The following is a 114,048-nucleotide window of genomic DNA, read 5'->3' on the forward strand; positions in this document are numbered from 1 at the left end:
GTTCTCAAGGAACGGTCGCTTCCTTTGTACTCACCCTCTCGGGCTTTCCTCCGGGCTTCCCTTCGTTCTTGCGTTTCCGACTCTATCAGATCTTTTTTCGATCCGATTTCCTCGGCGCTTTCCAGGTTTCCGCTCTCGCGTTTCCCTTTCCGGCGGTTCCGACTCTATCAGATCCTTTCGGCGTCCGATTCCCAGTCAGCGGGCTTGTCTTCCCGGCTGTTGGGCCGTTCCGACGAGTGAGACTTTAGCGGATTCCCGGCCTCCGACGCTAATCGGGGGGCCGCGTCCTTTCGAACGTGGATTCCTTCATTTCGCACATACGCATGCCAAAACAAGGCGACGACGGATCGTCGACTGCTGGTAGGTACTTGCGGAATGGCTGTCCGGGGACCGACCGGGGTCGGCGCTCACGTCGGACAACTCGGAGAACATTACGTAACCGGTCGGGGTGTGTCAACTCGCGGCGGGACGCACCCCCGGGGCGTATCGTGAATGGCATGACTACGCGTACGTGCACCCAGCTGTGGTGGGCCGCCTGACGGCGGCCGCGTTCACGTACGCATTCAACGGCCGCCGCCTCGGCGGCCGTTCGTGTATCTCCCTCCAGCACCTCTGAGGGCCGGCCGCTCGGGACGGCGGCTCCGACCAGGAGGTGGAGAAGGAATGACACGGGTCTTCAGCGGGATCAAGCCGACCGGACACCTGACGCTGGGGAACTACCTGGGAGCCATGCGGCAGTGGGCTGCCGTGGACCAGCACCAGGCCGACTCCCTGTTCTGCATCGTCGACCTGCACGGGATGACCGTCGACCACGATCCGGCCCGGCTGCGCCGGCTCACCCGGCAGGCGGCGACCCTGCTGCTGGCGGCCGGGCTGGATCCGCAGCTGTGCACCGTGTTCGTGCAGAGCCACGTCGACGAGCACACCCGCCTGTCGTACCTCATGGAGTGCGTGGCGACGGACGGCGAGATGCGGCGCATGATCCAGTACAAGGAGAAGGTCGCGCGGGAGGCGGTGCGCGGGCGGAGCGTGCGGCTGTCCCTGCTGACGTATCCGGCGCTCATGGCGGCGGACATCCTGGCCTACGGCGCGGACGAGGTGCCCGTCGGGGACGACCAGGCTCAGCACGTGGAGCTGACGCGGGATCTCGCGGTGCGCTTCAACCAGCGGTACGGGCACACGTTCGTGGTGCCGAGGGCGACCGTGCCGAAGGTGGCCGCGCGGGTGATGAACCTGCAGGACCCGACGTCGAAGATGGGCAAGAGCGACGACTCCGGGGCGGGCATCGTCTATCTGCTCGACGAACCGGAGGTGATCCGGAAGAAGATCATGCGGGCCGTGACGGACAGCGGGCAGGAGGTCGTCTACGACCGGGAGGAGCAGCCCGGTGTCGCGAATCTGCTGGAGATTCTCGCAGCGTGCACGGGCGGGAACCCTGAGTCACTGGCAACCGTTCACGATTCGTACGGCGCTCTGAAGCGGGCCACCGCGGACGCGGTGCTGGACGTGCTCGGTCCCCTGCAGGCCAGGCACAAGGAGTTGTGCGTCGACCCCGGATATGTGGAGGAGGTGCTGCGGCATGGAGCGGAGAAGGCTCGGGCGATCGCCCGGCCGATCGTCGATACGGCCTATCGGGCGATCGGACTGCTGCCACCGGGCGGCTTCGCGGAGGGTGCCGTCGCCCAGCCCGCGTTGAACGCGACCCGCTAGGCGCAAGCGGCTCCTCTTTACCGTCTCCTCCTTGCCCGTCTCCTCCTCGCCGGCCTTCCCCTTGCTCGCTCGCTCCCGGTTCGTTCGCTCCCGCTGGTCTCAGTCCTTCTTTCCGGAGGCGAGTTCGCGGCTGCGGTCGCGGGCGGCTTCGAGGGCGGCGATGAGGGCGGCCCGGACGCCGTGGTTCTCCAGTTCGCGGATGGCGTTGATGGTGGTGCCGGCGGGCGAGGTGACGTTCTCGCGGAGCTTGACGGGGTGTTCACCGCTGTCGCGGAGCATCACGGCGGCGCCGATCGCGGACTGGACGATCAGGTCGTGGGCCTTGTCGCGGGGCAGGCCGAGCAGGATGCCCGCGTCGGTCATGGCTTCGACGAGATAGAAGAAGTACGCCGGGCCCGAGCCCGACAGGGCGGTGCAGGCGTCCTGCTGGGACTCGGGGACCTGGAGGGTCTTGCCGACGGCACCGAAGATCTCCTCGGCGGTGGCGAGGTGGGCGGCGGTGGCGTGGCTGCCGGCGGAGATGACGGACATCGCCTCGTCGACGAGGGCGGGGGTGTTCGTCATGACACGGACGACCGGGGTGCCGGTGACCAGGCGCTCCTCGAAGAAGGAGGTGGGGATGCCCGCCGCGCCGCTGATGACGAGCCGGTCGGCGGGGATGTGCGGGGCGAGTTCGTCCAGGAGGCTGCCCATGTCCTGCGGCTTGACCGTGAGGATCAGGGTGTCGGCGGTCTTCGCTGCCTCGACGTTGGTGACCGGGGTGACTCCGTGCCGGGCGTGGAGTTCCTCGGCCCGCTCGGGCCGGCGGGCGGTGACCAGGAGGTCCGCGGGGGCCCAGCCGCCCCGGATCATGCCGCTGAGCAGGGCTTCGCCGATCTTGCCGGTACCGAGGACTGCGACTTTCTGGCTCATACGGCTCAGTCTGGCACCGAGGGCGGAGGGCGGGGCGCGGTTGTCCGCTGGACGGACTCCGGCGGCGGCTACTGCGTCCGCCGGCGGAGGGTGGCCGCTCCCAGGGTCAGCACCAGCAGGGCGCAGCCGGCGACGATCAGCACGTCCCTGAGGAACGTGGCGGTCATGTCGGTGTGGTGGAGGACTTCGTTCATGCCGTCCACGGCGTAGGACATGGGGAGTACGTCGGAGAGGGCTTCGAGGGCGGGGTGCATCTGGGAGCGGGGTGTGAACAGGCCGCAGAGGAGGAGTTGGGGGAAGATCACCGCCGGCATGAACTGGACGGCCTGGAATTCCGAGGCCGCGAAGGCCGAGACGAAGAGGCCGAGGGCTGTGCCCAGCAGGGCGTCGAGCAGGGCGACCAGGAGCAGGAGCCAGGCGGAGCCGGTGACGTCGAGGCCGAGGAACCAGACGGCGAGCCCCGTGGCGAGGGCCGACTGGATGATCGCGAGGATGCCGAAGGCGAGGGCGTAGCCGGCGATGAGGTCGGCTTTGCCGAGTGGCATGGCGAGGAGGCGTTCGAGGGTGCCGGAGGTGCGCTCGCGGAGGGTGGCGATCGAGGTCACCAGGAACATCGTGATGAGCGGGAAGATGCCGAGGAGTGAGGCGCCGATGTTGTCGAAGGTCTGCGGGCTGCCGTCGAAGACGTAGCGCAGCAGGAGCAGCATCAGGCAGGGGATGAGGAGCAGCAGCGCGATCGTGCGGGGGTCGTGGCGGAGCTGGCGCAGTACACGGGCCGCGGTGGCGGTGGTGCGGGCGAGGTTGAGGGCGCTGACGGGGGCGGTCGTGGTGGCCGGCTGAGTGGTCATCGTGCGTCTTCCTTCGAGCGGGAGGCGGCGGCCGCTTCGTCGACGAGGTGCAGGAAGGCCGCCTCGACCGTGTCGGAGCCGGTGCGGGTGCGGAGGGCCTCGGGGGTGTCGTCGGCGAGGATCTCACCGTCGCGCATGAGGAGGAGGCGGTGGCAGCGCTCGGCCTCGTCCATCACGTGGGAGGAGATGAGGAGGGTGGCGCCGCGGGTGGCGGTGATGGAGTGGAAGAGCTGCCAGAGGTCGCGGCGCAGGACGGGGTCGAGGCCGACGGTGGGTTCGTCGAGGACGAGGAGTTCGGGGGTGCCGAGCAGGGCGACGGCGAGGGAGACGCGGCTGCGCTGGCCGCCGGAGAGGTTGCCGGCGAGGGAGTCGGCGTGGGTGGTGAGGTCGACTTCGCCGAGGACGCGTTCGACGTCGGCGCGGCGGTCGGGGGTGGGGCGGGTGGGGTCGAGGATCGAGCCGAAGTAGTCGAGGTTCTGGCGGATGGTCAGGTCGTCGTAGACAGAGGGGGCCTGGGTGACGTAGCCGATGCGGGTCCGCAGGGTGGGGTGGCCGGCGGGGCGGCCGAGGACGTTCAGGGTGCCGTCGACCTTGGCCTGGCTGCCGACGATGGAGCGCATCAGGGTCGACTTGCCGCATCCGGAGGGGCCGAGCAGGCCGGTGATCTGGCCGCGGGGGACGGTGAAGTCGAGGCCGCGCAGGACGGTTCGGGGGCCGCGGACGGCGGTGAGGCCGGCGGCGTGGACGGCTGGGGGCAGGACGGAGTTGCCGGTGGCCTCGGGCGGCTCCGGCGAGTAATTCACCATGTGATGAATAATGCGCGGGAGGGGAGACACCGTCAAGGGGAGGGGTGGCGGAGCGGGGGTACCGGCGGCCGCCGGCGCATGCCGGGTGCCGCCTTGCGGCAGAGTCGGGGGCCTCCTGCGGCTGAGCCGGGTGACGTCTGCCGCCGCAGCCTGGTGGCACCCGGCCACGGAGGGAAGGAAGCGGCGGCCGTGGCTCCCCCGACATTCGGGGAACTGCACGGGCAGCACAGGCAGGACGGGAAGCGCAGGCAGCACGGGCAGCACGGCAAGCCCGAACCGGCCCGCGGCCGGATCGCCGCCACGGGCCGGAGCCGGCCGGCGAGGCTCAGGTATTGAGGGCGACGAGGAGGAGGACGTCGTAGGTCTCCTCGACCACGCCGTCCGGGAAGGCCTTCAGGAGGTGGGCTCGCTCGTCCGTGAAGAAGGAGGTACGGAGGTCCTCGGGGGTGACCAGGAACGCCGAGTGGCTGCCGAGGTTGGCGAGGTGGGTGTCGACGGGGATGCGGCGGCTCCAGCGGACCTCGCGGCGGGCGAACCGCAGGCGGCCGCTCGGGTCGGCCAGGTCGGTGCGGTCGGCGGTCTTGCGCTTCTCGGCGGCCGCGTCCACGCCGAAGAAGCGGCTCATCCGCTCGTTCTGTCCGGCGATCCACTCGACGTCGAGGGCGTCGGTGTTCCACCACAGCGCGATCGCGCCGCCGGGACGCAGGACGCGCAGCGCCTCAGGGACGGAGTGGGCCGGGTCGGTCCAGTGCCAGGCCTGGGCGTAGGTGAGGAAGTCGGCGGTGTCGGCGGCGAGCGGGAGGGCGTTGCCGTTGCCGCGGACGAGCGGGACACCGGGGAGTGTGCGCCGGAACTGCGCCGCCATGCCTTCGCCCGGTTCCACCGCGACCACGTCGGCGCCGCGCGCGTGGAGGACGGCGGTCGAGATGCCGGTGCCCGCGCCGACGTCGACCACCCGGGCTCCGGTGAGGGAGCGGCCGGCCTCCTCCTCCACGGCGTCGAGGAGGGCGGGCGGGTAGGAGGGGCGGTTCGCGGCGTACTGGGCCGCGGCGGCGTTGAAGGAACTCGCGCGGGTCGCGTGCGAGGGGATGGAGGTGGGGGTGGGGGTGGGGTTCGGGGGGCGCGACTGGCTTGTGGTCATAACCCCATGGTCCCGGGGGTGGGACGGTGGGCGACAGGGGATATCGCCTGGCGGACGGACGCGCCCGGCGCCGTACCGGACCGTCTCAGCCCTTGCGCTTCTTCTTCGACGGGTTGCCGGTGCGGCGCGTTGCGCGGCGTTCGTGTTCCTGGACGGCGGCCTGGTACTCGGCGCGGTGGAGCCGCTCGCCGGGGGCCTCGGTCAGGGCGCGGAAGAAGTAGGCGAGGAGGGAGCCGACGAAGCCGATGGCCAGGAGGCCGCGCAGGGAGGCCTGGCGTTCCGGGTCGGGGCGCTTGGCGAAGCCGTCCCAGGTGGTGCGGAAGGCCAGCGCGCTGCAGATGGCGAACATCGCGACGACCAGGACGGTCACGAAGGATCCGGTGTCGGCGAGCTGGAGGCCTTCGTAGGCGAGGCGCAGGACCAGGCAGGAGACGGCGGCTGCGGCGAGGGAGCCCGCGGCCACGCCGGCGCGTCGGAGGGCGTAGTTGTCGTCGTGCTGGACCCAGGACGTGCCGAAGAATCGGAGGGGCTCGGGGCGGGGGCCGCTCGGGGCCTCGCCGGTGGAGCCCGCGGGGGTGTCCGGGGTGCCTGGTTCGTCGCTCACGGGACGATTATGGCGCCGGGGGCCGCGGGCTCCGGGCCCGGGTCGGTGTCGAGGTCGAGGGCGGGGTCGACGTGACCGGTCAGGCGCAGCGGTCGGTCACGTAGCCGTCACTGCCGGTGTGGACGTAGGCGTCGGAGACGAACTCGCCGTTGTCGATGTTGTCCCAGATGTTCGACGTGCCGTAGTACCCGGAGACCGTGGTACCCGGCGTCTGGCAGAAGATCGGGACCCTGGTTCCCACGGGGAGTGTGCGGGTGATGCCGTAGTTGGTGCCCGGGCCGCTGTGGACGTTCAGGCGGACGTCCGGGGCGACGGGGTAGGTGGTCACGGCGGCGGCCGCGTCGGCGACGGAGGCCGACCCCATCACCATGAGCAGGGCTCCGGCGGAGCCTGCGAGAAGGACGGAAACGCGTCTTGTGGGTGTCACCCAGTCCTCCCGGACCGGTCAGGAGCAGCGGTCGGCCACGTAGCCGTCGCTGCCGGTGTGGACGTAGGCGTCTGACACGAACTCGCCGTTGCTGATGTTGTCCCAGATCTTGGACGTGCCGTAGTACCCGGAGACCGTGGTACCGGGCGTCTGGCAGTAGATCGGGACCTTGGCGCCCTCGGGGAGGACGCGCGTGATGTCGTAACTGGTGCCGGGACCGCTGCGGACGTTCAGACGGAGGCCCGGGGCGACCGAGTAGTAGCGCACGGACGCCGCCAGCGTGGTGGCGGCCTCCCCCTCGCCGCTGTTCCCGGCCTCCTGCGCGTGATCGACAGACATGTAGAACTCCCCCCACCGGACCCATGAGTGCCATGGAGTCCCGTTGATTCCCCTGAATCGAGCCACGAAACACACGTGCGTAACTCGCACGCGGAGGCTAGCAAGCCGCCTCTGTATCGCACGAGTCATCGACTAGGCTCCGTGCGTCGCGCGCCGCGAAGAACAGCACGGGGGTGACCCATGACGCCACAGCGCAACACCGGAGCGGGCGCGGAAGCGGAACTTCCCGAGTACGCCGGGCACTACCGCCTTGAATCCTGCCTGGGTTCGGGTGGCATGGGTGTGGTGCATCTGGCCCGCAGCACCTCGGGGCTGAAGCTCGCCGTGAAGGTCGTGCACGCCGAGTTCGCCAAGGACCGTGAGTTCAGGGGCCGTTTCCGGCAGGAGGTGGCGGCCGCGAGGAAGGTCAGCGGCGCCTTCACCGCATCTGTCGTGGACGCCGATCCGGAGGCGGCGCGGCCCTGGATGGCCACCCTCTTCATTCCGGGCCCGACCCTGGCCGAGCACGTCAAGCGGAACGGCCCCATGCCCTCCGCCCAGTTGCGCCGGCTGATGGCCGGGCTCGCGGAGGCACTGCGCGACATCCACCGGGTCGGGGTGGTGCACCGGGATCTCAAACCCAGCAACGTACTGCTCGCCGAGGACGGTCCGAAAGTCATCGACTTCGGCATTTCCCGGCCGAAGGACAGTGAACTGCGGACCGAGACCGGGAAGTTGATCGGTACGCCGCCGTTCATGGCGCCCGAGCAGTTCCGGCGGCCGCGTGAGGTCGGGCCGGCCGCCGACATCTTCGCGCTCGGGTCGGTGCTGGTGCACGCGGCCACCGGACGCGGGCCGTTCGACTCCGACAGCCCCTACGTCGTCGCCTACCAGGTCGTGCACGACGAGCCCGACCTCACCGGCATGCCGGAGGAGTTGGCTCCGCTGGTGCTGCGCTGCCTCGCCAAGGAGCCGGAGGACCGGCCGACGCCCGACGAGATGATGCGGGAACTGCGGTCGGTGTCGGCCTTGTACGACACGCAGGCGTTCATACCGGCGCAGCGGACCGGCGACAGCGGCGACAGTGGTGACACGGCGGCGCCGGAACGGCCGAAGGAGAGGGAGCCGGAGCAGCGTCGCCGGCCACGCCTCCGCAGGCGGGTCGCCCTGGCCGGTGGTGCCGTCGTGCTCGCGCTGAGTGGGGCCGCGGGATTCGTCCAGTGGACAGCCGGGAGCGGTGCGGAGCAGCAGGAGGACAACCCGAGAACCACCACGGCCGCTTTCGCCGCCTGGCAGGCCGACCCGGTCGCCAAGGGTGCGGCCACTCCTCAATGTGCCACCGGCGACGGCAAGCTTTTCTGTACCGAATCGTCTGTGGCCTTCGCTCTGAACCCGGTGACGGGTGCCGTGCTCTGGCGGCACTCCGTCGCCGACGTCCCCTCGGGCAGAGCACCGGTCCTGTCCGGCGGGCTCGTGCAACTCGTCACGGACGGGGCCCGGCATGTGACGGCGCTCGATCCTGGCTCGGGCAGGAGCCGATGGCAGCGAGACCTGCCCGGGAACAAGGGGATGAAGTACGCGGGCGACATGCTGCTGCTGGCCCGTGCGGACGGCACGGTCACCGGGGTGGACAGCGTCACCGGCACCACCAGGTGGAGCCGGTCGACAGGGGGTCACGGCACACCGAGTATCGACTTCTTTCCCTCGGATCCGACGTCGGCGTACGTGACCACTTCCTCCGCGGACGGGGCCGACACCCAGGTGACCGCAGTGGATCCCGTCACCGGAGACGTACGGTGGGACACGCCTTTGAAGGGGCTGCTGCGGCCGGTCGGCGCAGAGGACGGCGCACTCGTTCTGCTGGCCTCTGATCCGGTCTACGGCGACACCGACGCGGTGGTCCGCTTTACGCCGGGATCCGGAACCACCCGCCGGGTCAAGCTGCCCGTACCGCGCGTGGACGCGCAGGCCGGGGTGCACGACGGCGTGCTCTATGTGCTGGCCGCCACCGGGTCGCTGGACGCCGTCGACCTGGGCGCGGGCAGGCGGACATGGCACCTCGAGACTTCGGTGAGCCGGGGCTCGGCACCCGTCGCAGACGATCGGCACGTGTACTTCTCGGCCGCCGACGGACGGCTCATGGCGGTGGACGCGCACGACGGGAAGGTCGCAGGACAGACCCCGCCCCGCTTCGGAACGGCCTCGGGCGGAGTCGCCACCACCGTGCCCGCCCCCCTGATCCTCGACACCCACGTCTACGCCACCGCCCCCGACGGCACCGTCTTCGCCGTGGGGGCGGAGGATCCCGCCGCCTGGTGATGACGTACGGCGACAGGGGGCGCCCCCTTCGCGGGAGGCGCCCCCTGTCGCGTGGGCCGGACGGCCGGTCTCAGCCGAGCTTGCTCACGTCCCGCACCGCGCCCTTGTCGGCGCTGGTGGCCATCGCCGCGTAGGCCCGCAGCGCCGCGGAGACCTTGCGTTCGCGGTTCTTCGGTGCGTACACGCCGTTCAGGGCCTGCTCGCGGCGGGCCAGTTCGGCGTCGTCGACGAGGAGTTCGATCGTGCGGTTGGGGATGTCGATGCGGATGCGGTCACCGTCCTCGACGAGGGCGATGGTGCCGCCCGAGGCCGCCTCCGGCGAGGCGTGGCCGATCGACAGACCCGACGTGCCGCCGGAGAAGCGGCCGTCGGTGATCAGCGCGCAGGTCTTGCCGAGGCCGCGGCCCTTGAGGAAGGACGTCGGGTAGAGCATCTCCTGCATGCCGGGGCCGCCCTTGGGGCCCTCGTAGCGGATGACGACGACGTCGCCGTGCGTGACCTGCTTGTTGAGGATCTTCTCGACGGCCTCTTCCTGCGACTCGCAGACGACCGCCGGGCCCTCGAAGGTCCAGATCGACTCGTCGACGCCGGCCGTCTTGACCACGCAGCCGTCGACGGCGAGGTTGCCCTTGAGGACGGCGAGGCCGCCGTCCTTGGAGTACGCGTGCTCGACGCTGCGGATGCAGCCCTCCGCCGCGTCCTCGTCCAGGGCCTCCCAGCGCTCGGACTGGGAGAAGGCCTCGGAGGAGCGGACGCAGCCGGGGGCCGCGTGCCAGAGTTCCACCGCCTCGGGGGACGGGGAGCCGGCGCGCACGTCCCACGTCTTCAGCCAGTCCGCGAGGGAGGGGCTGTGGACGGAGTGCACGTCCTCGTTGAGGAGGCCGCCGCGGTGGAGTTCGCCGAGGAGGGCGGGGATGCCGCCGGCCCGGTGCACGTCCTCCATGTAGTAGGTGCGGGACTTCGCGACGTTCGGGGCGACCTTGGCCAGGCAGGGCACCCGGCGGGAGACCTCGTTGATCTCCTCCAGGCCGAAGGGGACGCCCGCCTCCTGGGCGGCGGCCAGCAGGTGCAGGATCGTGTTGGTGGAGCCGCCCATCGCGATGTCCAGGGCCATGGCGTTCTCGAACGCGGCGAAGGTCGCGACGTTGCGGGGCAGGACCGTGTCGTCGTCCTGCTCGTAGTAGCGGCGGGTGATGTCCATGACCGTGCGGGCCGCGTCGACGTAGAGGCGCTTGCGGGCCGTGTGGGTGGCGAGGACCGAGCCGTTGCCGGGGAGGGAGAGTCCGATGGCCTCGGTCAGGCAGTTCATCGAGTTGGCGGTGAACATGCCGGAGCAGGAGCCGCAGGTCGGGCAGGCGTTCTCCTCGATGCGGAGGATGTCCTCGTCCGAGATCTTGTCGTTCACCGCGTCGGAGATCGCGTCGACCAGGTCCAGGGTGCGGACGGTGCCGTCGACCAGGGTGGCGCGGCCGGCCTCCATGGGGCCGCCGGAGACGAAGACGGTGGGGATGTTGAGGCGCAGCGCGGCCATCAGCATGCCCGGCGTGATCTTGTCGCAGTTGGAGATGCAGACCAGGGCGTCGGCGCAGTGCGCCTCGACCATGTACTCGACCGAGTCGGCGATCAGGTCGCGGGACGGCAGGGAGTACAGCATGCCGCCGTGGCCCATGGCGATGCCGTCGTCCACGGCGATCGTGTTGAACTCGCGCGGGATGCCGCCCGCCTCCGTGATCGCCTCGCTGACGATCCGGCCGACCGGCTGGAGGTGGGTGTGGCCCGGCACGAACTCGGTGAAGCTGTTGGCGACCGCGATGATCGGCTTGCGGCCGATGTCCGCGCCCGGTACACCGGAGGCGCGCATAAGGGCGCGGGCGCCCGCCATGTTGCGGCCGTGGGTGACTGTGCGGGACCTCAGCTCGGGCATCGTCGCTTGCTCCTTCAGACAGATAGGGCTGTCATCGAGCGTACGCCCGTTGCTCAGGCTTCGGGACGAGGTGTCCGGAATGCGGGACGGATGTCTCGCGGGTCCGCCCTCACGGGCCGGTCAGATGCCCCTGTACGACCGGTGCCACCCGCGCCACGATCTGCTCCAGGTCAGCCGACGCCAGCGGCTCCAGCTTGATCACGTACCGCAGCATGGCGCACCCCACCAGCTGGGCGGCGGCCAGCTCGGCGCGCAGTTGCGCGTCCGGGAGGTCCAGCTGCTCGGCGAGCCGGCGCAGCAGCTGGGCGGCGATCAGCCGGCGGAAGACGGCGGCCGCGGTCTCGTTGTTCACGGCGGAGCGGAGGATCGCCAGCAGGGGTGTACGGGTGGTGGGGTTCTCCCAGATGCCGAAGATGAAGCGGGTCAGGCGCTCGCCGACGCCGTCCACCGGACCGTCGGCCACCGCGACGGGCGCGTTCAGCGCGGGCGCGAAGGCGACCGAGATCGCGGCCTCGAAGATCTGCTCCTTGGTGCCGAAGTAGTGGTGGACGAGAGCCGAGTCGACGCCGGCGGCCTTGGCGATGCCGCGGACCGACGTCTTGTCGTAACCGAGTTCGGAGAACTCCTCGCGGGCGGCGACGAGGATGCGGTCCCGGGTGTCGGCCGACTCGGCGCGCGGCGGGCGGCCGCGGCGCCGGGGTGCGGTCCCGTCGCCGGCCGGAGCGGTGCGGGTCACCGGCGGGGCACCTTCACCGCCGAGGCCAGGTGCAGGCGGGTGAAGGCCAGCGCCTCCGCCAGGTCGGCCTCGCGCTCCGCGCCGGACATCGCGCGGCGGGTGTTGACCTCGATGACGACGTGCCCGTCGAAGCCGGTCAGCGCCAGGCGCTCGAGGAGTTCGGCGCAGGGCTGGGTGCCGCGGCCGGGCACCAGGTGCTCGTCCTTGGCGGAGCCGCGGCCGTCGGCGAGGTGGACGTGGCCGAGCCGGCCGCCCATCCGGTCGAACATGGCGAGCGCGTCGGTGCGGGACGTCGCGGCATGACTGAGGTCGATCGTGAAGTGCCGGTAGTCGTCCTTGGTGACGTCCCAGTCGGGGGCGTACGCGAGCATCTCGCGGTCGCGGTAGCGCCAGGGGTACATGTTCTCCACCGCGAACCTGACGTCCGTCTCGTTCGCCATGCGCCAGATCCCCTCGACGAAGTCGCGGGCGTACTGGCGCTGCCAGCGGAACGGCGGGTGCACGACGACGGTGTCCGCGCCCAGCTTCTCGGCGGCGGCCCGGGCCCGCTGGAGCTTGACCCAGGGATCCGTGGACCAGACCCGCTGGGTGATCAGCAGACAGGGGGCGTGGACGGCGAGGATCGGGATGCGGTGGTAGTCGCTCAGCCTGCGCAGGGCCTCGATGTCCTGGCTGACCGGGTCGGTCCACACCATGACCTCGACGCCGTCGTAGCCGAGGCGCGCGGCGATCTCGAAGGCCGTCGCCGTCGACTCCGGATAGACGGAGGCCGTGGAGAGCGCGACCTTCGCATCCGGGATACGGACGACGTCCCTTGGTTCTGCCACGAGGGACAGGTTACGGGGTGGGGTCGGGTGGGGGCGGGGCTCGTCTTCGCCAGTGTGACGATCGTCGCGTCGGGGGCGCGGCCGGGCGCCCGCGCCCCCGTCGGGGGTGGGTCAGGCCGAACCCATGTGGTCGAGGCGCCGCAGGATGATGCCCTCGCGCAGGGCCCACGGGCAGACCTCCACCACCTCCACCCCGAAGAGGTCCATCGCGGCCTCCGCCACCAGCGCGCCCGCCACCAGCTGGCCCGAGCGGCCCTCGGAGACACCGGGGAGCGCGCTGCGCTGGGCCGTGTTCATGGCCGCCAGCCTCGGCACCCAGGTCTCCAGGGAGCCGCGCTTGAGTTCCCGCTGGACGTAGAGGCCGTCGGCGGAGCGGGCGGCTCCGGCGATACGGGCCAGCTGCTTGAAGGTCTTGGAGGTGGCGACCACGTGGTCGGGGGCGCCGAAACGGCTGAACTCGCCGACCGTGCGCGCGATCTCGGCCCGTACGTGGCGGCGCAGCGCCCGTATGTCGTCCGAGCCGGGCGGGTCGCCGGGAAGCCAGCCGGCGGTGAGCCGGCCCGCGCCGAGCGGCAGCGAGACGGCCGCGTCCGGCTCCTCGTCGATGCCGTACGCGATCTCCAGGGAGCCGCCCCCGATGTCCAGGACCAGCAGTTTCCCGGCGGACCAGCCGAACCAGCGGCGCACCGCGAGGAAGGTCAGCCGGGCCTCCTCGGCGCCGGTGAGGACCTGGAGCTCGACACCGGTCTCGGCCTTCACGCGCGCGAGGACGTCGTCGGCGTTGGTGGCCTCGCGCACCGCGGAGGTGGCGAACGGCAGGAGGTCCTCGACTCCCTTGTCCTCCGCGGCCTGCAGGGCCGCGTGGATGACACCGATCAGTTTCTCGACGCCGTCGGGGCCGATCGCGCCATTGCCGTCGAGGAGTTGGGCCAGGCGCAATTCGGCCTTGTGCGAGTGCGCGGGCAGCGGGCGTGCGCCGGGGTGCGCGTCCACCACCAGCAGATGCACCGTGTTAGATCCCACGTCGAGGACACCGAGTCTCATGTACGGAACGCTACTGCCAGGTGGCCGGGAACCCATCGTTGGAGGCGTCCCCGGAGCGACCTCGGGCGACTTACCCTGTACAGGTGCCAAAGACGAAAAAGACGAAGGACCACAAGGGCGCCAAATCCGCCGACGGTTCTTCTCGGGCCAAGCAGCCGAAGAGGCCGAAGACGTCGCAACAGGCTCCGGCAGGGGACGAGAAGGGCCTCGACTTCGCACGGGCATGGGTGGAGTTCCCTGATCCGGCCGACGAGGAGCAGGTGTTCCGCTGTGACCTGACCTGGCTGACCTCCCGTTGGAACTGCGTCTTCGGCAGCGGCTGCCAGGGCATCCAGGCGGGCCGCGCGGACGACGGGTGCTGCACGCTGGGCGCGCACTTCTCCGACGAGGACGACGAGCGCCGGGTCGCCGATCATGTGTCGAGGCTCACGCCGGACATCTGGCAGCACCACGACGAGGGCACCCGGAACGGCTGGGTCGCGGAGGACGACGAGGGCTCCCGCCAGACCCGCCCGTTCAACGGCTCGTGCATCTTCCAGAACCGCCCCGGTTTCGCGGGCGGCGCGGGCTGCTCACTGCACATCCTGGCGCTGCGGGAGGGCCGCGAGCCCCTGGAGACCAAGCCGGACGTCTGCTGGCAGCTCCCGATCCGCCGCACGTACGACTGGATCGACCGCCCCGACGACACCCGCGTCCTCCAGATCTCGATCGGGGAGTACGACCGCAGGGGCTGGGGCCCGGGCGGGCACGACCTGCACTGGTGGTGCACGTCGGCGACCTCGGCGCACGGCGCGGGCGACCCGGTGTACGTCTCCTACCGCCCGGAACTGACCGAGCTGATGGGCAAGGCCGGCTACGACCGGCTGGCGGAACTGTGCGAGGAGCGTCTGGCGTCCCGGCTGCCGCTGCTGGCCCCGCATCCGGCGGACCCGACGGACTGAGGCACCTTTCCGGGCGCGGGGGGCGGATCCTGCTCGCGCCCCCCGAGGGCTGGGTGATGAACCGCGCGACCGGCCACGCCGGAGCGCCCGCACCTACCCCTCACGGACCCGTCGACGGACTCCGGAGGGACCGCGGACGGAGCGCCCGCACCCACCCTTCACGGACCTGTCGGCGGACTCCGGACGGACCGCGGACGGACCGCCCGCACCCACCCCTCACGGACCCGTGGACGGACCCGCGCTCTCGCTCTCCGTCGGCGAAGCCGGCCCCGTCGGACTGGGTGTGTCCGATTCGGTCGGGGTCGGTGTGGAGGTCGGCTCGCTCGGCGAAGCCGTCGGCTCGGCGGACTCCGACACGGTCGCCGTCGGCGTCGGCCTGGCCGGAGGCGTAGGCCCGCGCTTCACCGGCGGAGCCATCCCGTACCCGTCGATCGACACCACCGCTCCCGCGGGCGCCACGGCCACGCGGGCGCTCCAGTGCCCGGCCGGTTCCCGCAGATGATCGACGTACACCTTGATCGTGACCGAATCCCCCGGCCGCAGCGTTCCCGAGGAGCGCGAGAAGTACAGCCACCCCGACGTGGTGGTGGCCGACCACCGCGTCGGCGCGTCCCCGGCGGCCTTCAGCGTGATCAGCGTGGTGTCGCCGTCGTTCGCGGCCGTCACCGCGAGGTGCCCCGCGCCGGCCCCGGTCCGGTCGCCGCCCACGACACCGACCACCTCGACCGACACGTCGGCCTTGCCGTCCTTCCCGATGCGCGGGCCGGGACCGGTGCCCGCGTCGCCCGCGTTCTCGTAGCCTCCTGGACCGCCGCCGCCCAGCGTGTCGGGGCCGGGGGCCTCCCGCGCGGTCGCGGACGGACCGTCGTGGCTCTCCCCCGCCGGCGAGCCCCGGTACGCGGCCCACAGGGCCAGCACCGGCGCCGCCACCACCGTGGCGACGACGGTCGTCGTGACGGCACGCGCGCGCAGCCGGTCGCGGCGGGCCGCGCGGTCCTTGGGGTCCATCGGGAAACCGCGCCGGTCGAAGCGCGGCACGGCGGCGCCACGCGCGCGCGTGGGGTGCGCCATCGCCGCGTGCAGGTCCGCGCGGGGTGCCTCCAGGACCGGCAGCTCGGCGGGCGTGGTGATCACACCGGGCCACCGCCCGGGGGCCGCGCGTTCCGCGGTGCGGCGGCAGCGCGGGCAGTCGTCGACGTGCCGGACCAGCTCGCGGCGCAGGGCGCTGCTCAGCACCAGCTGGCTGTCCCCCGTGAGGTGGGACACGCTGGGGCAGCCGCCGGTCTCGACGACGGCGAGCGCCGCGCGGGTGCGTTCCACCTCGCAGGCGGCGGAGGCGAGCAGCTCGCGGGCGCCGGCCAGGTCCATGCCGAGGACGGCGGCGACCTCCTGGGCCGCGAGGTGGTGGCGTACCGCGAGTTCGAGCGCCTCGCGCTGCTCCGGGGTGGTGCCGGCGGCCTCGGGCCAGGCGAGCAGGGCCAGTTCGCTGCGGCGGCGCTCCTCGGTCCCTTCCGAGGCCGACGGTTCGGCGGTGGCCGGCCGGCCGGCCGCGTGGGTGGCCTGACGTTTCTGCTTGGCCTCGGCCAGCCCGCGCAGACAGGCCCAGCGGGCCAGCGCGTACAGCCAGGCCCTGCGGTCACCGGCGGCTGCCGGGACGCGCGGGCCGCGCCGCTCGGCGACGGCGAGGACGTCGCCGAGGGCGGTGGTGGCCGCTTCGTGGTCGCACAGCACCGAGAGGCAGTACGTGAACAGCCCGTCCAGGTAGGGCTCGTAGCCGGCCGGCGGGCGCTGCGCCAGCGCACGCGCCGCCGTCCGATCGCGCGCCGCACGCGCCCCTCGGTGTGCCCGGTGCGCGCCGGTCATGCGGGTCGAGGTTTCCGGGCTGCTGCTCATCACCTGTGCGACCGTAGGCGGCGGCGTAACGTCCCTTCTTGCACCTTGAGCACTTTTAATCCGTACGGGTGAAACGATCCCTCAATAGGGGACACCAACCCGGTATTTCCGTGGCTCGTTCCCGACGGACGTGGCCGGGACCCGCTCACCGGGTTCCGGCCCGGACGCCGGCGGGACCCCCACTGTCGGTGGCGGGGGCTACGGTTTCCGCATGGCTGCCCGCACCAAGACCGCGAAAGACCGACCGTCGTTCCGCTGCACCGAGTGCGGCTGGCAGACGGCCAAGTGGCTCGGCCGCTGCCCCGAGTGCCAGGCCTGGGGGACGGTCGAGGAGTACGGCGCGCCCGCGGTCCGCACCACGGCGCCCGGCCGGGTCACCACCTCCGCGGTGCCCATCGGCGAGGTCGACGGCCGCCAGGCCGCCGCGCGCACCACCGGCGTGCCCGAGCTGGACCGGGTGCTCGGCGGCGGTCTGGTCCCCGGCGCGGTCGTCCTGCTGGCCGGCGAGCCCGGCGTCGGCAAGTCCACCCTCCTGCTCGACGTGGCCGCCAAGTCGGCGAGCGACGAACACCGCACGCTCTACGTCACCGGCGAGGAGTCGGCGAGCCAGGTGCGACTGCGCGCCGACCGCATCGGCGCCATCGACGACCACCTCTATCTCGCCGCCGAGACCGACCTGGCGGCGGTCCTCGGGCACCTGGACGCGGTCAAGCCGTCGCTGCTGATCCTCGACTCGGTGCAGACGGTCGCCTCCCCCGAGATCGACGGCGCGCCCGGCGGCATGGCCCAGGTGCGGGAGGTGGCCGGGGCGCTCATCCGCGCCTCCAAGGACCGGGGCATGTCGACCCTCCTGGTGGGCCATGTCACCAAGGACGGCGCGATCGCCGGTCCCCGCCTCCTCGAACACCTCGTGGACGTCGTGCTCCACTTCGAGGGCGACCGGCACGCGCGCCTGCGGCTCGTGCGCGGCGTCAAGAACCGCTACGGCACCACGGACGAGGTCGGCTGCTTCGAACTGCACGACGAGGGCATCACGGGCCTGGCCGATCCGAGCGGGCTGTTCCTGACCCGCCGCGACGAACCGGTCCCGGGGACCTGCCTGACCGTCACCCTGGAGGGCCGCCGCCCGCTGGTCGCCGAGGTCCAGGCGCTGACCGTGGACTCGCAGATCCCCTCCCCGCGCCGCACCACCTCCGGCCTGGAGACCTCCCGGGTCTCGATGATGCTGGCGGTGCTGGAGCAGCGCGGCCGGATCAGTGCCCTCGGCAAGCGCGACATCTACTCCGCGACCGTCGGCGGCGTGAAGCTCTCGGAGCCCGCCGCCGACCTGGCGATCGCCCTCGCCCTGGCCTCCGCCGCGAGCGACACCCCGCTCCCCAAGAACCTGGTCGCCATCGGCGAGGTCGGCCTCGCGGGCGAGGTCAGACGGGTCACCGGCGTCCAGCGCAGGCTCGCGGAGGCGCACCGGCTGGGCTTCACGCACGCCCTCGTACCGGGCGACCCCGGCAAGATCCCGGCGGGCATGAAGGTGCTGGAAGTGGCGGACATAGGGGACGCGCTGCGGGTGCTGCCGCGGTCCCGTCACCGAGAGGCCCCACGGGAGGCGGAGCAGCGCCGGTAGACTTTGCCCTGGTCTCGCCCGTCCGTACGAACCGCGTGCGGGTGCGGGAGCGCCTCAGAACCTGCGACCGGAGGAGTGCAGTGGCAGCCAACGACCGGGCAGCGGCTCCCGGAAAGTCCGGTGGGAGTGCCGGTTCCGATGGCCTGATGCGCGCCTCGCTGAGCGCCGTGGCTCCGGGCACGTCCATGCGCGACGGCCTGGAGCGGGTCCTCCGCGGCAACACGGGCGGACTCATCGTCCTCGGCTTCGACAAGACGGTCGAGACGATGTGCACGGGCGGTTTCGTCCTCGACGTCGAGTTCACCGCGACGCGGCTGCGCGAGCTGTGCAAGCTCGACGGCGGCATCGTGATCTCCTCCGACCTGTCCAAGATCCTCCGTGCGGGTGTCCAGTTCGTACCCGACGCGACGATCCCCACGGAGGAGACGGGCACCCGTCACCGCACGGCGGACCGCGTCTCCAAGCAGGTCGGGTTCCCGGTGGTCTCGGTCTCCCAGTCGATGCGCCTGATCGCGCTCTACGTCGAGGGGCAGCGCCGCGTCCTGGAGGACTCGGCGGCGATCCTCTCCCGCGCCAACCAGGCGCTGGCGACCCTGGAGCGGTACAAGCTCCGCCTGGACGAGGTCGCGGGAACGCTGTCGGCGCTGGAGATCGAGGACCTGGTGACGGTCCGGGACGTGTCGGCCGTCGCCCAGCGCCTCGAGATGGTCCGCCGGATCGCCACCGAGATCGCCGAGTACGTCGTCGAACTGGGCACCGACGGTCGGCTGCTCGCGCTCCAGCTGGACGAGCTGATCGCCGGCGTCGAACCCGAGCGCGAACTGGTGGTCCGGGACTACGTCCCCGAGCCCACGGCCAAACGCTCCCGCACGGTCGACGAGGCGCTCTACGAGCTGGACGCGCTGAGCCACGCGGAGCTGCTGGAGCTGCCGACGGTGGCGCGGGCGCTCGGTTACACGGGTTCCCCGGAGGCGCTGGACTCGGCGGTGTCGCCGCGCGGCTTCCGGCTGCTGGCGAAGGTTCCGCGGCTGCCCGGGGCGATCATCGACCGGCTGGTGGAGCATTTCGGAGGCCTGCAGAAGCTGCTCGCGGCGAGCGTGGACGACCTGCAGACCGTCGACGGCGTCGGCGAGGCACGGGCACGGAGCGTCCGCGAGGGCCTGTCCAGGCTGGCGGAGTCCTCGATCCTCGAACGGTACGTGTAGCTCACGCGGATGTGAGGGGCGAGGCGTCTCCCCGGGTACGTCCCGACGGGCACCGATCGCGCGGTTCCTAGCGCCCCTACGGCACCGTCCCGCCGACACCGGCAACCGAACCCACCTCGACCGCGGCCCGGCGGGGGCCGATCGCGCGGTTCCCCGCGCCCCTTACGGGCGGGGTCCTGCCGGCGCCGGCGAGCGAGACCCGGCTCGATGAAGCTGACCCCGACCGCGGCCCGGCGGGGGCCGCACGCGGTTCCCCGCGCCCCTACCCAGCTGCGGGCAGTCGTGCCGCTGGGGCGGCACGGGTGGGCGCAGCGGCACCCTGCCGGCGCCGGTGAGCGTCACCCCGGCCGGCGGGACTGGGCCGGACCTCGGCTGCGGGCCGGCGGGGGCCGAGCGCGCAGTTCCCCGCGCCCCTTACGGGCGGGGTCCTGCCGGCGGCGACTGCGCCCGCGGCTTCACGCGTCCCCCTACGAGGGGCTCAGTCCGCCGCCAGGACGAAGGACGCCTGGGACTTGGGGAAGCCCGGGGTCGCGGCTTCCAGCAGGTACGTGCCCGAGCCGGCCGAGCCCGCCGCCGGCGTCGCGCACTGGGCGGCACTCGGCTTGCGGTCCCACTTCAGGGTGTAGGTGATGCTGCTGCCCGCCGGGACCCGGTACCACCGGCTCGCCGCCTTCTTCGGGCAGTCCGCCGACGACCAGTAGCTGTCGTCCGCGCTGGCCGGCGTAATGGTCAACACCGCGTTCTTCGGACCGAGATCGACCTTGCAGTCACTGGACGACCTGTTCTTCGCGACGAGTTCGAAGGTCGGCGTCTGCTCCGGCGAGTAGGAGTTGTGCAGGCTCTTCAGGCTCAACGACACGGCGGCGGCGGTGCAGTTGGGGAGGGAGGAGGTTCCCGGCAGCGAGGCGACCGTGCCGCCGGAGCCCGAGGTCACGTCCCCCGAACCGGACGAGGACCCCGAGGACCCGCCGGAACCGGCCGAGGAGCCGTTGCCCGACCCGTCCGAACTCCCGCCCCCGGACCCGGAACCGGAACTGGAACCGGAGCCCGAACCGGACCCCGTGCCGGACGACGCGTCGCCGCCCCCGCTCGACTCGTCCCGGCCGCCCGGCGCCTGGCTGATCGCCGGCCCGCTGCCGGACGGCCCGGGCGTGATCGTGGACGCGGGATTCTTGCCGTCCGCCCCGTCGGAACCCTTCTTGCCGCCCCCGCCGCTCGACACGACGATCCAGGTGACCAGCAGCGCCAGCACGGCGACCACGGACACCATGACGACCCTCCGACGCCAGTAGATGGAGGAGGGAAGCGGCCCGACCGGATTGCGCAGAGATCCCACGGCGCAAACTGTACGAGAGATCCAAGCGCTTCCTCGCCCCACCCGCCGCTCAATCCTCAACTTTTCCGGATCATCATTTCGGCAACTCCCCTCGGCGCGCCCCCTCTTCGCGTGACAGGCGCGCGGAGCGGCCCGGGAGACCGGGTTCGGGGGCGGGCCCCAGGGCGGCCGCCGGACGGACCGGTCCCGGGCCGGGACGGTCCGGCCCCGCCGGGAGGCATGTCCGACTCAGCCGTGGCCGGACGTGGCAGGATCGGAAGTGCCATGACTGAGAAGCTCCACGCCCCCGTGATCACCTGGTTCGACGCCCACGCCCGTGACCTCCCCTGGCGCCGCCCGGAGGCGGGCCCGTGGGGTGTGATGGTCAGCGAGTTCATGCTGCAGCAGACCCCGGTCAGCAGGGTCCTGCCCGTGTACGAGCAGTGGCTGGCCCGCTGGCCGCGCCCCGCCGACCTCGCCGCCGAGGCGCCCGGCGAGGCGGTGCGCGCCTGGGGCCGGCTCGGCTATCCGCGCCGCGCCCTGCGCCTGCACGGCGCGGCCGTCGCCATAACGGAACGTCACGGCGGTGACGTACCGACCGATCACGCGCAGCTCCTCGCGCTGCCGGGCATCGGTGAGTACACCGCCGCGGCCGTCGCCTCCTTCGCCTACGGGCAGCGGCACGCCGTGCTCGACACCAATGTGCGCCGGGTGCTGGCACGGGCCGTGACCGGTGTGCAGTACCCGCCGAACGCCACCACAGCCGCCGAGCGCAGGCTCGCCCGTGAACTGCTGCCCGAGGACGAGCGGACCGCCGCCCGTTGGGCCGCCGCCTCCATGGAACTGGGCGCGCTGGTGTGCACGGCGAAGAACGAGACGTGCGCGCGGTGCCCGATCGCCGGGGAATGCGCCTGGCGGCTGGCCGGCAAGCCGGAGCACGAGGGGCCGCCCCGGCGCGGGCAGACGTACGCCGGTACCGACCGGCAGGTGCGCGGCAAGCTGCTGGCCGTGCTGCGCGAGGCGCACGCCCCGGTGGCGCAGGCGGCGCTCGACCGGGTGTGGCACGAGCCCGTGCAGCGGGCCCGCGCTCTCGACGGGCTGGTCTCGGACGGACTGGTGGAGCCGCTCGCGGACGGCCTGTACCGGCTTCCGCTCGGCTGACGCACAGCCACATCACAGGAGAGGCGGCCGTGTTACGGCTCCAGTCGACCGACAAATACCCCCATAACCTCCAATAAAGGTGCCGACGCTTACCCCGAACCTACTTCCGTTACACAACCGACGGACAGCCGATTGCTAGCCGAAGGCTGCTCCGCACAGCCCCGTGACAACAGGTCCGTAGCTTCGTTTCCGTGCCCGCCACGACCGCGGGACGGCGGGAACTCAGGCACAGGGCCGGGGAAAACGGGGATCGGGAGGCGGTTGATCATGGCGCAGGGCGAGGTGCTCGAATTCGAGGAGTACGTCCGCACCCGGCAGGACGCGCTGCTGCGCAGCGCCCGCCGTCTGGTCCCGGACCCGACGGACGCCCAGGACCTGCTCCAGACCGCGCTGGTCCGCACGTACGGCCGCTGGGAGACGATCGAGGACAAGCGGCTCGCGGACGCCTACCTGCGCCGGGTCATGATCAACACGCGTACCGAGTGGTGGCGGGCCCGGAAGCTGGAGGAGGTCCCGACCGAGCAGCTGCCCGACGCCTGCGTGGAGGACTCCACCGAGCAGCACGCGGACCGCGCGCTCCTCATGGACATCATGAAGGTGCTGGCTCCGAAGCAGCGCAGTGTCGTGGTGCTGCGACACTGGGAGCAGATGTCCACGGAGGAGACGGCCGCCGCCCTCGGCATGTCGGCCGGAACGGTCAAGAGCACGCTGCACCGGGCGCTCGCCCGGCTCCGCGAGGAGCTGGAGTCACGCGACCTCGACGCACGCGCGCTGGAGCGTGAGGAGCAGGAGCGTTGCGCGGCCTGACCGGCACAGGGCCCGACCGGGGCCCGGCGGGTGCACAGGCGGTGGGCACGGCGGCGGCCGTGCTCACCGCCCTCGCCCTTTTCGCCGCCGCCTGCGGCACCGGCGGTACCGGAGCCAGGGACGAGGGCCCGGCACACGCCGACTCGGCGCGGAAGGCGCCGGCCGCCACCGCACCCTCGCCCAACCCGTCCCAGACCTATTCGAAGGTCGACGCGGTCGCCCTGGTGAAGGCCGATCCGGCGGTCTCCGCCACCGTGAAACGGGATCTGAAGCCCTGCGCGGGCGACGAGTACCCGGTCGACGTCACCTACGGCGATCTGACCGGCGGCCCGGCCGAGGACATCGTCGTGAACGTGCTGACCTGCGGGGACGCGGTCGGTGTGGGGGCGTACGTGTACCGCGAGCAGAGCGGCGCGTACAAGAACGTGTTCAAGGCCGAGGAGTCCCCGGTCTACGCGGAGATCGACCGGGGCGACCTGAGCGTCACCAAGCAGGTGTACGAGAAGGGCGATCCGGTGTCGAGCCCGTCCGGCGAGAACGTGATCACCTACGGGTGGGTCACGGGACGCTTCGTCCAGCAGGACTTCCACCACACCGACTACGGCAACGCGACCGGCGGCGACGCCACCCCGGTCCCGTCGCCCGCCAACTGACCCCGACCGACCACACGAGAGAGCAGGGATGGCAGACCAGACCCACGTCCTGTTCGTCGAGGACGACGACGTCATCCGCGAGGCCACCCAGCTCGCCCTGGAGCGGGACGGCTTCGCGGTGACCGCCATGCCCGACGGACTGTCCGGCCTGGAGGCGTTCCGCGCCGACCGGCCCGACATCGCCCTGCTGGACGTGATGGTGCCGGGCCTGGACGGGGTGAGCCTGTGCCGGCGCATCCGGGACGAGTCCACGGTCCCGGTGATCATGTTGTCGGCTCGGGCCGACTCGATCGACGTGGTGCTGGGCCTGGAAGCCGGCGCCGACGACTACGTCACCAAGCCGTTCGACGGCGCGGTGCTGGTCGCCCGGATCCGGGCCGTGCTGCGGCGCTTCGGGCACGCGAGCGGCGGTGACCGGCCGCAGGAGGACACGTCCCCGGTGACCGGCGGCCCCCTGACCTTCGGCGAACTGGAGATCGACACCGAGGGGATGGAGGTGCGCCGGGCCGGACAGCCGGTCGCCCTCACCCCGACCGAGATGCGGCTGCTCCTGGAGTTCTCCTCCGCACCGGGAACCGTGCTCTCCCGGGACAAGCTGCTGGAACGCGTCTGGGACTACGGCTGGGGCGGGGACACCCGCGTCGTCGACGTCCATGTGCAGCGGCTGCGTACGAAGATCGGCCAGGACCGGATCGAGACGGTCCGCGGTTTCGGTTACAAGCTGAAGGCCTGAGCGGAGCGGTCATGCGGGGGCTCATCAGATCCGTCCAACGGTCCGTCCGGCACCGGGGACCCAGGCTGCGCACCGGGCTGCGGTGGAAACTGAGCGCGGCGATCGCGCTGGTCGGCGCGCTGGTCGCGGTCGCGCTGAGCCTGGTGGTGCACAACGCCGCCCGGGTCTCGATGCTGGACAACGCGCGCGACCTCGCCAACGAACGGCTGCAGATCGCCCAGCGCAACTACGAGCTGTACGGCCGGGCGAACTTCCCCGACGTGAAGGTCAACGACCCCGAGCTGCCGTCGGCACTGCGCGAGCGGGTCGACGCCGGCCGCCGGGCGACCGACGTCATCGACCCGGGCAGCGGCGCGCCGGACATCTGGGCGGCGGTGCAGGCCAAGGACGGGCGGGTGCTGTCGTTGCACGGCACCTTCCCGAACCGCAGCAGCGACGTGCTCAAGGACCTCGACCAGGCCCTCTTCATCGGCTCCATCGCGGTCGTGCTCGGCGGCAGCGCGCTCGGCGTGCTGATCGGCGGACAGCTCTCGCGGCGGCTGCGCAAGGCGGCGTCCGCGGCCAACCAGGTCGCCCAGGGCGAGCCGGACGTACGGGTACGGGAAGCCATCGGCGGGGTCGTACGCGACGAGACCGACGACCTGGCCCGTGCGGTGGACGCCATGGCGGACGCGCTGCAGCAGCGTCTGGAGGCCGAGCGGCGGGTGACGGCCGACATCGCCCACGAACTGCGCACGCCGGTGACCGGGCTGCTCACGGCCGCCGAGCTGCTGCCGCCCGGCCGCCCCACCGAGCTGGTCCTGGACCGGGCCAAGGCCATGCGCACCCTGGTCGAGGACGTCCTGGAGGTGGCGCGGCTCGACAGCGCCTCCGAGCGGGCCGAGCTGCAGGACATCATGCTGGGCGAGTTCGTCACGCGACGGGTGGCCGCGAAGGATCCGGCGATCGAGGTGCGGGTGGTACACGAGTCGGAGGTCACCACGGACCCGCGCCGCCTGGAACGGGTGCTGTTCAACCTGCTCGCCAACGCGGCCCGGCACGGTGAGCCGCCCATCGAGGTGACCGTCGAGGGCCGGGTCATCCGGGTCCGCGACCACGGCCCCGGGTTCCCGGAGAAGCTCCTCGCGGAGGGTCCGAGCCGCTTCCGCACCGGCAGCGAGGACCGCGCGGGCCAGGGCCACGGGCTCGGCCTGACCATCGCGGCCGGGCAGGCGCGGGTGCTGGGCGCCCGGCTGACCTTCCGCAACATCCGGCCGGTGGGCGCGCCCGAGCACATCCTGGCGGAGGGCGCGGTGGCCGTCCTCTGGCTGCCGGAGCACGCCCCGACGGCCACCGGAAGCTACCCGATCCTGGCGGGCCCGACCCAGCCGGGCCGCTGACCCCGGACGGCGTACGGCGGAAAGCGGGTGGCCCCGGAGACACTCGGTCCCGGGGCCACCCGCTCACGTCTCACGAACGCCGCTCACGTCCCTCGGACGCGGCTCACGTCTCGCGAACGCGGCTCACGTATCTCGGGCGCGGCTCGCGCGGCTCAGACCGCCTCGACCACCGGCAGCGGAGCCGCCTCCTCGCCGGAGCCCGCCTTCTGGGGGCCGCCGCGCAGCGGCACCTCCTTGACGAAGACCGCGGCCGCCACGACCGCCACCGCGATCACGGCACCGAGCAGGAACGCCGAGTGCGTACCGGCGGACACCGCGTGCTGGTACGCCTCGCGGGCCGCAGCCGGCAGCTTCGCGAGGCTCTTCGCGTCCAGCTGGGCCGACTGCTCGGTGATCTTGGAGCCCAGCGACCCGGCCCGCTCCGACATGACGTCCTTGACCCGGTCGTTGAAGATCGCGCCCATGATGGCGACGCCGAACGAGGAGCCGAGCGTACGGAACAGGGTGGTGGACGACGACGCGACGCCCATGTCCTTCATCTCCACGCTGTTCTGCGCGACCAGCATGGTGATCTGCATCAGGCAGCCCATGCCGAGGCCGACGACGGCCATGTACACGCCCGAGATGAACCGGGTGGTGTCGGTGTCCATCGTGGACAGCAGGTACAGCCCGACGGCCAGCAGCACCCCGCCCACCAGGGGGAAGATCTTGTAGCGGCCGGTGTTGGTGGTGACCCGGCCGGCGACCATCGAGGTCACCAGCATCGCGCCGAGCATCGGAAGCAGCAGCAGACCGGAGTTGGTCGCGGACGCGCCCTGCACGGACTGCTGGTAGAGCGGCAGGAAGAGCGTGGCACCGAACATCACGAAGCCCACGATGAAGCCGATGACCGACATCAGGGTGAAGTTGAGGCTCCGGAAGATGTGCAGCGGCAGGACCGGCTCGGCGGCCTTGGTCTGCCAGAAGACGAAGCCGATCAGGGCGACGACGCCGATGGCGATCAGTTCCATGATCCGCGCGGACGTCCAGGCGTACTGGGAACCGCCCCAGGTGGTGACCAGCACGATCGAGGTGATGCCGAGGGTCAGCAGACCGGCGCCCAGGTAGTCGATGCGCGTCTTGTTCCGCTTCTTCGGCAGGTGCAGGACGGCGCTGACGGCGGCCAGCGCGACCACGCCGAGCGGCAGGTTGATGTAGAAGGCCCAGCGCCAGCCCCAGTTGTCGGTGATGGTGCCGCCGACCAGCGGGCCGCCGATCATGGCGAGCGCCATGACGCCGGCCATCATGCCCTGGTACTTGCCGCGCTCGCGGGGCGGCACGAGGTCACCGATGATCGCCATGACGCCGACCATCAGACCGCCGGCACCGAGGCCCTGGACGGCCCGGAACCCGATCAGCTGGCCCATGTCCTGGGCCATGCCGCTGAGCGCGGAGCCGACGAGGAAGATGACTATGGAGGTCATGAAGGCGCCCTTGCGCCCGTACATGTCACCGAGCTTGCCCCACAGCGGGGTGGCCGCCGCGGTGGCGAGGGTGTAGGCGGTCACGACCCACGACAGGTGCTCCAGACCGCCCAGCTCGCCGACGATGGTCGGCATCGCCGTGCCCACGATCATGTTGTCGAGCATCGCGAGCATCATCGCGACCATGAGCGCGAGCATCACGACCCGTACGCTCTTGGGCTCCTTCTGCGGCGCCTCGGCCGCTGCCGGTGCCGCCGGTTCTTCCTGGCCCGTCTCGGCCGCCTGGGTGTCCGCCATCTCTCCCACTCCCCCTGGCGGCTCCTACTTACTTGCCGCCCGGCTAGTTCAGTACACTGGAAAAGTAACCTGTCACTAGCCGGTCGTCAAGTAAGTTTCCGACGCGGGCGTCGGTATCCGGCAGGGCTGGTTTTCGCGGGAGTGCGAGGAGTAAGAGGATGGACGTCACCATGGACGGCACCAAGCAGCAGCGCCGGGGCAACACCCGCCAGCGCATCCAGGACGTGGCGCTCGAACTCTTCGCCGAGCAGGGCTACGAGAAGACCTCCCTGCGGGAGATCGCCGAGCGCCTCGACGTGACCAAGGCAGCCCTGTACTACCACTTCAAGACCAAGGAAGAGATCCTGGTCAGCCTCTTCGAGGACCTGACGCGGCCGATCCAGGACCTGATCGAGTGGGGCGAGGGCCAGCCGCACACCCTCGCGGTGAAGCTGGAGATCGTACGGCGCTACAGCCGGGCCCTCGGCGAGGCCGGACCGCTGTTCCGCTTCATGCAGGAGAACCAGGCGACCGTACGGGAGCTGCGGATCGGCGACACCTTCAAGGACCGGATGCGCGACCTGCGGGGCATCTTCGTCGACCCGGACGCCCCTCTGACCGACCAGGTCCGGTGCATCAGCGCCATGTTCACGCTGCACGCGGGCATGTTCGTGATGCAGGACCTGGAGGGCGACCCCGAGAAGAAGCGCGAAGCGGTTCTGGAGGTCGCCCTGGACCTGGTGACCCAGGCCCACCAGGGTTCCGGCGGGTCCGGCGGGTCCGGCGGGTCCGTCTAGGCGATCACGCGGCTCAGACCGTCACGCCCTGCGCGCGGAGGAAGACGACCGGGTTGATCGCGGAACCGTAGTTCGGGGTCGTACGGATCTCGAAGTGCAGGTGCGGCCCGGTGGAGTTGCCGGTGTTGCCGGACAGCGCGATGTGCTGGCCCGTCCTGACGACCTGGCCGACCCTGACGTCCACGCGGGACAGGTGGGCGTACTGCGAGTACTGGCCGTTGGCGTGCTTGATGACGACGGCGTTGCCGTAGGCGGGACCGTCACCGGCGCCGTTGCCGCCGGCCTTGACGACGGTGCCGCCGTGCGCGGCGACGACCTGGGTGCCGATCGGCACCGCGAAGTCCTGACCGCTGTGCTTGGCGGTCCACATGCCGCCGGCCTGGTCGAAGCTGGCGGAGAGGGTGTAGCTCTTGACCGGGTCCATCCAGGCGGCGGCACTGGAGGTGGCCGCCGACGCGACCCCCGACCCCACCACGGCCGTGACTCCGAGACCGGCGGCCAGAACGGCGGCACGCTTGCGGAGCGAGGTCGTACGGGGAGCTCGGAGAGTGGCGCGCAGGGACATCGAAACCTCGTGGAGTAGGCGACAGGGGTCCCCCTCCGGTACCGGCCGACACTCGCGGCCACCGGAACGGGGCATCCCTTGGTAACCCGAAAGGCGCGCTCCGCCCAAACCCTCCCAACTACGGCACCGGCTAGTAGCCACCCACGCGCTTGACTCTTTTGTGACAGAGGGCCACCGGCCGGGCGGGCCGGACCCCGTCTCCCCGACCGGGCGGCGACATGGGCGGGAAAATCCCTTTCCGAATAACCCCAGGTGCCACTATCCCGGCTAGTAACGGACATCCGGCCCGTGCGCTATGTCACCGACGCCCCGACCTCGGGGACCCCGGGATGTGACCCACACCTCGCCGGACCTACCCGCAGGTAACCTCACGGTTCCCTCTCCGCCACTTCTCCGACTCACCATGCCCCTGACAGAATCGCGGACGTGAGAGGACACCCGAACCGATGACCACAGGCACCTGGACCCGCCGCGCGGCCGTCACCGCCGTCTCCGTGACCGCACTCGCCGGGATGGCGGCCCCGGCCCAGGCCGCGACGGCGAGCAGCGCCGGAAAGGTCGACTACGCGACCTGGCAGCAGGACTGCCAGTCCGTGATGGACCAGGCCCTGCCCTACCTGAAGCAGCGCATCGCCGCCGCCAGGCCGGGCGAACGGCAGGCGATCGTCTTCGACATCGACAACACCACCCTGGAGACCGACTTCGGCTTCAGCTTCCCCCAGCCGGCCAACAAGCCGGTCCTGAACGTCGCGCGGTACGCCCAGGAGCACGGCGTCTCCCTGTTCTTCGTCACGGCCCGCCCCGGCATCATCTACCTGCCGACCGAGTACAACCTCGAGCACGACGGCTACGACGTCTCCGGCCTGTACGTCCGCGGCCTGTTCGACCTCTTCAAGGACGTCGCCGCCTACAAGACCGCCCAGCGCGTGGACATCGAGAACAACGGCTACACGATCATCGCGAACATCGGCAACAGCGCCACCGACCTCTCGGGCGGCCACGCGGAGAAGACCTACAAGCTGCCCGACTACGACGGCCAGCTGTCCTAGCCGCACGGCGGTACGCGAAAGGGCCGGTGCTTCGAAAAGCACCGGCCCCTTCTTGCGTGAACCCTCTGGCGTGAACCGTCTCGGGCGAACCGGGAGGGCTACGCCTCCTTGCTCAGGTTCGGGCCGGCTCCGCCGGCCGCCTGCTCGATCGGCGGGACGTCGGGCAGCGCCGACTTCTCCTCACCCCGGAAGGTGAAGGTCTTGGTGTCGCCCTCGCCCTCCGTGTCGACGACCACGATGTGACCGGGGCGCAGCTCGCCGAAGAGGATCTTCTCCGAGAGCGTGTCCTCGATCTCGCGCTGGATGGTGCGGCGCAGCGGCCGGGCACCCAGCACCGGGTCGTAGCCCTTCTTGGACAGCAGCTCCTTGGCGGACTGGGAGAGTTCGATGCCCATGTCCCGGTCCTTCAGGCGCTCGTCCACCTTGCCGACCATCAGGTCGACGATCCGCAGGATGTCCTCCTGCGTGAGCTGCGGGAAGACGACCACGTCGTCGACACGGTTGAGGAACTCGGGACGGAAGTGCTGCTTGAGCTCGTCCGACACCTTGTTCTTCATGCGCTCGTAGTTGGACTTCGTGTCACCCGTGGCCGCGAAGCCCAGGTTGAAGCCCTTGGAGATGTCCCGGGTGCCGAGGTTGGTCGTCATGATGATGACCGTGTTCTTGAAGTCCACGACCCGGCCCTGGGAGTCGGTCAGGCGACCGTCCTCCAGGATCTGCAGCAGGCTGTTGAAGATGTCCGGGTGGGCCTTCTCGACCTCGTCGAAGAGGACGACGGAGAACGGCTTGCGGCGGACCTTCTCGGTCAGCTGGCCGCCCTCCTCGTAGCCCACGTAGCCGGGGGGCGAACCGAAGAGACGCGACACCGTGTGCTTCTCGCTGAACTCCGACATGTCGAGGGAGATCAGCGCGTCCTCGTCACCGAAGAGGAACTCGGCGAGGGCCTTGGACAGCTCGGTCTTACCGACACCGGACGGGCCGGCGAAGATGAACGAGCCACCGGGGCGCTTCGGGTCCTTCAGACCGGCACGCGTACGGCGGATCGCCTTCGACAGCGCCTTGACGGCGTCGACCTGGCCGATGACCCGCTTGTGGAGCTCGTCCTCCATGCGCAGCAGACGCGAGGACTCCTCCTCGGTGAGCTTGAAGACCGGGATGCCCGTGGCGGTCGCCAGCACCTCGGCGATCAGCTCGCCGTCGACCTCGGCGACGACGTCCATGTCGCCGGCCTTCCACTCCTTCTCCCGCTTGGCCTTGGCGGCCAGGAGCTGCTTCTCCTTGTCGCGGAGGGAGGCGGCCTTCTCGAAGTCCTGCGAGTCGATCGCGGACTCCTTGTCCCGGCGGACGGCGGCGATCTTCTCGTCGAACTCGCGCAGGTCCGGCGGAGCGGTCATCCGGCGGATGCGCATCCGGGAACCGGCCTCGTCGATCAGGTCGATCGCCTTGTCCGGCAGGAAGCGGTCGGAGATGTAGCGGTCGGCCAGCGTGGCCGCCTGGACCAGCGCCTCGTCCGTGATGGAGACCCGGTGGTGGGCCTCGTACCGGTCACGCAGACCCTTGAGGATCTCGATCGTGTGCGGCAGGGACGGCTCGGCGACCTGGATGGGCTGGAAGCGGCGCTCGAGGGCCGCGTCCTTCTCCAGGTGCTTGCGGTACTCGTCCAGGGTGGTGGCACCGATGGTCTGCAGCTCACCGCGGGCCAGCATCGGCTTCAGGATCGAAGCCGCGTCGATGGCGCCCTCGGCGGCACCCGCACCGACCAGCGTGTGCAGCTCGTCGATGAACAGGATGATGTCACCGCGGGTGCGGATCTCCTTGAGAACCTTCTTCAGGCGCTCCTCGAAGTCACCGCGGTAGCGGGAGCCGGCGACCAGGGCGCCGAGGTCCAGGGTGTAGAGGTGCTTGTCCTTGAGGGTCTCGGGCACCTCGCCCTTGACGATGGCCTGAGCGAGGCCCTCGACGACGGCGGTCTTGCCGACGCCGGGCTCACCGATCAGGACCGGGTTGTTCTTGGTACGGCGGGACAGCACCTGCATGACCCGCTCGATCTCCTTCTCGCGCCCGATGACCGGGTCGAGCTTGGACTCGCGAGCGGCCTGGGTGAGGTTCCGGCCGAACTGGTCGAGGACCAGGGACGTCGAGGGGGTGCCCTCGGCAGGCCCGCCGGCGGTGGCGGTCTCCTTGCCCTGGTAACCGGAGAGCAGCTGGATGACCTGCTGCCGCACCCGGTTGAGATCTGCGCCCAGCTTGACGAGGACCTGGGCGGCGACGCCCTCGCCCTCGCGGATCAGGCCGAGCAGGATGTGCTCCGTGCCGATGTAGTTGTGACCCAGCTGGAGGGCCTCCCGGAGCGACAGCTCCAGGACCTTCTTGGCACGGGGGGTGAAGGGGATGTGCCCGGACGGGGCCTGCTGGCCCTGGCCGATGATCTCCTCCACCTGCTGGCGGACCGCCTCGAGCGAAATCCCGAGGCTCTCAAGGGCCTTGGCGGCGACACCCTCACCCTCGTGGATCAGGCCCAGGAGGATGTGCTCGGTGCCGATGTAGTTGTGGTTGAGCATCCGGGCTTCTTCCTGAGCCAGGACGACAACCCGCCGCGCGCGGTCGGTGAACCTCTCGAACATCGTTAATCGCTCCTCAGAGCGGTCAGGCAGTGGGGGGAACTTCCCCTCTCTGTCCTTCCGCAGCTTAGTCCCGCAAGCGGGGACCGCTCATTCCAACTGCCGACACCGTCGATGGCCTCCTGACCCCGAACGCCGACATCTGCTCCAACCCGATGGTGCGAGACGATGTTCCCGCAGGCCAGGCAGTTACCCCTTCCGCCAGTACGCCGATGGCGAACGTGGGGCGGCTTCGCCTGCGTGTCGCCCCCTCCCACTAGGGATGTCTTACCCGTCCGGACTGACAGTCCATGCCGTATGCCCCCGGTCCCTCCGCTACGGGCGAACAACCTTGCGTCCCTCCGGAGCCCCACGGGTTTCCTTTTTCGGAACTCTGCGCATTCGCACGCGCACTCAGCGTAACTCGGGCGGGATCGTGGCGGTTGCGCTTTGTATGGCTGGCACAGTCCCTCTGGCCGCTTCAACGGTCCCTCACCCCCGTAGTCCGCTCGTCTCCACTGTCTGTCGCGCGACCGGGGCGGGCCACCTGGCAGCCCGGATCCGGCGGCACGCACTCCGGCACTGGTACGAGAACGATCTGGGCTGGGCAACAGTGCCCGAGGCACCCGGAGAGCCGTTGCGGCTGGTCACGGGCGTGCGGTTCGACGTGCTCGACGTACCGGCCGCGGCGGGCGCGAAGGCGCTCAGGCATCTGGGGCCGGGTTCTCCGGTGGCGCTCCAGGGCGACCGGATGCGACTGCTGGTGGCCGCGGGCAGCGCGGAGGAGCTGCCGGGGCTGCTGGAGTGGCTGGAGTGGGGACCGCTGGCCCTGGACCTGCGGGCGCTGGGCGCGGACGGCCGGATGGACGCTCCGGCACGGCCCGAGCCGCTCTCCATCGGGACGCGAGTACGGCCGGAGGCCGCCGAGGACCTCGCCGGCCCGCCGGAAGCCGTAGGGCTCCCGCAGCCCGTGGAGGGGGCCGCCGTCTGGTTGCGGCCCCCCGGGCCGGGGCGCGAGGCAGAGGACTCGCTTCCGAGAATGCCGGCACTGCCGGCCATGGGGGGCGTGGGATGCGCCCCCGATCTCGTACGGCTGGTGGACACGATGGCGACCGAGTGTCACCGGGTCCGGGTGTGGCAAGGGCCACGGCTTGAGGGTGATCAGGCGTTGGCGTCCTCGTAGGCCTGGCGGATCGTCGCCGGAACGCGGCCGCGGTCGTTGACCTCGTAGCCGTTCTCCTTCGCCCAGGCGCGGATCTGCGCGGTGTCCTGGCTGCCGCCGCCGGCTGCCGCACGGGTCTTCCCACGTCCGCCCGCCGCACGGCCACCGGTACGACGACCACCCTTGACGTAGGGGTCGAGAAGGCCGCGCAGCTTGTCCGCATTGGCAGTCGTGAGATCGATCTCGTACGTCTTGCCGTCCAGCGCGAACGTCACGGTCTCGTCCGCCTCGCCGCCGTCGAGGTCGTCGACAAGAAGGACCTGAACCTTCTGTGCCACCGGATTTCCTTTCATCGATAACTTCAGGGCCGGGGGTGAGCGGCGCCCGCCGTTTCGCCGCCCCCTGTTATATGCAGTACTGCAGTACGTCGGAAAGCAAACCGCTTTTGCGGGAAAAACACAAACCCCTGAGAGAGACCGAGGGGCCCGCTCCCACCGGAAACTTGCGCGTTTCGGACATAGGCCACCTGGGCAAGGCGAGGCATCCGGAATAGGGGTCCGATCTCCCGCCCAACTCCGACGCGATGCGTCTTGTCCGGGGCGATCCGCGACGAACCCTCCGGGCGATCACAGATGCAGAAGCATCCGGCTGTTGCCCAAGGTGTTCGGTTTCACTCGTTCGAGTCCGAGGAACTCGGCGACACCCTCGTCATAGGAGCGCAACAGCTCCGCGTAGACATCGGTGTCCACGGGCGTCTCGCCGATCTCCACGAAGCCGTGCTTGCCGAAGAACTCGACTTCGAAGGTCAGGCAGAAAACCCGGCGAACACCGAGCCAACGCGCGGTCTCCAGCAACTTCTCCAGCAACTGATGACCGACGCCGGCGCCCTTGAGGCCCGGCTTCACCGCGAGAGTGCGCACTTCGGCGAGGTCTTCCCACATCACGTGCAGTGCGCCGCAGCCGACCACCTCGGCGTTGTCGTCGCGTTCCGCCACCCAGAACTCCTGGATGTCCTCGTAAAGCATCACCGTGGCTTTGTCGAGGAGGATGCGGTCGCGGACGTACGCGTCAAGGAGTCGGCGCACCGCCGGGACATCGCCGGTGCGGGCCCGCCGGACGGTGATGGCTTTTGCGGTGACTTCGGGGCGCATCGCTGACATGAGCGGACGCTATCGCCCGCCGCGGTCCGTCTCGGAGCCGGGGTTCTCCTCTTGCGGGGCTTCCCCGTCTTCGCGTTCTTCCCGCCGTTCAGGCCTATCGGGGCCCTGCACGATCCGTACGGCGTCCCGCAGGGCCTGGCGCTGTTCGTCGCTCATCATCCCGAAGAAGGCGACGAGAGCGGCGGCGGGGTTGTCGCTCTGGGACCACGCGTCGTTCATGAGGGCGGCGGCGTAGGCGGCTCGCGTGGAGACGGCCTCATATCGATAGGCCCGGCCTTCGGCCTCCCGCCGCACCCAGCCCTTCTGATGGAGATTGTCCAAAACGGTCATCACCGTGGTGTAGGCGATGGACCGTTCCTGCTGGAGGTCTTCCAGGACTTCTCGAACGGTCACCGGGCGGTTCCACTTCCACACCCGCGTCATGACCGCGTCTTCGAGTTCTCCCAATGGGCGAGGCACAGCTCAGAACAATAGTGGGAGATCCCGCCAATGACGTGCCGGACGTGCGCTTTCATCAACAAAGGCGAACAAAAAGGGCGCACGACCCGGAAGCGCGGCCACGGGCGCGCGGCGGGTCGTACGCGGGAAGCGAGTACGCGGGAAGGAGTCCGCGCGGGCAGAAGCCCCGCGCGGGGCGGGAACAGGAGGGACGGTCCGGCGTCCGGGCGTCGCGATCAGGCGTCGGCGCCCGGGGCGGAGGCCTTCGGGCCGCTCTCCCCGCGCGCCGCGCGCGCGAGGGCGGCGTCCACAGCGGCGTCCTCCTTGGCCTTGGCGGCGCCGCCCTGGGTCTTCACGATCACCCGGACCAGACCGATGAAGAACACGGCCATGACGACCGGGGGCACGAGCGCGGAGACGTAGTCCATGCGACCAGGGTAGCCACGGGAGACCGGGCGAAAGGTGCGGGGTGGGCAAAGCGTCGCGCAAGACCCGCGAGCTGCCGTTTCCCACCCCGCCCGGCGTGCCGCCGGACGTCCCGTTCAGCCGACGGCGAGCCGCTGCGCCGGCGGGGTGGGCCGGCGCCGCGGGAAGACCTCGCCGGGAGTCGGGACGGGCCGCTTCGGCGCCGCCGGCCCGGGGGCCGCGGGCTGCGGGGCGGGCCGCTCGGCGGGCCTCTCCTCGGGCTTCTTCTCCGGCTCCTCCTGGGCCACTCCGCCCGGCAGGGCCGTCAGCCGGACCCTGGACGCCGGAACGGCCGGCGCGGGGACCTTGCGGACCCCCTGCGCGAGCCGGGCCCGCACATCGCGCTCCGCGAGATCCTGGCAGCGGTCGAGCAGCGCCGCGGCGCCCGGGTTGCCGCGCAGCGCCCGCAGCGCGGCGAGATCGTCCGGGGTGGGCCGGTAGGCGGCGGCCAGCGCCTCCTCCAGAAGGGTGAGATACCCGGTGAGGGTCCCCGGCAGGGCCTCGCGATACCGGACCAGATCGGCCACCAGGAAGGCACGCAACCGCGCCCCCTCACGCATCGCCTCGTCGAAGGACTCGGCGAGGCGATGACAGTCCTTGATGTCCTCGGCGGAGGCGGGACCGGGGTGAAGGGCGAGGGCGAGAGCGCGGCGGAGCACAGGCAGCTCCTCCGCGCCGAACGCCATGCCGCCGCGGGATCCGTAGGGCGTGGGCATGAACCGAAGATACGCGTAAATCAGACAATTTCGACATAGGGGGCGTGGTGTGGCGCAGCGGGGCCACCCACCTGGCCGCCGCGCGCCGCGTACACCCCCCGGCGCCTCACATCCGCGACACGTTCCGCTCGTACACCAGCCGCAGGCCCACCAGCGTCAGCCAGGGCTCGTGCTCGTCGATCACCGAGGACTCCCCCAGCACCATCGGCGCCAGCCCGCCCGTCGCGATCACCGTGACGTCGTCCGGGTCCTCGGCCAGCTCCCGCGCCATCCGGCCGACCACACCGTCGACCTGTCCGGCGAACCCGTACACGATGCCCGCCTGCATGGCCTCCACGGTGTTCTTGCCGATCACGCTCCGGGGCCGGGCCACCTCGATCTTCCGCAGCTGCGCGCCCTTGACGCCGAGCGCCTCCACGGAGATCTCGATACCGGGGGCGATCACCCCGCCGACGTACTCCCCGCGCGCGGACACCGCGTCGAAGGTGGTGGCCGTCCCGAAGTCGACGACGATCGCCGGACCGCCGAACAGCTCGACGGCGGCGACCGCGTTGATGATCCGGTCCGCGCCGACCTCCTTCGGGTTGTCGGTGAGGATCGGCACCCCGGTCTTCACCCCCGGCTCCACCAGTACGGCCGGCACGTCGCCGTAGTACCGCCGGGTGACCTCGCGCAGTTCGTGCAGCACGGACGGCACGGTCGCGCAGATCGCGATGCCGTCGATGCCGTCGCCGAGCTCGTCACCGAGCAGCGGGTGCATGCCCATCAGACCCTGCAGGAGCACCGCCAGCTCGTCGGCGGTACGGCGGGCGTCCGTGGAGATGCGCCAGTGCTCGACGATGTCCTCGCCGTCGAACAGGCCGAGGACGGTGTGCGTGTTGCCGACGTCGATCGTGAGGAGCATGACGTCACTCCGCCTCGCGCAGATCCAGGCCGATGTCCAGGATCGGCGAGGAGTGGGTGAGGGCGCCGACGGAGAGGAAGTCCACGCCGGTGTCGGCGTACGCCCGGGCGTTCTCCAGGGTGAGCCGTCCGGACGCCTCCAGGAGCGCGCGTCCGCCGACGATCGCGACGGCCTCCTCGCACTCCCCCGGCGTGAAGTTGTCCAGCAGGATCAGGTCGGCGCCCGCGTCGAGGACCTCGCGCAGCTGGTGGAGCGTGTCGACCTCGACCTCGATCGCCAGGTCCGGGAAGGCCTCCCGGACGGCCTTGAAGGCCGGTCCGACGCCACCGGCGGCGACCACGTGGTTGTCCTTGACCAGGGCCGCGTCGGAGAGCGACATCCGGTGGTTGACGCCGCCGCCGCAGCGCACCGCGAACTTCTCCAGGGAGCGCAGCCCCGGGGTGGTCTTGCGGGTGTCCCGCACGCGCGTGGCGGTGCCCTCCAGCACGTCCGCCCACGCGCGCGTGGCGGTCGCGATGCCGGAGAGGCGGTTCAGGATGTTGAGCGCGCTGCGCTCGGCGGTGAGCAGGTCGCGGGTGCGGGTGGTGACGGACAGCAGCGGCTGCCCGGCCTCGACCCGGTCGCCGTCCTCGACGTGCCGCTCGACCTCGAACTCGTCCGTGCAGACCACGGAGACCACGGCCTCGGCGACCCGGAGGCCCGCGACGACGCCCGCCTCGCGCGCGACGAAGTCGCCAGTGGCCACGGCCTCCTCGGGGATCGTGGCGACGGTCGTCACGTCCACGCCGTTGTCCAGGTCCTCCTGGACGGCCACGTTGGCGATGTCCTCGACCTCCACCGGGTCGAGCCCGGCGGCGGCCAGCAGTTCGGCGAGCGCGGGGTCGAGCCCGCACTCCAGGTACTCCTCGTCGCCCTCTGCGCCACATGCACAGCCGTCGCCACAGCCGCCGCGGTCGGCGAGGGGAAGGTCGTTGGTGCTCACGTCTGTCACTGCTCCTGGGATGGCTGGTGCGGCCGGGTCGGGGGGAAGTCTGCGGTGTCGGTGGTGCGCACGGCCAGCGAGCGGTCCGGATTCAGCCGTACGACGATGTGGCGGCGCCACACGGTGTCGTCGCGGTCGGCGTGGTCCTCGCGCCAGTGGCAGCCGCGGGTCTCCTGGCGGCGCAGGGCCGCCTCGACGAGCACCCGCGCGACGCACAGGAGGTTGGTGGCCTCCCAGGTGTCGACGCCTGGCTCGGCGGTCTTGCCGTTCTCGTCCAGGGCGTCGCGGGCCTCGGTGTGCAGGCGCTGGAGCTGCTCGGCGGCCCTGGTCAGGGACTCGTCGGAGCGCAGCACGCCGGCGCCCTCGGTCATGATCCGCTGGATCGCGAACCGCGCCTCGGGGACCTGCAGCGGGTGGGCCGGCTTGTCCGGGTGCGGGACCGGGACGGGCACGCGCGCGTGCAGGCGGTTCTCCGCGTGCCGGGCGGTGATGTCGGCGACGATGCGCTCGGCGTAGACCAGTCCCTCCAGGAGGGAGTTGGAGGCGAGCCGGTTCGCGCCGTGCACGCCGGTGCACGCGACCTCACCGCACGCGTACAGCCCGCGCACGGTGGTGCGCCCGCGCGCGTCGGTGCGCACGCCCCCGGAGGCGTAGTGCGCGGCCGGTGCGATCGGGATGGGCTCGGTGACCGGGTCGATGCCGTGCGCCCGGCAGGCGGCCAGGATCGTGGGGAAACGGTGCTCCCACATGTCGGCGCCGAAGTGCCGGGCGTCGAGGAACATGTGCTCGGCGTCGCGCTCCTGCATGCGCCGCATGATCCCCTTGGCGACGATGTCCCGGGGTGCCAGCTCGGCCAGCTCGTGCTGCCCCACCATGAAGCGCACGCCGTCCGCGTCGACCAGGTGCGCGCCCTCCCCGCGCACCGCCTCGGAGACCAGCGGCTGCTGGCCCTCAGCGTCGGCGCCGAGGAACAGCACGGTCGGGTGGAACTGGACGAATTCGAGGTCGGAGACCTCCGCGCCGGCGCGCAGCGCGAGCGCCACGCCGTCCCCGGTGGACACCGACGGGTTGGTGGTCGCGGAGAAGACCTGGCCCATGCCGCCGGTCGCGAGGACGACCGCGGGGGCGTGCACGGCGCCCACGCCGTCGTGCTGTCCCTCGCCCATCACGTGCAGGGTCACGCCCGCCGTGCGGCCTTCGGCGTCGGTCAGCAGGTCCAGTACGAGCGCGTTCTCGATCATCCGCACGCCTCGCGCGCGGGCCGCTTCCACCAGCGCGCGGGAGATCTCCGCGCCGGTGGCGTCCCCGCCCGCGTGCGCGATCCGGCGCCGGTGGTGGCCGCCCTCACGGGTGAGGTCGATGTCGCCGTCCGGCCCGGTGTCGAAGTGCGCCCCGGTCGAGATCAGCCGCCGTACCGCGCCGGGTCCCTCGGTGACGAGGATCCGTACGGCCTCCTCGTCGCACATGCCCGCGCCGGCGACCAGGGTGTCGTCCAGGTGCTGTTCCGGGGTGTCGCCCTCGCCCAGGGCGGCCGCGACGCCGCCCTGGGCCCAGCGCGTGGAGCCGTCGTCGAGGTGCGCCTTGGTGACGACGACCGTCGTCAGCCCGGCCGCCTCGCAGCGCAGGGCGGCGGTCAGGCCGGCGACGCCGGACCCGACGACCACCACGTCGGCGTCGATGGACCATCCGGGGGCGGGCGCGTGCAGTCGTATGCCTGTGCTGGTCACGAGGCGGCTCCGGGGGCGGCGAAGGTGAGCGGGATGTTGTCGATCAGCCGGGTCGTCCCGACCCGGGCGGCGACGGCCAGGACGGCCTCTCCGGTGAATTCGTCGTCGATCTCGGTGAAGTCGGAGGGGTCGACCAGGGCGAGGTAGTCCAGGACGAGCGGCGGGTCGAAGTGGACGCCCTCGTCCAGGACGGCCCGCGCGGCCGCGCGGACGGCGGCGGCCGCGTTCGGCACGGCCTTGGCGACGGCGTGCGCGTCGGCGGCCGCCCGGGACTCGCCTATGGCGCTGAGCGCCTCGGCGCGCGCCCGGGTGGACGGCACCTCTCGCGCGCGTGCCCGCAGCGCCTCCTGCGCCGCGTGCCGGTCGCGCCCGGCGAACAGCGCGCGCGACAGCGTGAGCGCGGTGCGCCGCTCGTCGCCCGAGAGATAGCGGTTGCGGCTGGAGAGCGCGAGCCCGTCCGCCTCGCGCACCGTCGGCACGCCGATGATCTCGATGCCGAAGTTCAGGTCCCGCACCATGCGCCGGATCACGGCCAGCTGCTGGGCGTCCTTCTGCCCGAACAGGGCCGCGTCGGGCCGCGTGAGGTGCAACAGCTTCGCGACGACGGTGAGGACGCCGTCGAAGTGCCCGGGCCGTGAGGCGCCCTCCAGGAGCGCGCCCATCGGACCCGCGGTGACCCGCACCTGGGGCTGTCCGCCCGGATAGACCTCGTCGGCCGACGGGGCGAACACCGCGTCCGCGCCCGCCTGTTCCGCGATCTTCAGGTCGGCGTCCAGGGTGCGCGGGTAACGGTCGAGGTCCTCCCCGGCACCGAACTGCAACGGGTTGACGAAGACCGTGACGACGACCTCGCCGTCCGGGCCGGCGATCTCGCGGGCGCCGCGGATCAGCGTGGCGTGGCCCTCGTGCAGGGCACCCATGGTCATGACGACGGCGCGGCGGCCGTGCCGCACGCGCGCGTGCAGTTCGGCGGCGGTGCGCAGCAGGGCGGTGCTCATCGGGTGTTCCCCTCGGTGCCGTGGGTGCCGTTCGTGCCGCCGGCGAGGACGCCGAGGAGGTCCTCGGCGAGTTCCGGCTTCAGCAGGCCCTGGGCGAGCGCCCGGTCGGCCGTGGCCCGGGCCATCGCCAGATAGCCGTCGACGGCCTGCGGGGCGTGCCGGCGCAGCTCCGTGACGTGCGCGGCGACGGTGCCCGCGTCCCCGCGTGCGACCGGCCCGGTCAGCGCCGCGTCACCCGAGCGCAGGGCGTTGTCCAGGGCCGCGCCGAGCAGCGGGCCGAGCATCCGGTCCGGGGCCTCGACGCCGGCCGTGCGCAGCAGTTCCATGGACTGGGCGACCAGGGTGACCAGGTGGTTGGCGCCGAGGGCGAGGGCCGCGTGGTACAGCGGGCGGTTCTCCTCCAGGATCCACTCCGGCTCGCCCCCCATCTCGATGACGAGTGCCTCGGCGGCCAGCCGCAGCTCCTCGGGCGCGGTCACGCCGAACGAGCAGCCCGCGAGCCGCTGCACGTCCACCGGTGTCCCGGTGAAGGTCATCGCCGGGTGCAGGGCCAGCGGCAGCGCGCCCGCGCGCAGGGCCGGGTCGAGGACCCGGGCGCCGTACCGCCCGGAGGTGTGGACGAGCAGCTGGCCGGGCCGTACCGCGCCGGTCTCGGCGAGGCCCGCGACCAGGCCGGGCAGGGCGTCGTCGGGGACGGTCAGGAGCACCAGGTCGGCACGCTGGAGGACCTCGGCGGGGGCCACCAGGGGGATGCCGGGCAGCATGGCCTCGGCGCGCCGCCGGGAGGCGTCGGAAACCCCGGAGACGGCCACCGGACGGTGCCCGGCGAGCTGCAGGGACGCGGCGAGCGCGGGCCCCACCCGGCCGGCGCCGACGACGCCGACGGTGAGCCGCGCGGGGCGGTCACTGAGGTCTGGTTGTTGGACTGTACTCACGCGACCGTGGCCTTCCCGTTCCAGTCCGCTCTGGGTACCGGACGATTTCTCGTCATGTTAACGCTATCGGGTTCGGGCCCAGTTGGCTGTCCACAGCCTGTGGGTGACCGGTCACATCGCCCGGCCCGCCTCCGCAGGCGCGGGCCGGGGTCCGCCCGGTCGGGCCGACGGCAGCCCGGTACGGAAAATGCGCGGCCCCCGTACCGGCGCCACGGCATCATCCACGGCATGAGCGATACGGCGACAACGCCCCAGGACGAGCGGCCCGACGAACCCCGGTCGGCGGAACAGCTGATGCGGGAGCGGCGCGCGGCCGCCTACCGGAGGGCCGATCGCGTCCTCGCGCGCGTGAGCCCGCGAGCGTCCCTGCGCGAACGGCTCGGGCGGCTCTGCGAAGCGGCTCCCGACGTGTACGACCTGGACGAGACGGCGGACGTGTACGGCAACGGGGTCGTAGCGGCCCTGGAGGAGCGGGTGGCGGCCCTGCTGGGCACCCAGGCCGCCGCGTTCTTCCCGACGGGCACGATGGCCCAGCAGGTGGCCCTGCGGTGCTGGGCGGCCAGGACCGGCAACCCGACGGTGGCCCTGCACGCCCTCGCCCACCCCGAGGTCCATGAACGCAACGCCTTCCACGAGGTCGCCGGCCTGCGCCCGGTCCGGGTCACGCGCGAGCCGAGGCTCCCCACCGCCCAGGAGATACGCGAGTTCGAGGAGCCCTTCGGGGCGCTGATGCTGGAGCTGCCCCTCAGGGACGCCGGGTACGTGCTGCCCACCTGGGAGGAGCTCACGGAGGTCGTGGCGGCGGCGCGGGAGCGCGACGCGGTGGTGCACTTCGACGGCGCGCGCCTGTGGGAGTGCACCGTCCGGTTCGGGCGCCCCCTGCACGAGATCGCGGACCTCGCGGACAGCGTCTACGTGTCGTTCTACAAGTCCCTCGGCGGCATCGGCGGTGCCGCACTGGCCGGTCCGAAGGACCTGGTCGAGGAGGCGAGGACGTGGCGCCACCGCTACGGCGGCATGGTCTTCCAGCAGTTCCCCACGGCGCTCGCGGCCCTGATCGGCCTGGAGCGCGAACTGCCCCGCCTGCCGGACTACGTCCGGCACGCGCGCGTGGTCGCCGCGGCCCTGCGCGAGGGCTTCGCCGGGGCCGGGCTCGCCTGGAGCCGGGTCCACCCCGGCGAGCCGCACACCCACGAGTTCCAGGTCTGGCTGCCGTACGAGGCCGACGAGCTGATGGAGGCCGCGGTACGGCAGGCCGAGGAGACCGGCACGTACCTCTTCGCCGGGTTCTGGGAGACGAAGGGCCCGGGCCTGTCCATGACCGAGGTGACGGTGTCGGAGGCGGGCCTCGCGTGGACGGCCGAGGAGGTGCGGGCGGCGGTCGAGGACTTCGCGCGGAGGCTGCCGGCACCACCTCGTTAGGGGCGGCGGGAAACCCGGTCGGGGGCGCCCCGCCGGCGAAACCCCGTCAGGGGCGCGGGCGAACCGCGCGGGCGACCCGCACGGCTCCCCGGACCGCGTCCCCGTCGCGCGGCCGCCGCCCCCGATTGACGCCGCTCGTCAATCGGGGGAGGCGTTGTCGGTGGCGGGGTGCACGATGGGGACATGAGCGTGCGTATCGACATCGCGGGGCTCCGGCCGGAGCGGGTCGCCGTCGTGCCCTCGCCGCTGGCCGAGCTGGGCATGGCGCTGCACGCGCTGTCGGAGCCGGGGCACCATCCGGGCCTGCAGGGCTGGGTGACCGGGGTGACCGCCCGGATGGAGCCGCACCTGGCCGACCGCATGTGCGAGGCCGACTTCCTGTGGCGGTCGACGTTCTCCGACCTGTTCCTGCCCTACGCCGCCGTGCCCGGCGCCGTACCGGGCGGCACGCTGGCCGAGGAGCTCGACCAGCTGGACAAGCTGACGGACGAGCAGTTCGTGGACGCGGCGCTGGAGTTCACCTGCGTGCCCGCGTACGACACGTCCGCGCCGACCCTGCTGTCGGATCCGGCCGGGCGCCGCAGGGCGCTGGAGGTGGCCGCCTCGCGCGGTCCGCAGCAGGTCCGGTTCGCGCAGCGGCTGCTCGACGACCCGCCCGGGGTGCGCGCGTGGCTGCGCCGGTTCCTGGAGGACTGTGCCGGGGCGTTCTTCGACGAGACCTGGGCGCGGCTGCGCCACCAGCTGGCGGCCGACGCCCGCCACAAGACGGACCTGCTGCGCCGCAAGGGGCTGGCCGACGCGCTGGCCGCGGTCTCGCCGGTGGTGACGCTCGACGAGGCGGGCGCGCGGATCACCGTGGACAAGCTCACCGACGGCCGTGGCGTGGTGGACGCCGACGGTCTGCTGCTGGTGCCCACCAGCCTGGGCTGGCCTCACCTGATGGTCCTGCACCGCTTCGGCTGGCAGCCGGTGCTGCACTACCCGGTCGGCTCGCCGGAGCTCGCCGCACCGCCGTCGGTGGAGACGCTCACCCTGCGGATGGCGGCGCTGTCCCATCCGGTGCGGATGCGGCTGTGCCGGTACCTGGCGCGCAGCGCCTACACGACCAGCGAGCTGGCGCAGGTGCAGGGCCTGTCGGCGCCCGAGATCTCCCGGCACCTGGGCGTCCTCAAGAAGGCCGGTCTGGTCACCACGCGCCGCCGCGGCCGGTACGTCCTGCACCAGCTGGACGTGACGGTCGTGGCCCGCCTGGGCAGCGACTTCCTGGAAGGCATACTCCGCTAGCCGCGCGGGCCGTACCCCGGCCCCTGCGCCCGTACTCCGGCCGTATTCCGGCCCCTCTGGCCCCTCCGGCCCCTCCGGCCCCTCCGGCTGTTCTCCCGCCGGTCGGCCGACGGCCGTACCCCTGTCCGGCCGCCGGTCGGGTCAGCCGTGGCCGCCGCCCGCGCGGACCAGTCCGGTCTCGTAGGCGAGCACCACCACCTGGACCCGGTCGCGCAGCCCGAGCTTGGTCAGGATGCGGCCGACGTGGGTCTTCACGGTCGCCTCGGAAAGCACCAGCCGGCCGGCGATCTCCCCGTTCGACAGGCCCTGCGCGACCAGCACCATCACCTCGCGCTCGCGGTCGGTGAGCCGGTTCAGCTCCTGGTGGCGGGGTTCCTTGCCGGCCGAGGGCAGCATCGGCGCGAAGCGGTCGAGCAGCCGCCGGGTCGTGGAGGGCGCGACGACGGCGTCACCGCTGTGCACGGAGCGGATGGCGGTCAGCAGCTCGCCCGGCGGCACGTCCTTGAGCATGAAGCCCGAGGCGCCCGCCTTCAGCCCCGAGAAGGCGTACTCGTCGAGGTCGAAGGTGGTCAGGATGAGCACCTTGGGCGGCTCGGGCTCCGAGCAGATGCGGCGGGTGGTCTCCACCCCGTCCAGCTTGGGCATGCGCACGTCCATCAGGACGACGTCCACCTCGGTGGACCTGAGCACCTGGAGGGCCTCGACGCCGTCGCCCGCCTCCGCGACGACCTCCATGTCCGGCTGGGCCGCGAGCACCATCCGGAACCCGGTGCGCAGCAGCACCTGGTCGTCGACGAGCATCACGCGGATCGTCATCGGGTCCTCTTCCGTTTCCGTTCGGCGGCTTGTCGCCGGGATTTCCCCGTGGGCGTGACAGGTGTCAACCAGGGGCGTGCGTCCGAGTCAATGCGCCGGTTTCAGCGGCAGCAGGGCACTGATGCGGAATCCTCCGCCGGGACGGGGCCCCGCGTCGAGGGTGCCGCCGACCATACCGACCCGCTCGCGCATGCCGATCAGGCCGTGCCCCTGCCCGTCGGCGCCGCCCTCCTCGTACATCTCGTGCGGGGCACCCTTGCCGTCGTCCTCGACCAGCAGGCCGAGCCCGTCGTCGAAGTAGACCAGCCGCACGCTCGCGCCCGTGTTGGGCCCGCCGTGCTTGCGGGTGTTGGTGAGCGCCTCCTGCACGATCCGGTACGCCGTCAGCTCGACGCCGCTGGGCAGCGGACGCGGCGTGCCCTCGACCTTGAAGTCGACGGGCAGGCCGGAGCTGCGGCACTGCTCGACGAGCTCGTCGATCTGCTCGACGTCGGGCTGCGGAACGTACTCGCCGACCTCCTTGTGCTCGCCGGTGCGCAGTACACCCAGCAGGCGGCGCATCTCGGCGAGGGCCTGGCGGCCGGTGGAGGAGATCGTCTCCAGGGCCTTCTTGGCCTGGTCGGGGGCGGCGTCCAGGACGTAGGCGGCGCCGTCGGCCTGGACCACCATCACCGACACGTTGTGCGCGACCACGTCGTGCAGCTCCCGCGCGATCCGGGCCCGCTCGGCCGCGACCGCGACCTTGGCCTGCGCCTCGCGCTCCTTCTCCAGCCGGGCCGCGCGCTCCTCCAGCTGGGCGAAATAGGCGCGCCGGGTGCGCATGGAGTCGCCGAGGACCCAGGCGAGCACGAACGGCACCGTCTGGAACACCACGATGGCCAGGTGCCCCAGGACGCTCGTCCGCTCCTGCGGCCACCGGATCTGGGCCAGCGGCGCCGCGCACAGCCCCGCGTAGAGCGCGAACCGGGACGACCACCGCTCGCCGACCGCGGCGACCGTGCAGACGATCACCAGCATGGCGAAGTTGGCGACCGTCGTCTCGACGTCCAGGACCAGCTGGGCCAGACCCGTCCCGGCGGCCAGCAGCAGCATCGGCTCCGGGAACCGGCGGCGCAGCGCGACGACGACGCACATGACGACGGACACGGCGATCATGGCGGCGGTCGAACCGTGGTGGCCGGGCGCCCTGCCGAGGTTCACGACGCTCACGCAGGAAACCCCGAGCAGGACGACGGCCCAGAAGCTGTCGACCCATGTCGGGTTCCTGCGGAGGAAGTCATAGAGGCGCTGCACGTAACCCAGAGTAGGGAAGCGTGATAGGTGCAGGGGTCAACCGGAGGGCCGATCCCTGTTCCGGACACGTACTCCGCAAGGTGGAGAAGGTGATCACCTGTGCGCCTAGTCTGGCCCGGTGACGGATGAGGCGACGCGAGAGACGGCAGACGACGCCCGTGGCTGGCGTACGGCCACCGAGACGGCCCTCTACGGCCCCGGCGGCTTCTACCGCCGGCCGGAGGGACCGGCCGGCCACTTCCGCACCTCGGTCCACGCGTCGGGGCTGTTCGCCGAGGCCGTGGCCGAGCTGCTGTGCCGGGTCGACGACGAGCTGGGGCGGCCCGCGACGCTGGACTTCGTCGACATGGGTGCCGGCCGGGGCGAGCTGGTCGCCGGCGTGCTCGCCGTGCTGCCCGCCGACGTGGCCGCACGCACGCGTGCCTGCGCCGTCGAGATCGCCGACCGGCCGCCGGGCCTGCCGGACCGCGTCACCTGGCTGACCGAGCTGCCGCGCACGGTCACCGGGCTGCTCTTCGCCAACGAATGGCTCGACAACGTCCCGGTCGACGTCGCCCAGGTGGACCCGGCCGGTGTGCCCCGTCTCGTGCACGTCCGGCGCGACGGCCTGGAGCTGCTCGGCGAACTGGTCCCGGGCGCGGACGCGGAGTGGCTCGCGCGGTGGTGGCCGCTGGGCACCGAGCCGGGGCTGCGCGCGGAGATCGGGCTGCCGCGGGACCGGGCGTGGGCCGACGCCGTCGCCCGGGTGCGGGAGGGGCTCGCGGTGGCGGTGGACTACGCGCACACGATGGCCACGCGCCCCCCGTTCGGCACCCTCACCGGCTTCCGCGCGGGACGGGCGACGGCACCCGTACCGGACGGGTCCAGCGACATCACGGCGCATGTCGCGCTGGACGCCTGCGCGGCCCTCGACACGGCGCTCGGCCTCCCCGAAGCGCTCATCTGCACCCAGCGCGACGCCCTGCGCGCCCTGGGTCTCGTCGGCGTGCGTCCCCCGCTCACGCTCGCCTCCACCCACCCGGCCGCCTACGTACGCGCCCTGGCGAGCGCGGGCGAGGCCGCGGAACTCACCGCCGCCGGCGGTCTCGGCGACTTCGGCTGGCTGCTGCAGCCGGTGGGCATCGCCAACCCGCTGCTCTGACCCCGCCCGGCGCGGCCCGCCCCTGCCCGCGCCCTATTTGTCGATGTCCCCCACCACGAAGAACATCGACCCGAGGATCGCGACCATGTCGGCGACCAGCGTCCCCGGCAGCAGCTCCATCAGGGCCTGGATGTTGTTGAAGGACGCGGAGCGCAGCTTCAGCCGGTACGGGGTCTTCTCGCCCTTGCTGACGAGGTAGTAGCCGTTGATCCCGAGCGGGTTCTCGGTCCAGGCGTAGGTGTGGCCCTCGGGCGCCTTGAGGACCTTGGGGAGCCGCTGGTTGATCGGGCCGGGCGGCAGGTCGGTGACCCGGTCCAGGCAGGCGTCGGCCAGGTCCAGCGCGATGTGGGTCTGCTCCAGGAGGCACTCGAAGCGGGCCAGGCAGTCGCCCTCGGACCGGGTGACCACCCGCAGGGTGTCCTGGAGTTCGCCGTAGGCCAGGTAGGGCTCGTCGCGGCGCAGGTCGAAGTCGACGCCCGAGGCGCGCGCGATGGGCCCGCTCACGCCGTACGCGTGCACGGCCTCCGGCGTGAGGACGCCCACGCCCCGGGTGCGCCCCCGGAAGATCTCGTTGCCGAGGACCAGGCCGTCGAAGACGTCCATGCGGGAGCGCACGGCACGGACGGCGGCACGCGCGCGTGCGGTCCAGTCGGCCGGGAGGTCCTCCTTGAGGCCGCCGACGCGGTTGAACATGTAGTGCATGCGCCCGCCGGAGACCTCCTCCATGACGTTCTGAAGCTCCTCGCGCTCGCGGAACGCGTGGAAGACCGGGGTGATCCCGCCCAGCTCCAGCGGATAGGAGCCGAGGAACATCAGGTGGTTGAGCACCCGGTTCAACTCGGCGAGGAGCGTGCGCGTCCACACCGCGCGGACCGGCACCTCCATGCCGAGCATGCGCTCGACGGCGAGGACCACGCCCAGCTCGTTGGAGAAGGCCGACAGCCAGTCGTGGCGGTTGGCGAGCATGATGATCTGCCGGTAGTCGCGCGCCTCGAACAGCTTCTCCGCGCCTCGGTGCATGTAGCCGATCACCGGCTCGGCGGAGACGATCCGCTCGCCGTCCAGCACCAGCTTCAGCCGCAGCACACCGTGTGTGGAGGGGTGCTGCGGGCCGATGTTGAGCACCATGTCGGTGCTCTCCGCGGCGCCACCGATGCCGACCGTGGTCTCCGTCGTGGGAGTCATGCACCCAGTCTGTCCTACGTACGCTGGCCTCATGGAGACGGGGAGCCCGGCCGGCGCCGGGGCGACGGAGACCGAACCGGTGTGGACGGGGCTGCCGCCCGGCCTGCTGCGGATGCGGCGGCTGCTGCTGGTGGTGTGGCTGGGGCTGATCGCCCTCGCCGCGGGCCTGCTGCCGGGCCTGCTCGCGGGCCCGGTGTGGGCGGTCTTCGCGCTGCTGCCGCTGGCCCTGCTGGCCTGGGGCTGGGTGCTGCTGGGCCGCAACTGGCGCTCCTGGCGGTACGCCGAGCGCGCCGACGACCTGCTGATCAGCCGCGGGGTGCTGTGGCGCGAGGAGACCGTGGTGCCGTACGGGCGGATGCAGCTGGTGGAGGTGACCTCGGGGCCCGTCGAGCGGTACTTCGGCCTGGCGAGCGTGCAGCTGCACACGGCGGCCGCGGCCACCGACGCGGCCATCCCCGGCCTCGACCCCGCCGAGGCGGAACGGCTGCGCGACCGGCTCACCGAGCTCGGCGAAGCCCGATCGGCGGGCCTGTGACCGCGCCCGGCGTCGACGGCGTCATACGCCCCGGCAAGGCCGCGGGCGAGCGGCGGCTGCACCCGGTGACGCCGTTCCGGCGGGCGTGGGCGCCGGTGGCGGTGCTCACCGGATGGGCGGTGCACGACCCGAACCAGGCCCAGGAGCAGCTGACGAGGCTGACCACGACCATGCTCTTGGCCGGCCTCGCCGTCCTGGTCACGGCGGGTGCCCTCTACGGCTTCCTGACCTGGTGGTTCACCTACTTCTCGGTGACCGAGAGCGAACTGCGCATACGTACCGGCCTGGTGTTCCGGCGCACCGCGCACATCAGGCTGGAGCGGATCCAGGCCGTCGACGTGACCCAGCCGCTGCTCGCGCGCGTGGCGGGCGTCGCCAAGCTGCGCATCGACGTCGTCGGCACCGACAAGAAGGACGAGCTGGCCTTCCTCGGGCAGGGCGAGGCGCGTGCGCTCCGCGCGGAGCTGCTGGCGCGCGCCGCCGGGTTCGCGCCGGAGACGGCACGTGAGGTCGGCGAGGCGCCGGCGCAGGAGCTGATGCGCGTGCCCCCGGGCAAGCTCGCGCTCTCCCTCGTACTGACGGGCGCCACCTGGGGTTCCCTGGCCGCCGCCCTGGTCGTCCCGCCGGTGCTGTGGCTGGCCACACACAGTGTGTGGACGGTCCTCGCCACCGCCCTGCCGCTGCTCGGCGCGGCGGCCACGACCAGCGTGGGCCGGTTCGTCGGGGAGTACGACTGGACGGTCGGGGAGTCGCCGGACGGGCTGCGCATCGACCACGGGCTGCTCGACCGCACGCATGAGACGGTGCCGCCGGGGCGGGTGCAGACCGTGCGGATCGTGGAGCCGCTGCTGTGGCGGCCGCTGCGCTGGGTGCGGGTGGAGCTGGACGTGGCCGGGTCGGCCAACTCGGTGCTGGTGCCGGTCGCGCCGCGCGCGGTCGCCGAGTCGGTCGTCGCGCGCGTGCTGCCCGGCGTCACGGTCCCGGGTGAGCTGCCCCGGCCGCCCCGGCGGGCCCGCTGGTGCGTGCCGTTGTGGTGGCGCGGGTACGGGCTCGCGGTCACCGGGTCGGTGTTCGCGGCACGGCACGGGCTGCTGCGCCGCCGCCTGGCGCTGGTTCCGCACGCCAAGGTCCAGAGCGTACGGCTGACGCAGGGGCCCTGGGAGCGGCTGTGGGGGCTCGCGGACGTACACGTGGACACGGGGGCCGACAAGACGGTGACAGCCCGGCTGCGGGACGCCGAGACAGCCGCGTGCCTGCTGCGGGAGCAGGCCGAACGCTCCCGGACGGGCCGCCGGTCGGCCCGCCCGGACCGCTGGATGGCGTGAGCACGCTGCCGTGACCCCGCGGGACCCGGCGGCCACCACAGCGGCGGAACCGGGTCGGACCGCCCCGGCAGGCCGCCGCCGGCGGGCGGTTCGGTGCGGACGGCGGCGATGCCCGGGGGTGCGCCGGGCTGTACGGGTGGGGCGGACAGTTGGGCTCGGGGCCGCGGGTGGGCTCGGGGCCGTCGGTGGGGGCGAGGTCGGGGACGGCGGGCGGGGACGACTGAGCCGGGGCACCCGGTGGGTGCCCCGGCTCGGGGTCGGCGCGGCTTGCGCCGCGGCCTCGCGCTGTTCAGGAGGCGGCGCTGCGCAGGCCCCCGATGTTGATCTGCTCGGTCTCGTCGTGCGCGGTCAGGTCGATGACCTGGCCGACACCCCGGGTCTCCGCGTCGGCGGGCTTGAACTCGGCCTCGGACTCGGCCTTGTGGAGCGCCAGCGCCTCCTGGCCGACGACGTCCGCGAGGTCCTCGTTGTGCACGGCCTCCAGCCCGTCCCCGTGCGAGCCCTTCTGGGTGCCGAAGAAGTCGAAGCCACCGGTGACCAGCGGACGCGGGATGGGCGCGGCCGGCAGCACGGCGACCGCGGTCGGCACGGTGAAGTGCCCGCTGGGCTTCACGGCCTTGGCGGACGGCGCCGACGCGGTGCGGGCGTCCTGCTCCGCCGGCGCCGCGGTGGTGTCCGCCGGCTCGGCAGGGGGGAAGGCGGCCGCGCGCGCGTGCCCGTCGACCGCCTCGGGCTGCCCCTGTTCCTCGTCCTCCGGTGCCGTCTCGCCCTTCGGCGCGGTCTCGCCCTTCGGCGCCTCGGCCACGGCGGCCGTCTCCGCCGCGCCCTCACCGTCGGTGCCGCTCCCGGCGTCGCTCTTGGCCGCCGGGGCCTCGCCGTCGTCGAAGCGGGCCAGTGCCACCTTGGCCCGCAGGAACAGCTTGGAACCCTCGGGCGAGAAGACCGCGGGTGCCGTCTCCTCGACCGCCAGCTTCTCGACGGCCGTCTCCTCGGAGGCCGGCGCCTCCACGGCCTCCACAGACTCTGCCGTCTCCTCGGCCTCCTCGGCCTCCTCGGCGGACCGGGCGGCCGGCAGGGCGTTCGACGGCGCGACGGCCTCGATCTCCAGCAGGCGGCGGCCCTCCAGGGCGCTGGCGCGCTCCGTCTCGGCCGTGGCGTAGCGGCGCAGCAGGGACGCGTGCTCGTTGCGCAGCCCCGCCAGCTCCGTCCGCTTCGCGCGCAGTCGCTGCTCCAGCTTGGCGCGCAGCTCCCGCGACTCCTCGAGGTCGGTCTCCAGCTCGGCGATCCGCTCCTCGTGGCGCCACTCGTCACTGGCACGCGCGCGTGAGAGGTCGGCGACCTGCTTGCCCGCCTCGCTGTCCCAGCGGCGCATGACCGCGGCGCCGACGGCCGTGGTCGCCGCGGCTATCGCGGCCAGCGTGCGCAGCGCCGTCGGCTGGGAGAACAACCAGGGGCCCAGGGCGCAGACGAGGGAGACACCGGCGATCGCCGAAGGAGGCAACAGCCTGTGCAAAGGCGGGGAATGACGGTGGCGTCCACGTGGCATGGCCAGAAACTTACCGCGCGTAGGGGAATCGTGGTGCCCCGGGCCGTAAAAACACAGCGACAACGAAGTCTTCGGCCGGCGCCGCGGGCGACCGCGCTCAGCGGTCGCCCAGCCGGCCGCTGATCCACTCGAGCGTCGCGGGGATCTCGCGGCGCCAGGTGTTGAAGTTGTGACCGCCGCTGTCCAGGATGATCGACGAGATCCGGGTCAGGTCGGTGGCCTGCACACGCGCTATGAACTTCAGGGTCGCCTTGTAGTTGGTCTCCCCGACCCGGCTGCTGGTGACCAGCAGGGAGGTGTCGGGCGCGGGCTCGTGGGCCAGGAGCCACCAGAGGTCCGCGCGGTTACGGAGATTCCGGTCGCCCTGGAAGAGGTCTCCGGTCGTGGCGTCGAGCGGCGCCTTGTACGACGGGGAGAGCCCGGCACCGGCGGCGTACACGTCGGGGTGGTGCATCGCGAGCTTGAGCGCGCAGTACCCGCCCGTCGAGTCGCCGACGATGCCCCAGCCGCCCGGCTTCCCGGCCGCCCGGTAGTGCGCGCGCACCGCGTCGGGCAGGTCCCTGGCGAAGAAGGTCTCGGTCTGCGGGCCGCGCGGGACGTCCACGCACTCGGTGTCCCGGGGCGGCGCGACCGTGGGCCGCAGCATCACCAGGATCGTCGGCCGCATCCGCCCGTCCCGGACCAGGTGCTGGGCGGTGCGCGGGTAGTGCAGTTTGTCGACCAGCGCCCGCGCGGTCCCGGGATAGCCGCTGAGGACGACCACCACCGGGAACGTCCGCGCGCGGTACCGCGACTGGAAGTACTCCGGCGGCAGGTACACGTACGCCGGGGTGGTGATGTGGGTGGTCCGGCCGACTATCCCGACCTGCTGGATCTGCCCAGCGGTCCGGGGCAGCGATCCGCCCATGCCGTGCACCTGGGAGGTGGACAGCAGCTCGACCGGGCCGGCGGCCGCGTGGTCGACGACCACGCCCTGGTCGGTCTCCGTGCCGAACAGGTCCGCCCAGCTCGCGTAGAAACCGAAGGCCTGGTTGACGGCTATCCCGACGCACGCGAAGAGCGCCAACTGGGTGGCCAGCAGCAGGCCGGCGCGGCCGCTGACGGCCCGCCAGTTCCGGCGGGCCAGCCGGGGCCACCACCACAGCGTGCCGCCGAACAGCAGTGCGGCGAACAGGATCGCCGTCGCCAGCGTTTTGTCGCTCGTGAGTCCCATGAGGTGTTTCCTGCCTGCGCTTTCCCCTGTGACGACCACCGCTTTAAGCGACGCTTGCCGCGGACTTTCCCTGGCCTTTGACCCGGCTTTCCGGCGGGGAGTGAACCTCTCCCCCCGTGACACCGTCCTAGAGGGCGCAATGTCGCCGGATGCCCGAATCGGGCCCGGATCCAAGGTCTCTCGCGGAACTACGGGATGCGATGTCTGTCAGGATAGATGGGGAAATGTCGGGCGGGGTTCCGAGCCGATCAACCCGGGCGCGGCGCATAGTCCGTGGTCCGCGCCCTGAGGCGGTCCCCGCTCTGGTCGGCCGGGCATGCGCGGTCGTGGGCGTCCTGGACATCGCGGCGGGCGTGTTCCCGCGCTTCCGGCACAGCCGTATGCACGCCATGGCCGAGGTACTGCCCGGCTCGCTGGGGCCGTTCGCCGCCGCTCTGTCGCTCAGTGCCGGCGTGCTGCTGCTGTTGCTCGCGCACGGCCTCAAGCGGCGCAAGCGCCGGGCGTGGCGGGCCGCGGTCGCGCTCCTGCCGGCCGGCGCGGTGTCGCAGTTCGTGTACCGGCACTCGGTCATCGGCGCCCTCATCTCGCTGGCGCTCTTCGTGCCCCTGGTGCTCCACCGCGACGAGTTCAAGGCGCTTCCGGACCCGCGCAGCCGGTGGCGCGCGCTCGCCAACTTCGTGCTCATGAGCGCCGGTTCGCTCGCGCTCGGGCTGGTCGTCGTCAGCGCCCACCCCAACCGCACGATCGGCGACCCGAGCCTGGCCGACCGCATCACCCACGTCCTGTACGGGCTTTTCGGCTTCGAGGGCCCCGTCGACTACGAGGGCTCCACCTCCTGGACGGTCGCCTTCTCGCTCGGCGCCCTCGGCCTGATCACCGCGGTCACCACCGTCTACCTCGCCTTCCGCCCCGAACACCCCGCCGCCCGCCTCACCGAGGAGGACGAGGGCAGGCTGCGCGCCCTCCTGGAGAAGCACGGCGCCCGGGACTCCCTCGGCCACTTCGCGCTCCGCCGCGACAAGGCGGTCGTCTTCTCGCCGAGCGGCAAGGCGGCGGTCACCTACCGCGTCGTCTCCGGCGTGATGCTGGCCAGCGGCGACCCGATCGGCGACGTCGAGGCCTGGCCCGGCGCCATCGAACGCTTCATGGACGAGGCCAAGGCCCACTCCTGGACCCCCGCCGTGATGGGCTGCTCGGAGACGGGCGGCGAGGTGTGGACCCGGGAGACCGGCCTGGACGCCCTCGAACTGGGCGACGAGGCGGTGGTGGACGTCGCGGATTTCTCGCTCGCCGGACGCGCGATGCGCAACGTGCGCCAGATGGTCAAGCGCATCGAGCGGGCCGGCTACGAAACCCGGGTGCGGCGCATCCGTGACCTCGGCGAGGCCGAACTGGACCGGATCCGCCGGGCGGCGGAGGACTGGCGCGGCACCGACACCGAACGCGGCTTCTCGATGGCGCTCGGCCGCATCGGCGACCCGTCCGACGGCGACTGCCTGATCGCCACCGCCCACAAGACCGACGAGACGCCTGGCCCCTACGGCGACCTCAAGGCGATCCTGCACTTCGTGCCCTGGGGGACCGACGGCGTCTCCCTCGACCTGATGCGCCGCGACCGGGCGGCCGACCCCGGGATGAACGAACTTCTCATCGTGGCCGCCCTCCAGGCCGCCCCGAAGCTCGGCGTCGCCCGGATCTCGCTCAACTTCGCGATGTTCCGCTCCGCGCTCGCACGGGGCGAGAAGATCGGCGCGGGCCCGGTGCTGCGCGCCTGGCGCGGGCTGCTGGTCTTCCTGTCGCGCTGGTTCCAGATCGAGTCGCTGTACAAGTTCAACGCCAAGTTCCAGCCGCGTTGGGAGCCGCGCTTCGTGGTCTACCGGGCCTCCGGCGACCTCCCGCGGATCGGTCTCGCCGCCATGCAGGCCGAGGGCTTCGTCGACCTCGCCCTCCCGCTGCCGCGCTTCCTGCGCCGTGGCGTGCGGCCCGGCCGCCCCTGCGCCCACGGCGTCGCCGAACAGGGCGTGCGGGCGGCGTGACCCCTTGACCGGCCCGAGCGGACCCCCTCCCCCCTCGGGGCTCCGCTCGGGCCCGCCCGAAGGCCGCCCGGAGGGCCCGCGGTTTCCTGGGCCTACGCTGAACGTATGAGCAACCACAGCGGACGTGGCCAGGTGACAGGGCTTCCGGCATGGGACCGGTGCGCCGTCATGGGGGTCGTGAACGTCACCCCCGACTCCTTCTCCGACGGCGGCCGCTGGTTCGACACGACGACCGCCGTCAAGCACGGCCTCGACCTCGTCGGCGAGGGCGCCGACCTGGTCGACGTCGGCGGTGAGTCCACCCGCCCGGGCGCCACCCGCGTGGACGAGGACGAGGAACTGCGCCGGGTGGTCCCCGTGGTCCGCGGCCTCGCCGCCGAGGGGGTCACCGTCTCCGTCGACACCATGCGCGCCTCCGTCGCCCGGCAGGCCCTCGCCGCCGGCGCGGCCCTGGTCAACGACGTCAGCGGCGGGCTCGCCGACCCCGACATGATCCCCGCCGTCGCCGAGGCGGGCGCCCCCTTCGTCGTCATGCACTGGCGCGGCTTCCTGGACGGCGCCAACGTCAGGGGGGTGTACGACGACGTCGTCACCGAGGTCCTCGACGAACTGCACGCGCGCGTGGACGCGGTGCTGGCCGGCGGCGTCTCCCCGGACCGCGTCGTCGTCGACCCGGGGCTCGGCTTCTCCAAGGACTCCGAGCACGACCTCACCCTTCTCGCCCACCTCGACCGGCTGCACGCCCTGGGGCACCCGGTGCTGGTCGCCGCCTCCCGCAAGCGGTTCCTCGGCCGGGTCCTGGCCGGGTCCGACGGAGCGCCCCCGCCGGCCCGGGAGCGGGACGCGGCCACGGCCGCCGTATCCGCCCTGGCGGCGCACGCCGGCGCATGGGCGGTGCGCGTGCACGAGGTGCGGGCCACGGCCGACGCGGTACGGGTCGCACGCGCGATAGAGGGGGCGCGCACCGAAGCGAACACGCCGGGCGCGCACGCCTCACAGGTCGCGCGGGCCTCGCACGCCGCCCCGGACACGGCATCCGCCCCGGACACCGCATCCGCCCCGCCGCACCTCCCGCACCGCGCGGAAGGAACCCGGTGAGCGCCCCCCACACCGACGTCGAGCAGGTCGAGGCCGCCAACGCCGCCTTCTACGAGGCCGTGGAGCGCGCCGATTTCGACGCGGTGTCCGGTTTCTGGCTCACCCCCGCCGACCTGGGCGTCGACGAGGAGTACCACGACCCGGCGGACACCGGCGTGGTCTCCTGCGTGCACCCGGGCTGGCCGGTGCTGACCGGCCGCGGCGAGGTCCTGCGCTCGTACGCGCTGATCATGGCGAACACCGACTACATCCAGTTCTTCCTGACCGACGTGCACGTCTCCGTGACCGGGGACACCGCGCTGGTGACCTGCACGGAGAACATCCTCAGCGGCGGCCCGGCCCCCACCGGGGGGCAGGAACTCGGTCCGCTGGTGGGACAGCTGGTCGTCGCCACGAACGTGTTCCGGCGCACCCCGGCCGGCTGGAAGCTCTGGTCCCACCACGCCTCCCCGGTGCTGTCCGAGGGCGACGAGGACGAGGACGGCGACGCGCCCTCCTGAGCGGCCGGCGGCGCACCTTCCTGAGCCGACGGCGGGACACCGGCCCGAGCGGCCCGGCGGGGTCGGCGGGGTCGGCGGGGTCCGAGTGGCGCAAGAAGTGGCTGGAATCACGAACTCGCCGGTAGCCGCGGCCACCGGCCCGTGAGCCGCCGGGTTCTCCGGGGAAAACACCCGGTGAACCCTGACGACCCCGGCGCGGACCCCGCCCCGTGACCCGGCTCTGTCAGTGCCCGCAGGTAGATTCGTCTGTGGCCGGTCGATCGCCCGCACGCGATGTGACCTCGCCGTCACCGACGATTGCAGGAGTGATTCGCGTGGATCGTGTCGCGCTGCGCGGCCTCAAGGCCCGCGGGCACCACGGTGTCTTCCCCAAGGAGCGCGAGGAGGGCCAGACCTTCATCGTGGACCTCGTCCTCGGCCTGGACACCCGGCCCGCGGCGGCCGACGACGACCTGACGAAGACCGTGCACTACGGCGTGGTGGCCGAGGAGGTCGTCGCCGTGGTCGAGGGGGAGCCGGTGAACCTGATCGAGACGCTCGCCGAGCGGATCGCCCAGGTCTGCCTCAAGCACGAGGGGGTAAGAGAGGTCGAGATCCAGGTCCACAAACCGGACGCGCCCATCACCGTCCCCTTCGACGACGTCACCGTCACCATCACCCGGAGCCGAGTATGACCGCATCCTCTTTGCGGGGTCCCAGCGACCCGACCGTCCAGCCGGTACCCGCCTCCGTCGTCGAGCAGGTCGACGCCGCCGACACCACCCTCTCCAACCCGAGACGCGCCGTGATCGCCCTCGGCTCCAACCTCGGCAACCGCCTGGAGACCCTGCAGGGCGCCGTCGACGCGCTGGAGGACACCCCGGGCGTCCGCATCAAGGCCGTGTCGCCGGTGTACGAGACGGAGCCGTGGGGCGTCGACCCGGGCTCCCAGCCGACCTACTACAACGCGATCGTGGTGCTCAAGACCACCCTCCCGCCGTCGTCGCTGCTGGAGCGGGCGCACGCGGTGGAGGAGGCGTTCAACCGGGTGCGGGACGAACACTGGGGCCCGCGCACCCTGGACGTCGACATCGTCGCGTACGCGGACGTCGTCTCCGACGACCCGCGGCTCACCCTGCCGCACCCGCGTGCCCACGAGCGTGCCTTCGTGCTGGCGCCCTGGTACGACATCGACCCCGAGGCCCACGTGCCCGGCCGCGGCACGGTCGCCGAACTGCTGGCGTCCGTCACCCGGCACGGCGTGGAACCGCGTGCGGACCTGGAACTCCGACTGCCCGAGTAGTCGTTAAGGTCGACACGACCACATCGCTGCGGGGGAGCTGAAGGAACACAGTGAAAGAGCTGCGGATCAGGGTGCTGGCCGGCGTGTTCGTCGTGGCCGGGGTGCTGTCCTGGGCGGGGGCCCGCCTGTGGAACTCGGTGGGGAACCTGCCCAGCGTGCCGGTGGCCGCCCCGATCGTCCTCGCCCTGATCGCCGTCGTTCTGCTCGCCACGGCGTTCTCGCTGCGCGGCCGCCTGCGGGCCCAGCGCGAGCGCCGCCCGGGCGCCAAGGGCGTGGACCCGCTGATGGCCGCGCGCGCGGTCGTCTTCGGCCAGGCCAGCGCCCTGGTCGCGGCCCTGGTCGCCGGCATGTACGGCGGCACGGGCGCCTTCCTGCTGGAGCTTCTCGACTTCCCCGCCCGCCGCGACCAGGCCCTCTACGCGGCCTTCTCGGTCGTCGCCGGCGTCGGTGTCATAGCGGCGGCGATGTTCCTGGAGCGGGTGTGCAAGCTCCCTGAGGACGACGACAACCACCACGGCGGGGCCGAGCCGGTGGCCTGAGGCCCCGCGGGACGGGTCAGCGCGCCAGTATCAGGCTCATCGCCTCGGCACGGGTCGTGGCGTCCCTGAGCTGGCCGCGGACCGCCGACGTGGTCGTCTTGGCACCCGGCTTGCGGATCCCCCGGACCGACATGCACATGTGCTCGGCCTCCACCACCACGATCACGCCCCGGGCCTCCAGGATCCGCATCAGGGAGTCGGCGACCTGCGTGGTGAGCCGCTCCTGCACCTGCAGTCGGCGGGCGAACACCTCGACCAGACGGGCGAGCTTCGACAGTCCCGTGATCTTGCCGGTCACCGCCGGGATGTAGCCGACGTGGGCGACACCGTGGAACGGCAGCATGTGGTGCTCGCAGAGACTGACGATCTCGATGTCCTTGACCAGGACCATCTCGTCGTGGCCGAGGTCGAATGTCGTCGTCAGGACCTCCTCCGGCTGCTGGTGGTTGCCCGCCAGCAGTTCGCGGTACGCCCGGGCCACCCGTGCCGGAGTCTCCCGCAGCCCTTCGCGGTCGGGGTCCTCGCCGACCGCGATCAGGAGTTCGCGCACGGCGTTCTCGGCGCGCTTCTCGTCGAATGCGCCGATGGTGCCCTCGCCGTCCAGCGTCACGGGGTCGGTCATCTGGGGTGCCTCGTTCCTTAGGGTGGCGCCTGTGGGTCACGCGCCTCAAATGCGGGCCCATGCGGGCATACCGAAATGCCGCGCCCCCCAGGCTAGATCCTGGGGGGCGCGGCATCCATTCCGAGCCGGGTGAGACCGGTGTGACTCAGCTCTCGGGACGGTCCTCCGGGGCCTTCTCGACCGCCGGGGCGGACTCGGCCGCCGTGGACTTCGCGGTGCTGATCGCCGGCGTCGAGCCGTTCGCCCCGTTGGTCAGTGCGAGCTCCCTCGGGGAGAGCACCGGCGGGCGGGTGGACGGCGTACGGCGGGAGGAGCCGGTCCACGCGGGCCGCGCGGGCCGCTTGTGGAGCGCCGCGAAGATCTCGGCGATCTCCTCCTTGCCCAGGGTCTCCTTCTCCAGCAGCTGGAGAACGAGGTTGTCGAGGACGTCACGGTTCTCGACCAGGATCTCCCAGGCCTCGTTGTGCGCGTTCTCGATGAGCTTCTTGACTTCCTCGTCCACCAGGGCGGCGACCTCTTCCGAGTAGTCGCGCTGGTGGGACATCTCACGGCCGAGGAAGGGCTCGGTGTTGTCGCCGCCGAACTTGATCGCGCCGAGACGCTCGGTCATGCCGTACTGCGTGACCATCGCGCGAGCGGTGGCCGTGGCCTTCTCGATGTCGTTGGCGGCGCCGGTGGTCGGGTCGTGGAAGACCAGTTCCTCGGCCGCGCGGCCGCCCAGCATGTAGGCGAGCTGGTCGAGCATCTCGTTGCGCGTGGTCGAGTACTTGTCCTCGTCCGGCAGCACCATCGTGTAACCGAGGGCACGGCCACGGGACAAGATCGTGATCTTGTGGACCGGGTCGGAGTTCGGAGACGCCGCCGCGACCAGGGCGTGGCCGCCCTCGTGGTAGGCGGTGATCTTCTTCTCCTTGTCCGACATGATCCGGGTCCGCTTCTGCGGGCCCGCGACCACGCGGTCGATCGCCTCGTCGAGCATCTGGTTGTCGATGAGCTTGCGATCGCTGCGGGCCGTGAGCAGGGCCGCCTCGTTCAGCACGTTCGACAGGTCCGCGCCGGTGAAGCCCGGCGTGCGGCGGGCGACCGCCGCGAGGTCGACGTCGGGCGCGACCGGCTTGCCCTTCTGGTGGACCTTGAGGATCTCCAGACGGCCCTGCAGGTCCGGCGGGTCGACCGCGATCTGGCGGTCGAAACGGCCGGGGCGCAGCAGCGCCGGGTCGAGGATGTCGGGCCGGTTCGTCGCGGCGATGAGGATCACGCCGCCCTTGACGTCGAAGCCGTCCATCTCGACGAGCAGCTGGTTCAGCGTCTGCTCGCGCTCGTCGTGACCGCCGCCGAGGCCGGCGCCGCGGTGTCGGCCGACCGCGTCGATCTCGTCGACGAAGACGATCGCCGGGGCGTTCGCCTTGGCCTGCTCGAAGAGGTCGCGGACCCGGGAGGCACCGACACCGACGAACATCTCGACGAAGTCGGAACCGGAGATCGAGTAGAAGGGCACCCCTGCCTCGCCGGCGACGGCACGCGCGAGCAGCGTCTTGCCGGTACCGGGACGGCCGTAGAGGAGCACGCCCTTGGGGATCTTGGCGCCGACCGCCTGGAACTTGGCCGGCTCCTGGAGGAATTCCTTGATCTCGTGGAGCTCCTCGACGGCCTCGTCACAACCCGCGACGTCCGAGAACGTCGTCTTCGGGGTGTCCTTGGTGATGAGCTTCGCCTTGGACTTGCCGAAGTTCATGACCCGGGAGCCGCCGCCCTGCATCTGATTCATCAGGAACAGGAAGACGACCACGATGAGGACGAAGGGGAGCAGGGAGAGCAGGACACCGACAAAAGCGTTCTGCTTGGTCGGCGAGACGGTGTAACCGTCGGGGATCTGCTTGTCCTGGAACTTGGTCTGCAGCGTGTTGGCGATGGTCACGCCCTGGTCGCCGATGTAGCTCGCCTGGATCTTCGAGCTGCCGTCGACCTTCTGACCGTCCTTGAGCGTGACCTTGATGGTCTGCTCGTCACCGGTGGTCAGCTTCGCCGATTCCACCTTGTTGTCGTTGATCGCCGCCACGACCTGGCCGGTGTCCACCGTCTTGTAGCCGCCGGACGAGCCGACGACCTGCATCAACACGACCACGGCAAGGACGGCCAGCACGATCCACATGACCGGCCCACGGAAGTATCGCTTCACGTCCATCCATACGGAGCGAGACGCCCCGTCCCTCCTGCCATAGTGAGTTTGATAAGACAGTTCTTCTGACGGTACCCCAGCTTTGTCACCCAAAGCCGCACGGAGCGGCTGGGAGGACTGGCAAGCCCGTCTCTGCATGCTCCAACGGCGCGAAACCCGCTGGGGTTCCCGATCGTCTTACGCAAGTGGACCCTCCGGCCTATCAGCCGGGGTTCAGCCGCCGTAGACGTGGGGCGCGAGCGTACCGACGAACGGGAGATTGCGGTACTTCTCGGCGTAGTCGAGGCCGTATCCCACGACGAACTCGTTGGGGATGTCGAACCCGACCCACTCGACGTCGATGGCGACCTTGGCCGCGTCCGGCTTGCGCAGCAGGGTGCAGATCTTCAGGGTCTCGGGCTCGCGGGAGCCGAGGTTGTTGATCAGCCAGGACAGGGTCAGCCCGGAGTCGATGATGTCCTCGACGATCAGGACGTGCTTGCCCTTGATGTCGGTGTCGAGGTCCTTGAGGATCCGCACCACACCGGAGGACTGGGTGCCCGCGCCGTAGGAGGACACGGCCATCCAGTCCATCGTGACGGGGGTGGACAGCGCCCGGGCGAGGTCCGCCATGACCATCACGGCGCCCTTGAGCACACCGACGATCAGCAGGTCCTTGCCCGCGTACTCCGCGTCGATCTTCGCGGCCAGCTCGACCAGCTTCGCGTCGATCTCTTCCTTGGTGATGAGTACCCGCTGGAGGTCGGCACCCATGTCTTTCGCGTCCACCCGCATCACTTTCGGTCGTCCCACCGGCGGAGCCCGGACCCCGGAGGGTGCGGATTCAGCCTTGCCGGATAACCAGTCTGCCACCCTGCCGCTGGGCCACGACCTTGCCAGGGAGATTGATCACTCCCTGACCGCGCCAGCCGGTGATCAGCCGGTCCACTTCCTCGATGTGCCGCGCGAAGAGCGAACCGGCGGGCGCGCCCGCCTCGATGGCCGCCCGGCGCAGGATCCGGCGGCGGACGGCGGGCGGCAGGGCGTAGAGCTTGGCGCACTCCAGCAGACCCGCGGCGTCGCGCACGGAGGCCTCGGCCTGGCTGGCCCAGGTGTCGAGGGCGTCGGCGTCGTCGCGGGAGAGCTGGGCGGTGCGGGCGAGTGCCTCCACGACCCCCTTGCCCAGCGCCTTCTCCAGGGCGGGCAGGCCCTCGTGGCGGAGCCGGGAGCGGGTGTAGGCCGGGTCCGCGTTGTGCGGGTCGTCCCAGACCTGCAGGGACTGCACCATGCAGGCCTTGCGGGCGGTCTGCCGGTCCAGTTGGAGGAACGGGCGCCGGTAACGGCCGCCGGCCCCCGAGACCGCGGCCATTCCGGACAGGGAGCGGATGCCGGAGCCGCGGGCCAGACCCAGCAGGACGGTTTCGGCTTGGTCGTCGCGGGTGTGGCCCAGCAGGACCGCGGTGGCGCCGTGCCGCTCGGCGGCGGCGTCCAGGGCGGCGTAACGGGCGTCCCGGGCGGCCGCCTCGGGCCCGCCGTCGCGGCCGACGGTCACGCTGATCGACTCGACCGGGTCCAGGGCGAGCTCGCGCAGCCGGACGACGACCTCCTCGGCCCTCAGGTCGGAGCCGGGTTGCAGGCCGTGGTCGACGGTGATGCCGCCCGCGCGCACGCCGAGTTTGGGGGCCTCGAAGGCGAGGGCGGAGGCGAGCGCCATCGAGTCGGCGCCGCCGGAACACGCCACGAGGACGAGCGGGGAGGGGGGCCGCTCGTTCGGTGACTGCCCCGGGATGTCTCCGACGGAGCGCGTGCGGCGCGCGACGATGCGCCCACCGGCGTGTTCACCGGTGGTACTGCTGCAGCTGTCGTCGGTGAGGATGTCGTGGAGGACGCGGCGGACCGCCAGGCGTATCGCCGCGACCGCAGGATGGGGACCCATGTCCGGTTCCCTTCATGAAGTTTTCGGGGGATGAGCCCGAGATCGGTCACTCAGAGTGTGACGATGGTGACAGAAACAGGCCGTTCCCCGAGCATCGCACGCCTACCCATCGCTCACGGTCCCTCGGACGGGTGATTGAAGGGGCGTTCGCCTGCCGTCGACGGGATTTCGTTCAACCCGCCCGCGCAGGTTCACGACTCGGCCTTGCGGTGCACCCGCGCGACCCAGTCCGCCGGTTTGGCGATCTCGGACTTCGTCGGCAGGGTGTTCGGCGAGGTCCACACGCGGTTGAAGCCGTCCATGCCGACCTGTTCGACGACGGCCCGCACGAACCGCTCGCCGTCCCGGTACTGGCGGAGCTTGGCGTCCAGACCGAGCAGCCTGCGCAGGGTCATGTCCAGGCGGGACGCGCCCTTGGCGCGCCGCTGCTGGAACTTCTCGCGGATCTCGGCGACGGTCGGCACCACCGCCGGTCCGACCCCGTCCATGACGAAGTCGGCGTGCCCCTCCAGGAGGGACATGACCGCGGTGAGACGGCCGAGGATCTCGCGCTGGGCGGGGGTCTGCACCAGTTCGACGAACGACCGTCCGCCGTCGTCCTCCTCGGTCTCGGGGCGGCCACCGGCGAGCGACTGGGCGGCGTCCCGGACGCGTTCGAGGACGGTCATCGGGTCGACGTCGGTCTCCGAGAGGAACCCCTGGATCTCGCCCTCCAGATGGGCGCGGAGCCAGGGCACGGCCGAGAACTGGGTGCGGTGCGTCTCCTCGTGCAGGCACACCCACAGGCGGAAGTCGTGGGGCCGTACGTCGAGTTCGCGCTCCACGTGGACGATGTTCGGGGCGACCAGGAGCAGCCGACCGCCGCCGTGCTCGTCCGCGGGGAGGTCGCGGGAGGCGGGGGCGAAGGTCTCGTACTGGCCGAGCACCCGGGAGGACAGGAACGACAGCAGCATGCCGAGTTCCACGCCGGTCACCTTGCCGCCCACCGCGCCGAGGACGGCGCCGCCGGGACCGGCGGCCCGCCGCTCCTGCATCTTGTCCAGCAGTGGCTTCAGGAGTTCGCGGAAGCCGGCGACGTTGGCCTTCACCCAGCCCGGGCGGTCCACCACCAGGACGGGGGTGTCGTGGATGTCGTCGTCGCCCATACGAGTGAAGCCCCGGACGTGTTCCTCCGAGGCCTTCGCGTGCCGCCGCAGCTCCGCGACGATGGCCCGGGCCTCGTCACGGCTGACCTCGGGCCCCGGCCGTACGAGCCGGGTCGCGGTCGCGACCGCGAGATTCCAGTCGACCATCCCAGAAGAAGCAGCGCCACCGATGCTCGTCATGCGTCAACCGTACGTTAGCGCTCCCACTTGGGGCAGGCCGTGGAGGTTGGTGAGGTTGGCGTGACTTGTGCGGTGGGGTGGGGTTCGGGCGCCGGGTGGGCGGGCGGCCACCGACGGCGCGAGCGGCCGCACCGGCGGGACACCGGCCCGCGCCGGGAGGGCGCCGACCCGCGCGCGGGCGGGCCGTCCGGCGGGACACCGGGGGCGTCTCACAGCCCCGCCAGCGCCGTCGCCGTCCGGTCCAGGGCCGCCTGGGCCTCCGGCGGGTTCGTGGTACCGGCGGTGAGGAACGCGAACGCCAGCAGGCGGCCGTCCTTGTCGACGACGGTGCCCGCGAGGGTGTTGACCCCGGTCAGGGTGCCGGTCTTCGCCCTGACGACACCTGCCGCGCCGTCCCTGTAGCGCGCGGCCAGGGTGCCCGTGAAACCGGCCACGGGCAGGCCGGTGAGGACCGTTCGCAGGCCGGGCCGGTCCGCGTCGGCGGCCTTGACGAGCAGGGCGGTGAGCAGGTTCGCCGTCAGCTTGTCGTCGCGGTTCAGACCGCTGCCGTCGTGGAAGGCGGCGCCGGCCATCGGCAGGCCCAGTTTCGCCAGTTGGGCGTGGATCGCGGCCGCTCCCCCGGCGAAGCTGGCCGGCCCGCCGCTCGCCAGCGCGGTCTGGCGGGCGAGTGCCTCCGCGATGTCGTTGTCGCTGTTGGTCAGCATGCGTTCGACGATCGCGGACAGCGGCGGCGAGGTGACGGTGGCGAGGGTGTCGGCCCGGCTGCTCGACTTGGAGGTGCCTGGCGCCGAGGTCTTGATGCCGGCCTGCGCCAGGAAGCCGGCGAACTGCCGGGCGGCGTCGGCCCCCGGGTCGGCCACCCGGGTCGCCGGACCGCTGACGGAGCCGTTGCTGCGGGCCTCGTCGGCGATGAGGGGGCTCACGCGCGCGAGGTTCTCGTTGACGCCGATGGGGTGCTGGTCGGGGCCGCTGTAGAGCGTGGTGTCGTACGAGAGCGTGATCTGCCGGATACCCCGCTCGGTCAGCGACTTCGCCGTGCGGGCGGCGAGGTCGCGCAGGCTGGCCCAGCCGTCCGGGTCCTTGCGGGCGGTGAGGGTGGGGTCGCCGCCGCCGACCAGGACGACCTCCCTCGTCCCGGGTTCGAGGGCCGCGCGCGTGGTGATGCGGTGGTCGGGACCGAGAGCGGACAGGGCCGCGACAGCGGTGGCGATCTTGGTGGTGGAGGCGGGGGTCAGGGCCGTGTCGGCGCCGGTGCCGTACAGGCGCCTGCCGGTGGCCACGTCCACGACCACGGCGGTACGGGTGCCGCCGAGCGCGGAGGAGTCCAGGAGGGGGCCCAGGAGGTCCGTGACGGCCGTTCCGGTGATCCCGGCGGGCTCCCCGCTCGGCGCCGACTTCACGGTGTTCGTGGCGGTGCCGAGGCCCGTCAGGACGGATCCGGCGCTGGGCGCGGGATCCGGCTCCCCCGCGGCGACGCCGGAACCGTGATCTGCGCCACCCGTCCGGTGCGGGGCGGCGGCCCGGTCCCGCTCGGCCGTACGCTGGCCGCTGGCGTCCCAGGGGCCGGCCGCGGTCACCGCACCGGCGGCCAGCGCGAGCCCGGCCGTGACGGCGCCCGCGGTGTACCGCCAGGTCCCGACGGTCCGGGGACGAGGCGGGCGGGTTGGGCCGGCCGGCCGGGGTCCACCGACGCGCCCGAGGCGCGCCAGCTGCGCTCCGACCAGTCGCCTCAACCGCTTGACCTGCGGTTTCACGGCAGTGACCACGCGTGCCAGACCCGGTCGGACGGCATCCGCGATCTTCCGCACACGCGGTTTCGCGGACTGCCAAGGCCTCAGCTCTGGCACGACCACCAGCCCCTTTCGCGATCACACACCAGCGTGAGGGACACTTAACCACCAGAACTATGTGTTGATCATGGAGGAGCCACCGGTGGAGTTCGACGTCACGATCGAGATCCCGAAGGGTTCGCGGAACAAGTACGAGGTGGACCACGAGACCGGTCGGATCCGCCTGGACCGTCGTCTCTTCACCTCGACCGCCTACCCGACCGACTACGGATTCGTCGAGAACACTCTCGGCGAGGACGGCGACCCGCTGGACGCGCTGGTCATTCTTGACGAGCCGACGTTCCCGGGCTGCCTCATCAAGTGCCGCGCGATCGGCATGTTCCGGATGACGGACGAGGCGGGCGGCGACGACAAGCTGCTGTGCGTCCCGGCCACCGACCCCCGGGTGGAGCACCTGCGCGACATCCACCACGTGTCGGAGTTCGACCGTCTGGAGATCCAGCACTTCTTCGAGGTCTACAAGGACCTGGAGCCCGGCAAGTCGGTCGAGGGCGCCAACTGGGTGGGCCGCACCGACGCCGAGATCGAGATCGAGCGCTCGTACAAGCGCTTCAAGGAGCAGGGCGGTCACTGAACGACCGGCCGCACACCGGAAACGGGCCGCACGCACGCGTGCGGCCCGTTTTTCGTGCCCGCCTCCGTGGCGCGAGCAGGTTTTTGTGGCCGCTGAGTGGTCATGCGCATACTGAGGCGTACATGAAGTTGTCGTTCAGGGAGCGTTACGACGGTGACGGAGGAGGATCACAAGCCCCGCTCTGACGAGGCGCGGTACGACCCGGAGATCACGTCCGAGTTCGCCGTTCCGGCGGGCATCGCGGTTCCCGAGGCCGCTGTCGAGCCCGAGACCACGTCCGAGTTCGTGGTGCCCAGGGGGCTGACGACGCCGCAGCCGGCGAGCGGCGAGCCGGAGGGTTCGGCGTTCAGCACGCCGGAGACCTACAGCGCCCATGACGGCCCGAACGCCTTCACGCCCGCCTCCGGGTTCCCCACGGTCAGTCTCGTCAAGGACGCGCCCTGGCAGGACCGGATGCGCACGATGCTGCGCATGCCGGTGGCCGAGCGGCCGGCTCCGGAGCCGGTGCAGAAGGTCGAGGAGGACGGACCCGCCGTCCCGCGCGTGCTCGACCTGACGCTGCGTATCGGGGAGCTGCTGCTGGCGGGCGGCGAGGGCGCGGAGGACGTCGAGGCCGCGATGTTCGCGGTCTGCCGGTCCTACGGCCTCGACCGCTGCGAGCCGGGTGTCACGTTCACGCTGCTGGCGATCTCCTACCAGCCGTCCCTGGTCGACGACCCGGTGACGGCGTCCCGGACGGTGCGGCGGCGCGGGACCGACTACACGCGTCTGGCCGCCGTCTTCCGGCTCGTGGACGACCTCACCGATCCCGAGACCCATGTCTCCCTGGAGGAGGCCTACCGGCGGCTCGCGGAGATCCGCCGCAACCGGCACCCCTACCCCGGCTGGGCGCTGACCGGCGCGAGCGGACTGCTCGCGGGGGCCGCCTCGGTGCTCGTCGGCGGTGACTTCCTGGTGTTCGTGGCGGCCGCGATCGGCGCGATGCTCGGTGACCGGCTGGCGTGGCTGTGCGCGGGGCGGGGGCTGCCGGAGTTCTACCAGTTCATGATCGCCGCGATGCCGCCGGCGGCGATCGGGGTCGCCTTCGCGCTCGCCCACGTCGACGTGAAGGCGTCCGCCGTCGTCACCGGTGGACTCTTCGCGCTGCTGCCCGGGCGGGCTCTGGTCGCGGGCGTCCAGGACGGCCTCACCGGCTTCTACATCACCGCCTCCGCCCGGCTGCTGGAGGTCATGTACTTCTTCGTCGGCATCGTCATCGGGGTGCTGACGGTCCTGTACTTCGGCGTGAAGCTGGGCGGCCGCCTCAACCCCGACGCGGCCCTGATCGGCTCCGAGCGGCCGCTGCTGCAGATCGCCGCGTCGATGGTGCTGTCGCTGACCTTCGCCGTCCTGCTCCAGCAGGAACGGTCCACCGTGCTGGCCGTGACCCTCAACGGCGGCGTGGCCTGGTGCGTGTACGGCGCGATGCACTACGCCGGGGGAATCTCCCCGGTCGCCTCCACGGCCGCGGCGGCCGGTCTCGTCGGGCTGTTCGGGCAGCTGCTGTCGCGCTACCGGTTCGCCTCCGCGCTGCCGTACACGACGGCCGCGATCGGACCGCTGCTGCCGGGTTCGGCGACCTACTTCGGACTGCTGTCGATGGCCCAGAACGATGTCGACAAGGGGCTGGTGTCCCTGGCCAAGGCGGCTTCGCTCGCCATGGCCATCGCCATCGGGGTCAACCTGGGGTCTGAGATCTCCCGGCTGGGCCTGCGGGTGGGGTCGGCGCGCAAGCGCCGGGCCGCGAAGCGGACGCGGGGGTTCTGAGCGCGTCGGGAGGGGCGCGGGTGGACACGGCGGTCCGTGCGCCACCGCGGCGCCGTGGGGGCGGCCGGCGCGGCTCCCAGCGCCCCTGAAAGCAGGACGTGGCCGCTCACGGCGCTCGGTAGTGGTCCTCGCTGTACGGGTTGTACTGCTGGTCGTAGCCGTTCTGGCCGTAGCCGTTCTGCTGGTCGTAGCCGTTCGGGTCGTAGTAGGGCTGCTGCGGGGTGTACTGCTCGGGCTGCCCGTACTGCTGCTGAGGCTGCTGCCCGCCGTACTGCTGCCGGGGCTGAGGCTGCTGGCCGCCGTACTGCTGCCGGGGCTGAGGCTGCTGACCGTCGTACTGCTGCCGGGGCTGCTGCGGGGTGTACGCGGGCTCGATCCGGCGGAGCCGGGTCGTCGCGTCGTCCATCACCGGCGGGGCGGGGTGCTGCGGGAGCGGCTGCTCACCGGCCGGCGCAGCCTTCCTGCTCTTGGCGCGGGCCCGCAGGAACTCGATGGCGATCGGGACCACCGAGACGAGCACGATCAGGATCAGGATCGCCTCGATGTTGTTCTTCACGACGTCGATCTTGCCGAGCCAGGAACCGAGCAGGGTGACCCCGGCGCCCCACAGGACACCGCCGATGACGTTGAACACCAGGAACGAGCGGTAGGCCATGCCGCTGACGCCGGCGATGATCGGCGTGAACGTGCGGATCACCGGCACGAAGCGGGCCAGGATCAGGGACTTGGGGCCGTGCTTCTCGAAGAACTCGTGCGCCTTCTCGACGTTCTCCCGCTTGAAGAGGCGCGAGTTCGGGCGGTTGAAGAGCGACGGGCCGACCTTCTTGCCGAACATGTAGCCCGCCTGGTCGCCGAGGATCGCGGCGGCGCAGATCAGGGCGATCGCGCCCCACAGCGGGAAGTCCATCTTGTTCGAGGTGATCAGCAGGCCACAGGTGAACAGGAGCGAGTCACCGGGCAGGAAGAAGCCGATGAGCAGGCCGGACTCCGCGAAGACCACCAGGAGCAGGCCCCAGATGCCGAACGAGTCGAGAAGGTTGTTCGGGTCCAGCCAGCTCGGCCCGAGGGCCAGCGTCATCTCGGTTCCGGTCGTCACGGTTCCGGGCTCCTGTGGGGTGAGGGCACTACGGGTTCCTTGTGCGGCCGCACAAAGCTATCAACGCAAGGTGTCCGCCCCGGGTTCCACGGGTGGAACCCGGGTGCACTGTGCCTGCCCCGGGGAACGGCTGTGGACGTGGGTCGAAGGATACGGCGGCGAGCGGCCCCCGCGGAGGCCCGGACGGACGTCCGGTCACGCCGTGTGGCGGGCCGCGTTCGCCTCGATGGCCGCCGTCAGGTGTTCGGCCAGGCCCGGCGCCATGGAGTCGTAGTACGCCTTGAAGCGTTCGTCGGACACGTACATCGCCGCGAGACCTCGGTGCATCTCGTACGGGCAGTCGTAGAACCAGGCCGAGATGTGCCGCCGGTGTTCCTCGGCCATGTCCATGGCCCGGGTGCCGGTGGGCGGCTCGGCCTCGTTCACCAGGGCGGCGTAACGCCCGCCCCAGTCGTCGGCCTCGGCCTTCATGCGCTGCCAGTCGGCCTTGGTGTAGCCGGCGGTCCGCCGCCGCGACTCGGCGTAGGCCCGGGTGCCGCCCCAGCGCTGCTCGGCCTCCTCGGCGTACTGCTCGGGGTCATTGTCTCCGAAGACCTCGAAGCGTTCCTCGGGTGTGAGGTCGATCCCCATTCTGCGTGCCTCCATGGCGTGCTCCACGGCCGCGGCCATCTTCCGCAGCTTCTCGATCCGGGCGGTCAGCAGCTCGTGCCGGCGCCGCAGGTGCGCGCGCGGGTCCGCCTCCGGGTCGTCCAGCAGGGCCGCGACCTCCTCGAGCGGGAAGCCGAGCTCGCGGTAGAACAGGATCCGCTGCAGCCGGTCGAGGTCCGCCTCGGCGTACCGCCGGTGTCCGGCGTGGCTCCGGTCGCCCGGGACCAGCAGGCCGATCTCGTCGTAGTGGTGCAGGGTGCGCACGGTGACGCCGGCGAATCGCGCGACCTGTCCGACGGAGTAGCTCACTTCCGCTCCTTTCCGTGCTCCACCCTGGGCCCTCACGTGACGTGAGGTGCAAGTCCGTCGTGTCCCGGGCCTCAGCGCGCCGGTCCCGTTCCGGGCGTTCGGTCGCTTTTGCCCGCTTATGGTGAGTCGGTGGCCCAGGACACCGCGGAGCAGGCTCTCCCCACCCCGCCCTCGACCCCCGCACGCGCCCTGCTGCCGCTGATCGCCCCCGCCCTCGTCGTCGGCGTCGCCTGCAGCCTGCTCTTCCTGCTGGTCAGCTCGGTGGCGGAGCGGTTGCAGCACGTGCTCTGGGACGACCTGCCGGACGCGCTCGGCATCGGACGCTACTCGGTGCCGTGGATGCTGGTGATGCTGACCGCGACCGGAATCGCGGTGGGGCTGGTGGTGTGGAAGGTGCCGGGCCACGCGGGGCCCGATCCGGCCACCCTGGGCCTGGACGCGGTGGCGCTGCCGCCGGCCGCCCTGCCCGGGCTGCTGCTGGCGGCCGTGCTGATGCTGGCGGGCGGCCCGAGCCTGGGCCCCGAGAACCCGATCATCGCCGTGAACGTGGGGCTGGCGCTCTGGCTGGGGCGCCTGGCGATGCCCCGCCTGCCGGGCTCGCTGTGGCCGGCGCTGGCCGACGCGGCGACGCTCGGCGCGCTGTTCGGCACCCCGGTGGCGGCCGCCCTGGTGATCTCCGAGGCGCTGGCCGGGAAACCGCTGAAGGGGGCGCTGTGGGACAACCTCTTCGGGCCGCTGACGGCCGCGGGGGCGGGCGCGATGACGACCGCTCTGGTGGCTCATCCGACCCTCGACCTCGGCCTGCCTCCGCTCGGCCACCCGCGCTGGCCCGACCTGCTGGCGGTCGTGGTGATCGCCCCCGCCGCCGCACTGCTCGGGATGTGCGCCGTCTACGCCTTCCCCTTCGTCCACGGCGCCTTCCGGCGCCTCGGGCACCCCATGGTGGCCCTTCCGGTCGGCGGGCTGGTGCTCGGCCTGCTGGCGGCCCTGGGCGGCCGTCTGACGCTCTTCAAGGGGCTTGACCAGGTCGCCGAACTCGCGAAGGATCCGGCCGGCTGGTCGGCCGGCCAGTACGCCGTGATGGCGGTCGTCAAACTGGCCGCGCTGCTGGTCGCGTCCTCCTGCGGTTTCCGCGGTGGCCGGATCTTTCCCTCCGTGTTCATCGGCGCGGCCCTCGGGCTGTGCGCACACGCCCTGGTGCCCGCGGTGCCGCCCTCGGTGGGCGTGGCGGCCGGTGTGCTGGGCATGCTGTTGGCGATCACCCGCCAGGGCTGGATCAGCCTGTTCACGGCCGCGGTGCTGGTGGCCTCGACGAGCATCATCACGCTGTTGTGCGTCGCGTCGCTGCCCGCGTGGCTGATGGTGACCGGGCGCCCCAGAATGCAACTGCGGCCGGACGGCACGGCCCTGCGCTGAACTTCGTGAACCGCTCTAGGAGGCACCTGTCATGCCGCTGCACAAGGGATCCGGTAAGCACCACGAGCGCTCGATGTCCGTCAACCCGTTCTTCGGGGAGGCGAACCCGGTCGCCGGCATGGCCGAGGCCCCGCCCACACACCGGCTGCCGGACGGTCCGCTGCCGCCCTCGACGGCCTACCAGCTGGTGCACGACGAACTGATGCTGGACGGCAACGCCCGGCTGAATCTGGCCACGTTCGTCACCACTTGGATGGAGCCGCAGGCCGGCGTCCTGATGGCCCAGTGCGACGACAAGAACATGATCGACAAGGACGAGTACCCGCGTACCGCCGAACTGGAGCGGCGCTGCGTGGCGATGCTCGCCGACCTGTGGAACGCACCGGATCCGACCGGCACGATCGGCTGCTCGACCACCGGCTCCAGCGAGGCCTGCATGCTGGCCGGGCTGGCGATGAAGCGCCGCTGGGCGCAGCGCAACGCCGACCGCTATCCGGCCACCGCCCGCCCGAACCTGATCATGGGCATCAACGTCCAGGTCTGCTGGGAGAAGTTCTGCAACTTCTGGGAGGTCGAGCCCCGGTTCGTACCCATGGAGGGCGACCGCTACCACCTGGACCCGCAGGCCGCCGCCGAGCTGTGCGACGAGAACACCATCGGGGTGGTCGGCATCCTCGGATCCACCTTCGACGGCTCCTACGAGCCGATCGCCGACCTCTGCGCCGCCCTGGACGCCCTCCAGGAGCGCACCGGCCTCGACGTCCCGGTGCACGTCGACGGCGCGTCCGGCGGGATGATCGCGCCGTTCCTCGACGAGGACCTGGTGTGGGACTTCCGGCTGCCGCGGGTGGCCTCGATCAACACCTCGGGCCACAAGTACGGCCTGGTCTACCCGGGCGTCGGCTGGGCGCTGTGGCGGGACAAGGAGGCGCTGCCCGAGGAACTGGTCTTCCGGGTCAACTACCTGGGCGGCGACATGCCCACCTTCGCCCTCAACTTCTCCCGCCCCGGCGCCCAGGTGGTCGCGCAGTACTACACGTTCCTGCGGCTCGGCCGGGACGGCTACCGGGCCGTTCAGCAGGCCTCGCGGGAGGTGGCCACCGGGCTCGCCGAACGCATCGAGGCGCTCGGCGACTTCCGGCTGCTGACCCGGGGCGACGAGCTGCCGGTGTTCGCCTTCACCACCGCCGACCACGTGACGTCGTACGACGTCTTCGACGTCTCCCGGCGGCTGCGCGAGAGCGGCTGGCTGGTACCGGCGTACACCTTCCCGGCCAACCGTGAGGACCTGTCCGTGCTGCGGGTGGTGTGCCGCAACGGCTTCTCCAAGGACCTGGCCGAGCTGTTCCTGGAGGACCTGGCCCGGCTGCTGCCCGAACTGCGCCGGCAGCCGCATCCGCTGACCCACGACAAGAGCGCGGCCACCAGCTTCCACCACTGAGGGCTGGACCGGGCAGCGGCTAGGAGGCCTGCTCCAGGGCGACGAGCTCGAAGGCCGTCTTCCCGTCCAGGGACTCGCGGACGATGTCGGCGTGGCCCGCGTGCCGGGCGGTCTCGCGGATCAGGTGGAGGCAGACCCACCGCATGGAGACCCGGCCCTCCGGCGGGAACCAGGGCTGCGGCGGAAGGGGGAAGGTGTCGTCGAGGCTCGGGACGGAGCGGATGAACTTCTCCGTCTCGGCCGCGACCTGCTCCCAGTGGGCGAGCTGCGAGGCCACCGTCTCGTCGCCGACCAGCTGGAAGGTCTCGTGCCAGTTCGACTGGTCGCGCTCGATCGCCGGCGGCTCCTGCTTGGCGCGGGCGATCCAGCTCTGCTCGACCTCCGCGCAGTGCTTGAGCAGACCCGCCAGGGTCAGCTCGCTCGCGCTCGACCTGCTCGTCGCCTGCTCGTCCGTGAGGCCGAGCAGGGCCCGGCGGATGCCGCCGCGCTGCTCCTCGATGAAGGAGAGCAGCGCTCCGCGCTCGTCGCCCTGTGCTTCCGCGGGAACGTGAGTGACCATGACCGGCCGCCTTTCCTCGGGCCCTGTTGCCCTGACACGGAAGAAGCTACGGGCCCTTTAGGACAGATAGCGTCCTAAAGGGCCCGGGGTCGCCGAACCGGCCCGAACGACACCGGACTCGGCCGGAATCCGTCGGCGGGACTAGAACGGGAAGCCGCTCCGGCCGTGCTGGACCGAGATCCACTTGAGGGTGGTGAAGGCGTCCACGGTGGTCTCGCCGTTCAGCCGGCCGAGGCCGGAGTGCTTCTCCCCGCCGAAGGGGACGACCGGCTCGTCGTGGACCGTGCCGTCGTTGACGTGGAACATGCCGGTGTCGATCCGCTTCGCGAAGGACACGCCCCGCTCGACGTCACCGGTGTGGACGGCGCCGCTGAGGCCGTAGGGAGTGTCGTTGACGATGCGTACGGCCTCCTCCTCGCCGTCGAACGGGATGAGGAAGGCGACCGGGCCGAAGACCTCCTGGCGCAGCAGCTCGGACCCGGCCGGGACGCCGGTGAGGACCGAGGGTTCGACCAGGTTGTCGGTGGTCGCGCCGTGCACCAGGGCGGTGGCGCCCTCGGCGACGGCCTGCTCGACCGTGGCCGAAACCGACTCCGCCTGCTGGGAGTTGATCAGCGGGCCGATGACCGTCCGGGGGTCCTGCGGGTCACCGGCCTTCAGGGTCCGGACCTTGGCGACGAACTTCTCGGTGAACTCGTCCGCGATCGAGCGGTCGACCAGCACGCGGTTGGCGGCCATGCAGACCTGGCCCTGGTGGACGTACCGGCTGAAGACCGCCGCGTCGACCGCGTAGTCGATGTCGGCGTCGTCGAGGACGACGATCGCGCTGTTGCCGCCCAGTTCGAGCACCGACCGCTTGAAGAGCGAGGCGCAGACGGTGGCCACGTGCCGGCCGACCTTGTCGGAGCCCGTGAAGGAGATGACCTTCGGGACCGGGTGCTCGATGAAGGCGTCGCCGATCTCGGCGATGTCCGTGACGACGACGTTGAGCAGGCCGCCGGGCAGGCCGGCGTCCTCGAAGAGCTTCGCGACCAGGGTGCCGCCGACGATCGGGGTGTTCTGGTGCGGCTTGAGGACGACGGCGTTGCCGAGGGCCAGGGCCGGCGCGACGGACTTGATCGACAGCAGGAAGGGGAAGTTGAAGGGGCTGATCACACCGACGACACCGACCGGCACGCGGTAGACCCGGTTCTCCTTGCCGTCCACCGGGGAGGGCATGATCCGGCCCTCGGGGCGCAGCGACCACTGGATCGACTCGCGCAGGAACTCCTTGGCGAGGTGCAGCTCGAAGCCGGCCTTCAGATGCGTGCCGCCGAGCTCGGCGATGATCGCCTCGGTGATCTCCGCCTCCCGCTCCTCGACGAGACGCAGGGCCCTCTCGAACACGGCGCGGCGGGCGTAGGGGTTGGTGGCGGCCCACTGCTTCTGGGCGCGCGCGGCGGCCTGGTAGGCCTGATCTACTTCGTCGACCGCGGCTATGGTGATCGACGCCAGCTTCTCGCCGTCGTACGGGTTGAAGTCGATGATGTCCCAGGACCCGGTCCCCGGGCGCCACTCACCGTCGATGTACTGCTGGGCCAGGTCGGTGAAGTAGGACGACATGTGATCCCTCGATCCCCTGCTGCGTCGGCAGTCGATGCGGCCACCCGATCCACATCCACATCACGGTCTGATCACGCGTCATCGTAGCCGCGTGACAGGGCAGTTGGGACACCAGTTCGGCGATCTCCGGACGGGTCCGAGGGTAATCCCCACGTGCGGAGATATATCTAGGAGAGCTGGAGCAGTCCGCGCAGCAGGTCCCGGCTCTCGTCCGGTCCGGGGCTGTCCTGCTGGAGCTCCTTCAGCGCCAGCTCGTACTGGGCGACGTCCTCGCGCTTGTCGAGGTAGAGGGCGCTGGTGAGCTGCTCCAGGTAGACCACGTCGGACAGGTCGGACTCCGGGAAGCTCAGGATCGTGAAGGAACCGCCCTCGCCCGAGTGCCCGCCGAAGCTGAACGGCATGATCTGGAGCCGGACGTTGGACCGCTCGGAGATCTCGACCAGGTGCTGGAGCTGGCCGCGCATCACCTCGCGGCTGCCGTACGGCCGGCGCAGGGCGGCCTCGTCGAGGACGATGTGGAAGTCGGGGGCGTTTTCGGCCACCAGGTACTTCTGCCGCTCCATGCGCAGGGTCACCCTGCGCTCGACGTCGGCCTCGCTGGCCCCCTTCATGCCGCGCCGCACCACCGCGCGCGCGTACTCCTCGGTCTGCAGCAGGCCGTGCACGAACTGCACCTCGTACGCGCGGATCAGATGCGCGGCACCCTCCAGGCCCACGTAGGTGGGGAACCAGCTCGGCAGGACGTCCGAGTAGCTGTGCCACCACCCCGCCACGTTGGCCTCCCTGGCGAGGGAGACGAGCTGCTCGCGCTCGACCTCGTCGGTGATGCCGTACAACGTCAACAGGTCTTCCACGTCCCTGGTCTTGAAACTCACCCGGCCGAGCTCCATGCGGCTGATCTTCGATTCGGAGGCCCTGATCGAGTAGCCCGCGGCCTCGCGGGTGATGCCCCGGGCCTCGCGCAGCCGCCTGAGTTGCGAGCCGAGCAGCATTCGCCGCACCACCGATCCAGGCTCTCCCGCGCTCACGTTCGCCAGCCTCCCCAACCGTCTTCAGGGCCCGCAGTCTGCCACTAAAACACTCCGAGCAGTACTCGCCCGGTTACGGAAACGGAAAGCGGCCAAAGTTTAAGCACACGAAGACGCAAGCAGGTAGTGAGCCAACAGCTGCAAGTTGGCGGAAAAAATGGCCAACAAGCGGTACGGGAGGGTCCAATTCGGTCGCGTGCACGTGCATCTGCCCTTGCATCTGCTCTGCGCATCCGAAACCATGGTCCCGCGCCACCGCTGCATCGCAACGACCGCGAATTCCCGGGAGTGCCTCGCATGGGGACGAATGGATCGACCATGCTCAAGCCATTAAGGCAGGGCCTTCCGCCGCTTGATCCCGCGGCCGTGTCCAGCGCGGCCTCCTGTGCCCTCCCGGCCCGCTACGAAGCCGTGCGCGAGTCCAGGAAGTTCACCAGGAGAACACTCGACCAGTGGGACGTCGGCGAGCGCTTCGACGACATATGCCTCGTCGTCTCGGAACTCGTCACCAACGCCCTGCGGCACGCGGTGCCCGGTGAGCCCGAGCATTCCGCCGGACCGCACGCCCCTGCGGTACGGCTGCATCTGATGCGGTGGACCGAGCGGCTGGTGTGCGCGGTGCGCGACCCGAGCCACGGCACCCCCGCCCCCAGGGACTCCGACGACTTCTCCGCGGAGTCGGGCCGCGGGCTGTTCCTGGTCGACTCCTTCAGCGACAGCTGGGGCTGGCACCCGCTGGCCGGCGCCCTGAGCGGCAAGGTGGTCTGGGCGCTGTTCCGGCTCCAGCCCGCCGAATAGCGGAACCCGGCGCCTTCGGACGCCGGGTTTCTACGCGCGTTGCCGCTCACTCACCGCGCGAACACCCATCGGGCGCCCGCGAACCTCCGTGCGTGACCGCGTACTTCCAGGTCGACGCGCGACTCCCGTCCGACGCGGGCGGCCTCAGCTCACTATCAGGTGGTCGAACTCGCCGTCCTTCACACCTAGGAGCATCGCCTCGATCTCCGCGCGCGTGTAGACGAGCGCCGGACCGTCCGGGAAGCGCGAGTTGCGCACCGCCACGTCGCCGCCCGGCAGCCGCGCGAACTCGACGCAGGAACCCTGCGAGTTGCTGTGCCTGCTCTTCTGCCAGGCCACTCCGTCCAGCTGCGTCGCAGCCATGCCGTTGTACACGTCAAACCCCCCGTACACGCCGTCAACGTCGAGGTTCACAGGTCGCTCCCCGGTGGTGCACCAACTGGCTGATGTGACCATTGATGCAATGGTCAACTGATCCGGATCATAGCCCCGTTCACGTGCAGATGCATGAGCAGATGCACGTGCACGGGGGGTGTTCCTGCGATTACAGCTTTGACGACCGCTTTACCGAAGCTGTTTGAGCGTCTGCCCCGGAGCTGCCCGGACATGCGATCACCAGCCCTCGCCCATGATCTTCCGCGCCCTCGTCCGCGCCGGGCCGTCCGGATCGAACCCCGCGTGTATTAGGAAGAGACGCATACCGCGGCGTTCCTGTTCCAGCGTCCATGTGATGGTCCGGTGAGCGAGACGGACCGGACCGGGATCGGTCACCGGACGGACATCCTCGGCCTCGTGCATCTGCCACTGCACGAGCAGCTCGGCAGGGGGCAGGGGGCGTGAAGATGTGATGGGAGCCCGCGCCGCGTCCGTGGGCCCTCCTGGGGAGTGCTGGTAGCTTGCGGCTGTCGCCCGGTCGGCGGGGCGGCCGACCCTAGGAGCTCGGGAGCGTTGCGGTGACCACGGCTACGGCGAGTACGGCTACGACACCCACCCGGACGGCCACGGCCGCGGCGGACACGCGACCGACCGCGCGGCCGGCGGCGCGAGCGGCCGTACGGATCGCGGCCGCCGCGGCCGGGCTGGTGGGTGCGCTCACCCTGGCCGCCTGCAGCAGCGATGGCTCCGGCGGCGACTCCTCCCCCACCTCCCCGGGCACCTCGTCCGCGTCCGCCACCTCCGGATCGGACGACACCGCGGACAAGTCCGACGCGTTGCAGGGCAGTTGGATCACCACGAGCGGCGGCAAGATCGTCGCGCTCGTGGTCACGGGCAAGCAGGCCGGACTCTTCGAGACCGGCGGGTCCGTGTGCAGCGGCACCGCCGGCGAGGAGGCCGGCATGCGGATGATCCACCTCACCTGCACGGGCGGCGGCAAGGACCGCGTCACCGGAATGGTCGACACGGTCAGCAAGAGCGGCATGAAGGTCACCTGGTCAGGCAAAGCCGGCGAGGAGACGTACACCAGGGCGGAGGGCGGCAAGTTGCCGTCGGGACTGCCCACCTCGGCCCTCGGACAGTAGGGCTTATCGGGGCGATAGGGGCATAATCCACTGCTGAGTCGTCCCGGCACCGGCCCGTACCGGCCGAGAGGACGGTCCGTGCGGCGGCCAGGGGCAGGGGGTGGGCGCGCGGGACCCGGGCCGGGGCGTGATGATGCTGGGACACCGCCACGACCTCGATGGGGATCTGCTCATGCGCGCCATTCCGCTCACCGTCACGGCTCTCGCCGCCGCCCTCGCCCTGACCGCCTGCGACGACGGCAACGGCGGCGCCAGCGGCAAGAACAGCTCGGCCTGCGAGGTCGGCACCGTATCCGTCCAGGTCGGGTCGGCGAGCGTCGCGCCGGCCGCCGGCGACACCGGCGAGGTGCCGGTGAGCATCACGAACCAGAGCGCGCCGTGCACGCTCGACGGCTTCCCGGTCGTCACGCTGAAGGCGGGCGGCACGTCGGCCACGGTGGCCACGCTGTCGGGCGCGAAGTCCGAGAAGCTCAAGCTCGCCAAGGGCGACTCCGCGACGTTCTCGGTCAGCTACGTGCGCGCCGGGGACGGTGACGCGACAGGCCTCGCGGCCACGTCGATGACGGTGTCCCTGCCGGGGAGCGACGCGTCGCAGAGTTTCCCGTGGAAGTTCGGACCGGTGGCGGGCAAGGGCGCCGCGGACAAGCCGAACGCGTCGGTGGGTGCGTTCCAGCAGGCGGGAGACTGATATTCGGCGGCCGCGGGCCGGCGTTCGACGGCCCGCGGCCGACGGCTGGCGGCCAGCGGTCGACACCGAGCGGCCGGCCCGGGCCTCCCCCACGGTCGGACCTGGTCTGCCTTGCGAACTGACCGGACCTGCCCCACGGCCGGACCGGGCGTGCCCCACCCCGCCGGACCGACTCTCCCCTACGACCGGACCGGACCGCGCCCTGACGTTCGGTGCTAGGGCAGGCGGGAGCGCGAGTGGACCTGGGCCCGGTCCGCCGCTCTCGTGCCTTCCGTCCAGCCCGCCTCGTCGGTCACTCCGCGCAGACGGGTCGTGGTGGTCTGCGGGAACATCCGCTCCATGCGGTCGGTCACGGCCATCTCCCTGGTGGCCAGGACCGGAAGCAGATCCCGGGCCGCCGCCGTCTCGGTGACGGCCGTCCGCGCGGCGGCCGCCAGCCGGTCGCCGACCCGGTGCGCGTACGCCGCCAGGAAGGACTGCCTGAAGGTCTTCGTCCGCTTCCTGCCGCCCGCCCGCTGCGCCGCCTCCGCCGTCGTCATCGCGTGCGTGGCCTGCACCAGCAGCGAGGTGTAGAGCAGCTCGACGGCCTCCAGGTCCGCCTCGAAACCGACGACCGTGGAGAAGGCGAGCGGTTCGTTCCACACCGCCCGGCAGTGGTTGGCCGAGGCGACCGCGTCCAGCAGCACCGCTTTGGCCTGCTCGTACGGCGGCTCGACCCCGATCCGGCAGGCTCCGGGGGCGTCCGGAGCGGGCGCTCCCGCGGCGAGCAGCGCCTCGTCGACGCTGTGCCGGGCCATCAGCTCCTGCGCCTTGGCGCTGAGCGCCTCCGCCTCCTCGGGAAAGCCGGTCGCCTCGGCCTTGGCGAGCAGCGCGCGGATCCGGGTCAGCATCCGGGACTCCGGCCGGTGCGCGCCCGCACGGGGCCCGGAGTCGTCGAGCGGCTCCAGGGAGGGCAGCCGGAGCAGGATCCGGTACAGCTCCAGGACGGCGGTGGCGTGCGAGAAGCGGTCGCCCGCGCGGAACCGTCCGTCCGGCAACGCGTCCAGCTGCGCCAGCCAACGGGGGCCGCGCGGCCCGTCGTCCGCCGCCTGCGATCGGATCAGGTCGGCGGCGAGCCGGACGTGCGGTTCGTCCAGCTCACGCCGGACCAGTCGTACGACGTCGGCGGGCTGCCAGCCGCGCCGCCAGGCACCCGCGACGAACTCCCGGCCGCGGCGCGCGAGTTCCGCGTCCGCGCCGGTATCGGCCGCGAGGAGGGACGCACCCGTGTCGAGGCCGGAGTCGGTGCCGTCGTACAGGGCGGTCTGGAAGGCTCGGTCGACGGTGCTGGATTCACTGCTGGTCACACGTCGATCGTGCCACGTGCCGCGGACAGCCCCCGAAGGGCGTCCACACCCTGTGGACAACCGTCCGGCGCGGTGCGTGCGTGACGGATCCAGTCCATGTCAACCGAAGGTTGACACCCTTCTCCTGTCAACTTACGGTTGACACATGGCGACCAACCCGAACATCACGGCATCCGTACGCCTCGACGACCTCATCGCGGCGATCAAGACGGTCCACCCCGAACCCCTCGACCAGCTCCAGGACGCGGTGATCGCCGCCGACCACCTCGGCGACGTGGCCGACCACCTGATCGGCCACTTCGTCGACCAGGCCCGCCGCTCCGGCGCCTCCTGGACCGAGATCGGCAAGAGCATGGGCGTGACCCGGCAGGCGGCCCAGAAGCGCTTCGTGACCAAGGAATCGGCCGACCTCGACCCCGGCCAGGGCTTCAGCCGCTACACCCCGCGGGCGAAGAACGTGGTCATGGCAGCCCACCAGGAGGCGCTCGCGGCGGGCAACCCCGAAGGCCGCCCCGAGCACCTGGTCCTCGGTCTGCTGGCCGAGCCGGACGGCATCGGAGCGAAGGCGGTCCTCGCGCAGGGCGTCCTGCTGGACACCGTGCGCCAGGCGGCGACGGCCGCGCTCCCGCCGGCCGCGCAGGACGTGCCCGACCTCATCCCCTACGGCCCGGAGGCCAAGAAGGCCCTCGAACTCACCTTCCGCGAGGCCCTGCGCCTCGGCCACAACTACATCGGCACCGAGCACCTGCTGCTGGCCCTCCTGGAGCACGAGAACGGCGAAGGCGTCCTCAGCGGCCTCGGTGTCACCAAGCCGGCGTCCGAGGAGTACATCGCCAAGGTGCTGGGCCTGTGGGCCGAACAGCGCGACGCGGTGGCGGAGGCGGCGGACGCGGCGAAGGACGAGCGGGAACGGCGGAACGAGGCAGGGGCGGGAGAGTAGCGGGCGGGCCCGGCCGGCACCCGGCCGGGCGGGGCGTCGGGCCCCGGGCGCTCACCGCGGACCCGTTGTCAGTGGCGGGTGCCAGACTCGCGGCATGACCGACCGGTGGGCTCTCGCTCCGGCCGAGGACGGTGGCGTGGACGTCGCCCCCCTCGGCCCGGACGGGCTGCCCGCCGGACCGGTACGGCGGGAGCCCGATCTCGCCGGGGCGGTCAGGGGCCGCCCGGAGGTCACACGCTGGGTGTGGCGGTCGACCCCCGAGGTCTACCCGCGCCTGCTCGCCACGGGGGTGCGAGTAGAGCGGTGCTACGACATCGAGGACGCCGAGACGCTCCTGCTGGGCCACGAGGGGCGGTCCGGCGAGCCGCGCTCGGCCGCCGCCGCCCTGGCCCGCCTCCGCGGCGGCCCCGTACCGCCCGACCCGCCTCAGCGCGCGGCCGAGCCGGGCGCGCAGTCGCCGCTGTTCGAGCCGCAGGGCACCGCCCGCCTGACGCTCGACGAACTCCTCACGGTCTACGCCGAGCAGCAGCGCCGGCACGACCGGACCGGGCACCCGGACCGGATGCGGCTGCTGACCGCGGCCGAGTCGGCGGGGATGCTGATCGCCGCCGAGATGAACCGGGCGGGCCTGCCCTGGAGCGCCGAGGTCCACCGTGACGTACTGCGCGAACTGCTCGGCGAGCGGTACGCGGGCGGCGGCGAACCCCGTCGGCTGGCCGAGCTGGCGGACGAGGTGTCGGCCGCGTTCGGCAGGCGGGTCCGCCCCGATCTGCCCGCCGACGTGATCAAGGCCTTCGCCCAAGCCGGGATCAAGGTGAAGTCCACCCGCCGCTGGGAGATCTCCGGCATCGACCACCCGGCGGTGGAACCCCTCCTCGCCTACAAGAAGCTGTACCGGATCTGGGTGGCGCACGGCTGGACCTGGCTCCAGGACTGGGTGCGCGACGGCCGGTTCCGGCCCGAGTTCCAGGCGGGCGGCACGGTCACCGGCCGCTGGGTGACCAACGGCGGAGGCGCGTTGCAGATCCCCAAGGTGATCCGCAGGGCCGCGGTGGCCGACCCCGGCTGGCGGCTGGTCGTCGCCGACGCCGACCAGATGGAACCCCGGGTGCTCGCGGCCATCTCCCGCGACCCCGGGCTGATGGAGGTCGCCGGACGGGAGACCGACCTCTACCAGGCCGTCTCCGACCGCGCCTTCTCCGGGGACCGCCAGCAGGCCAAGATCGCCGTCCTCGGCGCGGTCTACGGCCAGACCTCCGGCGACGGCCTGAGGAACCTGGCCGCGCTCCGACGCCGTTTCCCCAAGGCGGTGGCCTACGTCGACGACGCGGCGCGGGCCGGGGAGGAGGGCCGGCTGGTGCGTACCTGGCTGGGCCGGACCTGTCCGCCGGCGGCCGGCGCGGGCGACGGCGCGGAGGAGGCGGGGATGCCCCAGCAGGAGCCGGAGGAGGAAGCGGCCGAGGGCTGGGTGCCGGGCTACGCGTCCAGCAACTCCCGGGCCAGAGGCCGCTTCGCACGCAACTTCGTCGTCCAGGGCAGTGCCGCCGACTGGGCTCTGCTGATGCTCGCGGCGCTTCGCCGGAGCTGCGCGGACCTGGCGGCCGAGCTGGTCTTCTTCCAGCACGACGAGGTGATCGTGCACTGTCCCGAGGAGGAGACCGAGACGGTCGTGGCGGCGATCCGGGAGGCGGCCGACCTGGCCGGACGGCTGACGTTCGGCTCGACGCCGGTGCGTTTCCCGTTCACGACCGCGGTGGTGGAGTGCTATGCCGACGCGAAGTGATCAGTCACCGGCCGCCAGCAGTTCGCGCAGCTCCGCGAGGACACCGGACTCGTCGGTGCCGTCGAGGGCGGCCAGGGCGGCGCGCCAGGCGTCGTACGCCTCCTGCGTGCGGCCCTGTTCGTGCAGGAGCAGACCGAGTTGGTGGCGGCCGAGACCGCCGCTGTAGCGGTCGGCGCGGGTGTCGGCTCGGCGCAGGAGTTCGGCGCACTCGCGGTGGGCGCGGTCGGTGTGGCCGAGGCCGCGCAGCGCACGCACCAGACCGAGCCGTGACTGGGACTCGCCGTGCCAGTCGCCGTGGTGCCCGAGGATGCGCAGGCTGTTCTCGAAGTGCGGGGCGGCGGCGGCCGGTTCGCCGAGGGTGAGATGGGCGTAGCCGATGTTGCAGTGCGCCGAGTGCTGCACGATGACGGCGCCGAGGGCGTCCCCGATCGCCAGTGAACGCCGGTGCTGCCCGATGGCCGCACGGGGGTCGGTGTGCTCGTAGAGGTTGCCGAGATGGCTGTGGGTGACGGCCTCGCCGTAGGGGTCGTTGAGCTGCCGGGAGTACTCCAGGCTCTGCCGCAGCGCCTCGCCCGACTCCTCGTACCGTCCGAGCCCCTCCAGCAGCAGACCCCGGTTGTTCAGGCTGCGCCGGATCCAGGACACCACGTCCAGCCGCCGCCACAGGGCGAGGGCCCGGTCGGTCAGGGCCAGGGCCTCCCGCTGGCGGCCGGTCAGGAAGCGCAGCCCGGCGAGGTCGCCCAGGGCGTACGCCTCGGCGGGCTCGTCGCCGAGGCGCCGGGCGGCGTCCAGGGCGGCCGTGCCGAGCACCTCCATCTCGGCGACCCGGCCACTGCGCAGGACGTAGGGGAAGAGCAGCCGGACCAGTGTGGCCAGGTAGGCGCTGACGCGCGGGTCGGCGGTGTCGGCGTACCGCTCCACCAGGGCGACGATGTTCTCCAGCTCCACATCGCCCCAGGCGAAGGCGTGCTCGACGCACTCGAAGGGAGGCAGGGCTTCCGTGTACGGCTGGTGTTCGGCGGGCTGGGCGGCGGTGGGCCTGCGACGGTCGTCCTGTTCGCGGCCGGGTTCGACGATGGCGGCGAGGGCGAGTTCGGCGACGGCGGCGAACCAGCTCAGGGCGGTGACCGCGGCCTCCGCGCGGTCGGTGCCCCCGGCCAGCTCCCGTGCGAAGTCCCGTACCAGGTCGTGCGGGGTGTAGCGGCCGTAGGCGGTCTCCTCCAGGAGGGCCACCTCGACCAGCCGGTCCAGGGCGGCCTGGCTGCGGCGGGCGTCGAGACCGGTGAGGCGGGCGACCAGCAGGGTGCCGTAGGTGGGCAGGTCGAGGGCGCCGACATGGCGCAGGGCGAGGGCGGCGTCGCGGTCGGGCACCCGGTCGGAGGCGGCTAGGGCGTCGTGGGCGACGGCGAGGGAGCGCCGGACGCTCAGGTCGTCGTACTCCAGGTGCTGCAGTCTGCCCTCGGTGGCGGCGAGCTGACCGGCCAGCACCTCGGGGGTGAGGGCGCGGCGCGCGGCCAGCCGGGCGGCGACCACCCGCAGGGCGAGCGGGAGCCTGCCGGTGAGGCCGACGAGCGGATGGTCCGCGTCGATCTCCGGCCGCCCGCCGGCCGTGCGCAGCAGGGCCGCGCTGTCCTCGCCGCTCAGCGGCCCGAGCGGAAAACGGTGGGCGCCGTCGAGCGCGGTGAGCGGCGAACGGCTGGTGACGATCACCGCGCAGCCGGCCCCGCCGGGGAGCAACGGCCGTACCTGGGCGGCGTTCGCGGCGTCGTCGAGCATCAGCAGGGTCCGGGTCGGCGCGAGCAGGGAGCGCAGCAACGCGGTCGCCGCGTCGGGGTGTTCGGGGATGTGCCTGGGGTCGGCACCGAGGTCGCGCAGCAGCGCGGCGAGCGCCTGGGCGGGCGCGAGCGGGGGCACGCCCGGTGTGGCGCCGTGCAGGTTGACGTAGAGCTGACCGTCGGGGAAACGTTCCCGCAGGCGATGGGCGACATGCAGCGCGAGCGCGCTCTTGCCGACACCGGCCATCCCGCTGACCACGGCGAGGACCGGGCCGGACGCCTCGGCGAGAACACCTCCCAGTTCCTCACGGACGGCGACGCGACCGCTGAAGCAGGCGGGGGGCGGGGGAAGCTGGGCGGGCCGGGGCGGGGCGGAACCGGAACCGTCGCGTACGGAACCGGAACCGTCGTGTACGGAACCGGAACCGTCCCGTGCGGAACCGGGTCCCGTGGATCGCTCCGTGTCGCCGTCGGGGGCGCGCCCCGCACCGGCGTCGGCGCGCTCACCCGTCGGCCGACCGTCGGCTGACGGGGCCCGCGGGGCGGCGGGAAGCCGCGCGACCGGCCCGGACACGCCCGCGCGGGCGCCGCCCGCGGCCGCCTCACCGCCCGCGGCCACCTCGTCCCGGCCGCGCACCGACCCCGTGTCCGGTGCGCTCCCCTCCCTGCCGTCCCCGGTGTCTCTGTCGCCTCTGTCGCCTCTGCCGCCTCTGCCGCCTCTGTCGCCTCTGCCGTTCGTGTCGGTCGCGCCGTCCGTGCTGGTCGGGCCGTTCGTGTCGGTCGAGCCGTTCGTGTCGAGCGGGCCGTTCGTGTCGAGCGGGCCGTTCGTGTCGAGCGGGCCGGTGGGACTGATGGGACCAGTGGGACCATTGGGGCCCCGGTGGGAAGCGCTCGCCGGGTTCCCGGTTCGCCCCCGCAGTACCTGCACGTGGGCCTCGCGCACCGCCGCGCCCGGCTCCACGCCTAGTTCCTCGATCAGGCGGTGGCGCAGGTCGCGGTGGACGGCGAGGGCCTCGGCCTGACGGCCGGTCCGATCGAGGGCGAGCATCAACTGGCGGTGATAGGACTCGCGGAGCGGGTGCTCGGCGACCAGCGCCGCCAACTCCGGCACGACCCCGCCCAGTCGCCGCCCGCCGAGGGCGAGTTCCGCGTCGTAGCGCCACTCCAGCAGGAGCAGCCGGGCCTCTTCCAGGCGCTGAACGAAGGCGTAGCCGCCGAAGTCGGCGGGCAGGCCGCACAACGGGCTGCCGCGCCAGAGTTCGAGCGCTTCGGCGCAGGCGCTCAGTACGGCCGCCCACTCCCGCCCCTCGTGCGCCGCGCGCGCCTGTGCCACCCGCGTGTCGAACACCTCGACGTCCAGTTCACCGCCGTCGACGCGCAACAGGTACCCGGGAGGCACCGCGCGCAGCCGCTCAGGGTCGTCGAGGAGCCGGCGCAGCCGGGTGACGTGGTTGTGCAGCGAGGCCTGCGCGGACACCGGGGGCGCTCCGCCCCACAGCGCGTCCTTGACCGAGGCCACGGAGACGATCCGCCCTGCCTCCAGGAGCAGCGCGGCAAGCAGCGCGCGCACCTTGGGGCTGCCGATGGGCCGGACATGGCCGCCGGGGAGGTACAGCACCGGAGCGCCCAGCAGTCCGAACCGCAGCTCGTACCGCCGCATCACTCCGCCCATCGCCTTCCCGTACGGTCGTGGCCGGCCGCGCCGCCCGGTGGGGATGCCCGCCGGTACCTCGCCACTGACCTGGCTGCTGGCGGAATCCGATCTCGTCGAGGACGAGTTCCCGCCACCTTCTCCGTGCCGTCGGGGCCGGAATCCGCAGGGTTTCCGGCCTGTTCCCGGAGTCGTACGACACCTTCACGCCAACCGGTTGGTGACCTCCGGGAGAACCACTGGCCATATGTTAGCGATCCGTTGGCGACCCCTGATGTGATCTTCGCATCGGACCGGGCCCGACGGCGCGCGTGGAGAACGCGCAACTCGGGGGAGTGTCGCCGCAGGCCTGGCTCCGGGGACGCGAGAGGGTCCCGGTCGGCGGAGGTGAACGACCGGGGCCCTCGTCCTGCTTCGAACACGTCCGCCGGGCGCCGGCTCAGATGACGGGCGGCCGGCCCAGCAGGGTGAGCCGCCAGACCGTCCGCCAGCGCATCGGACGACGCTCGCCCGCGGGTTCGCGCATCCCCTCCAGGAAGCCCCCGAACCAGGCCCGCAGTCCGCCCGTGGAACGGGTGCGCAGCAGGGTGATCGTCGTCCAGACGGCCAGGTGCACCGGGATCAGCGGCAGGGGAAGCCGACGACGGGTCAGCCAGACACGGTTGCGGGCGGTCACCCGGAAGTAGACGGCGTGCCGGGACGGCGAGGTCCGGGGGTGCTGGAGGAGCAGCTCGGGCGCGTAGAGGATCTTCCAGCCGGCGTCGGCGGCCCGCCAGGCCAGGTCGGTCTCCTCGTGCGCGAAGAAGAACTCGGCGGGCCAGTCGCCGGTCTCCGCGAGCATGGCCATCCGCAGGGCGTGCCCGCCGCCGAGGAACCCAGTGACGTAACCCCCGCGCATCGGGTCGGCGTTGCCGACGCGCGGCACGTGCCGCTGCTGGGTCTCGCCCTGTTCGTCCGCGATGCGGAACCCGACGATGCCGAGGCGGGGGTCGGCGGCGAACAGGTCCCGGACCTGCCGGAGCACCTCGACGTCGACGAGCACCCCGTCGTCGTCCAGTTCGACGACGACGTCCACGTCCCCGAAGGCGCGCAGCCGGGCGAGGGCGACGTTGCGGCCGCCGGGGCAGCCGAGGTTGTCCTCGAGGTCGACGGTGGTGACCTCGCCGGGCAGGTCGAGGCGGCGGGCGAACTCGGGGAGCCGGCAGCCGTTGCCGACGATCACGATGCGGTCGGGGGCGAGGTCCTGCTTGGCGACGGACCTGAGCAGGGCGTCGACTTCGTCGGGCCGGTTCCCCATGGTCACCACGGCTACCGCGAGCCTCGGCTGCACCATGCCCTCACCCCATCCGGCCGGCGGTGGTGTCCGCGCCCGACCGCGAGACACTCACCGTTCACCAGGATGTTGCCCCAGATACGTCAGAGCTCCGGGCATGGGCTCACTTTGTGTCGGCTTTGACAATCATTTGATCGGTCATTTTCACCGACCATACGGTCCCCCACCGGGAAGAGGACCTGACGACGGAACAGGAACCAGGGGGACGGACCACGCGAAGAACGACAAAACCCCAGGTCGGATTGGATCCGACCTGGGGTTTGCGCTGAGCCGCCTTCGGGATTCGAACCCGAGACCTACGCATTACGAGTGCGTTGCTCTGGCCATCTGAGCTAAGGCGGCGCGTCGCCCGCACTATGGTGCGATCAGCGACGTCGGTAAGTCTACACAGTTTCCCAGGGTGCTCCGTACACGCCCCGGGAGCGCGGCCCCCAGGGCGTGTGCAGGGGCTATGAGCAGCGCTTTCCCTGCTGCGGCGGGGTGCCCTTGAGGAGGTAGGTGTCGATCGCGGAGTCGATGCAGGTGCTGCCCCGGCCGTACGCGGTGTGGCCGTCGCCGACGTAGGTGAGGAGACGGGCCGAGCTGAGCTGGCCGGCCAGGGACCGGGCCCAGGGGTACGGCGTCGCCGGGTCCCGGGTGGTGCCGACCACGACGATCGGTGCGGCGCCCTTCGCCTCGATGCGGTGCGGCTCCCCCGTGGCCCTCACCGGCCAGTACGTGCAGTTCAGCGAGGCCCACGCCAGATTGGCCCCGAAGACCGGCGACGCCTTCTCGAACTCGGGCAGCGCCTTCGCGACCTGCCCGGGACCGGTGAAGGCGGGCGGCAGGTCGAGGCAGTTCACCGCCGCGTTGGCGAACATCAGGTTCGAGTAGTGCCCGTCCGGATCACGCTCGTAGTAGCTGTCGGAGAGCGCGAGCAGCCCCGCGCCGTCGTTCTCCTTGATCGCCGCGTGCAGCGAGTCGCGCAGTTGCCCCCACTCCGCCTGGTCGTACATCGCCGCGATCACCCCGGTCGTGCCGAGGGACTCGGTGAGCTTGCGGCCGTCCGCGTCGCCGGTCGGGATCGGGTGCGCGTCGAGCTTCCGGAAGAACGCGCTGAGGTTGTCCGCGATCTGCGCCGGGGAACTGCCCTTCGCGCCCAGCGGGCAGTCCGCGCGCTTCGCGCAGTCCTTCGCGAAGGACTGGAACGCCGTCTCGAACCCCGCCGTCTGCTCCAGGTTCATCTGACGGGCGGACAGAGAGGGGTCCATCGCGCCGTCCAGGACCACGCGCCCCACCCGCTCCGGGAACAGCCCCGCGTAGGTCGCGCCGAGGAACGTGCCGTACGACGCCCCCACGTAGTTCAGCTTCGGGTCGCCCAGCACCGCCCGCAGGATGTCCATGTCACGCGCCGAGTCCGCGGTGGAGACATGACGCAGCAGCGCCGCGGAATGCGCCCCGCACTCCTCGGCGAACTTGTTGTACTCCCCGACCAGTTCCTGTGTCTCCTGCTGATCGTCGGGGGTCACGTCGGTCTCGGTGTACTTGTCCATCTGCGGCCCGTCGAGACACTCGACGGGTTCGCTGCGGGCGACCCCGCGCGGGTCCATGGCGACCATGTCGTAGCGCGCCCGCACCTCGGAGGGGTAGCCGATGCCGGCGTACTGCTGCAGGTAGTCCACCGCCGAGCCGCCCGGGCCGCCCGGGTTGACCAGCAGCGAACCGAGCGGCGCGGTCTTGCCGGTGGCCTTCTTCCGGGCCACCGCCAGCCGGACGTCACCGGCGCCGGGCTTGGCGTAGTCGAGCGGGGCCTTCATCGTCGCGCACTGGAAGCCGGGGACGCCGCAGCTGCGCCAGCTGAGCTTCTGGTCGTAGTACGGGGCCAGCGTGGAGGGGGTCGAGCGGGGCAGCGCGGCCAGCTCGGCGATGCCGGCCGAGGTCGACGTCGACCCGCCGGCCGGGGCGGAGCACGCGGAGACGAGCAGGGCGGCGGCCGACAGCAGGGCCGCGGTGGTCAGGGCGCTGGTGCGGGCCCGGGTGTGGCTACGGCTACGGCTCTGGCGGTGGATCCGGGTACGGCGGGGGGTTCGCCTGATGTGCATCGATCGAGCGTAACGCTGGGAGATGATCTCCGTGCGGTGCGTGTTGACTGTGGCTCGTACGGGTGACCCCGGTCAATCAGGAGTCGGCCACCCGGCGCTCAGCCCGCTCTGAGAGCCATCGTCATCGCCTCGACCGCGAGCAGCGGCGCCACATTGCGGTCGAGGGCGTCCCGGCAGGCGGCGATCGCCTCGATCCGGCGCAGCGTGGCCTCGGGTGAGCCGGCGCGGGCCAGACGCTCCAGTGCGTCCTCGGCGTCCCCGTTGGCGATCGCGACCCTGGAGCCCAGCTGGAGGGCGAGGACGTCGCGGTAGAAGCCGGTGAGGTCGGTGAGGGCCACGTCGAGGCTGTCCCGCTGGGTCCGGGTGCGGCGCCGTTTCTGCATGTCCTCCAGGTCCTTCATCACGCCCGCGGTGCCGCGCGGCAGCCGCCCGCCCTCGGCCGCGCCGAGCGCCGCCTTCAGCTCCTCGGTCTCCTTGCCGTCCGTCTCCTCGGCGAGCTGCTTGGCGTCCTCGGCCGCCGCGTCCACCAGCTCCTGGGCGGCCTTCAGACAGGCGCCGATCTCGTCCAGCCGCAGCGGCAGCTTCAGTACGGCGGCACGGCGGGCGCGGGCCGACGGGTCGGTGGCCAGCCGGCGGGCCCGGTCGACGTGCCCCTGGGTGGCGCGGGCCGCCGCCGCGGCCGCCTCGGGCTCGACGCCGTCACGCCGTACGAGCATGTCGGCGACCGCGGACACCGAGGGGGTGACCAGGTTCAGGTGGCGGCAGCGGGAGCGGATCGTGGGCAGCACGTCCTCGATCGACGGCGCGCACAGCAGCCAGACCGTGCGGGGGGCGGGCTCCTCGACGGCCTTGAGGACGGCGTTGGCCGACTTCTCGTTAAGCCGCTCGGCGTCCTCGACGAGGATGATCTGCCAGCGGCCGGTCGCGGGGGCCGTGTACGACTTGCGGACCGTGTCGCGCATGTCCTTGACCAGGATCTCGGCGCCGACGGCGGCGACCGAGGCGACATCCGCGTGGGTGCCGATCAGGGCGGTGTGACAGCCGTCGCAGAAACCGCACCCGGGAACCCCGCCGAGGGCGCGGTCGGGGCTCACGCACTGCAGCGCGGCGGCGAAGGCCCGCGCCGCCTGGTTGCGGCCGGCGCCGGGCGGGCCCGTGAACAGCCAGGCATGCGTCATCTTCGACGTCTCCGGCTGCGGCCGGCCGGCGGCGGCCGCGGTGACCAGGGCGTCGGCGTCCCGGGCGGCGGCGGTGAGCACCTCGCTCACCCGCTCCTGCCCGACGAGGTCGTCCCATACGGTCATGGGTCACGCCGCCCTTTCGTCCACAAGATCCCGGTCACCGGATCCCCGGTCACCGCTTCCGGCTCCGCGGGCCGCCGATCGGCGGCCCGGACTCCATTGTGCGGGCGCCCACTGACAACGGGGGGCGGTACCGGTCGGCTCCCCGACCCGCACCGCCCCCGCACGAACGTCTCCGGTCCGGGACCGGGTCAGCCGCGCCGCCCGCGGCCGCGTCGGCCGCCCCGCTCGTCGTCGAACTCCTCGTCCTCGTACGACCCGAGCAGTTCGTCCGCCAGCGACGGCAGGTCGTCCAGCGGGGTCTCCTCGGCCCAGTCGGGCCGGGGGCGCTTACGCCGGGCCGAACTGTCGTCGTCGACCTGCGGCATTTCCCGTGTACGGCCTTCCGAGCCGTCCGGGTCGCCGCCGGAGCCACCCTGCCGCTCGTCCCGGAAGAAGCCGGGCGGCATCCGGTCCGCCGGGGCGTCGCCCGGAGCGGTGGCGTCGCCGGGAGCGGAGGCGTCCTCGCGCACCTGCGGCAGCACGGCGGTCTCGTCGGCGGCGCGCACCGGGGGCAGGACGGCCGTCTCGTCGGCGGCGCCGGGCACCACGGGCGGCAGGACCGCCGTCTCGTCGGCAGCCCCCGCCGGGGGCTGCGGCAGCTGCGCCGTCACCTCGCACTCGGACTCCCGGGCCGCGGGCTCACGGTCCGCCTGCACCGGGCGAAGCACCGCCGTGTCGTCCGTCGCACGCTTCGGCTCGTCCGTCGCGCGCTTCGGCGTGGCCGGCGGTTCGTCGTCAGCGCGCACCACCGGCGTCGGCATGGTCGTCGCCTCCGGCGTGACACCGGGCGCGGTCGGCCTGGGCGCGGACGACTCGCGGGCGGCCACGTCGGCCGCGGCCGCCGCCTCCGCCGCGGCCCGCCGCGCCTGCTCGGCCTTGAGCAGGGCCTCCTCGGCCTTGCGCTGCTTCTCCAGGCGCCGTGCCTCGGCCTCGGCGTGCAGTCGCGCCTCCTCCTCGGCCTGCTGGCGGCGGCGCTCCTCGTCGGCCTTGCGGCGGGCCTCCGCCTCCGCGCGGGCCTGCTCCTCGGCGAGCAGCCGGGCCTGCTCCTCCTCGGCACGGCGGCGGGCCTCCTCGGCACGCAGCCGGGCCTCCTCCGCCTGCCGTTCGGCCTCGCGGCGCTGCGCCTCCTCCAGCTCGCGGCGCTTGCGCTCCTCCTCCTCGGCACGGAGCTTGGCGAGCTGCTCCTGGCGCTCGCGTTCGACCCGCTCCGCCTCGGCCTTGCGCGCGGCCTCCAGCTCGGCCTTGCGGCGGGCCTCCTCCTCGGCGGCCTTGCGCGCCTCCTCCGCGGCCTTGATCTCGGCCTCGGACAGCGGCAGCACGGTGTCCAGCCGGGCCCGGATCACGGTGGTCACCGACTCGGGCTCCTGCCCGGCGTCGACGACCAGGTAGCGGCCCGGGTCGGAGGCGGCCAGCGTGAGGAAACCGGCGCGCACGCGCGCGTGGAACTCGGCGGGCTCGGACTCCAGCCGGTCGGGAGCCTCGGTGAACCGCTCGCGGGCGGTCTCCGGCTCCACGTCCAGCAGGACCGTCAGATGCGGGACCAGTCCGGCGGTCGCCCAGCGGTTGATGCGGGCGACCTCCGTCGGGGAGAGGTCGCGTCCGGCACCCTGGTAGGCGACGGAGGAGTCGATGTACCGGTCGGAGATGACGACCGCGCCGCGCTCCAGGGCGGGCCGGACGACGGTGTCGACGTGCTCCGCGCGGTCGGCGGCGTACAGCAGCGCCTCCGCGCGGTGCGACAGACCGGCCGAGGAGACGTCGAGCAGGATCGAGCGCAGCCGCTTGCCGACCGGGGTGGCACCGGGTTCGCGGGTGAGGACGACCTCATGGCCCTTGGCGCGGATCCACTCGGCGAGTGCCTCGGCCTGGGTGGACTTCCCGGCGCCGTCGCCGCCCTCCAGGGCGATGAAGAAACCGTTGTCCGTGGGCGTCTGCGCCGGGTCGTCGCCGCCGAGCAGCGCGTCCCGCAGGTCGTGCCGGAGCGGTACGCCCGCCCGGTCGTCGACCTTGGCCAGCACCAGTGCGGCCACCGGCAGCAGCAGCGCGCCGACCAGCATCAGGGTGAACGCGGCACCGCCGTGCGCGAACACGAACTTGCCGTTCTCCAGCCGGTGCGGCCCGATCAGCGCGGCTACCAGGGGCGCGATGACCGCGCCGAGCGCTATGGCCACCCGGACCACCGCGTGCAGGTGCTCGGTGGTGCGCGGCTTGCGGTGGTCCTCGGTCTCCTGGTCGAGCAGCGTGTGCCCGGTGTTGGCGGCCACGCCCGCGCCCGCGCCGGCCAGCGCGAGGATCAGCAGCACCGAGGTGACGTCCGGGACCAGGCCGCCGGCGAGCAGCGCGACGCCGGTGAAGGCGATCGCCAGCGACAGCAGCCGGCGGCGGGAGAGCGTGGGCAGCAGCGCGGGGGCGGTCCGGATGCCGACGGCGACGCCGCCGGTCAGCACGAGCACCAGCAGGCCGTAGAGCACCGGGCCGCCGCCCAGGTCCTTGGCGTGCAGCACGGCGACGGCGACGGCGGCGGAGATCGCACCGGCGACCGCGGCACAGGCCGTCACCAGCAGCGGGATGACCCCGGTCCGGCCCCGGTCGGTGCCGGTGCCGGCCTTGGGCCGGCGCAGGCCCTCCAGCGGCGACCGCGCGCGCGGGGTGCGGGTTCCGGGCACCTCCAGGTAGACCAGCACCGAGAGGGAGGCGGCGAACAGGCCCGCCGCCACGTACGACCCGAGGGCCGCCTGGTGCTGGGCGAACCAGTCGATGCCCGTGCCCAGCAGGTTGTTGACGAGGGAGGCGACGACCAGCGCCGCGGCCGCGAGCGGGACGGCCAGGAAGGTCGTGCGCAGCGACAGGCGGCGCAGGGCGTCCAGGTGGTCCGGCAGCGGTCGTACCGTCGCGCCCTCCGGCGGCGGGGCGGGCAGCAGCGCGGGGGCCGCGCCCTCCCGGCAGACCGTCCAGAAGCGCTCGGCGACGCCGGTGACGAAGGCCGTCACCAGGAGCACCGCCGGGGCGTTCTCCGGCGTCCAGTCGATCCACAGGGGGGCGACGATCAGCAGGAGCGCGCGCAGACCGTCGGCGCCGACCATGGTCCAGCGGCGGTCCAGCGGGCCGTCCTGGGCGGTCAGCGTGGTCAACGGGCCCAGCAGGACCGCGCCGAAGAGCAGGGTGGCCAGAATGCGCACGCCGAAGACGGTCGCGACCGCGAAGGCCACACCGCGGTAGCCACCGCCGAACGAACCCTGCGAGATCGCCGCTTGAAGCGTGAGCACGACAAGCACCAGGAGCGCCAGGGTGTCACCGACACCACTGACGAGTTGGGCGCTCCACAACCGCCTCAGCTCGGGTCGGCGCAGCAACGAGCGGACGGCACGCTCGCGGGAATCCGCTACCAGTGCGTCGTCCGGTTCGGTCTGGGGGGCCGTTGGCTGCTCGGCTGGCGTCATGCTTTCAGCCTATCGGCAGCCGCCGACAGGCCGCCGCGACCGTCCACAGGTAGACACGCCCCGACACCAAGTTGATGCCGGGGCGCGCGCATTGCGAAGACGGTGTGAACCGACGTGACCGATGTCAACCGGTCTGGACGGTCCGACCGATCCGACCGATCCGTCCGGTCCGATCGGCGGAGGGCGATATGACCGATGTGACCGATCGGACCGGTATGGACATCTGAGGCCGGCTCAGTCCTCCGTGGCCGCCTTGGAAGCCGCCGCCTTCTTCGCGGTCGTCTTCTTCGCGGTCGTGGTGGTCTTGGCGGCGGTCTTCTTCGCCGCCGTCTTCTTCGCGGGCGCGGCCTTCTTGGCCGCCGCGGTCTTCTTCGCCGGTGCCTTCTTCGCCGTCTTCTTGGCGGGCGCCTTGGCCCGCTTCTCGGCGAGCAGTTCGAAGCCGCGCTCCGGGGTGATCTCCTCGACGCTGTCGCCGGAGCGCAGGGTCGCGTTGGTCTCCCCGTCGGTGACGTACGGACCGAAGCGGCCGTCCTTCACCACGACCGGCTTCTCGCTGACCGGGTCCGTGCCCAGCTCCTTCAGCGGCGGCTTGGCGGCGGCCCGGCCCCGCTGCTTGGGCTGGGCGTAGATCGCCAGCGCCTCGTCGAGGGTGATCGTGAAGAGCTGGTCCTCGGAGGTGAGCGAACGCGAGTCCGTGCCCTTCTTCAGGTACGGCCCGTAGCGCCCGTTCTGCGCGGTGATCTCCTGGCCCTCGGCGTCGGCGCCGACCACGCGCGGCAGCGACATCAGCTGCAGCGCGTCCGCCAGGGTGACCGTGTCCAGGGCCATGGACTTGAAGAGCGACGCCGTGCGCGGCTTGACCGCGTTCTTGCCGGTCTTCGGGGTGCCCTCGGGGAGCACCTCGGTGACGTACGGGCCGTAGCGGCCGTCCCGGGCGATGATCTGGTGGCCGGTCTGAGGGTCCGCGCCCAGCTCGAAGTCGCCGCTCGGCTTGGCGAGCAGTTCCTCCGCGAGCTCGACCGACAGCTCGTCGGGTGCCAGGTCCTCCGGCACGTCCGCGCGCTGGTGGCCCTCGGAGTCCTTCTCGCCGCGCTCGATGTACGGGCCGTAGCGGCCGACCCGCAGCACGATGCCGCTGCCCACCGGGAACGACGACACCTCGCGCGCGTCGATCGCGCCCAGGTCGGTCACCAGCTCCTTGAGGCCGCCGAGGTGGTCCCCGTCGCCGTTGCCCGCGTCGGCCGCGCCGCCGGTGGCGGTGCCCTCGCCGCCCTCGCCGAAGTAGAACCGCTTCAGCCACGGCACCGCCTGCGCCTGGCCGGCGGCGATGCGGTCGAGGTCGTCCTCCATCCGCGCGGTGAAGTCGTAGTCGACCAGCCGGCCGAAGTGCTTCTCCAGCAGGTTGACCACGGCGAACGAGAGGAAGGACGGCACCAGGGCCGTGCCCTTCTTGAAGACGTAGCCGCGGTCGAGGATCGTGCCGATGATCGACGCGTACGTCGACGGGCGGCCGATCTCGCGCTCTTCCAGCTCCTTGACCAGCGAGGCCTCGGTGTAACGGGCCGGGGGCTTGGTGGAGTGCCCGTCGACCGTGATCTCCTCGGCGGAGAGCGCGTCGCCCTCGCCGACCTGCGGCAGCCGGCGTTCGCGGTCGTCCAGCTCGGCGTTCGGGTCGTCGGCGCCCTCGACGTAGGCCTTGAGGAAGCCGTGGAAGGTGATCGTCTTGCCGGAGGCGCTGAACTCGACGTCCCGGCCGTCGGCGGCGGTGCCGGCGATCTTCACCGTGACGCTGTTGCCCGTCGCGTCCTTCATCTGGGAGGCGACGGTCCGCTTCCAGATCAGCTCGTAGAGCTTGAACTGGTCGCCGGTCAGGCCGGTCTCCGCCGGGGTGCGGAAACGATCACCCGAGGGCCGGATCGCCTCGTGCGCCTCCTGGGCGTTCTTGACCTTCCCGGCGTACACGCGGGGGGACGGCGGCAGGTAGTCGGCGCCGTACAGCTGCGTCACCTGCGCGCGGGCGGCACTGACCGCCGTGTCGCTCAGCGTCGTGGAGTCCGTACGCATGTAGGTGATGTAGCCGTTCTCGTACAGCTTCTGCGCGACCTGCATGGTGGCCTTGGCGCCGAAACCGAGCTTGCGGCTGGCCTCCTGCTGGAGGGTCGTCGTACGGAACGGGGCGTACGGCGAGCGGCGGTACGGCTTGGACTCCACCGACCGGACGGCGAACCGCGTGTTCTCCAGCGCGGCGGCCAGGGCGCGGGCGTTCGTCTCGTCGAGGTGCAGGGTGTTCGCGGTCTTGAGCTGCCCGAGCGAGTCGAAGTCACGGCCCTGGGCGACGCGCCTGCCGTCGACGGCCTGCAGCCGGGCGACGAGCGAGGAGGGGTCCGAGGGGTCGCCCGCGCGGCCGGTCGCGAAGGTGCCGGTCAGGTCCCAGTAGTCGGCGGAACGGAACGCGATGCGGTCGCGCTCCCGCTCGACCACGAGCCGGGTCGCGACGGACTGGACACGGCCGGCCGACAGACGCGGCATGACCTTCTTCCACAGGACCGGCGAGACCTCGTAGCCGTAGAGGCGGTCGAGGATGCGGCGGGTCTCCTGGGCGTCGACCATGCGCTGGTTCAGGTCGCGCGGGTTGGCGACGGCCGCGCGGATCGCGTCCTTGGTGATCTCGTGGAAGACCATCCGCTTGACCGGGACCTTGGGCTTGAGGACTTCCAGCAGGTGCCAGGCGATGGCCTCGCCCTCGCGGTCCTCATCGGTGGCGAGGAAGAGTTCGTCGGAGTCCTTCAGCAGGTCCTTGAGCTTCTTGACCTGCGCCCGCTTGTCGGCGTTGACGACGTAGATCGGCTCGAAGTCGTGCTCGACGTCCACGCCGAGGCGCCGGACCTCGCCGGTGTACTTCTCGGGCACCTCCGCGGCGCCGTTGGGAAGGTCACGGATGTGCCCGACGCTCGCTTCGACGACGTATCCGGGGCCCAGGTAGCCCTTGATCGTCTTCGCCTTGGCGGGCGACTCGACGATGACAAGTCGGCGGCCGCCCTGTGCGGTCTCGCTGGTCGGGGACAACTTCGCTCTTCTCTCCGGTCGACGCTGGGGCCTCCCCAGGCCTTGCTCCCGGGGTCGCGGCACGGATACGGATACCCGCTCACTTGGTGACGCTGCGGAGTGTGACGGTACATCCCGCCCCCGTGTCAAACGGGAAAAGCCCACAACGGCCACTCGAACGGTAACCCGACTACCGCCATTCCTGCCGCCCGGAGTCCCCGGCCGTTCTCCCGGCCCTGTCCGGAGCGTGATGCTCCGATTACCGGGGCGGCACCCTCAGGCGCGGGTCAGGCAGTACGCCCCAAGGCCCAGCGCGATCACCGCGGCGAGGCTCGCGAGGGTCGCCGATGCGACCTGACTCACACCCTGGGCGACGGGCTCGCCGCGGCGGACCCTGACGCCGGTCCACACCAGAAGTGCGCCTCCGAACAGGGCGAACACCGCCCCCGCGAAGATCGCCGGTCCGCTCTCCATGACCCGCGCACCCCTTCCCTGCCGCCCGTGACTGCCCAGCGCCGGGAGACTGCCACGGGCGGACGGCGGACGAGCGGACGGCGGGCGAAATCGAGGTGAACGGGATCCCGCCAACTTCTCGAACATACGACCGACTGACTACGGGCCGAACATTCCGGCCACATTTTTCCGGCCCTTTTCCTTTCCCGGCGTGTCCGTCGGGACCCGTTCCGGCGCGTCCGTCAGGCCGGGAGACGGTCAGCCCCACCGGTCCGGCAGGCTCGGCGGTCGGCGGGCTCGGCGGTCCGTCAGCCCGCCGGCTCCAGGAACCCCTGCTCCACCAGCAGCCGGATCTGCGCGGGCGTGCGGTCGCGCAGCAGCACCGGGTCCTCGCCCATCAGCTGGGCGATGGCGTCGAGAATCCGCCCCGCGCTCAGCGAGCCGTCACACACCCCGGCGAACCCGGCGCCCACCGTGTCCACCTTCGTCGCGCGCCGCATCCCGCGGTGCTGGCGCAGCACCACGTGCTCCGGGTCCTCGGCGCCGGGCAGCCCGACCTGCTCCTGGACCACCTCGACGGCGAGCCTGAAGTGACCTTCGAGCAGATCCGCGTCGTCGTGCCCGCGGAGGTAGTCGAGCCGGTCGAAGTGCGCGCGGATCGTGTCACCGAGCGGCTGTTCGATCGGATGCGGCCATTCCTCCACCGTGACCGAGGGCTCGGCGGCCGTCGTCTTCCGCAGGGTGATCCAGCCGAATCCCACCCCCTTGACCTTGCGCGCCTCGAACTCGTCGAGCCAAGCGTCGTACCGCGCCTGGTACTCCACCGTGTCCCCGCGGTGGTCACCGGAGTCCCGGAGCCACAACTCGGCGTACTGGTTGACGTCCTGCACCTCGCGCTGCACGATCCACGCGTCGCACCCGCGCGGCACCCATGACCTGACCCTGTCCTGCCAGTCCTCCCCCGCTACGTGCTGCCAGTTGGCGAGGAACTGCGCGAACCCGCCCTCGGCCAGCCGTTCCCCGGCCTGTTGAACGAGCGAGCGGCACAGATCGTCCCCGCTCATCCCGCCGTCCCGGTACGTCAGCCGGGCGCCCGGCGAGATCACGAACGGCGGGTTGGACACGATCAGGTCGTACGCCTCCCCGTCCTTGACCGGCTCGAACAGCGAGCCCTCGCGCAGGTCCGCCGCCGGGGCGCCGGAGAGCGCCAGCGTGAGCGCCGTGATGTGCAGCGCGCGCGGGTTGAGGTCGGTGGCCGTCACGCGCGTGGCGTGCTGGGCGGCGTGCAGCGCCTGGATCCCGGAGCCGGTCCCGAGGTCGAGGGCGGTGGAGACGGGGGTTCGAACGGTGATGCCGGCCAGCGTGGTGGACGCGCCGCCGACGCCCAGGACGACGCCCTCGTGACGGTGTCCGACGCCGCCGGCGCCGCCGACCGCGCAGCCGAGGTCGGAGACGATGAACCAGTCCTCGCCGTCGGGCCCGCCGTACGGCCGGACGTCCACGGTGGCGGCGACCTCGTCGCCGCCCGCGCGGGTCAGCCAGCCGCTGTCCAGAAGGTCGTCCACGGGCAGCGCGTCCGCCACGCGCGCGTGCGGCACGGGCTGCTGGAGCAGGAACAGCCTCACGAGCGTCTCCAGCGGAGTGTCCCCGCGGGTGGCCCGGAGCGCGGGCACCGTCTCGCTGCGGGCCAGCGCCGCGTAGGCGGGCGCGCCGAGCAGTTCCAGGAGCCCGTCGGCGGTGAAGGAGGCGTCCAGCAGTGCGGTGCGCAGCCGGGCGGCGACGTCGGGGCGGTCGGAGGCGGGCAGGGTGGCGAGGCCGGAGTCAGTCACACCCTCCATTGTGGCCCGCGCGCACCGGCGGACACCGCCTCGGATCGTGGCGGCCGTCCTGCCCGTCGGATCAGCTCGCGGTCGAGGAGGCCGCCGCCGAGGCCGACGACGTCACGGAGACCTTCTTGCAGCTGGCCTGCTCGGCGATCGCGTTCTTGACCTCGCCCTGCTCCAGGGCCTCCAGCGCCGCGGTACCGCTCTTGTTCTGCGTCTCCAGATCCGCCATCTGGGCGGCCACGTCGTGCAGACCGGAGGCGAACTTCGCCTGGCTCTTGGTGTCGAGCGCGTCGACCTTCTTCTTCAGGGCGGCGTAGGACGCGGAGAGGCTGTTGAGGTTCTTCACGACGTCCTGCTGGCGCTTGGCGCCGTCGTCGATCCCGGGGGGCGCACCGGCGCCGCCGATGGCCGAGGCGAGCGCCTTGTAGCCGTCGGACATGTCCTGGAAGGCCCGGGAGTCGGTCTTCTGGATGGTCGCGGGCGAACTCGTGGTGTCCGAGGCCGTCTGCGCGATGGCCGCGTTGGCCGCCTTGATCTTCGCGTCCTGCGCCGGAACCGCGTCACACACGGTCTTGGCCCAGGCGATCAGTTTGGGATCGGTCCCCTTGTTGCTGCTGCACCCGGACAGCGCCACTACGAGTACCGCACCGCCGGACAGTGCGGCCGTGAGCTTCTTGTTCACCGGATAGGTCCCTTCAATGGCTCTCGGCCCCCGGAATCTACACGGCGCGCGGACAGCACCCCCATGGAGAGCGTGCACTAAATATGCTTTTAGGTCGATTTACACCGTGGAAGACACGAGAGAGAAGGCTCACGACGAGACGACGCGCACACCCGCGACCCCGGCGCGCGATCACATGCGCCCGCGCGCGGGATTCCCGGGGCCACCCCCGGCACACGGAACGGGCGGACGCCGTGTCAGCACACGCCGTCCGCCCGTCCGTTGGCCTGGCCCCCTCCGGGGAGCGCGGCCGGCCGCCGTAAGGCCGCCTACGAAACCACCGCTGGGTCGGCCGACTTGGCCACGCGTTCCGCGCCGTCCTCGTCGTCGTCGCCCACGGTGATGCCGCGCCGCTTGGAGATGTACACGGCGCCGACGATCACGAGCAGCGAGAGGATCGCGATCACGATCCGGACGCCGATGCTCTTGTCGTGTCCGTACGAGAACTTGATCACCGCGGGTGCGATGAGCAGCGAGACCAGGTTCATGACCTTGAGCAGCGGGTTGATCGCGGGACCCGCGGTGTCCTTGAAGGGGTCGCCGACCGTGTCGCCGATCACCGTGGCGGAGTGGGCCTCGCTGCCCTTGCCGCCGTGGTGGCCGTCCTCCACGAGCTTCTTGGCGTTGTCCCAGGCACCACCGGAGTTGGCCAGGAAGACGGCCATCAGGGTGCCCGCGCCGATCGCGCCGGCAAGGTAGGAGCCGAGGGCACCGACGCCGAGCGTGAACCCGATGAAGATGGGCGCCATCACGGCGAGCAGTCCCGGCGTGGCCAGCTCGCGCAGGGCGTCCTTGGTGCAGATGTCGACGACCTTGCCGTACTCGGGCGTCTCCGTGTAGTCCATGATCCCGGGGTGCTCGCGGAACTGCCGCCGCACCTCGTAGACCACCGAACCCGCCGACCTCGACACCGCGTTGATGGCGAGTCCGGAGAAGAGGAAGACGACCGCCGCGCCGGCGATGAGCCCGACGAGGTTGTTGGGCTGCGAGATGTCCATCGACAGGGTCAACGGCGCACCCGGACCGGTCAGTTTCGCTCCCACGTCCTGCACGTTCGTGGTGATCGCGTCCCGGTACGACCCGAACAGCGCCGACGCCGCGAGTACGGCGGTGGCGATGGCGATGCCCTTGGTGATGGCCTTGGTGGTGTTGCCCACGGCGTCCAGGCTGGTGAGCACCTGCGCGCCCGCGCCCTCGACGTCGCCGGACATCTCCGCGATGCCCTGGGCGTTGTCGGAGACCGGCCCGAAGGTGTCCATGGCGACGATCACACCGACCGTGGTGAGCAGGCCGGTACCGGCCAGCGCCACCGCGAACAGCGCCAGCATGATCGACGTACCGCCGAGCAGGAACGCCCCGTAGACGCCGAGACCGATCAGCAGGGCGGTGTAGACGGCCGATTCGAGGCCGATCGAGATGCCCGCGAGGACCACGGTCGCCGGGCCGGTCAGCGAGGACTTGCCGATGTCCATGACCGGACGCCGGTTGGTCTCCGTGAAGTAGCCGGTCAGCTGCTGGATGACGGCCGCCAGCAGGATGCCGATGGCGACCGCGACGAGCGCGAGGATCCGCGGATCGCCGTCCTTCGCCTTGATGGCCGCGTCCGAGATGCCGTCGAGGTCCGCGTACGTACCCGGCAGGTAGACGAAGACCGCGACCGCGACCAGCACGAGCGAGATCACCGCGGAGATGAAGAAGCCACGGTTGATGGCGCTCATGCCGCTGCGGTCGCTGCGGCGCGGGGCGACCGCGAAGATGCCGATCATGGCGGTGAGCACACCGATGGCCGGTACCAGGAGCGGGAAGGCGAGCCCCGCGTCCCCGAAGGCCGCCTTGCCGAGGATCAGCGCGGCGACCAGGGTCACCGCGTAGGACTCGAAGAGGTCGGCGGCCATGCCCGCGCAGTCGCCGACGTTGTCGCCCACGTTGTCGGCGATGGTCGCGGCATTGCGCGGGTCGTCCTCCGGAATGCCCTGTTCGACCTTGCCGACCAGGTCGGCGCCGACGTCGGCGGCCTTGGTGAAGATGCCGCCGCCCACACGCATGAACATCGCGATCAGGGCGGCGCCGAGGCCGAAGCCTTCGAGCACCTTCGGCGCGTCGGCCGCGTACACCAGCACCACACAGGAGGCGCCGAGCAGGCCGAGCCCCACCGTGAACATGCCGACCACGCCGCCCGTACGGAAAGCGATCTTCATCGCTTTGTGGGAGACGTCGGTGAGATCCTTTTCCGGCTCGCCTTCTGCCGGGGTGGCCTCCCGGGCCGCCGCGGCGACGCGGACATTGCTGCGCACGGCGAGCCACATGCCGATATAGCCGGTGGCTGCCGAGAACGCCGCGCCGATCAGGAAGAAGATCGATCGGCCGGCGCGTTGATTCCAGTCGTCCGCGGGCAGCAGCAGGAGCAGGAAGAACACCACGACGGCGAATACGCCGAGGGTGCGCAACTGCCGGGCCAGATAGGCGTTCGCGCCTTCCTGGACCGCCGCCGCGATCTTCTTCATGCTGTCGGTGCCTTCGCCGGCCGCGAGCACCTGGCGCACCAGGATCCCGGCGACGACGAGCGCGGCCAGCGCCACGACGGCGATCACCGCGACCAGGACCCGGTTGTCGTCGGTCAGGACCGCGGCCGCGAGGGTTGTGGGGTGACCCAACTGATGAGGGGTAGAAAGCCCCGCCATTCGTCCTCCTTGACGCTTGGGCATGAGCTCAAGATGTGGACGGATTCTAGGTACCCGCGAGTGATCTAAACAGGGGACGGTAAACGGAATTGACCTTCTCGTGCTCTTCAGCAAATGATCGAGGTCCCGTCGGCGAACCCGAAAGTGGTAACGCCCTAAAACCATTGACGATCACCACTGGCCTATTCGGCGCTTGATCAAATTATCGGGCGATCGACGGAAACTTGGATCGTGATTTCCTTCACGAACGATCGTGATTTCTTTCACGAATTCGGCGAGGCGGCGGCATCGGCCGGAAAACGACGAGAAGGGCCCTGCTCAGCAGGGCCCTTCTCATGATCGGGTGACTGTCAGGTGAGCGCGATCCCCGGCGGGGTGGTCGGCCAGGTCATGCGGATCAGGCCGCCGTGCTCTCCGGCGGTGACCTCCACGTCGTCGACGAGACCACTGATGACCGCGAGGCCCATCTCGTCCTCCTCGGCCTCCACGTCGGCGTCCGGCGCCGCGCCGGTCGCCCGGTCGACGGGAACGGACCGCGGCGCGTCGTCGCCGACCTCGATGGAGAACTGCTTCTCCTCCTCGATCAGCGCCACGCGCACCGGCTCGGTGATGCCGGCGCTCTGATGCAGTCCGACGGCACGGGAACAGGCCTCGCCGACGGCCAGCCGGACCTCGTCCAGGACGGCCTCGTCCACTCCGGCCCTGCGTGCCACCGCCGCCGCCACCAGTCGGGCGGTGCGGACGTGCTCGGGCAGCGCGCTGAAGCGGAGTTCAACGGTGGCCATACGTCCCCCTCGGAACTACAGGCGTGCGGTAGGGGACCGGATCGCCGAAAACCCGGCCCCCTGATGAATTGCTCCCGCCCAGGGCCTGCGACCCGTGAACGGCTGCCGGCACAGGCATACGGGCCCGAGCGGGCGGGGGTGGCACGGGCACGCGTACAGCCAGGTACGAGCCCGTGCCGAGGACCGGCCGGACGGCGCGGACCGATCTGCGGTCCGGGAGCCGTCGGCCGGTCCGGGTCAGTCGGTGGCCGCCACCGCTTCGTCGACCGAGGTGTGGATCGGGAACACCTTGGTCAGACCGGTGATGCGGAAAATCTTCAGAATGCGCTCCTGGTTGCAGACCAGGCGCAGCGAGCCCTCATGGGCACGCACCCTCTTCAGGCCGCCGACCAGCACGCCGAGCCCGGTGGAGTCGAGGAAGTCCACGCCCTCCATGTCGACGACGAGGTGGAAATTCCCGTCGTTCACCAGCTCGACCAACTGCTCGCGCAGCTTGGGCGCGGTATATACGTCGATTTCGCCACCGACCTCGACGACCGTGCGATCGCCGACGGTACGGGTCGACAGGGACAGGTCCACGGATCCTCCAGCACCTTGCTATCGAGCGGGTCGCCCCTTGGGACACCTCGGCCTGCGGCCCCCGGGACGGTACGCCAGCCGCGATGGCATTCAATCACTTACCGGCAGGCGTGCACGACGCCTTGGCCCCATTGTCCGTCACGCCGGTGACACACTCGGACCCGATGGCCATAAATCACCGATCCGACCGACCCTCGGCTCCGGCCGTGTCCGGGTTCTCTCCGGGCACGGTCCTGGACCGGCTCGCCTCCGGGCCGAGCCGGGCTTCGCGCATCACTCATACGGAGCACTTGCCCCCGCGGGAGGGTCGGCATGCCGTCTGGCCTGACCGGATTCGGCCGGAGGTGATCGCGGCCGTGCAGGCGGGCGGCATCGACCACCCGTGGGAGCACCAGGCGCTGGCCGCCGAGCACGCCCTGGACGGCGACTCCGTGGTGGTCGCCACCGGCACCGCCTCCGGCAAGTCGCTGGCCTATCTGGTGCCGGTCATGTCCACCCTCCTGGACGGCTCCGAGGCGCCCAACGGCCGCGGTGCCACCGCGCTGTACCTGGCGCCCACCAAGGCACTGGCGGCGGACCAGCGGCGGTCGGTGAAGGAACTTTCACAACCCCTGGGCAACGCCGTACGACCGGCCGTGTACGACGGCGACACCCCGTACGAGGAACGGGAGTGGGTCCGCCAGTACGCCAACTACGTGCTCACCAACCCGGACATGCTGCACCGCGGGATACTCCCCGGGCACGCCCGCTGGTCCTCCTTCCTCAAGTCGCTGAAGTACGTCGTCGTCGACGAGTGCCACACCTACCGGGGCGTCTTCGGTTCGCACGTCGCCCAGGTGCTGCGCCGGCTGCGCCGCCTGTGTGCCCGCTACGGCTCCTCCCCGGTCTTCCTGCTGGCCTCCGCGACCGCCGCAGAGCCCGCCGTCGCCGCCCGCCGCCTGACCGGCCTGCCCGTCGTGGAGATCGCCGAGGACGCCTCCCCGCGGGGCGAGCTGGTCTTCGCCCTCTGGGAGCCGCCGCTGACCGAGCTGCACGGCGAGAAGGGCGCCCCGGTGCGCCGTACCGCCACCGCCGAGACCGCCGACCTGCTGACCGACCTCGCCGTGCAGGGCGTACGCTCCGTGGCCTTCGTCCGCTCCCGGCGCGGCGCGGAGCTGATCGCCCTGATCGCGCAGGAAAGGCTCGCCGAGGTGGACCGCTCTCTGGCCGGGCGTGTCGCGGCCTACCGGGGTGGCTACCTCCCCGAGGAGCGGCGCGCCCTGGAACGCGCGCTGCACTCCGGGGAGCTCCTCGGGCTTGCCGCCACGACGGCCCTGGAGCTGGGCGTGGACGTCTCCGGGCTGGACGCCGTACTGATCGCCGGGTACCCGGGTACGCGGGCCTCCGTGTGGCAGCAGGCGGGTCGGGCGGGCCGCTCCGGGCAGGGCGCCCTCGCGGTGCTGGTGGCCCGCGACGATCCGCTGGACACGTTCCTCGTGCATCATCCCGAGGCCCTGTTCGACCAACCGGTTGAATCGACGGTCCTCGACCCCGACAACCCCTACGTCCTCGCCCCGCACCTGTGCGCCGCCGCGGCCGAGATCCCGCTCACGGAGGACGACCTCGACCTGTTCGGCCCCGCGTGCGCGGAGCTGCTGCCGCAGCTGGAGGCCGCGAAGCTGCTGCGCCGCCGTACCAAGGCGTGGCACTGGACCCGGCGGGAGCGGGCCGCCGAGCTGACCGACATCCGCGGCGAGGGCGGGCGGCCGGTGCAGGTCGTCGAGGAGGGCACGGGACGGCTGCTGGGCACGGTGGACGCGAGCGCCGCGCACTCCACGGTCCACGAGGGCGCGGCCCATCTGCACCAGGGCCGTACCTACCTGGTGCGTTCCCTGGACCTGGAGGACTCGGTCGCGCTGGTCGAGCAGGCCGAGCCGCCGTACTCCACGGTCGCCCGCGACACCACGGCCATCTCCGTGCTGGAGACCGACACCGAGATCCCCTGGGGCGACGGCCGCCTGTGCTACGGCTCCGTCGAGGTCACCAACCAGGTGGTCTCCTTCCTGCGCCGCCGGCTCATCACCGGCGAGGTTCTCGGCGAGACGAAGCTCGACCTCCCGCCCCGTACCCTGCGCACCCGCGCGGTGTGGTGGACCGTCACCGAGGACCAGCTCGACGAGGCCCGGATCACCCCCGAGATCCTGGGCGGCGCCCTGCACGCCGCCGAACACGCCTCCATCGGCCTGCTCCCGCTCTTCGCGACCTGCGACCGCTGGGACATCGGCGGCGTGTCCGTCCCGCTGCACCCCGACACGCTGCTGCCGACCGTCTTCGTCTACGACGGCCACCCGGGCGGCGCGGGCTTCGCGGAGCGCGCCTTCCACACCGCCCGTGCCTGGCTCACCGCCACCCGTGAGGCGATCGCCGCGTGCGAGTGCGAGGCCGGGTGCCCGTCCTGCATCCAGTCCCCCAAGTGCGGGAACGGCAACGATCCCTTGCACAAGCGGGGCGCGGTGCGGCTGCTCACGGTGCTGCTGAAGGGGGCACCGGATTAGCCGTCCGCACGGGTGCGGGTGAGTGGGCGCCGTCCGCGCAACCCCCCGCGCCCCCGGCGGGCGCGTCGCAACGGGGGCCGGCTCTCGCCCGGACCTCCACCGTGAACAGCCCGCCGCCCGAGGCCGCCGAGACGTCCGAGACGTCTCCCACGATCACGCACCGCGTGAGCCGCGCACCCTGTGCCCGTGCCACCCGGTCGGCGCGGGCGCAGGCCCCCTCGGTGTCTTCGGCCCAGTGGTCCGCCGCCGCGAGCGCGGCCAGGTCGGCGCCGCCCGCCGCCCGGTGCCGGACCACCACGGCCTGTCCCAGCCCGAGCAGGACCCCGAACACGGCGCAGAGGACGCCGATCGCGCCGACGCTCCAGACGGTGGCCGAGCCCCGGTCCCGATCCGCGTACCGCCCTCTCACGGCCCCGCCTCCTCCGCCAGCGCCACCGCCGACTCCCGTACCTCGAACGGCAGCGCACCGAGGACCGGTGGCCTCGCCACCACCGTCACCCGGACCCGGTCGTCCTCGCGGCCGACGGTGACCGTCGCCCCGTCCGGCGCCGCGGCCTTCGTCAAGGCGATCACCGCGCCCTCGGCGTCCTGCCGGGCGGCGGCCCGGGCCCCGGTGCGGGCGGCGTCCACGCACCGGATCTGGGCGGCCACCACGAGCAGCCCCCACACCAGTGCCATCGTGAACGCCACCAGCACCGGCAGCACCACGGCCGCCTCCGCCGTCACGAACCCGCGGTCCGCCCCGCGCCACCGCTCACATGCCCGCACTGAGGGCTCGTTTCACGATGTCCTGGAGCTCCGAACTGACCTGCCCGCTCGTCACGACCGCGTACAGCACCGCCGCGAACCCCACGGCGGCGATGATCCCCATCGCGTACTCGGACGTGACCATTCCCGCGTCCCGGCGCAGGAACTTCCGCAACTTTCCGTACATCTCGACCCCTCCTGATTTCCTGTTGGGTGATCTGGTTCTGGTGATCTGGTTCTGGTGATCTGGTGCTGTGATCCGGTCCGGTGATGTGGTCCGGTGATCTGGCCCCGATGATTCGGCGCCGGTGGTCTGGTGCCGGCCAGAGCGCATATCGCGGACTTCCACCACCCCCTCTCATCACGCCCGTCGCCAGGCCGATCACCACGGGCAGCACTCCGACCGTGATGAACGCGGGCAGGAAGCACAGCCCGACCGGCGCGGAGATCAGCACCGCCGCCCGTCGCGCCCGCGCGGTCGCGCTTCTCGCCCATTCCGCACGGGCGTCCGCGGCGAGCCGGGCGACCGGGGCGGACGCCGGCAGCCCGGACTCGTCCGCGCGCTCCAGCAGGCGGGCCAGGGCACCGGCCCCCGGCAGGGCCGCCAACCGTCGCCAGGCGTCCGACGGTTCGCCACCCAGGCGGAGTTCAGCCGCGCCCCGCGCGAGCCCTTCCGCGACCGGACCGCCGAGCGCCTCACCGACCGCCTGCGCCGCGGCCACCGGTCCCGCCCCGGCGGCGATGCAGGCGGCCAGCAGGTCGGAGGCGAGCGGGAGTTGACGAGCGGCCCGGGACGCCTCGGCCTGCGCCGCCCGTCCCGCGTCCGCCTCCCGGCGCCGCCACTGCCACAGCCCCACGGCGACACCTAGGCCCAGCACCACTCCGCCGACCCCACCGGCCAGCGCCCAGCCGCCGCACACCACACCGGCCACCGGCAGCCATCCGCGGACGGCGCCGCCGACACCTGAGCGTCGCTCCGGCATCCGGAGGGCGAGGACGGCGGCCGCCCTGCGCCGCGCCCGGCGCCCGCGCCCGGCGTCCCACAACCGCCATGCCGACCAGCCCAGGAGCGACAGTGCCACGAGCACCGCCCCCAGCCTGTGGACGGGTTCCGCGCTCACGCCGCCTCAGCTCCCCGCACGATCCGGGCCGCCCACCACATCCCGGCGCCCTCGAACACCGCTCCGACGGTCAGGCAGCCCAGTCCGGCCCCGGTGTGCAACAGCACGCGCAACGGGTCCGCGCCCATGGCAGAGCCGAGCACCAGCCCGAGAGCGGGCAGCGCGGCGAGCAGCACCACGGTGGCCCGGGCGCCGGACAACTGGGCCCGCAGGTCCGCGCGCTGGTCCCGCTCGGCACGCAGGGCCGCGTCCAGCCGGTCGAGGCCGGCCGCGAGCCCGGCGCCCTGGTCGACGGCCACCCGCCAGCACGCCGCGAGCCCCAACAGGCCGTCGGCTCCCGGCCGGTGTGCCGCTGTCGTCAGCGCGCCCGGCACGTCCCCGCCGAAGCGAGCCGCCGCCACCACGGCCGCCCTTGCCTCGCCGAGTCCGTCGCAGTCCCGCGCGGCCCGCAGCAGCGCCTCGCCGGGCTGCCGTCCCGCGCGCACCTCACCGGCGAGCGCTCCGCACAGCGCGATCACCGCGTCCGCACGCTCCTGCCGGACCCGGTCCGCCCGGCGGGCCAGCCGCAGCCGGCGCAGCACCGGCACCCCGGCCGCCCCCGCGAGCACCGGAATCACCGAGGCGGCGAGAATCGCCAGCACGATGCCGGCGACCAGGGCCCACCACTCGCCCCGCAGGCGGCCGCGCAGCCGTCGCAGTTCCCCGACCGCCCGCTCCCAGGAGGGCGGCCCGGCCGCCAGTGCCCCGCCCCCGGCGAGCAGCAGCCGTGCCCGCCGTACCTCGCGCTGCCGCTCGGCCAGGAGCCACGCCATGACCCCGCCGCACACCACGGCCGCACCCATCGTCGTCTCACCCATCACACACGCCCCTTCCGACTCACAGATCACGAACTCGCGGTTTCACGAACTCGCTGTTCACGTAAGCGCCGTTCGCGTACGCGCAGATCACGTGCGCACCGCTCGCGTACGCGCAGATCACGTGCGCACCGCTCGCGTACGCGCAGATCACGTACTCACGGTTCACGCAGGTCACTTTGGAGCAGGTCCCGCAGCCGCTCCCACCCCGGTTCACGCACGAACGAGTCCGCGCCCCAGCGCAGGGCCGGCACCGTCCGGACCAGACCCGAGGGACCCCGCTCCAGCACGTGCGCCTCGGCGATCCGCCGCCGGCCCGCGCGGTCCCGTACGAGGTGCAGCACCACCGACAGCGCGGCCGCCAACTGGCTGTGCAGGGCGGCCCGGTCGAGCCCGGCGGCCGTACCGAGTGCCTCCAGGCGGGCGGGGACGTCGGCGGCCGCGTTGGCGTGCACCGTGCCGCACCCGCCCTCGTGACCGGTGTTGAGCGCGGCCAGCAGGTGCACGACCTCGGGGCCGCGGACCTCGCCGACGACCAGCCGGTCGGGACGCATCCGCAACGCCTGCCGGACCAGGTCCTCCAGCGTGACCAGCCCGGCCCCCTCCTGGTTGGCGGGTCTCGTCTCCAGCCTTACGACGTGGGGGTGTTCGGGCCTGAGCTCGGCCGAGTCCTCGGCCAGCACGATCCGCTCCCCCGGACCGACCAGGCCGAGCAGCGCGCTCAGCAGGGTCGTCTTGCCGGTCCCGGTGCCGCCGCTGACCAGGAACGAGAGCCTGGCCGCCAGCAGGGCCCGCAGGATCCGGTCCCCGCCCGGTGGCACGGTCCCGGCCGCCACCAGTTCGTCGAGCGTGAAAGCGCGCGGCCGCACCACCCGCAGGGAGAGGCAGGTGCAGCCGACGGCCACCGGAGGCAGTACGGCGTGCAGGCGGGTGCCGTCGGGCAGCCGGGCGTCCACCCAGGGCCGGGCGTCGTCCAGGCGCCGGCCCGCCACCGCGGCCAGCCGCTGTGCGAGTCGTCGTACGGCCACGGGGTCCGGGAAGGCGACCCGGGTCAGTTCCAGGCCTCCCCCGCGGTCCACCCAGACCCGGTCCGGGGCGGAGACCAGGACGTCGGTCACCGTGGGGTCGGCCAGCAGGGGTTCCAGGGGGCCGCTGCCGACCAGTTCGGAACGCAGCCGCTCGGCGGCGCCGAGGACCTCGGCGTCCCCGAGCACCCGGCCCTGTGCGCGCAGCGCCTGCGCCACGCGCGCGGGGGTCGGTTCGGCCCCGCTCTCGGCGAGCCAGCGCCGGACCCCGTCGAGCAGGGCGGGACCGTCCGAGTTCGCGGTGCCGGGCCTCATACGCCACCCGCCTCGACGAGCGCGCGTTCCCAGAAGCCCTTGCAGAAGCGGGCCAGCGGGCCGCGTGCGGCGGACCCCGGGGGCTTCCTGCCCGGACGGGACAGGCCCGTCTCGACGGGTACCTCGCCGGCCAGCGGCAGGCCGACCAGCCGGGCCACCTCGCGGTCGTCCAGTCCCGGCCCGTAGGGGCCCCGCACCGCCACCCGCAGATCGCGCACGACCATGCCGACGGTGGCCGCCACCCGGCCCGCCGCCGCGATCGCGCGAAGCTCGGCGGGGACCACCAGGACCGCGAGGTCGAGCTGGGCGAGGATCTCGGCGACCTCGTCGTCCAGGCGGCGCGGCAGGTCGACGACCACGGTGCCGCCGCGCCTGCGGACGGCGGCGAGCACCGCGCGGACGGCGGGCGGCGGGATCGCCACGCTGTCGCCCCGGTCCCAGCTGAGGATCCGCAGCGAGTGCAGTTCCGGCAGCGACTCCTCCAGGGCACCGCTGCCGAGCCGGCCGCGCGAGGCCGCGAACGCGGGCCAGCGCAGGCCCTCGGCCGTCTCGGCGCCGAGGAGGACGTCGATTCCGCCACCCAGCGGATCCGCGTCCACGAGGAGGGTGCGCAGCCCCTCCCGCGCGGAGGTGACCGCGAGGGCGCAGGCAAGCGTGGAGGCTCCGGCCCCGCCCCGGCCCCCGATCACCCCGACGGTCAGGGCCGGGCGGCCCACGCCCTCGACCACGTCGGCGATCCGGTCCACGAGCCACTGCTCGCCGTCGGGCAGCATCAGAACGTGGTCCGCGCCGATCTCCACGGCGCGTTTCCACACCTCGGGGTCGTCCTGGTCCTGGCCGACCAGCACCACCCCGCGGCGGCGCGCGGCTCCGCGCACCCGGCGTGCGGCGTCGTCGCCGACCAGGACGAGCGGGGCGGACTCCCACCCGCCGCCGCGTTCCGGTACTCCGTGGTGGACCTCGGGTTTGGCACCGGCCGCCGCGCACAGGCGCAGCAGGTCGTCGAGGAGTTCGGCGTCCTCGGTGACGATCATCGGTCGTCCGGGCCGTCCCGGGGCGGCGGACGGTGGTTCGTGGGTGACAGTTCCGGCCACGTGGGCTTCTCCCTCGGCTGCGTTCCCGTGCGGGGCCCGTGGGCCACGCGATTCCCAAATGTGTGAAGAACCGGCAAGCGGCCCTCCATATGCACGGCCGACAGAAACCGGCCATTGGCGCCCGGCAATCGGAACCGGCCATGAACTCGCCGCCGCCGGAGCGCGCTGGAATCACGGTGCGACGAACGCGGAAATCGTGTGGATCTTGGTCCAAAACTGTGGACAACTCGACGGTTGTGAATATCGCCGTCACCCATACCGGTGAGGCTCGTTCTGGGCCCTGTGCGACTTCCACAGCGCAGCGCGGCGACTACCCACCGTGACGGATCATGGGCATGCGAGAGGGGCGGCCGAAGCCGCCCGACCAAGGTCCCGGAGCCCGGAGGAGAGCGAGAAAATGCGTCCGGACATGCGACGACCCCCA

Annotated in this window: 98 protein-coding genes, 1 tRNA gene and 1 pseudogene; 35 read left to right on the forward strand and 65 right to left on the reverse strand. The window is 72.0% G+C overall.

What is annotated here, in order from left to right:
* Positions 1–663 precede the first annotated feature (663 nt).
* Positions 664–1,710 (forward strand): tryptophan--tRNA ligase, encoded by a 1,047-nt coding sequence (trpS, locus tag ACFY3I_RS38860; protein WP_365286394.1) that lies wholly within the window; start codon positions 664–666, stop codon positions 1,708–1,710.
* Positions 1,711–1,809: 99 nt separating this feature from the next.
* Here the strand turns inward: trpS and proC are convergent, their stop codons facing one another.
* The 3 genes from proC to ACFY3I_RS38875 form a co-directional block, all read right to left on the reverse strand.
* A complete protein-coding gene (gene proC / locus ACFY3I_RS38865; protein ID WP_390865688.1) occupies positions 1,810–2,622 on the reverse strand; it encodes a pyrroline-5-carboxylate reductase in 813 nt (270 codons plus the stop codon).
* A 68-nt stretch (positions 2,623–2,690) separates the two neighbouring features.
* Positions 2,691–3,470 (reverse strand): ABC transporter permease, encoded by a 780-nt coding sequence (locus ACFY3I_RS38870; protein ID WP_390865689.1) that lies wholly within the window; start codon positions 3,468–3,470, stop codon positions 2,691–2,693.
* Positions 3,467–4,276: an ABC transporter ATP-binding protein gene (locus ACFY3I_RS38875; protein WP_390865690.1), complete on the reverse strand. Its 810-nt coding sequence runs from the start codon at positions 4,274–4,276 to the stop codon at positions 3,467–3,469. Before ACFY3I_RS38875 ends, ACFY3I_RS38870 begins: the two co-directional genes overlap by 4 nt.
* Positions 4,277–4,465: 189 nt before the next feature.
* Between ACFY3I_RS38875 and ACFY3I_RS38880 the strand changes: the two genes are divergently transcribed.
* The gene (locus ACFY3I_RS38880; protein ID WP_390865691.1) at positions 4,466–4,612 is read left to right on the forward strand and encodes a hypothetical protein; all 147 of its coding nucleotides are present in this window, start codon (positions 4,466–4,468) and stop codon (positions 4,610–4,612) included.
* Here ACFY3I_RS38880 and ACFY3I_RS38885 read toward each other — a convergent pair.
* The 4 genes from ACFY3I_RS38885 to ACFY3I_RS38900 form a co-directional block, all read right to left on the reverse strand.
* Positions 4,602–5,417, reverse strand: coding sequence for a class I SAM-dependent methyltransferase (locus tag ACFY3I_RS38885; RefSeq protein WP_390865692.1), 816 nt, complete (start codon positions 5,415–5,417; stop codon positions 4,602–4,604). The genes ACFY3I_RS38880 and ACFY3I_RS38885 overlap by 11 nt on opposite strands.
* 85 nt (positions 5,418–5,502) lie before the next feature.
* Positions 5,503–6,021: an EamA/RhaT family transporter gene (locus ACFY3I_RS38890; RefSeq protein WP_390865693.1), complete on the reverse strand. Its 519-nt coding sequence runs from the start codon at positions 6,019–6,021 to the stop codon at positions 5,503–5,505.
* A 79-nt stretch (positions 6,022–6,100) separates the two neighbouring features.
* Complete coding sequence (locus ACFY3I_RS38895) at positions 6,101–6,391, reverse strand: SH3 domain-containing protein (RefSeq protein WP_390865694.1); 291 nt, start codon at positions 6,389–6,391, stop codon at positions 6,101–6,103.
* A 75-nt stretch (positions 6,392–6,466) separates the two neighbouring features.
* Entirely contained in the window at positions 6,467–6,787 is a 321-nt protein-coding gene (locus ACFY3I_RS38900) for an SH3 domain-containing protein (protein ID WP_365286408.1), read from the reverse strand.
* Positions 6,788–6,967: 180 nt separating this feature from the next.
* Between ACFY3I_RS38900 and ACFY3I_RS38905 the strand changes: the two genes are divergently transcribed.
* Positions 6,968–9,085: a serine/threonine-protein kinase gene (locus ACFY3I_RS38905; RefSeq protein ID WP_390865695.1), complete on the forward strand. Its 2,118-nt coding sequence runs from the start codon at positions 6,968–6,970 to the stop codon at positions 9,083–9,085.
* A gap of 70 nt (positions 9,086–9,155) precedes the next feature.
* Here ACFY3I_RS38905 and ilvD read toward each other — a convergent pair whose 3' ends face one another.
* The 4 genes from ilvD to ACFY3I_RS38925 all read right to left on the reverse strand — a co-directional run bounded on the left by ilvD (position 9,156) and on the right by ACFY3I_RS38925 (position 13,616).
* Entirely contained in the window at positions 9,156–11,009 is a 1,854-nt protein-coding gene (gene ilvD / locus ACFY3I_RS38910) for a dihydroxy-acid dehydratase (RefSeq protein WP_365286412.1), read from the reverse strand.
* Between the two features lie 109 nt (positions 11,010–11,118).
* Positions 11,119–11,745 (reverse strand): TetR family transcriptional regulator, encoded by a 627-nt coding sequence (locus ACFY3I_RS38915; RefSeq protein WP_365286414.1) that lies wholly within the window; start codon positions 11,743–11,745, stop codon positions 11,119–11,121.
* Positions 11,742–12,572, reverse strand: coding sequence for a sugar phosphate isomerase/epimerase (locus ACFY3I_RS38920; RefSeq protein ID WP_365286416.1), 831 nt, complete (start codon positions 12,570–12,572; stop codon positions 11,742–11,744). Before ACFY3I_RS38920 ends, ACFY3I_RS38915 begins: the two co-directional genes overlap by 4 nt.
* Positions 12,573–12,683: 111 nt before the next feature.
* Positions 12,684–13,616 (reverse strand): Ppx/GppA family phosphatase, encoded by a 933-nt coding sequence (locus ACFY3I_RS38925; RefSeq protein ID WP_390865696.1) that lies wholly within the window; start codon positions 13,614–13,616, stop codon positions 12,684–12,686.
* A gap of 83 nt (positions 13,617–13,699) precedes the next feature.
* Here ACFY3I_RS38925 and ACFY3I_RS38930 point away from each other — a divergent pair, with 83 nt between their 5' ends.
* Complete coding sequence (locus ACFY3I_RS38930; RefSeq protein ID WP_365286420.1) at positions 13,700–14,557, forward strand: hypothetical protein; 858 nt, start codon at positions 13,700–13,702, stop codon at positions 14,555–14,557.
* A 216-nt stretch (positions 14,558–14,773) separates the two neighbouring features.
* Here the strand turns inward: ACFY3I_RS38930 and ACFY3I_RS38935 are convergent, their stop codons facing one another.
* The gene (locus tag ACFY3I_RS38935; protein WP_390865697.1) at positions 14,774–16,453 is read right to left on the reverse strand and encodes a hypothetical protein; all 1,680 of its coding nucleotides are present in this window, start codon (positions 16,451–16,453) and stop codon (positions 14,774–14,776) included.
* A gap of 208 nt (positions 16,454–16,661) precedes the next feature.
* Here ACFY3I_RS38935 and radA point away from each other — a divergent pair, with 208 nt between their 5' ends.
* Both radA and disA read left to right on the forward strand, forming a co-directional pair.
* Positions 16,662–18,071: a DNA repair protein RadA gene (gene radA, locus ACFY3I_RS38940; RefSeq protein ID WP_390865698.1), complete on the forward strand. Its 1,410-nt coding sequence runs from the start codon at positions 16,662–16,664 to the stop codon at positions 18,069–18,071.
* A gap of 80 nt (positions 18,072–18,151) precedes the next feature.
* On the forward strand, positions 18,152–19,276 hold the full coding sequence (gene disA, locus ACFY3I_RS38945) for a DNA integrity scanning diadenylate cyclase DisA (protein WP_365286425.1): 1,125 nt from the start codon (positions 18,152–18,154) through the stop codon (positions 19,274–19,276).
* Positions 19,277–19,754: 478 nt separating this feature from the next.
* Here the strand turns inward: disA and ACFY3I_RS38950 are convergent, their stop codons facing one another.
* Positions 19,755–20,612: a hypothetical protein gene (locus tag ACFY3I_RS38950; RefSeq protein WP_390865699.1), complete on the reverse strand. Its 858-nt coding sequence runs from the start codon at positions 20,610–20,612 to the stop codon at positions 19,755–19,757.
* Positions 20,613–20,876: 264 nt separating this feature from the next.
* Between ACFY3I_RS38950 and ACFY3I_RS38955 the strand changes: the two genes are divergently transcribed.
* From ACFY3I_RS38955 to cseC, 5 genes are all read left to right on the forward strand, one after another.
* Positions 20,877–21,752 (forward strand): A/G-specific adenine glycosylase, encoded by an 876-nt coding sequence (locus ACFY3I_RS38955; RefSeq protein ID WP_365286429.1) that lies wholly within the window; start codon positions 20,877–20,879, stop codon positions 21,750–21,752.
* 267 nt (positions 21,753–22,019) lie between these two features.
* The gene (locus tag ACFY3I_RS38960; protein ID WP_351748657.1) at positions 22,020–22,559 is read left to right on the forward strand and encodes a SigE family RNA polymerase sigma factor; all 540 of its coding nucleotides are present in this window, start codon (positions 22,020–22,022) and stop codon (positions 22,557–22,559) included.
* Positions 22,547–23,212: a hypothetical protein gene (locus ACFY3I_RS38965; protein ID WP_390865700.1), complete on the forward strand. Its 666-nt coding sequence runs from the start codon at positions 22,547–22,549 to the stop codon at positions 23,210–23,212. The genes ACFY3I_RS38960 and ACFY3I_RS38965 overlap by 13 nt, the downstream gene beginning before the upstream one ends.
* 28 nt (positions 23,213–23,240) lie before the next feature.
* Complete coding sequence (gene cseB, locus ACFY3I_RS38970) at positions 23,241–23,945, forward strand: two-component system response regulator CseB (protein ID WP_365286433.1); 705 nt, start codon at positions 23,241–23,243, stop codon at positions 23,943–23,945.
* Positions 23,946–23,956: 11 nt separating this feature from the next.
* Positions 23,957–25,324 (forward strand): two-component system sensor histidine kinase CseC, encoded by a 1,368-nt coding sequence (cseC, locus tag ACFY3I_RS38975; RefSeq protein WP_390865701.1) that lies wholly within the window; start codon positions 23,957–23,959, stop codon positions 25,322–25,324.
* Between the two features lie 152 nt (positions 25,325–25,476).
* Here cseC and ACFY3I_RS38980 read toward each other — a convergent pair whose 3' ends face one another.
* Positions 25,477–27,084: an MDR family MFS transporter gene (locus ACFY3I_RS38980; protein WP_365286436.1), complete on the reverse strand. Its 1,608-nt coding sequence runs from the start codon at positions 27,082–27,084 to the stop codon at positions 25,477–25,479.
* A 158-nt stretch (positions 27,085–27,242) separates the two neighbouring features.
* Here ACFY3I_RS38980 and ACFY3I_RS38985 point away from each other — a divergent pair, with 158 nt between their 5' ends.
* A complete protein-coding gene (locus tag ACFY3I_RS38985; protein ID WP_390865702.1) occupies positions 27,243–27,860 on the forward strand; it encodes a TetR/AcrR family transcriptional regulator in 618 nt (205 codons plus the stop codon).
* A gap of 13 nt (positions 27,861–27,873) precedes the next feature.
* On the opposite strand, the gene ACFY3I_RS38990 is transcribed toward ACFY3I_RS38985, so the two are convergent.
* Positions 27,874–28,425, reverse strand: coding sequence for a M23 family metallopeptidase (locus ACFY3I_RS38990; protein ID WP_365286440.1), 552 nt, complete (start codon positions 28,423–28,425; stop codon positions 27,874–27,876).
* Between the two features lie 446 nt (positions 28,426–28,871).
* Here ACFY3I_RS38990 and ACFY3I_RS38995 point away from each other — a divergent pair, with 446 nt between their 5' ends.
* Positions 28,872–29,474 (forward strand): HAD family acid phosphatase, encoded by a 603-nt coding sequence (locus ACFY3I_RS38995; protein ID WP_365286442.1) that lies wholly within the window; start codon positions 28,872–28,874, stop codon positions 29,472–29,474.
* 98 nt (positions 29,475–29,572) lie between these two features.
* Here the strand turns inward: ACFY3I_RS38995 and ACFY3I_RS39000 are convergent, their stop codons facing one another.
* Positions 29,573–32,098, reverse strand: a complete 2,526-nt coding sequence (locus tag ACFY3I_RS39000; RefSeq protein WP_365286444.1) for an ATP-dependent Clp protease ATP-binding subunit — start codon at positions 32,096–32,098, stop codon at positions 29,573–29,575.
* Positions 32,099–32,528: 430 nt separating this feature from the next.
* Here ACFY3I_RS39000 and ACFY3I_RS39005 point away from each other — a divergent pair, with 430 nt between their 5' ends.
* Positions 32,529–33,257, forward strand: a complete 729-nt coding sequence (locus ACFY3I_RS39005) for an SCO3374 family protein (protein WP_390865703.1) — start codon at positions 32,529–32,531, stop codon at positions 33,255–33,257.
* On the opposite strand, the gene ACFY3I_RS39010 is transcribed toward ACFY3I_RS39005, so the two are convergent.
* The 10 genes from ACFY3I_RS39010 to ACFY3I_RS39055 all read right to left on the reverse strand — a co-directional run bounded on the left by ACFY3I_RS39010 (position 33,236) and on the right by ACFY3I_RS39055 (position 41,561).
* Positions 33,236–33,574, reverse strand: coding sequence for an Lsr2 family protein (locus tag ACFY3I_RS39010; RefSeq protein ID WP_390865704.1), 339 nt, complete (start codon positions 33,572–33,574; stop codon positions 33,236–33,238). The two genes, ACFY3I_RS39005 and ACFY3I_RS39010, sit on opposite strands and share 22 nt — an antisense overlap.
* Positions 33,575–33,862: 288 nt before the next feature.
* Positions 33,863–34,396, reverse strand: coding sequence for an amino-acid N-acetyltransferase (locus ACFY3I_RS39015; RefSeq protein ID WP_351712168.1), 534 nt, complete (start codon positions 34,394–34,396; stop codon positions 33,863–33,865).
* Positions 34,397–34,405: 9 nt separating this feature from the next.
* Positions 34,406–34,843: a BlaI/MecI/CopY family transcriptional regulator gene (locus ACFY3I_RS39020; RefSeq protein WP_365286450.1), complete on the reverse strand. Its 438-nt coding sequence runs from the start codon at positions 34,841–34,843 to the stop codon at positions 34,406–34,408.
* A 227-nt stretch (positions 34,844–35,070) separates the two neighbouring features.
* Positions 35,071–35,262, reverse strand: a complete 192-nt coding sequence (locus ACFY3I_RS39025; RefSeq protein WP_365286452.1) for a hypothetical protein — start codon at positions 35,260–35,262, stop codon at positions 35,071–35,073.
* A 114-nt stretch (positions 35,263–35,376) separates the two neighbouring features.
* Positions 35,377–35,985 (reverse strand): hypothetical protein, encoded by a 609-nt coding sequence (locus tag ACFY3I_RS39030; RefSeq protein ID WP_390865749.1) that lies wholly within the window; start codon positions 35,983–35,985, stop codon positions 35,377–35,379.
* A gap of 136 nt (positions 35,986–36,121) precedes the next feature.
* Positions 36,122–36,919: a type III pantothenate kinase gene (locus tag ACFY3I_RS39035; protein WP_123975235.1), complete on the reverse strand. Its 798-nt coding sequence runs from the start codon at positions 36,917–36,919 to the stop codon at positions 36,122–36,124.
* 4 nt (positions 36,920–36,923) lie between these two features.
* Complete coding sequence (nadC, locus tag ACFY3I_RS39040; protein ID WP_365286454.1) at positions 36,924–37,901, reverse strand: carboxylating nicotinate-nucleotide diphosphorylase; 978 nt, start codon at positions 37,899–37,901, stop codon at positions 36,924–36,926.
* 5 nt (positions 37,902–37,906) lie between these two features.
* The gene (locus ACFY3I_RS39045) at positions 37,907–39,628 is read right to left on the reverse strand and encodes an L-aspartate oxidase (protein ID WP_365286456.1); all 1,722 of its coding nucleotides are present in this window, start codon (positions 39,626–39,628) and stop codon (positions 37,907–37,909) included.
* Positions 39,625–40,626, reverse strand: a complete 1,002-nt coding sequence (panC, locus tag ACFY3I_RS39050; RefSeq protein ID WP_390865705.1) for a pantoate--beta-alanine ligase — start codon at positions 40,624–40,626, stop codon at positions 39,625–39,627. Before panC ends, ACFY3I_RS39045 begins: the two co-directional genes overlap by 4 nt.
* The gene (locus ACFY3I_RS39055) at positions 40,623–41,561 is read right to left on the reverse strand and encodes a Rossmann-like and DUF2520 domain-containing protein (protein ID WP_390865706.1); all 939 of its coding nucleotides are present in this window, start codon (positions 41,559–41,561) and stop codon (positions 40,623–40,625) included. The genes panC and ACFY3I_RS39055 overlap by 4 nt, the downstream gene beginning before the upstream one ends.
* 228 nt (positions 41,562–41,789) lie before the next feature.
* On the opposite strand from ACFY3I_RS39055, the gene ACFY3I_RS39060 reads away from it, so the two are divergent.
* On the forward strand, positions 41,790–42,983 hold the full coding sequence (locus tag ACFY3I_RS39060; RefSeq protein WP_390865707.1) for a threonine aldolase family protein: 1,194 nt from the start codon (positions 41,790–41,792) through the stop codon (positions 42,981–42,983).
* A gap of 183 nt (positions 42,984–43,166) precedes the next feature.
* Positions 43,167–44,267 (forward strand): DUF5937 family protein, encoded by a 1,101-nt coding sequence (locus ACFY3I_RS39065; protein ID WP_390865708.1) that lies wholly within the window; start codon positions 43,167–43,169, stop codon positions 44,265–44,267.
* Positions 44,268–44,408: 141 nt separating this feature from the next.
* Here the strand turns inward: ACFY3I_RS39065 and ACFY3I_RS39070 are convergent, their stop codons facing one another.
* Both ACFY3I_RS39070 and ACFY3I_RS39075 read right to left on the reverse strand, forming a co-directional pair.
* A complete protein-coding gene (locus ACFY3I_RS39070; protein ID WP_365286466.1) occupies positions 44,409–45,083 on the reverse strand; it encodes a response regulator transcription factor in 675 nt (224 codons plus the stop codon).
* Between the two features lie 87 nt (positions 45,084–45,170).
* Positions 45,171–46,376: a sensor histidine kinase gene (locus tag ACFY3I_RS39075; RefSeq protein ID WP_390865709.1), complete on the reverse strand. Its 1,206-nt coding sequence runs from the start codon at positions 46,374–46,376 to the stop codon at positions 45,171–45,173.
* Between the two features lie 118 nt (positions 46,377–46,494).
* On the opposite strand from ACFY3I_RS39075, the gene ACFY3I_RS39080 reads away from it, so the two are divergent.
* On the forward strand, positions 46,495–47,517 hold the full coding sequence (locus ACFY3I_RS39080; protein WP_390865710.1) for an SAM-dependent methyltransferase: 1,023 nt from the start codon (positions 46,495–46,497) through the stop codon (positions 47,515–47,517).
* Positions 47,518–47,550: 33 nt separating this feature from the next.
* Here ACFY3I_RS39080 and ACFY3I_RS39085 read toward each other — a convergent pair whose 3' ends face one another.
* Complete coding sequence (locus tag ACFY3I_RS39085) at positions 47,551–48,702, reverse strand: NADH-quinone oxidoreductase subunit D (RefSeq protein ID WP_390865711.1); 1,152 nt, start codon at positions 48,700–48,702, stop codon at positions 47,551–47,553.
* A 31-nt stretch (positions 48,703–48,733) separates the two neighbouring features.
* Between ACFY3I_RS39085 and ACFY3I_RS39090 the strand changes: the two genes are divergently transcribed.
* Together ACFY3I_RS39090 and ACFY3I_RS39095 are read left to right on the forward strand one after the other, a co-directional pair.
* Positions 48,734–49,237, forward strand: coding sequence for a PH domain-containing protein (locus ACFY3I_RS39090; RefSeq protein ID WP_365286473.1), 504 nt, complete (start codon positions 48,734–48,736; stop codon positions 49,235–49,237).
* Positions 49,234–50,562 (forward strand): PH domain-containing protein, encoded by a 1,329-nt coding sequence (locus ACFY3I_RS39095; RefSeq protein WP_390865712.1) that lies wholly within the window; start codon positions 49,234–49,236, stop codon positions 50,560–50,562. The genes ACFY3I_RS39090 and ACFY3I_RS39095 overlap by 4 nt, the downstream gene beginning before the upstream one ends.
* A gap of 289 nt (positions 50,563–50,851) precedes the next feature.
* On the opposite strand, the gene ACFY3I_RS39100 is transcribed toward ACFY3I_RS39095, so the two are convergent.
* Entirely contained in the window at positions 50,852–52,108 is a 1,257-nt protein-coding gene (locus tag ACFY3I_RS39100; protein WP_390865713.1) for a hypothetical protein, read from the reverse strand.
* Positions 52,109–52,205: 97 nt separating this feature from the next.
* On the reverse strand, positions 52,206–53,321 hold the full coding sequence (locus tag ACFY3I_RS39105; RefSeq protein ID WP_390865714.1) for an alpha/beta hydrolase: 1,116 nt from the start codon (positions 53,319–53,321) through the stop codon (positions 52,206–52,208).
* Positions 53,322–53,545: 224 nt separating this feature from the next.
* Here ACFY3I_RS39105 and ACFY3I_RS39110 point away from each other — a divergent pair, with 224 nt between their 5' ends.
* From ACFY3I_RS39110 to ACFY3I_RS39135, 6 genes are all read left to right on the forward strand, one after another.
* A complete protein-coding gene (locus tag ACFY3I_RS39110) occupies positions 53,546–55,357 on the forward strand; it encodes a phosphatidylglycerol lysyltransferase domain-containing protein (protein WP_390865715.1) in 1,812 nt (603 codons plus the stop codon).
* A 105-nt stretch (positions 55,358–55,462) separates the two neighbouring features.
* A complete protein-coding gene (gene folP / locus ACFY3I_RS39115) occupies positions 55,463–56,455 on the forward strand; it encodes a dihydropteroate synthase (protein ID WP_390865716.1) in 993 nt (330 codons plus the stop codon).
* Positions 56,452–56,955 (forward strand): nuclear transport factor 2 family protein, encoded by a 504-nt coding sequence (locus ACFY3I_RS39120; RefSeq protein WP_390865717.1) that lies wholly within the window; start codon positions 56,452–56,454, stop codon positions 56,953–56,955. The genes folP and ACFY3I_RS39120 overlap by 4 nt, the downstream gene beginning before the upstream one ends.
* Before the next feature lie 314 nt (positions 56,956–57,269).
* Positions 57,270–57,629, forward strand: a complete 360-nt coding sequence (folB, locus tag ACFY3I_RS39125) for a dihydroneopterin aldolase (RefSeq protein WP_365286487.1) — start codon at positions 57,270–57,272, stop codon at positions 57,627–57,629.
* Positions 57,626–58,237 carry a 2-amino-4-hydroxy-6-hydroxymethyldihydropteridine diphosphokinase gene (folK, locus tag ACFY3I_RS39130; protein ID WP_365286489.1) on the forward strand — a complete coding sequence of 204 codons (612 nt, stop codon included), beginning with the start codon at positions 57,626–57,628 and terminating at the stop codon, positions 58,235–58,237. The genes folB and folK overlap by 4 nt, the downstream gene beginning before the upstream one ends.
* A 50-nt stretch (positions 58,238–58,287) precedes the next feature.
* Entirely contained in the window at positions 58,288–58,776 is a 489-nt protein-coding gene (locus ACFY3I_RS39135; protein WP_365286490.1) for a DUF3180 domain-containing protein, read from the forward strand.
* Between the two features lie 16 nt (positions 58,777–58,792).
* Here ACFY3I_RS39135 and folE read toward each other — a convergent pair whose 3' ends face one another.
* From folE to dacB, 6 genes are all read right to left on the reverse strand, one after another.
* On the reverse strand, positions 58,793–59,398 hold the full coding sequence (folE, locus tag ACFY3I_RS39140; RefSeq protein WP_365286492.1) for a GTP cyclohydrolase I FolE: 606 nt from the start codon (positions 59,396–59,398) through the stop codon (positions 58,793–58,795).
* A 145-nt stretch (positions 59,399–59,543) separates the two neighbouring features.
* The gene (gene ftsH / locus ACFY3I_RS39145) at positions 59,544–61,583 is read right to left on the reverse strand and encodes an ATP-dependent zinc metalloprotease FtsH (protein WP_365286494.1); all 2,040 of its coding nucleotides are present in this window, start codon (positions 61,581–61,583) and stop codon (positions 59,544–59,546) included.
* A gap of 207 nt (positions 61,584–61,790) precedes the next feature.
* Positions 61,791–62,351, reverse strand: coding sequence for a hypoxanthine phosphoribosyltransferase (gene hpt / locus ACFY3I_RS39150; protein WP_360492421.1), 561 nt, complete (start codon positions 62,349–62,351; stop codon positions 61,791–61,793).
* 49 nt (positions 62,352–62,400) lie between these two features.
* A complete protein-coding gene (gene tilS, locus ACFY3I_RS39155; RefSeq protein ID WP_390865718.1) occupies positions 62,401–63,492 on the reverse strand; it encodes a tRNA lysidine(34) synthetase TilS in 1,092 nt (363 codons plus the stop codon).
* 191 nt (positions 63,493–63,683) lie between these two features.
* On the reverse strand, positions 63,684–64,817 hold the full coding sequence (locus ACFY3I_RS39160) for a zinc-dependent metalloprotease (protein WP_365286498.1): 1,134 nt from the start codon (positions 64,815–64,817) through the stop codon (positions 63,684–63,686).
* A 209-nt stretch (positions 64,818–65,026) separates the two neighbouring features.
* Complete coding sequence (gene dacB / locus ACFY3I_RS39165) at positions 65,027–66,670, reverse strand: D-alanyl-D-alanine carboxypeptidase/D-alanyl-D-alanine-endopeptidase (protein WP_390865720.1); 1,644 nt, start codon at positions 66,668–66,670, stop codon at positions 65,027–65,029.
* Positions 66,671–66,749: 79 nt separating this feature from the next.
* Between dacB and ACFY3I_RS39170 the strand changes: the two genes are divergently transcribed.
* On the forward strand, positions 66,750–67,241 hold the full coding sequence (locus ACFY3I_RS39170) for an inorganic diphosphatase (RefSeq protein WP_010044289.1): 492 nt from the start codon (positions 66,750–66,752) through the stop codon (positions 67,239–67,241).
* Positions 67,242–67,394: 153 nt separating this feature from the next.
* Positions 67,395–69,047, forward strand: a complete 1,653-nt coding sequence (locus ACFY3I_RS39175) for a threonine/serine exporter ThrE family protein (protein WP_390865721.1) — start codon at positions 67,395–67,397, stop codon at positions 69,045–69,047.
* A gap of 106 nt (positions 69,048–69,153) precedes the next feature.
* Here ACFY3I_RS39175 and ACFY3I_RS39180 read toward each other — a convergent pair whose 3' ends face one another.
* Positions 69,154–70,125: a VTT domain-containing protein gene (locus tag ACFY3I_RS39180; RefSeq protein ID WP_390865750.1), complete on the reverse strand. Its 972-nt coding sequence runs from the start codon at positions 70,123–70,125 to the stop codon at positions 69,154–69,156.
* Between the two features lie 213 nt (positions 70,126–70,338).
* Positions 70,339–71,100: a MerR family transcriptional regulator gene (locus ACFY3I_RS39185; protein WP_390865722.1), complete on the reverse strand. Its 762-nt coding sequence runs from the start codon at positions 71,098–71,100 to the stop codon at positions 70,339–70,341.
* A 129-nt stretch (positions 71,101–71,229) separates the two neighbouring features.
* Between ACFY3I_RS39185 and ACFY3I_RS39190 the strand changes: the two genes are divergently transcribed.
* Together ACFY3I_RS39190 and ACFY3I_RS39195 are read left to right on the forward strand one after the other, a co-directional pair.
* Complete coding sequence (locus tag ACFY3I_RS39190; RefSeq protein ID WP_390865723.1) at positions 71,230–72,516, forward strand: ion channel protein; 1,287 nt, start codon at positions 71,230–71,232, stop codon at positions 72,514–72,516.
* A 31-nt stretch (positions 72,517–72,547) separates the two neighbouring features.
* On the forward strand, positions 72,548–73,957 hold the full coding sequence (locus tag ACFY3I_RS39195; RefSeq protein WP_390865724.1) for a glutamate decarboxylase: 1,410 nt from the start codon (positions 72,548–72,550) through the stop codon (positions 73,955–73,957).
* Between the two features lie 19 nt (positions 73,958–73,976).
* Here ACFY3I_RS39195 and ACFY3I_RS39200 read toward each other — a convergent pair whose 3' ends face one another.
* The 3 genes from ACFY3I_RS39200 to ACFY3I_RS39210 form a co-directional block, all read right to left on the reverse strand.
* Positions 73,977–74,516: a DinB family protein gene (locus ACFY3I_RS39200; protein ID WP_365286510.1), complete on the reverse strand. Its 540-nt coding sequence runs from the start codon at positions 74,514–74,516 to the stop codon at positions 73,977–73,979.
* Positions 74,517–74,657: 141 nt separating this feature from the next.
* Positions 74,658–76,118: an aldehyde dehydrogenase family protein gene (locus ACFY3I_RS39205; RefSeq protein ID WP_390865725.1), complete on the reverse strand. Its 1,461-nt coding sequence runs from the start codon at positions 76,116–76,118 to the stop codon at positions 74,658–74,660.
* A gap of 167 nt (positions 76,119–76,285) precedes the next feature.
* The gene (locus tag ACFY3I_RS39210; protein WP_365286831.1) at positions 76,286–77,110 is read right to left on the reverse strand and encodes a helix-turn-helix transcriptional regulator; all 825 of its coding nucleotides are present in this window, start codon (positions 77,108–77,110) and stop codon (positions 76,286–76,288) included.
* A 354-nt stretch (positions 77,111–77,464) separates the two neighbouring features.
* On the opposite strand from ACFY3I_RS39210, the gene ACFY3I_RS39215 reads away from it, so the two are divergent.
* On the forward strand, positions 77,465–77,944 hold the full coding sequence (locus ACFY3I_RS39215) for an ATP-binding protein (RefSeq protein ID WP_390865726.1): 480 nt from the start codon (positions 77,465–77,467) through the stop codon (positions 77,942–77,944).
* Positions 77,945–78,088: 144 nt separating this feature from the next.
* Here the strand turns inward: ACFY3I_RS39215 and ACFY3I_RS39220 are convergent, their stop codons facing one another.
* Positions 78,089–78,307: a DUF397 domain-containing protein gene (locus ACFY3I_RS39220; RefSeq protein WP_052270045.1), complete on the reverse strand. Its 219-nt coding sequence runs from the start codon at positions 78,305–78,307 to the stop codon at positions 78,089–78,091.
* Between the two features lie 590 nt (positions 78,308–78,897).
* On the opposite strand from ACFY3I_RS39220, the gene ACFY3I_RS39225 reads away from it, so the two are divergent.
* A complete protein-coding gene (locus ACFY3I_RS39225; protein WP_390865727.1) occupies positions 78,898–79,464 on the forward strand; it encodes a hypothetical protein in 567 nt (188 codons plus the stop codon).
* Positions 79,465–79,636: 172 nt separating this feature from the next.
* Positions 79,637–80,152 (forward strand): DUF4232 domain-containing protein, encoded by a 516-nt coding sequence (locus ACFY3I_RS39230; RefSeq protein WP_390865728.1) that lies wholly within the window; start codon positions 79,637–79,639, stop codon positions 80,150–80,152.
* Positions 80,153–80,367: 215 nt separating this feature from the next.
* Here ACFY3I_RS39230 and ACFY3I_RS39235 read toward each other — a convergent pair whose 3' ends face one another.
* On the reverse strand, positions 80,368–81,498 hold the full coding sequence (locus ACFY3I_RS39235) for a DUF2786 domain-containing protein (RefSeq protein WP_390865729.1): 1,131 nt from the start codon (positions 81,496–81,498) through the stop codon (positions 80,368–80,370).
* Between the two features lie 145 nt (positions 81,499–81,643).
* On the opposite strand from ACFY3I_RS39235, the gene ACFY3I_RS39240 reads away from it, so the two are divergent.
* Together ACFY3I_RS39240 and ACFY3I_RS39245 are read left to right on the forward strand one after the other, a co-directional pair.
* Positions 81,644–82,438: a Clp protease N-terminal domain-containing protein gene (locus tag ACFY3I_RS39240; protein WP_390865730.1), complete on the forward strand. Its 795-nt coding sequence runs from the start codon at positions 81,644–81,646 to the stop codon at positions 82,436–82,438.
* A 94-nt stretch (positions 82,439–82,532) separates the two neighbouring features.
* Positions 82,533–84,221: a bifunctional 3'-5' exonuclease/DNA polymerase gene (locus ACFY3I_RS39245; RefSeq protein WP_390865731.1), complete on the forward strand. Its 1,689-nt coding sequence runs from the start codon at positions 82,533–82,535 to the stop codon at positions 84,219–84,221.
* Here ACFY3I_RS39245 and ACFY3I_RS39250 read toward each other — a convergent pair whose 3' ends face one another.
* The 13 genes from ACFY3I_RS39250 to bldG form a co-directional block, all read right to left on the reverse strand.
* Positions 84,222–87,668: a BTAD domain-containing putative transcriptional regulator gene (locus ACFY3I_RS39250; protein WP_390865732.1), complete on the reverse strand. Its 3,447-nt coding sequence runs from the start codon at positions 87,666–87,668 to the stop codon at positions 84,222–84,224. It lies immediately after the preceding gene.
* Positions 87,669–88,086: 418 nt separating this feature from the next.
* Entirely contained in the window at positions 88,087–88,980 is an 894-nt protein-coding gene (locus ACFY3I_RS39255) for a glycosyltransferase (protein WP_365286526.1), read from the reverse strand.
* A gap of 268 nt (positions 88,981–89,248) precedes the next feature.
* Positions 89,249–89,322: transfer RNA gene (locus ACFY3I_RS39260), tRNA-Thr, on the reverse strand.
* A 107-nt stretch (positions 89,323–89,429) separates the two neighbouring features.
* Positions 89,430–91,061, reverse strand: coding sequence for an alpha/beta hydrolase (locus ACFY3I_RS39265; protein WP_390865733.1), 1,632 nt, complete (start codon positions 91,059–91,061; stop codon positions 89,430–89,432).
* Positions 91,062–91,159: 98 nt separating this feature from the next.
* The gene (locus ACFY3I_RS39270; RefSeq protein ID WP_390865734.1) at positions 91,160–92,365 is read right to left on the reverse strand and encodes a DNA polymerase III subunit delta'; all 1,206 of its coding nucleotides are present in this window, start codon (positions 92,363–92,365) and stop codon (positions 91,160–91,162) included.
* Positions 92,366–92,553: 188 nt separating this feature from the next.
* On the reverse strand, positions 92,554–95,844 hold the full coding sequence (tmk, locus tag ACFY3I_RS39275) for a dTMP kinase (protein ID WP_390865735.1): 3,291 nt from the start codon (positions 95,842–95,844) through the stop codon (positions 92,554–92,556).
* 234 nt (positions 95,845–96,078) lie between these two features.
* The gene (gene topA, locus ACFY3I_RS39280) at positions 96,079–98,910 is read right to left on the reverse strand and encodes a type I DNA topoisomerase (RefSeq protein WP_390865736.1); all 2,832 of its coding nucleotides are present in this window, start codon (positions 98,908–98,910) and stop codon (positions 96,079–96,081) included.
* 255 nt (positions 98,911–99,165) lie between these two features.
* Entirely contained in the window at positions 99,166–99,363 is a 198-nt protein-coding gene (locus ACFY3I_RS39285; protein WP_390865737.1) for a hypothetical protein, read from the reverse strand.
* A 287-nt stretch (positions 99,364–99,650) separates the two neighbouring features.
* Positions 99,651–101,180, reverse strand: a complete 1,530-nt coding sequence (locus tag ACFY3I_RS39290) for a class I SAM-dependent methyltransferase (RefSeq protein WP_365286538.1) — start codon at positions 101,178–101,180, stop codon at positions 99,651–99,653.
* Positions 101,181–101,241: 61 nt separating this feature from the next.
* Entirely contained in the window at positions 101,242–101,850 is a 609-nt protein-coding gene (locus ACFY3I_RS39295; protein WP_390865738.1) for a small secreted protein, read from the reverse strand.
* A gap of 308 nt (positions 101,851–102,158) precedes the next feature.
* Positions 102,159–104,570, reverse strand: coding sequence for a sodium-translocating pyrophosphatase (locus ACFY3I_RS39300; protein ID WP_390865739.1), 2,412 nt, complete (start codon positions 104,568–104,570; stop codon positions 102,159–102,161).
* Between the two features lie 350 nt (positions 104,571–104,920).
* The gene (locus ACFY3I_RS39305) at positions 104,921–105,355 is read right to left on the reverse strand and encodes an ATP-binding protein (protein ID WP_365286544.1); all 435 of its coding nucleotides are present in this window, start codon (positions 105,353–105,355) and stop codon (positions 104,921–104,923) included.
* 237 nt (positions 105,356–105,592) lie between these two features.
* Positions 105,593–105,934, reverse strand: coding sequence for an anti-sigma factor antagonist BldG (bldG, locus tag ACFY3I_RS39310; RefSeq protein WP_009189842.1), 342 nt, complete (start codon positions 105,932–105,934; stop codon positions 105,593–105,595).
* Positions 105,935–106,017: 83 nt separating this feature from the next.
* Between bldG and ACFY3I_RS39315 the strand changes: the two genes are divergently transcribed.
* A complete protein-coding gene (locus ACFY3I_RS39315) occupies positions 106,018–108,468 on the forward strand; it encodes a DEAD/DEAH box helicase (protein ID WP_390865740.1) in 2,451 nt (816 codons plus the stop codon).
* Here the strand turns inward: ACFY3I_RS39315 and ACFY3I_RS39320 are convergent.
* From ACFY3I_RS39320 to ssd, 8 genes and pseudogenes are all read right to left on the reverse strand, one after another.
* Positions 108,437–108,877, reverse strand: a complete 441-nt coding sequence (locus ACFY3I_RS39320) for an Rv3654c family TadE-like protein (protein WP_390865741.1) — start codon at positions 108,875–108,877, stop codon at positions 108,437–108,439. The two genes, ACFY3I_RS39315 and ACFY3I_RS39320, sit on opposite strands and share 32 nt — an antisense overlap.
* Positions 108,874–109,194 (reverse strand): TadE family type IV pilus minor pilin, encoded by a 321-nt coding sequence (locus ACFY3I_RS39325; RefSeq protein ID WP_390865742.1) that lies wholly within the window; start codon positions 109,192–109,194, stop codon positions 108,874–108,876. Before ACFY3I_RS39325 ends, ACFY3I_RS39320 begins: the two co-directional genes overlap by 4 nt.
* 28 nt (positions 109,195–109,222) lie before the next feature.
* Positions 109,223–109,402 (reverse strand): DUF4244 domain-containing protein, encoded by a 180-nt coding sequence (locus ACFY3I_RS39330; RefSeq protein WP_365286552.1) that lies wholly within the window; start codon positions 109,400–109,402, stop codon positions 109,223–109,225.
* A 160-nt stretch (positions 109,403–109,562) separates the two neighbouring features.
* Positions 109,563–110,336, reverse strand: a pseudogene (locus ACFY3I_RS39335) (type II secretion system F family protein); the annotation flags it as partial.
* Positions 110,333–111,193 carry a type II secretion system F family protein gene (locus ACFY3I_RS39340; RefSeq protein WP_390865743.1) on the reverse strand — a complete coding sequence of 287 codons (861 nt, stop codon included), beginning with the start codon at positions 111,191–111,193 and terminating at the stop codon, positions 110,333–110,335. The pseudogene ACFY3I_RS39335 and the gene ACFY3I_RS39340, both read right to left, overlap by 4 nt.
* 19 nt (positions 111,194–111,212) lie before the next feature.
* On the reverse strand, positions 111,213–111,359 hold the full coding sequence (locus ACFY3I_RS39345) for a hypothetical protein (RefSeq protein ID WP_390865744.1): 147 nt from the start codon (positions 111,357–111,359) through the stop codon (positions 111,213–111,215).
* Entirely contained in the window at positions 111,349–112,530 is a 1,182-nt protein-coding gene (locus ACFY3I_RS39350; RefSeq protein ID WP_390865745.1) for a TadA family conjugal transfer-associated ATPase, read from the reverse strand. Before ACFY3I_RS39350 ends, ACFY3I_RS39345 begins: the two co-directional genes overlap by 11 nt.
* Positions 112,527–113,624 carry a septum site-determining protein Ssd gene (gene ssd, locus ACFY3I_RS39355; RefSeq protein ID WP_390865746.1) on the reverse strand — a complete coding sequence of 366 codons (1,098 nt, stop codon included), beginning with the start codon at positions 113,622–113,624 and terminating at the stop codon, positions 112,527–112,529. Before ssd ends, ACFY3I_RS39350 begins: the two co-directional genes overlap by 4 nt.
* Between the last annotated feature and the right edge of the window lie 424 nt (positions 113,625–114,048).

It is taken from the genome of Streptomyces sp. NPDC001068 (assembly GCF_042897315.1).
Lineage (GTDB): Bacteria > Actinomycetota > Actinomycetes > Streptomycetales > Streptomycetaceae > Streptomyces.

Coding starts and splice junctions, on each gene's coding strand:
- ACFY3I_RS39090 (WP_365286473.1), top strand. CDS start 48,734: ATGGAGACGGGGAGCCCGGCCGGCGCCGGGGCGACGGAGACCGAACCG.
- ACFY3I_RS39060 (WP_390865707.1), top strand. CDS start 41,790: ATGAGCGATACGGCGACAACGCCCCAGGACGAGCGGCCCGACGAACCC.
- ACFY3I_RS39265 (WP_390865733.1), bottom strand. CDS start 91,061: ATGCACATCAGGCGAACCCCCCGCCGTACCCGGATCCACCGCCAGAGC.
- ACFY3I_RS39035 (WP_123975235.1), bottom strand. CDS start 36,919: ATGCTCCTCACGATCGACGTCGGCAACACGCACACCGTCCTCGGCCTG.
- ACFY3I_RS39285 (WP_390865737.1), bottom strand. CDS start 99,363: ATGGAGAGCGGACCGGCGATCTTCGCGGGGGCGGTGTTCGCCCTGTTC.
- ACFY3I_RS39210 (WP_365286831.1), bottom strand. CDS start 77,110: ATGCTGCTCGGCTCGCAACTCAGGCGGCTGCGCGAGGCCCGGGGCATC.
- ACFY3I_RS39160 (WP_365286498.1), bottom strand. CDS start 64,817: ATGACGAGCATCGGTGGCGCTGCTTCTTCTGGGATGGTCGACTGGAAT.
- ilvD (WP_365286412.1), bottom strand. CDS start 11,009: ATGCCCGAGCTGAGGTCCCGCACAGTCACCCACGGCCGCAACATGGCG.
- ACFY3I_RS39350 (WP_390865745.1), bottom strand. CDS start 112,530: ATGAGGCCCGGCACCGCGAACTCGGACGGTCCCGCCCTGCTCGACGGG.
- ACFY3I_RS38960 (WP_351748657.1), top strand. CDS start 22,020: ATGGCGCAGGGCGAGGTGCTCGAATTCGAGGAGTACGTCCGCACCCGG.
- ACFY3I_RS39030 (WP_390865749.1), bottom strand. CDS start 35,985: ATGGCGTTCGGCGCGGAGGAGCTGCCTGTGCTCCGCCGCGCTCTCGCC.
- ACFY3I_RS39100 (WP_390865713.1), bottom strand. CDS start 52,108: ATGCCACGTGGACGCCACCGTCATTCCCCGCCTTTGCACAGGCTGTTG.
- folE (WP_365286492.1), bottom strand. CDS start 59,398: ATGACCGACCCCGTGACGCTGGACGGCGAGGGCACCATCGGCGCATTC.
- cseC (WP_390865701.1), top strand. CDS start 23,957: ATGCGGGGGCTCATCAGATCCGTCCAACGGTCCGTCCGGCACCGGGGA.
- ACFY3I_RS39305 (WP_365286544.1), bottom strand. CDS start 105,355: ATGGCCACCGTTGAACTCCGCTTCAGCGCGCTGCCCGAGCACGTCCGC.
- ACFY3I_RS38875 (WP_390865690.1), bottom strand. CDS start 4,276: ATGGTGAATTACTCGCCGGAGCCGCCCGAGGCCACCGGCAACTCCGTC.
- ACFY3I_RS38980 (WP_365286436.1), bottom strand. CDS start 27,084: ATGGCGGACACCCAGGCGGCCGAGACGGGCCAGGAAGAACCGGCGGCA.
- ACFY3I_RS38885 (WP_390865692.1), bottom strand. CDS start 5,417: ATGACCACAAGCCAGTCGCGCCCCCCGAACCCCACCCCCACCCCCACC.
- tilS (WP_390865718.1), bottom strand. CDS start 63,492: ATGGGTCCCCATCCTGCGGTCGCGGCGATACGCCTGGCGGTCCGCCGC.
- ACFY3I_RS39005 (WP_390865703.1), top strand. CDS start 32,529: ATGGCTGGCACAGTCCCTCTGGCCGCTTCAACGGTCCCTCACCCCCGT.
- ACFY3I_RS39245 (WP_390865731.1), top strand. CDS start 82,533: ATGACCGACCGGTGGGCTCTCGCTCCGGCCGAGGACGGTGGCGTGGAC.
- ACFY3I_RS38990 (WP_365286440.1), bottom strand. CDS start 28,425: ATGTCCCTGCGCGCCACTCTCCGAGCTCCCCGTACGACCTCGCTCCGC.
- ACFY3I_RS39180 (WP_390865750.1), bottom strand. CDS start 70,125: ATGACGCTGGCCCTCGGGCCGAGCTGGCTGGACCCGAACAACCTTCTC.
- radA (WP_390865698.1), top strand. CDS start 16,662: ATGGCTGCCCGCACCAAGACCGCGAAAGACCGACCGTCGTTCCGCTGC.
- ACFY3I_RS39270 (WP_390865734.1), bottom strand. CDS start 92,365: ATGACCGTATGGGACGACCTCGTCGGGCAGGAGCGGGTGAGCGAGGTG.
- ACFY3I_RS39070 (WP_365286466.1), bottom strand. CDS start 45,083: ATGACGATCCGCGTGATGCTCGTCGACGACCAGGTGCTGCTGCGCACC.
- ACFY3I_RS39215 (WP_390865726.1), top strand. CDS start 77,465: ATGCTCAAGCCATTAAGGCAGGGCCTTCCGCCGCTTGATCCCGCGGCC.
- ACFY3I_RS38925 (WP_390865696.1), bottom strand. CDS start 13,616: ATGAGACTCGGTGTCCTCGACGTGGGATCTAACACGGTGCATCTGCTG.
- ACFY3I_RS38905 (WP_390865695.1), top strand. CDS start 6,968: ATGACGCCACAGCGCAACACCGGAGCGGGCGCGGAAGCGGAACTTCCC.
- proC (WP_390865688.1), bottom strand. CDS start 2,622: ATGAGCCAGAAAGTCGCAGTCCTCGGTACCGGCAAGATCGGCGAAGCC.
- tmk (WP_390865735.1), bottom strand. CDS start 95,844: ATGACGCCAGCCGAGCAGCCAACGGCCCCCCAGACCGAACCGGACGAC.
- ACFY3I_RS39300 (WP_390865739.1), bottom strand. CDS start 104,570: ATGGCGGGGCTTTCTACCCCTCATCAGTTGGGTCACCCCACAACCCTC.
- ACFY3I_RS39065 (WP_390865708.1), top strand. CDS start 43,167: ATGAGCGTGCGTATCGACATCGCGGGGCTCCGGCCGGAGCGGGTCGCC.
- ACFY3I_RS39000 (WP_365286444.1), bottom strand. CDS start 32,098: ATGTTCGAGAGGTTCACCGACCGCGCGCGGCGGGTTGTCGTCCTGGCT.
- ACFY3I_RS39315 (WP_390865740.1), top strand. CDS start 106,018: ATGGCATTCAATCACTTACCGGCAGGCGTGCACGACGCCTTGGCCCCA.
- ACFY3I_RS39220 (WP_052270045.1), bottom strand. CDS start 78,307: ATGGCTGCGACGCAGCTGGACGGAGTGGCCTGGCAGAAGAGCAGGCAC.
- ACFY3I_RS39195 (WP_390865724.1), top strand. CDS start 72,548: ATGCCGCTGCACAAGGGATCCGGTAAGCACCACGAGCGCTCGATGTCC.
- ACFY3I_RS39230 (WP_390865728.1), top strand. CDS start 79,637: ATGCGCGCCATTCCGCTCACCGTCACGGCTCTCGCCGCCGCCCTCGCC.
- ACFY3I_RS39340 (WP_390865743.1), bottom strand. CDS start 111,193: ATGGGTGAGACGACGATGGGTGCGGCCGTGGTGTGCGGCGGGGTCATG.
- ACFY3I_RS38900 (WP_365286408.1), bottom strand. CDS start 6,787: ATGTCTGTCGATCACGCGCAGGAGGCCGGGAACAGCGGCGAGGGGGAG.
- trpS (WP_365286394.1), top strand. CDS start 664: ATGACACGGGTCTTCAGCGGGATCAAGCCGACCGGACACCTGACGCTG.
- ACFY3I_RS38995 (WP_365286442.1), top strand. CDS start 28,872: ATGACCACAGGCACCTGGACCCGCCGCGCGGCCGTCACCGCCGTCTCC.
- cseB (WP_365286433.1), top strand. CDS start 23,241: ATGGCAGACCAGACCCACGTCCTGTTCGTCGAGGACGACGACGTCATC.
- ACFY3I_RS39250 (WP_390865732.1), bottom strand. CDS start 87,668: ATGGGCGGAGTGATGCGGCGGTACGAGCTGCGGTTCGGACTGCTGGGC.
- ACFY3I_RS39255 (WP_365286526.1), bottom strand. CDS start 88,980: ATGGTGCAGCCGAGGCTCGCGGTAGCCGTGGTGACCATGGGGAACCGG.
- ACFY3I_RS39205 (WP_390865725.1), bottom strand. CDS start 76,118: ATGTCGTCCTACTTCACCGACCTGGCCCAGCAGTACATCGACGGTGAG.
- ACFY3I_RS39200 (WP_365286510.1), bottom strand. CDS start 74,516: ATGGTCACTCACGTTCCCGCGGAAGCACAGGGCGACGAGCGCGGAGCG.
- ACFY3I_RS38895 (WP_390865694.1), bottom strand. CDS start 6,391: ATGGTGATGGGGTCGGCCTCCGTCGCCGACGCGGCCGCCGCCGTGACC.
- ACFY3I_RS39025 (WP_365286452.1), bottom strand. CDS start 35,262: ATGGACTACGTCTCCGCGCTCGTGCCCCCGGTCGTCATGGCCGTGTTC.
- ACFY3I_RS39105 (WP_390865714.1), bottom strand. CDS start 53,321: ATGGGACTCACGAGCGACAAAACGCTGGCGACGGCGATCCTGTTCGCC.
- ACFY3I_RS39330 (WP_365286552.1), bottom strand. CDS start 109,402: ATGTACGGAAAGTTGCGGAAGTTCCTGCGCCGGGACGCGGGAATGGTC.
- ACFY3I_RS39290 (WP_365286538.1), bottom strand. CDS start 101,180: ATGGAGGGTGTGACTGACTCCGGCCTCGCCACCCTGCCCGCCTCCGAC.
- ACFY3I_RS39015 (WP_351712168.1), bottom strand. CDS start 34,396: ATGTCAGCGATGCGCCCCGAAGTCACCGCAAAAGCCATCACCGTCCGG.
- ACFY3I_RS38955 (WP_365286429.1), top strand. CDS start 20,877: ATGACTGAGAAGCTCCACGCCCCCGTGATCACCTGGTTCGACGCCCAC.
- hpt (WP_360492421.1), bottom strand. CDS start 62,351: ATGCGGGTGGACGCGAAAGACATGGGTGCCGACCTCCAGCGGGTACTC.
- ACFY3I_RS39110 (WP_390865715.1), top strand. CDS start 53,546: ATGTCGGGCGGGGTTCCGAGCCGATCAACCCGGGCGCGGCGCATAGTC.
- ftsH (WP_365286494.1), bottom strand. CDS start 61,583: ATGGACGTGAAGCGATACTTCCGTGGGCCGGTCATGTGGATCGTGCTG.
- ACFY3I_RS39240 (WP_390865730.1), top strand. CDS start 81,644: ATGGCGACCAACCCGAACATCACGGCATCCGTACGCCTCGACGACCTC.
- folK (WP_365286489.1), top strand. CDS start 57,626: ATGACCGCATCCTCTTTGCGGGGTCCCAGCGACCCGACCGTCCAGCCG.
- ACFY3I_RS38870 (WP_390865689.1), bottom strand. CDS start 3,470: ATGACCACTCAGCCGGCCACCACGACCGCCCCCGTCAGCGCCCTCAAC.
- ACFY3I_RS39085 (WP_390865711.1), bottom strand. CDS start 48,702: ATGACTCCCACGACGGAGACCACGGTCGGCATCGGTGGCGCCGCGGAG.
- folP (WP_390865716.1), top strand. CDS start 55,463: ATGAGCAACCACAGCGGACGTGGCCAGGTGACAGGGCTTCCGGCATGG.
- panC (WP_390865705.1), bottom strand. CDS start 40,626: ATGAGCACCGCCCTGCTGCGCACCGCCGCCGAACTGCACGCGCGCGTG.
- ACFY3I_RS38985 (WP_390865702.1), top strand. CDS start 27,243: ATGGACGTCACCATGGACGGCACCAAGCAGCAGCGCCGGGGCAACACC.